Source organism: Streptomyces sp. TSRI0107, assembly GCF_001905845.1.
GTDB lineage: Bacteria > Actinomycetota > Actinomycetes > Streptomycetales > Streptomycetaceae > Streptomyces.
Window position 1 is genome coordinate 399,610 of the sequence record NZ_LIVZ01000003.1, and the last position, 115,343, is coordinate 514,952.

95 protein-coding genes and 1 riboswitch (2 of these 96 only partly in view) are annotated in these 115,343 nt (G+C 73.3%); of the genes, 49 read left to right on the forward strand and 46 right to left on the reverse strand.

What is annotated here, in order from left to right; all coding sequences use genetic code 11:
* From AMK31_RS08785 to bdeA, 3 genes are all read right to left on the reverse strand, one after another.
* On the reverse strand, positions 1-266 hold the start of the coding sequence (locus AMK31_RS08785) for a PucR family transcriptional regulator (RefSeq protein ID WP_073939813.1). Its footprint begins 1,015 nt before the window's first position; the window shows 266 of its 1,281 coding nt (coding positions 1-266); it begins with the start codon at positions 264-266; the stop codon falls past the left edge of the window.
* Positions 267-391: 125 nt separating this feature from the next.
* A complete protein-coding gene (locus tag AMK31_RS08790) occupies positions 392-3,451 on the reverse strand; it encodes a helix-turn-helix transcriptional regulator (RefSeq protein WP_073939814.1) in 3,060 nt (1,019 codons plus the stop codon).
* 169 nt (positions 3,452-3,620) lie between these two features.
* Positions 3,621-4,547, reverse strand: coding sequence for a bis(hydroxyethyl) terephthalate hydrolase (gene bdeA / locus AMK31_RS08795; RefSeq protein ID WP_073939815.1), 927 nt, complete (start codon positions 4,545-4,547; stop codon positions 3,621-3,623).
* 343 nt (positions 4,548-4,890) lie between these two features.
* On the opposite strand from bdeA, the gene AMK31_RS08800 reads away from it, so the two are divergent.
* On the forward strand, positions 4,891-5,790 hold the full coding sequence (locus AMK31_RS08800; protein ID WP_073939816.1) for a Gfo/Idh/MocA family protein: 900 nt from the start codon (positions 4,891-4,893) through the stop codon (positions 5,788-5,790).
* Here AMK31_RS08800 and AMK31_RS08805 read toward each other — a convergent pair.
* Positions 5,787-6,158, reverse strand: a complete 372-nt coding sequence (locus tag AMK31_RS08805) for a hypothetical protein (protein ID WP_073939817.1) — start codon at positions 6,156-6,158, stop codon at positions 5,787-5,789. The two genes, AMK31_RS08800 and AMK31_RS08805, sit on opposite strands and share 4 nt — an antisense overlap.
* A gap of 257 nt (positions 6,159-6,415) precedes the next feature.
* Here AMK31_RS08805 and AMK31_RS08810 point away from each other — a divergent pair, with 257 nt between their 5' ends.
* Positions 6,416-6,622, forward strand: a complete 207-nt coding sequence (locus AMK31_RS08810; protein WP_073939818.1) for a hypothetical protein — start codon at positions 6,416-6,418, stop codon at positions 6,620-6,622.
* 91 nt (positions 6,623-6,713) lie between these two features.
* Here AMK31_RS08810 and AMK31_RS08815 read toward each other — a convergent pair whose 3' ends face one another.
* On the reverse strand, positions 6,714-7,217 hold the full coding sequence (locus tag AMK31_RS08815; RefSeq protein ID WP_073939819.1) for a DUF5709 domain-containing protein: 504 nt from the start codon (positions 7,215-7,217) through the stop codon (positions 6,714-6,716).
* 446 nt (positions 7,218-7,663) lie between these two features.
* Here AMK31_RS08815 and AMK31_RS08820 point away from each other — a divergent pair, with 446 nt between their 5' ends.
* On the forward strand, positions 7,664-15,286 hold the full coding sequence (locus AMK31_RS08820; RefSeq protein ID WP_073939820.1) for a SpvB/TcaC N-terminal domain-containing protein: 7,623 nt from the start codon (positions 7,664-7,666) through the stop codon (positions 15,284-15,286).
* A 77-nt stretch (positions 15,287-15,363) separates the two neighbouring features.
* Positions 15,364-24,918: a neuraminidase-like domain-containing protein gene (locus AMK31_RS08825; protein ID WP_073939821.1), complete on the forward strand. Its 9,555-nt coding sequence runs from the start codon at positions 15,364-15,366 to the stop codon at positions 24,916-24,918.
* Positions 24,919-25,012: 94 nt separating this feature from the next.
* On the opposite strand, the gene prcB is transcribed toward AMK31_RS08825, so the two are convergent.
* The 5 genes from prcB to AMK31_RS08850 form a co-directional block, all read right to left on the reverse strand.
* Positions 25,013-25,852, reverse strand: coding sequence for a proteasome subunit beta (gene prcB / locus AMK31_RS08830; RefSeq protein WP_073939822.1), 840 nt, complete (start codon positions 25,850-25,852; stop codon positions 25,013-25,015).
* 75 nt (positions 25,853-25,927) lie between these two features.
* The gene (locus tag AMK31_RS08835; protein WP_073939823.1) at positions 25,928-26,869 is read right to left on the reverse strand and encodes a lysylphosphatidylglycerol synthase domain-containing protein; all 942 of its coding nucleotides are present in this window, start codon (positions 26,867-26,869) and stop codon (positions 25,928-25,930) included.
* Entirely contained in the window at positions 26,866-28,326 is a 1,461-nt protein-coding gene (locus AMK31_RS08840) for a hypothetical protein (RefSeq protein ID WP_073939824.1), read from the reverse strand. The genes AMK31_RS08835 and AMK31_RS08840 overlap by 4 nt, the downstream gene beginning before the upstream one ends.
* Before the next feature lie 134 nt (positions 28,327-28,460).
* A complete protein-coding gene (locus AMK31_RS08845; RefSeq protein WP_073939825.1) occupies positions 28,461-30,803 on the reverse strand; it encodes a glycoside hydrolase family 65 protein in 2,343 nt (780 codons plus the stop codon).
* On the reverse strand, positions 30,800-31,540 hold the full coding sequence (locus tag AMK31_RS08850; RefSeq protein WP_073940130.1) for a beta-phosphoglucomutase family hydrolase: 741 nt from the start codon (positions 31,538-31,540) through the stop codon (positions 30,800-30,802). The genes AMK31_RS08845 and AMK31_RS08850 overlap by 4 nt, the downstream gene beginning before the upstream one ends.
* A gap of 141 nt (positions 31,541-31,681) precedes the next feature.
* Here AMK31_RS08850 and AMK31_RS08855 point away from each other — a divergent pair, with 141 nt between their 5' ends.
* From AMK31_RS08855 to AMK31_RS08870, 4 genes are all read left to right on the forward strand, one after another.
* Positions 31,682-32,332, forward strand: a complete 651-nt coding sequence (locus AMK31_RS08855; protein WP_073939826.1) for a nucleoside/nucleotide kinase family protein — start codon at positions 31,682-31,684, stop codon at positions 32,330-32,332.
* A gap of 64 nt (positions 32,333-32,396) precedes the next feature.
* Positions 32,397-33,314 carry a MurR/RpiR family transcriptional regulator gene (locus AMK31_RS08860; protein ID WP_073939827.1) on the forward strand — a complete coding sequence of 306 codons (918 nt, stop codon included), beginning with the start codon at positions 32,397-32,399 and terminating at the stop codon, positions 33,312-33,314.
* 289 nt (positions 33,315-33,603) lie between these two features.
* A complete protein-coding gene (locus AMK31_RS08865; RefSeq protein WP_073939828.1) occupies positions 33,604-33,978 on the forward strand; it encodes a hypothetical protein in 375 nt (124 codons plus the stop codon).
* Positions 33,979-34,057: 79 nt separating this feature from the next.
* Positions 34,058-36,451 carry a SpoIIE family protein phosphatase gene (locus AMK31_RS08870; protein ID WP_073939829.1) on the forward strand — a complete coding sequence of 798 codons (2,394 nt, stop codon included), beginning with the start codon at positions 34,058-34,060 and terminating at the stop codon, positions 36,449-36,451.
* 37 nt (positions 36,452-36,488) lie between these two features.
* Here the strand turns inward: AMK31_RS08870 and AMK31_RS08875 are convergent, their stop codons facing one another.
* Entirely contained in the window at positions 36,489-36,842 is a 354-nt protein-coding gene (locus tag AMK31_RS08875) for a helix-turn-helix transcriptional regulator (protein ID WP_073939830.1), read from the reverse strand.
* Between the two features lie 132 nt (positions 36,843-36,974).
* Between AMK31_RS08875 and AMK31_RS08880 the strand changes: the two genes are divergently transcribed.
* Positions 36,975-37,643 (forward strand): STAS domain-containing protein, encoded by a 669-nt coding sequence (locus AMK31_RS08880; RefSeq protein WP_073939831.1) that lies wholly within the window; start codon positions 36,975-36,977, stop codon positions 37,641-37,643.
* Between the two features lie 4 nt (positions 37,644-37,647).
* Here the strand turns inward: AMK31_RS08880 and AMK31_RS08885 are convergent, their stop codons facing one another.
* Positions 37,648-38,472 (reverse strand): hypothetical protein, encoded by an 825-nt coding sequence (locus AMK31_RS08885; protein ID WP_073939832.1) that lies wholly within the window; start codon positions 38,470-38,472, stop codon positions 37,648-37,650.
* A gap of 127 nt (positions 38,473-38,599) precedes the next feature.
* Here AMK31_RS08885 and AMK31_RS08890 point away from each other — a divergent pair, with 127 nt between their 5' ends.
* Positions 38,600-39,334 carry a TetR family transcriptional regulator gene (locus AMK31_RS08890; protein ID WP_073939833.1) on the forward strand — a complete coding sequence of 245 codons (735 nt, stop codon included), beginning with the start codon at positions 38,600-38,602 and terminating at the stop codon, positions 39,332-39,334.
* Positions 39,335-39,489: 155 nt separating this feature from the next.
* Positions 39,490-39,915, forward strand: coding sequence for a Zn-ribbon domain-containing OB-fold protein (locus AMK31_RS08895; RefSeq protein WP_073939834.1), 426 nt, complete (start codon positions 39,490-39,492; stop codon positions 39,913-39,915).
* A 7-nt stretch (positions 39,916-39,922) separates the two neighbouring features.
* On the opposite strand, the gene AMK31_RS08900 is transcribed toward AMK31_RS08895, so the two are convergent.
* Positions 39,923-40,330 (reverse strand): PPOX class F420-dependent oxidoreductase, encoded by a 408-nt coding sequence (locus AMK31_RS08900; protein WP_073939835.1) that lies wholly within the window; start codon positions 40,328-40,330, stop codon positions 39,923-39,925.
* A gap of 79 nt (positions 40,331-40,409) precedes the next feature.
* Positions 40,410-41,588 (reverse strand): MalY/PatB family protein, encoded by a 1,179-nt coding sequence (locus AMK31_RS08905; protein WP_073939836.1) that lies wholly within the window; start codon positions 41,586-41,588, stop codon positions 40,410-40,412.
* A 25-nt stretch (positions 41,589-41,613) separates the two neighbouring features.
* Here AMK31_RS08905 and AMK31_RS08910 point away from each other — a divergent pair, with 25 nt between their 5' ends.
* The 3 genes from AMK31_RS08910 to AMK31_RS08920 all read left to right on the forward strand — a co-directional run bounded on the left by AMK31_RS08910 (position 41,614) and on the right by AMK31_RS08920 (position 44,995).
* Positions 41,614-42,669 (forward strand): DUF3800 domain-containing protein, encoded by a 1,056-nt coding sequence (locus AMK31_RS08910; RefSeq protein ID WP_073940131.1) that lies wholly within the window; start codon positions 41,614-41,616, stop codon positions 42,667-42,669.
* A 49-nt stretch (positions 42,670-42,718) separates the two neighbouring features.
* The gene (locus AMK31_RS08915; protein ID WP_073939837.1) at positions 42,719-43,549 is read left to right on the forward strand and encodes an SAM-dependent methyltransferase; all 831 of its coding nucleotides are present in this window, start codon (positions 42,719-42,721) and stop codon (positions 43,547-43,549) included.
* 120 nt (positions 43,550-43,669) lie between these two features.
* Positions 43,670-44,995, forward strand: a complete 1,326-nt coding sequence (locus AMK31_RS08920; protein WP_073939838.1) for a S1 family peptidase — start codon at positions 43,670-43,672, stop codon at positions 44,993-44,995.
* Between the two features lie 18 nt (positions 44,996-45,013).
* Here the strand turns inward: AMK31_RS08920 and AMK31_RS08925 are convergent, their stop codons facing one another.
* The 5 genes from AMK31_RS08925 to AMK31_RS08945 all read right to left on the reverse strand — a co-directional run bounded on the left by AMK31_RS08925 (position 45,014) and on the right by AMK31_RS08945 (position 48,829).
* Positions 45,014-45,172 carry a hypothetical protein gene (locus AMK31_RS08925; RefSeq protein WP_198948462.1) on the reverse strand — a complete coding sequence of 53 codons (159 nt, stop codon included), beginning with the start codon at positions 45,170-45,172 and terminating at the stop codon, positions 45,014-45,016.
* Positions 45,173-45,266: 94 nt separating this feature from the next.
* Positions 45,267-45,962: a L,D-transpeptidase family protein gene (locus AMK31_RS08930; protein ID WP_073939840.1), complete on the reverse strand. Its 696-nt coding sequence runs from the start codon at positions 45,960-45,962 to the stop codon at positions 45,267-45,269.
* A gap of 101 nt (positions 45,963-46,063) precedes the next feature.
* Positions 46,064-46,981 (reverse strand): SDR family oxidoreductase, encoded by a 918-nt coding sequence (locus tag AMK31_RS08935; protein ID WP_073939841.1) that lies wholly within the window; start codon positions 46,979-46,981, stop codon positions 46,064-46,066.
* 124 nt (positions 46,982-47,105) lie between these two features.
* Positions 47,106-47,741 (reverse strand): MBL fold metallo-hydrolase, encoded by a 636-nt coding sequence (locus AMK31_RS08940; RefSeq protein ID WP_073939842.1) that lies wholly within the window; start codon positions 47,739-47,741, stop codon positions 47,106-47,108.
* Entirely contained in the window at positions 47,741-48,829 is a 1,089-nt protein-coding gene (locus AMK31_RS08945) for an S-(hydroxymethyl)mycothiol dehydrogenase (protein ID WP_073939843.1), read from the reverse strand. Before AMK31_RS08945 ends, AMK31_RS08940 begins: the two co-directional genes overlap by 1 nt.
* Before the next feature lie 309 nt (positions 48,830-49,138).
* Between AMK31_RS08945 and AMK31_RS08950 the strand changes: the two genes are divergently transcribed.
* The gene (locus AMK31_RS08950) at positions 49,139-50,536 is read left to right on the forward strand and encodes an MBL fold metallo-hydrolase (protein ID WP_073939844.1); all 1,398 of its coding nucleotides are present in this window, start codon (positions 49,139-49,141) and stop codon (positions 50,534-50,536) included.
* Positions 50,533-51,282, forward strand: a complete 750-nt coding sequence (locus AMK31_RS08955) for a sulfite exporter TauE/SafE family protein (RefSeq protein ID WP_073939845.1) — start codon at positions 50,533-50,535, stop codon at positions 51,280-51,282. Before AMK31_RS08950 ends, AMK31_RS08955 begins: the two co-directional genes overlap by 4 nt.
* A gap of 6 nt (positions 51,283-51,288) precedes the next feature.
* Here AMK31_RS08955 and AMK31_RS08960 read toward each other — a convergent pair whose 3' ends face one another.
* On the reverse strand, positions 51,289-51,576 hold the full coding sequence (locus AMK31_RS08960) for a metal-sensitive transcriptional regulator (RefSeq protein ID WP_073939846.1): 288 nt from the start codon (positions 51,574-51,576) through the stop codon (positions 51,289-51,291).
* 73 nt (positions 51,577-51,649) lie between these two features.
* On the opposite strand from AMK31_RS08960, the gene AMK31_RS08965 reads away from it, so the two are divergent.
* Positions 51,650-52,225, forward strand: coding sequence for a rhodanese-like domain-containing protein (locus tag AMK31_RS08965; protein ID WP_073939847.1), 576 nt, complete (start codon positions 51,650-51,652; stop codon positions 52,223-52,225).
* A gap of 99 nt (positions 52,226-52,324) precedes the next feature.
* On the opposite strand, the gene AMK31_RS08970 is transcribed toward AMK31_RS08965, so the two are convergent.
* Positions 52,325-53,521 (reverse strand): MFS transporter, encoded by a 1,197-nt coding sequence (locus tag AMK31_RS08970; protein WP_073939848.1) that lies wholly within the window; start codon positions 53,519-53,521, stop codon positions 52,325-52,327.
* Positions 53,522-53,607: 86 nt separating this feature from the next.
* On the opposite strand from AMK31_RS08970, the gene AMK31_RS08975 reads away from it, so the two are divergent.
* Entirely contained in the window at positions 53,608-53,994 is a 387-nt protein-coding gene (locus AMK31_RS08975; protein ID WP_079186777.1) for an ArsR/SmtB family transcription factor, read from the forward strand.
* A 249-nt stretch (positions 53,995-54,243) separates the two neighbouring features.
* Positions 54,244-55,998 (forward strand): ABC transporter ATP-binding protein, encoded by a 1,755-nt coding sequence (locus tag AMK31_RS08980; RefSeq protein WP_073939849.1) that lies wholly within the window; start codon positions 54,244-54,246, stop codon positions 55,996-55,998.
* A gap of 25 nt (positions 55,999-56,023) precedes the next feature.
* Here the strand turns inward: AMK31_RS08980 and AMK31_RS08985 are convergent, their stop codons facing one another.
* Positions 56,024-56,326: a hypothetical protein gene (locus AMK31_RS08985; RefSeq protein ID WP_073939850.1), complete on the reverse strand. Its 303-nt coding sequence runs from the start codon at positions 56,324-56,326 to the stop codon at positions 56,024-56,026.
* A 151-nt stretch (positions 56,327-56,477) separates the two neighbouring features.
* Here AMK31_RS08985 and AMK31_RS08990 point away from each other — a divergent pair, with 151 nt between their 5' ends.
* From AMK31_RS08990 to AMK31_RS09005, 4 genes are all read left to right on the forward strand, one after another.
* Positions 56,478-56,843, forward strand: coding sequence for a nuclear transport factor 2 family protein (locus tag AMK31_RS08990; RefSeq protein WP_073939851.1), 366 nt, complete (start codon positions 56,478-56,480; stop codon positions 56,841-56,843).
* 22 nt (positions 56,844-56,865) lie between these two features.
* A riboswitch (ZMP/ZTP riboswitch) is annotated at positions 56,866-56,951 on the forward strand.
* Positions 56,952-56,973: 22 nt separating this feature from the next.
* Complete coding sequence (locus AMK31_RS08995; RefSeq protein WP_073939852.1) at positions 56,974-57,822, forward strand: bifunctional 5,10-methylenetetrahydrofolate dehydrogenase/5,10-methenyltetrahydrofolate cyclohydrolase; 849 nt, start codon at positions 56,974-56,976, stop codon at positions 57,820-57,822.
* Positions 57,823-57,942: 120 nt separating this feature from the next.
* Positions 57,943-59,208, forward strand: coding sequence for a cytochrome P450 (locus AMK31_RS09000; RefSeq protein WP_073939853.1), 1,266 nt, complete (start codon positions 57,943-57,945; stop codon positions 59,206-59,208).
* A 44-nt stretch (positions 59,209-59,252) separates the two neighbouring features.
* Complete coding sequence (locus tag AMK31_RS09005) at positions 59,253-60,482, forward strand: glycosyltransferase (RefSeq protein WP_073940132.1); 1,230 nt, start codon at positions 59,253-59,255, stop codon at positions 60,480-60,482.
* A 77-nt stretch (positions 60,483-60,559) separates the two neighbouring features.
* Here the strand turns inward: AMK31_RS09005 and AMK31_RS09010 are convergent, their stop codons facing one another.
* A complete protein-coding gene (locus AMK31_RS09010) occupies positions 60,560-62,533 on the reverse strand; it encodes an elongation factor G (RefSeq protein WP_073939854.1) in 1,974 nt (657 codons plus the stop codon).
* A 156-nt stretch (positions 62,534-62,689) separates the two neighbouring features.
* Between AMK31_RS09010 and AMK31_RS09015 the strand changes: the two genes are divergently transcribed.
* A complete protein-coding gene (locus tag AMK31_RS09015) occupies positions 62,690-63,793 on the forward strand; it encodes an XdhC family protein (RefSeq protein WP_073939855.1) in 1,104 nt (367 codons plus the stop codon).
* A 2-nt stretch (positions 63,794-63,795) separates the two neighbouring features.
* Here AMK31_RS09015 and AMK31_RS09020 read toward each other — a convergent pair whose 3' ends face one another.
* The 4 genes from AMK31_RS09020 to AMK31_RS09040 form a co-directional block, all read right to left on the reverse strand.
* Positions 63,796-64,305 (reverse strand): metallophosphoesterase family protein, encoded by a 510-nt coding sequence (locus tag AMK31_RS09020; RefSeq protein WP_073939856.1) that lies wholly within the window; start codon positions 64,303-64,305, stop codon positions 63,796-63,798.
* 273 nt (positions 64,306-64,578) lie between these two features.
* Positions 64,579-64,935: a DUF6479 family protein gene (locus AMK31_RS09030; protein ID WP_073939858.1), complete on the reverse strand. Its 357-nt coding sequence runs from the start codon at positions 64,933-64,935 to the stop codon at positions 64,579-64,581.
* A gap of 141 nt (positions 64,936-65,076) precedes the next feature.
* Positions 65,077-65,496, reverse strand: coding sequence for a CBS domain-containing protein (locus tag AMK31_RS09035; RefSeq protein ID WP_073939859.1), 420 nt, complete (start codon positions 65,494-65,496; stop codon positions 65,077-65,079).
* A 46-nt stretch (positions 65,497-65,542) separates the two neighbouring features.
* Positions 65,543-67,987 carry a SpoIIE family protein phosphatase gene (locus AMK31_RS09040; RefSeq protein WP_073939860.1) on the reverse strand — a complete coding sequence of 815 codons (2,445 nt, stop codon included), beginning with the start codon at positions 67,985-67,987 and terminating at the stop codon, positions 65,543-65,545.
* A gap of 205 nt (positions 67,988-68,192) precedes the next feature.
* On the opposite strand from AMK31_RS09040, the gene lanKC reads away from it, so the two are divergent.
* Together lanKC and AMK31_RS09050 are read left to right on the forward strand one after the other, a co-directional pair.
* On the forward strand, positions 68,193-70,784 hold the full coding sequence (lanKC, locus tag AMK31_RS09045) for a class III lanthionine synthetase LanKC (protein WP_073939861.1): 2,592 nt from the start codon (positions 68,193-68,195) through the stop codon (positions 70,782-70,784).
* A gap of 78 nt (positions 70,785-70,862) precedes the next feature.
* Positions 70,863-70,979 carry a SapB/AmfS family lanthipeptide gene (locus AMK31_RS09050; RefSeq protein ID WP_073939862.1) on the forward strand — a complete coding sequence of 39 codons (117 nt, stop codon included), beginning with the start codon at positions 70,863-70,865 and terminating at the stop codon, positions 70,977-70,979.
* Positions 70,980-71,049: 70 nt separating this feature from the next.
* Here AMK31_RS09050 and AMK31_RS09055 read toward each other — a convergent pair whose 3' ends face one another.
* Complete coding sequence (locus AMK31_RS09055) at positions 71,050-71,655, reverse strand: response regulator transcription factor (protein ID WP_073939863.1); 606 nt, start codon at positions 71,653-71,655, stop codon at positions 71,050-71,052.
* Between the two features lie 289 nt (positions 71,656-71,944).
* Here AMK31_RS09055 and AMK31_RS09060 point away from each other — a divergent pair, with 289 nt between their 5' ends.
* Positions 71,945-74,092, forward strand: coding sequence for a SpoIIE family protein phosphatase (locus tag AMK31_RS09060; RefSeq protein ID WP_073939864.1), 2,148 nt, complete (start codon positions 71,945-71,947; stop codon positions 74,090-74,092).
* A gap of 64 nt (positions 74,093-74,156) precedes the next feature.
* On the opposite strand, the gene AMK31_RS09065 is transcribed toward AMK31_RS09060, so the two are convergent.
* Positions 74,157-75,554 (reverse strand): S1 family peptidase, encoded by a 1,398-nt coding sequence (locus AMK31_RS09065; RefSeq protein WP_073939865.1) that lies wholly within the window; start codon positions 75,552-75,554, stop codon positions 74,157-74,159.
* 205 nt (positions 75,555-75,759) lie between these two features.
* Between AMK31_RS09065 and AMK31_RS09070 the strand changes: the two genes are divergently transcribed.
* From AMK31_RS09070 to AMK31_RS09115, 10 genes are all read left to right on the forward strand, one after another.
* Entirely contained in the window at positions 75,760-76,173 is a 414-nt protein-coding gene (locus AMK31_RS09070; RefSeq protein ID WP_073939866.1) for a PaaI family thioesterase, read from the forward strand.
* Positions 76,174-76,626: 453 nt separating this feature from the next.
* Positions 76,627-76,842, forward strand: coding sequence for a hypothetical protein (locus AMK31_RS09075; RefSeq protein ID WP_073939867.1), 216 nt, complete (start codon positions 76,627-76,629; stop codon positions 76,840-76,842).
* A gap of 101 nt (positions 76,843-76,943) precedes the next feature.
* Positions 76,944-77,750 carry an HlyD family efflux transporter periplasmic adaptor subunit gene (locus AMK31_RS09080; RefSeq protein ID WP_073939868.1) on the forward strand — a complete coding sequence of 269 codons (807 nt, stop codon included), beginning with the start codon at positions 76,944-76,946 and terminating at the stop codon, positions 77,748-77,750.
* A 104-nt stretch (positions 77,751-77,854) separates the two neighbouring features.
* Positions 77,855-79,969 (forward strand): NHLP family bacteriocin export ABC transporter peptidase/permease/ATPase subunit, encoded by a 2,115-nt coding sequence (locus tag AMK31_RS09085; protein ID WP_241842608.1) that lies wholly within the window; start codon positions 77,855-77,857, stop codon positions 79,967-79,969.
* A gap of 1 nt (position 79,970) precedes the next feature.
* Positions 79,971-82,787 carry an NHLP bacteriocin export ABC transporter permease/ATPase subunit gene (locus AMK31_RS09090; RefSeq protein WP_073939870.1) on the forward strand — a complete coding sequence of 939 codons (2,817 nt, stop codon included), beginning with the start codon at positions 79,971-79,973 and terminating at the stop codon, positions 82,785-82,787.
* Between the two features lie 139 nt (positions 82,788-82,926).
* Positions 82,927-83,934, forward strand: a complete 1,008-nt coding sequence (locus AMK31_RS09095) for a Ppx/GppA phosphatase family protein (RefSeq protein WP_073940133.1) — start codon at positions 82,927-82,929, stop codon at positions 83,932-83,934.
* Between the two features lie 27 nt (positions 83,935-83,961).
* Complete coding sequence (locus tag AMK31_RS09100; protein WP_073939871.1) at positions 83,962-84,174, forward strand: hypothetical protein; 213 nt, start codon at positions 83,962-83,964, stop codon at positions 84,172-84,174.
* Between the two features lie 83 nt (positions 84,175-84,257).
* Entirely contained in the window at positions 84,258-85,286 is a 1,029-nt protein-coding gene (locus AMK31_RS09105; protein WP_073939872.1) for an iron-containing redox enzyme family protein, read from the forward strand.
* Positions 85,287-85,961, forward strand: coding sequence for a HemK2/MTQ2 family protein methyltransferase (locus AMK31_RS09110; protein ID WP_073939873.1), 675 nt, complete (start codon positions 85,287-85,289; stop codon positions 85,959-85,961).
* Positions 85,942-86,148, forward strand: a complete 207-nt coding sequence (locus tag AMK31_RS09115; RefSeq protein ID WP_073939874.1) for a CDGSH iron-sulfur domain-containing protein — start codon at positions 85,942-85,944, stop codon at positions 86,146-86,148. Before AMK31_RS09110 ends, AMK31_RS09115 begins: the two co-directional genes overlap by 20 nt.
* A 133-nt stretch (positions 86,149-86,281) precedes the next feature.
* Here AMK31_RS09115 and AMK31_RS09120 read toward each other — a convergent pair whose 3' ends face one another.
* Entirely contained in the window at positions 86,282-86,704 is a 423-nt protein-coding gene (locus AMK31_RS09120) for a subtilase-type protease inhibitor (protein WP_073939875.1), read from the reverse strand.
* Positions 86,705-87,173: 469 nt separating this feature from the next.
* Here AMK31_RS09120 and AMK31_RS09125 point away from each other — a divergent pair, with 469 nt between their 5' ends.
* The 3 genes from AMK31_RS09125 to AMK31_RS09135 all read left to right on the forward strand — a co-directional run bounded on the left by AMK31_RS09125 (position 87,174) and on the right by AMK31_RS09135 (position 91,010).
* A complete protein-coding gene (locus AMK31_RS09125; RefSeq protein WP_073939876.1) occupies positions 87,174-88,745 on the forward strand; it encodes a purine-cytosine permease family protein in 1,572 nt (523 codons plus the stop codon).
* Between the two features lie 106 nt (positions 88,746-88,851).
* Positions 88,852-90,021: a lactate 2-monooxygenase gene (locus tag AMK31_RS09130; RefSeq protein ID WP_073939877.1), complete on the forward strand. Its 1,170-nt coding sequence runs from the start codon at positions 88,852-88,854 to the stop codon at positions 90,019-90,021.
* Entirely contained in the window at positions 90,018-91,010 is a 993-nt protein-coding gene (locus AMK31_RS09135) for a 2-hydroxyacid dehydrogenase (protein ID WP_073939878.1), read from the forward strand. Before AMK31_RS09130 ends, AMK31_RS09135 begins: the two co-directional genes overlap by 4 nt.
* Positions 91,011-91,087: 77 nt before the next feature.
* Here AMK31_RS09135 and AMK31_RS09140 read toward each other — a convergent pair whose 3' ends face one another.
* From AMK31_RS09140 to AMK31_RS09155, 4 genes are all read right to left on the reverse strand, one after another.
* The gene (locus AMK31_RS09140) at positions 91,088-92,644 is read right to left on the reverse strand and encodes an RICIN domain-containing protein (RefSeq protein ID WP_073939879.1); all 1,557 of its coding nucleotides are present in this window, start codon (positions 92,642-92,644) and stop codon (positions 91,088-91,090) included.
* 436 nt (positions 92,645-93,080) lie between these two features.
* Positions 93,081-93,458: a toxin Doc gene (locus AMK31_RS09145; RefSeq protein WP_073939880.1), complete on the reverse strand. Its 378-nt coding sequence runs from the start codon at positions 93,456-93,458 to the stop codon at positions 93,081-93,083.
* 3 nt (positions 93,459-93,461) lie between these two features.
* Entirely contained in the window at positions 93,462-93,707 is a 246-nt protein-coding gene (locus AMK31_RS09150; RefSeq protein ID WP_073939881.1) for a hypothetical protein, read from the reverse strand.
* A gap of 129 nt (positions 93,708-93,836) precedes the next feature.
* Positions 93,837-96,071, reverse strand: a complete 2,235-nt coding sequence (locus AMK31_RS09155) for a glycoside hydrolase family 9 protein (RefSeq protein ID WP_073939882.1) — start codon at positions 96,069-96,071, stop codon at positions 93,837-93,839.
* Positions 96,072-96,461: 390 nt separating this feature from the next.
* Here AMK31_RS09155 and AMK31_RS09160 point away from each other — a divergent pair, with 390 nt between their 5' ends.
* Both AMK31_RS09160 and AMK31_RS09165 read left to right on the forward strand, forming a co-directional pair.
* Positions 96,462-98,840 (forward strand): SpoIIE family protein phosphatase, encoded by a 2,379-nt coding sequence (locus AMK31_RS09160; RefSeq protein ID WP_073939883.1) that lies wholly within the window; start codon positions 96,462-96,464, stop codon positions 98,838-98,840.
* 74 nt (positions 98,841-98,914) lie between these two features.
* Positions 98,915-99,559, forward strand: coding sequence for a DUF4232 domain-containing protein (locus tag AMK31_RS09165; RefSeq protein ID WP_073939884.1), 645 nt, complete (start codon positions 98,915-98,917; stop codon positions 99,557-99,559).
* A gap of 11 nt (positions 99,560-99,570) precedes the next feature.
* On the opposite strand, the gene AMK31_RS09170 is transcribed toward AMK31_RS09165, so the two are convergent.
* Complete coding sequence (locus AMK31_RS09170; protein ID WP_073939885.1) at positions 99,571-100,539, reverse strand: aldo/keto reductase; 969 nt, start codon at positions 100,537-100,539, stop codon at positions 99,571-99,573.
* A gap of 76 nt (positions 100,540-100,615) precedes the next feature.
* Between AMK31_RS09170 and AMK31_RS09175 the strand changes: the two genes are divergently transcribed.
* Positions 100,616-101,284: a HEAT repeat domain-containing protein gene (locus tag AMK31_RS09175; protein WP_073939886.1), complete on the forward strand. Its 669-nt coding sequence runs from the start codon at positions 100,616-100,618 to the stop codon at positions 101,282-101,284.
* A gap of 6 nt (positions 101,285-101,290) precedes the next feature.
* Complete coding sequence (locus AMK31_RS09180) at positions 101,291-102,295, forward strand: HEAT repeat domain-containing protein (RefSeq protein WP_073939887.1); 1,005 nt, start codon at positions 101,291-101,293, stop codon at positions 102,293-102,295.
* Between the two features lie 69 nt (positions 102,296-102,364).
* Here AMK31_RS09180 and AMK31_RS09185 read toward each other — a convergent pair whose 3' ends face one another.
* The gene (locus AMK31_RS09185) at positions 102,365-102,886 is read right to left on the reverse strand and encodes a flavoprotein (protein WP_073939888.1); all 522 of its coding nucleotides are present in this window, start codon (positions 102,884-102,886) and stop codon (positions 102,365-102,367) included.
* A 41-nt stretch (positions 102,887-102,927) separates the two neighbouring features.
* Positions 102,928-103,386, reverse strand: coding sequence for a nuclear transport factor 2 family protein (locus AMK31_RS09190; protein ID WP_073939889.1), 459 nt, complete (start codon positions 103,384-103,386; stop codon positions 102,928-102,930).
* 106 nt (positions 103,387-103,492) lie between these two features.
* Here AMK31_RS09190 and AMK31_RS09195 point away from each other — a divergent pair, with 106 nt between their 5' ends.
* Both AMK31_RS09195 and AMK31_RS09200 read left to right on the forward strand, forming a co-directional pair.
* Positions 103,493-104,062, forward strand: a complete 570-nt coding sequence (locus AMK31_RS09195) for a TetR/AcrR family transcriptional regulator (RefSeq protein ID WP_073939890.1) — start codon at positions 103,493-103,495, stop codon at positions 104,060-104,062.
* A 107-nt stretch (positions 104,063-104,169) separates the two neighbouring features.
* Positions 104,170-104,613 (forward strand): nitroreductase family deazaflavin-dependent oxidoreductase, encoded by a 444-nt coding sequence (locus AMK31_RS09200; protein WP_073939891.1) that lies wholly within the window; start codon positions 104,170-104,172, stop codon positions 104,611-104,613.
* A gap of 85 nt (positions 104,614-104,698) precedes the next feature.
* On the opposite strand, the gene AMK31_RS09205 is transcribed toward AMK31_RS09200, so the two are convergent.
* On the reverse strand, positions 104,699-105,616 hold the full coding sequence (locus tag AMK31_RS09205; protein ID WP_073939892.1) for a cation diffusion facilitator family transporter: 918 nt from the start codon (positions 105,614-105,616) through the stop codon (positions 104,699-104,701).
* A gap of 199 nt (positions 105,617-105,815) precedes the next feature.
* Here AMK31_RS09205 and AMK31_RS09210 point away from each other — a divergent pair, with 199 nt between their 5' ends.
* Complete coding sequence (locus AMK31_RS09210) at positions 105,816-106,835, forward strand: glutathione S-transferase family protein (protein WP_073939893.1); 1,020 nt, start codon at positions 105,816-105,818, stop codon at positions 106,833-106,835.
* A gap of 44 nt (positions 106,836-106,879) precedes the next feature.
* Positions 106,880-107,182, forward strand: a complete 303-nt coding sequence (locus tag AMK31_RS09215) for a DUF4235 domain-containing protein (protein WP_073939894.1) — start codon at positions 106,880-106,882, stop codon at positions 107,180-107,182.
* A gap of 73 nt (positions 107,183-107,255) precedes the next feature.
* Here AMK31_RS09215 and AMK31_RS09220 read toward each other — a convergent pair whose 3' ends face one another.
* The gene (locus AMK31_RS09220) at positions 107,256-107,648 is read right to left on the reverse strand and encodes a VOC family protein (protein WP_073939895.1); all 393 of its coding nucleotides are present in this window, start codon (positions 107,646-107,648) and stop codon (positions 107,256-107,258) included.
* A gap of 77 nt (positions 107,649-107,725) precedes the next feature.
* Positions 107,726-108,190 (reverse strand): pyridoxamine 5'-phosphate oxidase family protein, encoded by a 465-nt coding sequence (locus tag AMK31_RS09225; RefSeq protein WP_073939896.1) that lies wholly within the window; start codon positions 108,188-108,190, stop codon positions 107,726-107,728.
* A gap of 580 nt (positions 108,191-108,770) precedes the next feature.
* Here AMK31_RS09225 and AMK31_RS09230 point away from each other — a divergent pair.
* A complete protein-coding gene (locus AMK31_RS09230) occupies positions 108,771-110,501 on the forward strand; it encodes a hypothetical protein (RefSeq protein WP_241842592.1) in 1,731 nt (576 codons plus the stop codon).
* Between the two features lie 83 nt (positions 110,502-110,584).
* On the opposite strand, the gene AMK31_RS09235 is transcribed toward AMK31_RS09230, so the two are convergent.
* The 6 genes from AMK31_RS09235 to AMK31_RS09260 form a co-directional block, all read right to left on the reverse strand.
* The gene (locus AMK31_RS09235; protein WP_073939897.1) at positions 110,585-111,829 is read right to left on the reverse strand and encodes a cytochrome P450; all 1,245 of its coding nucleotides are present in this window, start codon (positions 111,827-111,829) and stop codon (positions 110,585-110,587) included.
* Positions 111,826-112,431: a GTP-binding protein gene (locus AMK31_RS09240; RefSeq protein WP_073939898.1), complete on the reverse strand. Its 606-nt coding sequence runs from the start codon at positions 112,429-112,431 to the stop codon at positions 111,826-111,828. Before AMK31_RS09240 ends, AMK31_RS09235 begins: the two co-directional genes overlap by 4 nt.
* Entirely contained in the window at positions 112,412-112,783 is a 372-nt protein-coding gene (locus AMK31_RS09245; protein WP_073939899.1) for a DUF742 domain-containing protein, read from the reverse strand. The genes AMK31_RS09240 and AMK31_RS09245 overlap by 20 nt, the downstream gene beginning before the upstream one ends.
* Positions 112,780-113,190, reverse strand: coding sequence for a roadblock/LC7 domain-containing protein (locus AMK31_RS09250; protein WP_073939900.1), 411 nt, complete (start codon positions 113,188-113,190; stop codon positions 112,780-112,782). Before AMK31_RS09250 ends, AMK31_RS09245 begins: the two co-directional genes overlap by 4 nt.
* A 5-nt stretch (positions 113,191-113,195) precedes the next feature.
* On the reverse strand, positions 113,196-114,917 hold the full coding sequence (locus AMK31_RS09255; RefSeq protein WP_073939901.1) for a sensor histidine kinase: 1,722 nt from the start codon (positions 114,915-114,917) through the stop codon (positions 113,196-113,198).
* Between the two features lie 192 nt (positions 114,918-115,109).
* Positions 115,110-115,343: the final stretch of a hypothetical protein gene (locus tag AMK31_RS09260; RefSeq protein WP_073939902.1), read on the reverse strand. The gene runs 618 nt beyond the window's last position; 234 of the gene's 852 nt are visible here — the last part of the coding sequence; the start codon falls outside the window, past its right edge; the stop codon is at positions 115,110-115,112.

The following is a 115,343-nucleotide window of genomic DNA, read 5'->3' on the forward strand; positions in this document are numbered from 1 at the left end:
TGCCGCAGCGAGCGGTGCGTCTCCTGCCAGACGCCCACCGGGTCGCTCTCCACCGCGGCCCGGTAGGCCGGTTCCTGGTCCTGTACGACGGCCAGCAGCCGGTCGGTCAGCTCGGCCAGGTCGTCCATCAGCACGCGCGCGGCGCGGTGCAGGACGTGGATGGCGTCCGCGTCGATCAGCGACCGGACGCGCCGGGTGCGTGGCTGCGGTACGGCGGTCGCCGCCGGGCGGGGCGCCGCCGTTCTGGTCCGTACGGCAGGGTGCATCGCGGTCCTCCCCCAGGGTCGGGCTTCACGGCGGCGCCCGGTCCCGGGCCGGCTCCCCGGGCTTGTGCGACGGCCGCCGCCTGACTCGTCCTGCCCGGAAGGATGACATACCGTCCGGTCGGTCCCTAGAGCTGTGCACGGGTCTTTTCCGCCCCGTCGACCAGCCGGGCCAGTTCCAGCCTGGACCGTACCCCGAGCGCGGCGAAGACATTGCGGAGGTGGTAGTCGACCGTGCGGGTGCTGACGGACAGGCTCCGCGCCACCTCCCGGTTGGTGGCGCCCTGGGCGACATGCCGGGCGATCCGCCACTGCTGCGGGGTGAGCCGTGCGAGCGCGCCCCCGCCCGGCCCGCTCCCGCCCGGGGCAGGACCGTTCGTCGCGGCGCCGTTCGCCCGCAGTTCGGCGCGGGTCTGGTCCGCCCAGACCAGGGCCCCGCAGCGGTCGAAGCCGACCAGTGCCGCGCCCAGCCGGTCCCGGGCCTCCCGGGGCCGCCGCCGGCGCCGCAGCCACTTGCCGTACAGCAGCTCGGTACGCGCGCGTTCGAAGTCGCCGCCCGCCTGTTCGTGCAGGGCCAGCGCGCGGTCGTACAGTTCGCCCGCGTGTTCCGGCGGGGCCAGCAGGGCGTGGCAGCGCAGCAGCTGGGCGGGGGCCTGCGGGTCGGCGCCGAACCCCGCCCAGGCGGCGAAGTCCGGCACCACGGTCCGGGCGGCCTCCGGGCGACCGGCGAGGACGGCGGCCTCCACGAAACAGGGCACGGCCAGCATCCACACCGCGAAGTGCCCCCGCCGGGGCCCCGGGCACACCAGCGGGCCCAGCCGGTCCGCGGCCTCCAGGGGGCGGCCCCGGCCCAGGTCGGCGCGGGCCGCCGCCCACTGGGCGAGGGTGGCCGGCTGCGCCAGACCGTGCGCGCGGGCCGTCGCCAGGGCGGCGGTCACATGCCCGTCGAGGACGGCGGTCTCGCCCTCGATGGACGCCGCGAGGGCGAGTACGGCGTGATGGTGGGCGGCCGTGTTGCGCTGCCCGGTGCGCCGCGCGGCCCGCAGGCCCTCCTCGGCGTGCGTACGGGCCAGGGCGTGGTGCCCGGCGCGGAGTTCGGCATAGGCGAGGTATTCCAGGGCCTGCGGGACGAGGGCGGCCGAGCCGCGGGTCCGGGCCGCGGCCAGCGCCCGCGCACCCGCGCGGACCGCGGCGGCCATGTCGCCGAGGACCAGTGCGGCCGCCGCCGCCCGCAGCAGTTCCTCGGGTTCCTCGGCGGTGCGGGCCCGCTCCACGACGCGGCGCAGGGGTGCGCCGGCCAGGTCGATGCGGGCGTCGAGCAGGGCGCCGAGGCCGAGCCGGTAGTCGGAGCCGTACGGGGTCCGGGCGGGCCCCGCGCCTTCGCCGCCCTCGCTGCCTTCGCTGCCTTCGCTGCCTTCGCTGCCTGCGAGTGCTTCGCGGCAGGCCGTGATGTCACCGGCGGCCCAGGCCGCGTCTGAGGCGGCGAGGGCGGCGGCCCCGGCCTGGGCCGGCGCGTCGGCGGTGAGCAGTGCGGCGGCGGACAGCAGGGAGGCGCGGGCGTCCGCGACGGGCCCGTCCCGCAGCTCCGCGATGCCCCGCACCAGCTCGGCCCGCCCGCGCACCGCGTCCGGCACGGGCCCGCCGCCGGCCTCGGCCAGCAGCCGCAGGGCCCGCCGCGGGCACCCTGCCAGCAGCGCCTGCTCGGCGGCGGCCGTGTACCGCTCCCGGCGGGCCGGGCCGTGCGGGGTCAGTTCGGCGGCTCGGGCGAACGCGGTGGCACTCAGCCGGTGCGAGGACGTGGTCGCCGCGACCGCCGCCAGCCGTTCCGCGTGCGCGGGCGCCGGGGCGGGCACGGCCCACGCGGCGTGCAGCGATGCCGACAGCTCCTGCCCGTCGGCGCGCAACACCTGGGCGAGAGCGCGGTGCGCCGCGCGGCGCCGGTCGGGGGTGGCTCGGGCGTAGACGGCTCTTCGGGAGAGGGGCCCGGTGAAGTGGAGGCGGCCTTCGTTTAGGACGAGGGCGTCCGGGAGGGGGGCGGGGACGGCGCCGCTGGGCGCACCGGTTGCACCGGCGGCATGGCCAGCGCCGTCGGCCCCGCCGGCACCAGCACCGTCAGCCCCGCCGACACCGTCGGCCCTGCCGGCTCCGCCCGCCGGGAAACGCTCCCACGCTGCCCGCACCAGCCCGGCACGGGCTTCGGACCGGCCCGGCGGCCTGAGGGACACGTCGGCACGGGAGCAGTCCGCGCCCCACGCCGAGCACCGCTCCCCCTCCCCCAGCGGGCCCGCCCCACCCACCGGTCCCGCGTCGCCCCGTAAACCGTCCGCGCCCGTCGGCAGCCGCTGCCACGCGGCCCGTACGAGTGCCGCGTCGGCCTCGGCGTGCTCCGCGCCCCTCATCGCGGCGGCGGTGAGGAGCAGCAGGTCGTCGGCTGCGGGGGTGGGCGCGAGCGGCCATTCGCCCGTTACGCCGGTGAGGATCCGGGCGTCGGCCAGCGGGCGCGGCGTGTCCTGGCCGCCGGACAGCTGGGCGGGGGTGAGGCGGCGGATCATCGCGAGCAGCAGGGCCGGGTTGCCCTCGGCTTCCTCCAGCAGGTCGTCGCGGAGGACGGGATCGACGGTTCCGCCGGTCACCTCGTCGAGGAGGGCCGCGGCGGCGGGCGGCGCCAGCGGGTGCAGCGGGAGGGCGGGCAGTCCGGTGAGGTCCCGGTCGGCCGGTCCGGGCCCGGCGGCGGTGACGAGCAGGCCGATCCGTCCGGCCGTGGACAGGCGGCGGGCGGCGCGGGCCAGGGCGGCGCGCGACGGGGCGTCCCACAGGTGGACGTCGTCCAGGCACACCAGCAGCGGCCTGCTCCCGGCCGCGACGCGGAACGCGTCCAGCAGCGCCTGCGGGGCGGTGCGCGAGTCCAGGGCACCCGTGGGCGGGCGGCCCGCGGCCGTGGCGAGCGCGTGCACACCGCCGTACGGCACGGCGTCCGCCGCGTCGCAGCGGACGTACAGCACCGGTCCGGCCCGGTGGGAGCGGGCGGTCTCGTCGAGGAGTGTGGTGCGGCCGAGTCCGGGCTCGCCGGTCAGGACGAGCACGGCGCTGCCCGTCCCCAGCCGGTCCGGCAGCGCGGCCACGATGCGCCGCTCCGCGCTCCGCCCGTGGATCGGCGAGGCCGTCGGCACGGTCGTGTGTCCGGTCATTCCCGCGACGTTACGCGTGGGTAACGGCAGCCGGAAGGCGGACATCCGCGTCCCGGCGGCCGTCTGTGCCGCCGCCCAACGCGGAGGCCCGCGCCACGTGCGCCCGCACAACGGCCACGGCGGCCGCGCCGGTGGGCGCGACCGCCGTGGTGCCGTGGGTGCGGCGGGGTCAGGAGGTGTGCGGGCAGTTGCCGCGGTACTCCTCGATGGTCAGGCTCGGGCGGGGCAGCGGGCACAGGAACTGCTCGTAGCGGGTGTCGTTGTCGATGAAGCGCTTCAGCCAGCTGATGCTGTACTTCGCGATCGTCGTGTCCGAGGTGTTCGGCGTGAAGTGGGTGGCGCTGTTCAGCTCCAGGTACGCCTTGTCCAGGGACGACGGCAGGTTGGTGTAGAAGGGCTCGGCGTGGCTGGCGACCGGGGCGATGGTGTCGCCGTCGGCACCGAAGATCAGGGTGGGGGTCTTGATCTCGGGCCAGGTCTTGTCCAGGTTCCACGGCGTCAGCGGGATCGCGGCCTGCAGGGAGGGCCGGGTCTTGGCCGCCTCCAGGCTGCCGCCGCCGCCCATCGAGTGACCCATCACGCCGAGCCGGGTGGCGTCGACGCGGCTGCGGACGGAACTGCGCTGGGTGAGGTAGTCCAGCGCGGCGAGCAGCTGGTCGCCCCGGGAGTCCGGCTGGTCCACCGTCGTGTTGGTGTCGATGGTGAAGACCACGAAGCCCTGGGAGGCCAGTCGCGGGCCCAGCCACGCGATCGAGGACTCATAGGCGGTGAAACCGGGCGAGATGGCCACGGCGCCGAAGGTGCCGTCCGCGGTGCTGGTCGGGTAGTAGATGGTGCCGCCGCCGAAGCCGGTCACCGACAGCGACGAGACCGAGGTCTGCGACACGGCGTACGGGCCGCGCAGGGCCTCGATGCTGGCCTCGGTCGGCGCCGGGCCGCGCTCGTAGGGGTTGTCGGCAGCGTGGGCGCCGGTGCCGCTGAGGGTGCTGAGCCCGATCAGGGCCGCGGTCGCCGCGGCGAGTCCGGTGAGGCGGCCGGTGCGGCGGTGCCGGCGGGGGGCTGGGGAGTCGGCGCGGTGCTGCGGGTGCTGCTGCACGTCGAGTCGTCCTCTCTGTCGTGCGCGTTCGGGGTGTGGGGTCTGCCGTCGGGGACGGCTCGCCCACTGTCGACGCGGCACCGCGCGGTGGGCACCGGCAAAATCACCGGCCTCGTGGCCCGCCCGGACCCCGCCCGGACCCGGCCGGCGCTTCGGCGGATCGGGTTGCGCACAGGCCCGGTCGGTGTGGCACGCTCGCCGGGGCCGGGGCCGACGGCACCGGCCGTGAGGACGTTCGGCAGCGGATTCGACAGCGAATTCGGCAACGGATTCGGCAATGAGTCCGACAGCGGATTGGGCAGAGGATTCGGCAGTGGATTCGGCACTGCGGAGAGGCGGCGGCATGCGCATCGGACTGCTCGGCACCGGCCCATGGGCCCGGATGGCCCACGCACCCGCCCTCGCCGGGCATGACGCGGTCGACTTCGTGGGGGTGTGGGGGCGGCGGCCGGACGCCGCGAAGGAACTCGCGGACCACCACGGGGTGCGGGCCTACGACGACGTGGACGCGCTGCTGGCCGAGGTGGACGCGGTGGCCGTGGCACTGCCGCCGGACGTGCAGGCGGAACTGGCGGTGCGGGCGGCGCGGGCGGGCCGCCATCTGCTGCTGGACAAGCCGCTCGCCGTGGCGCCGGAGCGGGCGCGTGCCGTGGTCGAGGCCGCCGGGGAGGCCGGGGTGGCCTCCGTCGTCTTCTTCACGACCCGGTTCGGCGCCGGCACCGAGTCCTGGATCATCGAACAGGCGGGAACGGACGGCTGGTTCACGGCCCGTGCCCAGTGGCTCGCGGCGCTGTTCACCCCCGGGTCCGGTGGCCGTCCCGCCGGTGACAGCCCGTTCGCGGCGTCCCCGTGGCGGCGGGAGAAAGGCGCCCTGTGGGACATCGGCCCGCACGCCCTGTCCGTGCTGCTGCCCGTGCTCGGCGACGCCCGGCGGGTGGCGGCCGCGGCGCCCGGCCCCGGCGACACCGTGCACCTGGTCCTCGACCACACCGGCGGCGCGTCCAGCACCGTCACGCTGAGCCTGACCGCTCCGCCCGAGGCGGCGGGCGCCACCGTCGAGCTGCGCGGCAGCGCCGGGGTGGCCGTCCTCCCGGACGGCGACGAGGGGATCGTCCCGACGCTCGCCCGTGCCGTGGACGCCCTGCGCGAGGCCGCCGGCACCGGCCGCCCGCACGCCTGCGACGCGGCGTTCGGTCTGCGCGTCACGGAGATCCTGGCGGAGGCGGAGGCCTTGCTCGCCTAGCCCCCGGATTCCTGCTCCTCCTCCGCTTCCTCCTCGTCGAACGGCTCGTCGCTCCACCGGAACCAGGCCCGGTCGTCCTCGACGTGCAGCAGGAACTCGGGGACCGGGCCGTCCGGTGACGACAGCGACACGCACGCGCGGATCTCGTCGTAGGCCTGCTCCCACTCGTCCACGATCTTGTCGTCGTCCCGCTCGGTGAGTCTGTTCACCAGCTCCAGCTCGCGGGCGAACAAGTCACGGACCGTGTCGAACGCCGGGCCGGGTGTGAAGCTGCCCGACAGCCAGGGAAAGTCGGCCTCATCGATCAGGATCTCCCCCACCCGCTGGTCACCGCTGCGCACCTGCCAGACGCCACCCTGGAAACCCATGTCTCGACCTCCGTCACGCTCCGTGAACGACTTCCACGCACAGCATGGCACCCGCCACTGACAACGAGGCGCCCGTGGGGACGGACGAGGTTATGACCGGGCCCGGGAAGGTACTCCTGGCAGGGCGGGAGCGGGCTGCCGCGAGGTGGTGCCCCGGCGCTTCCGGATGCACGGCGCGCTCCCTGGGTGAATGGTGTTATCAGTCCCGTTGACACCACCGGGGCCGCAAGAACGAACCGGACCGAGGAGCGGAGATCATGTCGACGTCACAATCCGGCGCGTCCCGGCCGTCCCAGGACCGCGCCACCCCGGACAGCCTGCTCCACGCCCGCACCGGCACCGACGTGTCGCCGGAGGACCTGGTGCTGGCCTCCGGCAAGGACCTCACCCCGCACAACCTGGAGTGGGCCAAGCGCAAGCTGGCTCAGGAGGGGCCCGCCGCCCTCGACAAGCTGCTGCCCTGATCCGGCCACCCGGCGAAAACCGCCCCCCGACGCGGGTCCGTTCCGCGTCGGGGGGCCTCCGTGTCAGGGGGATCCCGTAAGGAGGGGTGCGTCAGGGCGCCTCCTCGTCCGACGGCGTCGTCATGTCGTCGGACGTGATGTGCATGGCCGCCTCCTCGGCGCTGGCGGCACCCCCGTCGATGCCGACGTCCTCGGCGATCTCCTCCTTGGTCGCGTCGGCGTGCGCGCCCTCGTCCGGTGCGACCAGGCGTCCGGCGCGGTCACCGCCCGCCTCCGGGTCGACGGGTTCCCCCTCGCCGCCGGGCAGGTCCCCGATGTCGTCGCCGGCGACCTCGGGGGCGTCGGGCACCTCCTGGGCGAGCCGCTGGTCGAGGGTCTCGCCCTCGTGCTGCTCGGCGGCCGTCGTGCCGTACTTGGTGACGCCGAGCGGCTTCTCCGGCGGGGAGTACCCCTCGTCGAGGGTGTCGTCGTAGGTCCGTTCGTCGACCGCGTCCTGCAGGTCCAGGGGTGCGGCGTCCTCCTGCTCCTCGTTGGTGCCGGTGGGCTGGTAGGCGTCGTCCGCCATCGGTTCGGGCGTGCGGTCCGGGTCGCCCATGGCTTCCTCCCTGTCGCGTCGCGGCGCGGCTCGTCGGTGTCGTTGTCATCCGCCTCTCCGCGTTTCCCGATCCACGCCCTCCAACCCGGCGGCGCTCGTCACACCGGAGGATCTGCCGACGGCGGTGAGCGACAGCAGGGCGACAGCCGTCCGGCGGGCCGGCACGCTGCGCTGTCACCGGACAGGGCGCGCCGTCCGGGCCGTTCAGCGACCTGTACGGCGGCCGTCCGGGACACGGGACCCGTCGACCGGACCGATTCGTACGGCGGGCCGCCACCGGATGAAGACCCGTGAGCCCGGCGCGTGCGGTGGACGTGGAGGGTCGCGAAAGTCCCCACACGCCTCTTTCACAGCGGGATGAGAGGGAGCATCCTGTGGCGCGGGGACGCTCTCGTGCCCTCCGGGAGCGGAAAGCGAGGGCATGAGTGCTGGGGGCCTCTTTGGGTGTGCACACACGCGTCGAGAACACCGAGGACGCGCGGGTTTCCGCACCGGCCGTCTCGCTGCCGAAGGGCGGCGGAGCGTTCCGTGGGATCGGGGAGAAGCCGGCAGCCGATCCGGTGAGCGGCACCGGGCGGATGTCCGTGCCGCTCCCGGTGAGCCCGGCACGGGAGATGACGCCAACCCTCGCCCTCGGGTACGACTCGGGGGCCGGGAACGGGCCGTTCGGGCTCGGCTGGAGCCTGGGGCTGCCGGAGGTGAGCCGCCGTACGGAGACCGGGTTGCCCCGCTACCGCGACGCCGAGGACTCCGACGCCTTCGTGCTGAGCGGCGCCGACGAGCTCGTGCCGTTCCCGGAGGACGACCCGGACGGCCGCACCACGCTCGCCGGGCACTCCGTCCGCCGGTACCGGCCCCGCGTCGGCGCGGACGTGACCCGGATCGAGCGCTGGACCCGTACCGCCGACGGCGATGTCCACTGGCGAACCCTGTCGGCCGACAACGTCCTGAACGTGTACGGGCGCGACGCCGGCTCGCGGATCGCGGACCCCGCCGACCCGCGCCGGGTGTTCACGTGGCTGCTGTGCGAGACGCGTGACGACCGCGGCAACGCGGTTCAGTACCGGTACAAGGCCGAGGACGCGACGGGTGTGGACCTCACGCTCGCGCACGAGCGGCAGCGTGGCGGCGCGGACGACCCGTCACGCACGGCGGGCCGCTACCTGAAGAGTGTTCGGTACGGCAACCAGGTGCCGCTGCTCGACGAGCAGGGCCGCCGCCCGGTGGACGTGACACCGGACGCGCTGCGGGACGCCATCTGGACGTTCGAGATCGTGCTCGACTACGGAGAGCACGACGCGGACGGTCCGACACCCGCGGAGACCCGGCCCTGGCTGTGCCGCGCGGATCCGTTCTCCACGCGTCGGCCCGGGTTCGAGCTGCGCACCTACCGGCTGTGCCAGCGGGTGCTGATGTTCCATCATTTCCCGCAGGAGCCGGGTGTCGGCCGGGACTGCCTGGTCGCCGCGAGCACGTTGGCGTACCGCTCCGCCCGGGACGCGTCGGGCGTGTCCGGGGACGCGCGGCGCGGGCACCCGGTCGTGTCCCTGCTGGACTCCGTCACCGGCAGCGGTCACCGCCGGCGCACCGACGGGCCGGGGTACACGAGCCGTGCGCTGCCGCCGCTGACATTCACGTACAGCACCGCCGAGATCAGCGCCGAGGTGCGGCTGCTCGACGCGGACAGCCGTGAGAACCTGCCCGCCGGGCTCGACGAGGCCCGGCACGAGTGGGTCGACCTGGACGGCGAGGGGCTGCCGGGCGTGCTCACCACCACGCGTGACGGCGTCTGGTACTACAAGCCCGGCGCCGGGGACGGCCGCTTCGGTCCCTTACGGCGGCTCGACGCACGGCCCACCGCGCCGCTGCGCACCGGAGCGGCGGCCGACCGGTCGAGTCTGCTCACCGACCTCGACGGCGACGGCCGTCTCGACCTCGTGTCCCTCGGGGCCGGCCTCCAGGGTTTCCACGAGCGGACGGCCGACGCGGAGGGCTGGGGTCCCTTCACTCCCTTCGAGTCCGTCGCGACCGGCGCCGATGACCCCACGGCGCAGTTCCTCGACCTCACCGGGGACGGGCTCGCGGACCTGCTGACCTGTCAGGACGCCGGTGTCGTCTGGTATCCCTCGCTCGGCGCACGGGGCTTCGGGAGGCCGCACGGCGCACCGCATCCCGACGAGGACGGTCACGGGCCCCGGCCGCTCCTCGGCGACCGCACGCAGACCCTGTTCCTGGCGGACATGACCGGCGACGGCCTCACCGACCTCGTACGCGTGCGCGACGGCGAGGTGCGCTACTGGCCGAACCAGGGGTACGGGCGGTTCGGCGCGCCCGTCGTGATGAGCGGCGCCCCGGTCTTCGACACACCCGACCGGTTCGACCCGCGCCGGGTGCGGCTGGCCGATCTGGACGGCTCGGGCACCACCGACCTGCTGTACGTGGCGTCCGACGGGGTGCGCCTGTGGTTCAACCAGGCGGGCAACGGCTTCGGTCCGGCCCGTCGGCTGCCCGAGCTGCCGCACCTCGGCCGGCCCGCTCAGGTCCGCGTCGCCGATCTGCTGGGCAACGGCACCGCCTGTCTGGTCTGGTCGTCGCCGCTGCCCGCGGACGCGGACGCGCCGCTGCGGTTCGTCGATCTGATGGGCGGCACGAAACCGCATCTGCTGACCGCCGTGGTCAACAACATGGGCAGCGAGAGTCACATCCGTTACGCACCGTCCACCCGCTTCTATCTGGCCGACCGCCGGGCCGGCCGGCCCTGGCACACACGGCTGCCCTTCCCGGTGCATGTCGTGGAGCAGGTCGAGCACCGCGATGGTGTGCGGCGCACCCGCTTCACCACACGATTCGAGTACCACCACGGCTACTTCGACGGTGTCGAGCGGGAGTTCCGCGGGTTCGGCATGGTCGAGCAGCACGACACGGAGGCATACGAGGGATACGCGGCAGCCGTCGAGGCGCAGGGCGGTGCGCAGGAGACGGCGGCCGAGCTGTACCAGCCGCCGGTGACCACACGTACCTGGTTCCACACGGGGGCCCACCCGGAGGGCACCGAGCTGCTGGACCGGATGACCGGCGAGTTCCACCTGGGGGTGCGGTATCTGCCCCTGCCCGAGCTGCCGGGTGGTCTGGAGGCGCGAGAACTGCGTGACTGCGTACGGGCGTTGAAGGGGCTGCCGATCCGTCGCGAGGTGTACGGCTTCGACGGCTCACCGGACGAGGAGCACCCGTACGCCGTCACCGAGCATGCCTACGCGGTCGGGCTGGTCCAGCACCGCGCCGGCGACAGGCACGCGGCCTTCCGGGTCGACGGCCGTGCGACGATGACGCGCCACTACGACCGTGATCCCGCCGACCCGCGCATCGAGCACTCGGTCGTCCTCCGGCACGGCCCGCACGGCAGGGTCGAGCGATCCGCCCAGGTCGTGTACGGGCGCCGGATCGCGGACCCGGCGCTGCCGGCCGAGGTGACCCGGGACCAGCGGCGGCTCCACGTCGTCGTGACGGAGGCGGACCACACCCCGGACCTGCACGCGTCGACGCCCGTGCCGGTGCACCGGCCCGGAGTGGTCTGCGAGCGCCGCTCCTGGGAGCTGACGGGTCTCGCGCCCGCCGCCGGGGCCTTCGGAGTCCTCACCCTCCAGGAGCTCCGTGCGGGCGTCGCCGTGGCGACCGCGATCGGGTACGAGGCCGAGGCCGACCCCGCAGCCGTCCAAAAGCGCCTCCTTTCGAAGGAGCGCACCCTGTTCCGCGACAACGCCCTCGCGCCACTGCCTCTCGGCCAGTGGGACAGCCTCGGTCTGGTGTACGAGGCGTACGGGCTGGCCCTCACCTCTCCCGTGGTCACCGCCCATTACGCGGGGCAGATCACCGACGCGGACTTCTCAGCGGCCGGATACGTTCACCTGGACGGCGACGGCGACTGGTGGATTCCGTCCGGCCGTGCCGTGTACCCGCCCGGCGACGCGGCCGCCCGTTTCCACCGCGCGATCGGCGCCCGGGACGCGTTCGGTGTGGAGACCGTCGCCGACTACGACCGCTACGACCTGCTGCCGGAGCGCGTCCGGGTCGTGCAGGCCGCGTGGAACACGACCCGGGTGGTCAACGACTACCGGGTGCTGGCACCGGTGCTGCTCACCGATCCGAACGGCAACCGCTCGGCCGTGGAGTTCGACGAGCTGGGCTCGGTCGTGAAGTCGGCCGTCATGGGCAAGGAGGGGGCGGGCGAGGGAGACACGCTCGCCGATCCGACCACCCGTGTCGAGTACGAGTTGTTCGACTGGATGCTCCACGGCACCCCGAACCGCACCCGGACCCTTGTCAAGGAGCGGCACGGTACGGGCGGTCCGCCACCGCGCGAGTCGTACTCCTACCTCGACGGCAGCGGCGGCGTCGCGCTGACCAAGACCCGTACCGCACCGGGCGACGCGCCGGCCGTACGCCCCGACGGCACTGCGGAAACGGTGCACGCCGACCCGCGCTGGATCGGCAGCGGACGCACGATCGTCAACAACAAGGGCTTACCGGTCAAGAGTTACGAGCCGTACTTCAGCCCGACTCACGCCTACGACGCGGAGGAGGCGATGCGGACGATCGGCTCCACCGCGATCCGCACGTACGATCCGCTGGGCCGTCCCGTCCGCACCGATCTGCCCGACGGCACGTTCACTCGGACCGAGTACCGCCAGTGGTCCCATGTGGCGCACGACCCCAACGACACGGTGACGGAGAGCCGCTGGTACGCGGACCGGGGCGGCCCCGACCCGGCGACCGAGCCCGAGCCGCTGACGGACCCCGAGCGGCGGTCGGCGTGGCTCGCGGCGAAGCACGCCGGGACGCCGACGGTGACACATCTCGACAGCCTCGGCCGCCCGGTGTTCACGGTGGCCTCATACGGCGGCGGGGCGACGGCCGCGGTCCGCTCCGAGACGGATCTGACCGGCCGGCACGCCGGCACGTTCGACCAGCTCGGCCGCCGGGTCGCGGACGCCTTCACCGGCATGAGCGGGGCGCCCGTGGTCACGTGGAGCGCGGAGCGCGGGCGCCGTCGGGTGTTCACCGACGCGGGTGGCTCACTGGTGCGGATGTGGGACGAGCACGGCCGGGTGTTCCGGGCCGAGTACGATGCCCTGCGCCGCCCGGTCGCCGCGTTCGTCCAGCCGCCCGGTGGTGCGGAGAGCTGCTTCCAGTACGTGGTCCACGGCGACCGGCACCCCGAGGCCGCCGCGCGCAACCTGCTCGGCGCGGCGCACCAGGTCTTCGACACGGACGGCACCGTGCGGGTGCTCCGCAACGACTTCAACGGCAACTCCGTCGAGGCCGAGCGGATGTTCACTCGTGACCACGGCACGCCGCCGGACTGGACGGCCGTCGCGGCGGCCACCTCGTTCGCCGCCGTGCAGTCCGCCGCCGCGTCCCGGCTGAACACCGGGGAGCCGTTCACGACTGCGTCGGAGCACGACGCGCTCGGCCGGATGGTCCGCCTCACGCTCCCCGACGGCACCGAGATCGTGCCGGTGTACGACGCGTCGGGGCGCTCCGCGTCCGTGTCGGCGCGGATCGGGGGCACGGGAGCGCCCGTCACGTATCTCCGGGAGCAGGCGTACGACGCCCTGGGACGGAGGGAGTTCGCCCGGTTCGGCAATGGCCTGGTGACCCGGTACTCGTACGATCCGCTGATGCTCCGGCCGACGGGCCTCACCACCTCGGCGCGCACCGGGGGCCCCTTGCAGGACCTGCGGTTCCGCTACGACCCGGTCGGCAATGTCACCGAGGTCCGTGACGGCGCCCAGCAGACGCACTTCTTCGCGAACCAGGTCGTCGAGGCGGTCACGCGCTACGAGTACGACGCCCTTTACCGGCTTGTGCGGGCGACGGGCCGGGAGCACGCCGGCGGCGCCAACGACACGGTGCGCACCGACGCGGACCTCCCCGCGGTCGGGCAGTTGCCGCATGTCAACGATTCCGCGGCGGTGCGGACCTACACGGAGTCGTACGAGTACGACGTGCTGGGCAATCTGACCCGGCTGCGGCACCGGGCGAGCGGTGATCTGTGGACCCGCCACCACCGCTACGCCTACCAGGACGACCCGCTGGACCTCACCAACCGGCTGACCGCCACCAGCAGGCCGGGCGACCCCGAGGGCGGCCCGTACACGGCGACCTACGACCACGACGCGTGGGGCAACATGACGCGGCTGCGCACCGCGACCCCCGGCGAGCTGGCCTGGGACGCCCTGGACCGGCTCTCCGGCGCGGATCTCGGGGGTGGCGGCCGGGCCCACTACCGGTACGGCGGCAACGGTGAGCGCACCCGGAAGGTGATCGAACGGCCCGGCGGCGAGATCGTCGAGCGGCTGTACCTGGGCCCGCTGGAGATTCTGCGGCGCCGACAGGGCACCGCCGCGCCGTACTTCGAGCGGCACACGCTGCATCTGGCCGACGACGGCGGGCGGGTGGCGCGGGTCGATGTGAAGGTGCGCGACGACCGCGGCAGCGACCCGGCGAATCCGCTCGGCGCGCCGTTGTGGCGCTACCAGTACGGAAATCATCTCGGCTCCGCGACGCTGGAGACCGACGACCAGGGCCGTCCGGTGAGTTACGAGGAGTACCACCCGTACGGCACGACGGCGTACCGCAGCGGCAGGCCGGACACGGATCTCAGCCTCAAGCGGTTCCGGTTCGCGGGCAGGGAACGCGACGACGAGACGGGTCTGTACTACGTGGGGGCGCGGTACTACGCGCCGTGGCTCGGGCGGTGGACGAGCCCGGACCCCGCGGGGTTCGTCTCCGGGCTCAACCTCTACGTGTACTGCGGCAATTCCCCGGGATCGCGGATCGACCCGGACGGTATGGACGACCACGGCTGCATGCTGGTCCTGGGGCAGGGCGGGTTCATCCCCATGGAACTGGAGCCCGGCGGGTGTTGGGCGGCTGTGCGGGAGGGCCGGATCGATCCCGCGACGCTGGCTCCCGGCTCCCTGCCCTCGGCCCCCGCGTCGCCGTCTCCGGCCGGCCCCCCGCCGCCGCGTCGGCCCCCGCCGCGCAGACGCGCACGGCCCAGGCCACCGGCCGCCGCGTCGGGCGCCCCACCCGCGGCAGACACGGAATCCTCGCCCCCACCCGCTCCGGCCGTCCCTCCCCCGCCTCCCCCACCGCCGGCCGCACCGCCCGACCCGGCGCCCGGCACCACGTCGATCCCCGACGCGCCGGCCGGAACGGACTTCCCCGGCGAGGCAGCGGCCGGACGGCGCGCGTTCCGCGGTGCCAACCCCATGCCGCCCGGCACTCAGGCCCAGCACTGGACGAAGGAGCTCAGCGCGGCGGCCACCAACATGGACCCCGGCGTCATGAACATGAACATGTCGGCGCTCCAGTCGCGCAACAGGCTGCCCGCCACGACCCTGTTGACCGACCCGGCGGGCCGCGGTACGACGTACACGGTCGACGGGGGCAGCGTCTTCGGCAACGAGCACAAGTTCGCCGACCGGCATCTGATCCCGGAGATCGAGGCGCAGATCCGGGCCGCGAACCCCAACGCCCACCCGCGGGACGTCGCCGTCCAGGCGGGCAGACAGGCCCGCTGGATCATGACCGGCGAGCCGGGGCCGGATCCCACGCCACCGCCGCACGAGAGCGGTGGCGGGTCGGCCCGGCTGCGGGCCGCCGGTGTCGGCCTCACCGTGCTGGGCACCCTCCTCGGCGGCTACGGGCTGTACCGCGACTTCGAGAGCGGCGATGTGCCCATGGGCGTCGGTGACGCGCTCACCACGGCCGGCGGCGCCGCCGAGCTGTACGGCCTCGCGACCGGGGCCACGGTCGCCGGCGTGAGCGTCGCGAGCGCCGGTGCCGTCCTCGGCGGTGTCGGTCTCGCGGTCGGCTCCGGGGTCTACGCGTACCGGGCACACCAGCAGGGTGACACGGCCGGGGTCGTCGCCGGCCTGGTCGGTGTCGCTGCCGGGGCCGCCCTCGTCGCCGGTGTCGTCCTCGGGGCGCCCGCCCTGCTGATCGGCGGGACGATCGCCGCGCTCGGGGTGGGACTGTTCCACCTGGCCCGCTGGCTGTTCTGACCCGCCCCTCCCACCTCCTCGCCGGCCCCTTGTCCGCACAGTTTCACAGTCCCGCTCAGCCGAAAGGACGTCCGACCATGCCTGACGCGCCCACCAACCCCAGGTACACCGTTCGCGGGCGCGTCACCAGCGTCTCCGGACGGCCCTGGCCCGGCCTGCGGGTCCAGGCGTACATCAAGGACGGCAGTTCCGCGCAGGAGCGGGAGGCCGGCGAGCCCGCCCCGACCGACACGGACGGGCAGTACAAGATCCCCCTTCAGGGGCTCGGGCACGGAGCCGGGCACGGCAGCGGGCAGAAGCACACCGGCGCCAGTGAGTTCCTCGTCCGCGTCCGGGTCTTCGACGCGGCGGGGCAACTGGGCGAGAGCCCGTACACACGGCTTCAGCAGGACACCGTGATCGACGTGACGATCGAGGGTGAGCCCGGCGGTGGAGGGGCCAAGCCGCTGCGGGTGTACGGGCAGGTCCGGGACGCGAAGGGCGAGCTGCTGCGCGAGGGGAGTGTCGTCGCCTACGACCGTGATATGCGCAGCGAGGAGAAGCTCGGCAGCGCACGGCTCGGCAAGGGAGCGTACGACATCCGGTACGGCGCCGAGCAGTTCCGGCGCGCCGAGAAGGACTCCGCCGACCTCGAACTGCGGGTGCTCGACGCCGGCGGTGGGGAGCTGCTGCGGACGCCCGTACGGTTCAACGCCCCCGACGAGCTGGAGTGGAACCTCTCCCTCGGCGACCGCGAGTACCAGGGCCCCTCCGAGTGGGAGGTGATCAGCGAGGAGCTCACGCCGCTTCTCGACGGGGTGCCGCCGGTGGAACTGCGGGAGGACGACCGCTTCCAGGACATCTCCTTCCTGGCCGGGGAGACCGGCCGGACCCCGCTCGCGATCGGGATCTGGGTCGGCGCGCACCGGCTGGCCGCGAAGACCACCCGTGAGAAGGTGCCGCTGGCCGCCGAGGAGTTCTACGCGTTCCTGCGGCAGGGGCAGCCGTCGGTCTTCAGCGAGTCGCTGCTGGAGGACATCAAGGACCCGCAGCGCATGGCGTTGCTGGAGGACCGCACGCTGAAGGCCCTCACGGAGCTCGCCGCGGAGACCCAGCGGTCTCTGCTCGAGGCGGCGGTGAAGGACAACCTCGTGCCCGCGCGAGTGGAGGCGCGGATCGGCGCGATCCTCGACACACTCGCCAAGATCAAGCTGCGGTACACCGGGGACACGGTTCTCGGCGCCGGCCAGGGCACGATCGGTGATCTCCTGGACCTCACACCGCAGGCCGCGGCCCACAAGACGGCGTTCCTGAACGCCTTCACGTCGTACTCGGGCTCGCCGGACGGCTTCTGGGACAAGGTCGCCGAGGACCGGGTGCTCCCGGCGGACACGGTGCCGCGAGTCCGTATGTCGCTGGAGCTCGGCGGGCTCACCCGCAACCATGTGCCGCTGGTGAGCGCCCTCACCGACGCGTTCCAGGGGGACCGGACCACGTACCAGCAGGGACTGGCCAGGCTCACCGCGGACGACTGGGACGCGCGGCTTCAGCAGCCCGGCGCGGGCGGTCAACCCATCGGCGTGCCGGACGACATCGAAGGGGACACGCCGCAGGAGAAGCGACGGGCGTACGCGCAGGCCCTGGACCGGGAGTTCGAACGGGCCTTCCCGACAGCCTCCTTCACGGGGAAGCTGGATCAGGCACAGCGGCTGCGCCGCGGAGCGCGGGCGGCCGGTGAGGAAGAGCTCGTCACCTTCCTGGATCACAACCCCGACTTCGAGCTCGACCGGGTCCGGGTCGACCACTACATCGACCAGACGCCCGGCGCGCTGGAGGGGATCGAGGACCCCGACGCGCTGGTCTCGGATCTGAAGTCGGTGCAGCGGGTGTTCAAGCTCGCGCCCACGTACGACGCGGTGACGAGCCTTCGCGACCGGGGGCTCGACTCGGCGCAGGCCGTGTACTTCCTCGGCCCGCAGCAGTTCGTGGACGCGGTGACCGGCGCCGAGGCGGGCCGCAGCGGCGTCCTGGCCGACCGGGTCGCAGCGGCGGAGGACGGCGGCAGGGCTCTCACGCTCGCCGCGGGCGAGGCGACCCGGCTGTACCGCGCGGCGGAGAACACGTACGCGCAGTCGCTGGCGCTGTTCAGCGGCTACAACCTGGCGTTCGGCGGGCAGGCGCCGTTCGCCCTGCCCGATCTGCTTCCGGACGCCGAGACCGAGGAGAAGATCAGGGCGCTGCCGAATCTGCGGACTCTGTTCGGCTCCCTGGACTACTGCGCGTGCCCGCCGTGCCGCTCGGTGCACAGCCCGGCGGCCTACTTCGTGGACGTTCTGCGGTTCCTCGGGCAGCGCGGCACCCAGGGCACGGGGCAGCACCGGGGCAAGAGTGTGCGGACCGTGCTGCTCGAGCGCCGTCCGGATCTCGGGGCGCTGGAGCTGAGCTGCGCCAACACCGACACGGCGATGCCCTACATCGACCTGGTGAACGAGGTCTTGGAGGACGCCGTCGCACCACCCGAGCCGGTCCTGCTCGATCCGGCGGTCGTCTCCGAGCTGACCGAGGGGCAGATCTCGCAGACGCTGCGTGGCGAGCTGGCCGCGAAGGGCGTGACGGTCGCCGCCGACGCCCGGGTCATGGGCGCGGACAGCAGGGGCTGGTGGACGATCCGGGACAGCGGGCACACGTACACGGTCTCCCGGCACACGGTCGTCCCCGGCGACGAGGCCGGCGGGGACGTCGAGGAACTGCACCTGCTGCCGTCCCGGCAGACCTTCGCGTCGGCCGCCGAGCTGCGCGCGAACCCCGAGTACACCAACCAGGAGGCGTACCGCAGGCTGCGCCAGGAGGTCTTCCCGCTCGCGCTCCCCTTCGACCTGGCGCAGCTGCAGGTCTCGACGTACCTCGATCATCTCGGTGTGCCGCGTCCGCGTCTGCTCGAACTGCTGCGCAGGCGCGATGAGGGAGGCAGCCGGGTGCCGACCGGCACCCAGCTCGCGGCGGCGTGGCTCGGGCTGACCGAGAGGGCCCGGTTGATCGTCACGGGCGGTCTGGAGGAGCGGCAGCCGTGGGAGTTCTACGGGCTCGCCGAGGCCGGCAACTCGATTCCCGACCCCGACGACCCGACACGCCACATCACCGGCACGTGGATCGAGGTGCTCGGTCGTGTGCCGGTGCTGCTGCACCGCACCGGGCTGTCCTACACGGGCTTGCTCGACCTGCTGGAGACGGCGTTCGTCAACCCGGACGGGAGTGTGAGTGTCGTCGACTCGACGGAGGGCGGCACCGTCGAGTGCGACATCTCCGCCTTCACCGTCTCGGGCCTCGACGCCGACGTGCTGGACCGCATGCACCGGTTCGTCCGGCTGTGGCGCAAGGGCGACTGGACGATGCGGGAGCTGGACCTGCTGCTGCCCGCCGACGAGCCGACGGTCGCCGCCGCGTTCGCCGCCGGAACCATCAGTGACCGGGCGCTGCGTGAGCTGGCCGGCGTGCTGCGGCTGCGCACCCGGCTGAACCTGAGCTGGATCGAGGTCCGCAGCCTGTTCCACGGGATCGAGCACGTCGGCCGACGGGAGTGGAGCCGCCCCGGCTCACCCCCCGTGCAGACGCAGTACCAGAAGCTGTTCCGCAACCGGCTGGTCGACGCGGCGGGCGGCGGTTTCCCCGACGACCCGGACGACATCGGCGGTACGGTCGCGGACCGGGTGCCGGGGATTCTCGCCGCGTTCCGGATCAAGGAAGCCGATCTGCTGCTGATCCTGGATTCGCTGGGCATCGGCAGCGACGAGGCGCTGGATCTCGACCTCCTCGGGCGCGTCCACCGGGTCGTGCTCGCCGCCAAGGCAATGAAACTGCCGGTGGATCACTTCCTGCGGCTGGTGAGGCTGTGGGACGACAACCCGTTCTCCGAGCCTGCCGCGATGGCCGAGTTCGCCGATCTCACCGACCTGGTGGCGTCCTCCTCCTTCTCGGTGGCCGAGCTGGACCATCTCCTCGCCCACCGGATCGCGCCCGGCGCGCAGGTGGCGCTGGAGAGCAAGGCCGTCGGCGCGTTCCTGGTCGCGCTGCGTGCCGGCCTGGAGAAGATCACCGCCGAGCTGAGCCGGAAGGCGGAGGAGACGCCGGAGGCGTACGTCAGGGCCCGGCTCGGTCTGCTGCCGGCGCTCGCAGCGGACGCCGGCCAGGCCACCGCGCTCGCCGTCGTGGACGGGACCTGGGAGGGGACCACGGCGGAGCTGGGCGCCCTGATCACGGCGTACTTCACGGGTGTGCTCGACCCGGCGGAGGCGGCGACCAGGCTCGCGCCGCTCGCCGGCGGGCTGACCCCGCCGGAGCGCCAGCAGGCCGTCGACGCACGCTTCGCCTACGTCCAGCCCGCGCTGGAGACGTATCTGCTCACCACCGGGCGCGAGGCCCTGGTCGGCCAGCAGACCGCCGATCTGCTGCGCGTCGACGTCCCCACGGCGGAGGCGCTGCTCGGTGGGCTGCGACTGCCGGGGGCATCCGGGACGCTGCTCGCCGACATCGGTGATCCGCGGCTGCTGGAGAAGCTGTCCGACGGCAGCTACCGTTTCGCCGCCACCGAGACCGACTTCCCGGCGGCGTTCCGGGCGCTGCGGCTGCTGCACAAGGACGCGCTGGTCATCGGGAAGCTGCGGCTGACGGCGGACGACGTGGCGTGGTGGCTTCAGCCGGGGAACGCCGCCGGACTCGGCTGGCCGCACCCCGGGGACTTCCCGCTGGACACCGATCCGGAAACGGCCCCCGTCACGCTCGCGCGGTGGACGGCGATGCGGCGGTTCTTCACCTGGCGGGCGGGACTGCCCCCGGCGGAGCTGACGGCGCTGAGGTTCGCATCGCGCGTCCTCGACCCGGACGTGTCCTCGGCGGACTGCCTCACCGACCTCACCGCGCTGACCGGCTGGCCGCAAGCGGACATCGGAACGCTCGTGGCCGCGTTCCGCTGGCTCCTCCCGGGATCGGGCCCCGACCAGGTGAAGGAGAAGCTGGCCGACGCGGCCGAGCTGCTGCGGCTCGGTGACTGCGTCACCGTTCTGCGCCGCCTCGGCGTGGCCGCTGAACGCGCCCTGACCTGGGCGGTCGTCGAGCCGGGCGAGGACGAGGCGGAGAGCCTGAAGCAGACGGTCAAGGCGAAGTACGACCTCGCCCAGTGGCAGGAGGTGATCCGGCCGCTCCAGGACACCTTCCGCGAGCGCAAGCGGCAGGCCCTCGTCGACTGGCTCGTCGCCCACCCGGACCCCGGGCTCGGCCAGAACTGGAGTGACGCGAACGGCCTCTACCAGTACTTCCTCATCGACGTGGAGATGAGCGCGTGCATGCTCACCTCGCGGCTCAAGCAGGCAGGCGCTTCGGCGCAGTTGTTCGTGCAGCGGTGCCTGCTGAACCTGGAGAACGACATCGTCGCCTCCGCCGAGTCCGACCCTCGGTGGAAGCAGTGGGCGTGGATGAAGCGATACCGGGTGTGGGAGGCCAACCGGAAGGTCTTCCTGTACCCGGAGAACTGGCTGGAGCCGGAGTTGCGGGACGAGAAGTCGCCGTTGTTCCGGGACCTCGAAGCGGAGTTGATGCAGAACGAGGTCACCGCGGAGACGGCGGCGGACGCCTTCCGCAACTACCTCGAAGGTCTCGACAAGATCGCCAACCTGGAGATCCGGGCCCAGCTCACCGAGGTCGTCGGCCCGGACGAGAAGTACCTGCACGTCTTCGGCCGCACCCGCTCCAGCCAGGGCGCGGAGTACTTCCACCGGCGGCAGGTCAACGGCGCCCGGTGGACGCCATGGGAGAAGGTCGACCTGGAGATCGGCTCGAACCAGCTCGTCGCCGCCGTGCACAACCGCAGGCTCCATCTGCTGTGGCCGCAGTACCTGGAGAAGGCGACCGCGCCGAGCCGGATGTCCACACCGAGCGAGAACTCCACCGCCGCGCTCCCCGAACCGGACCGGTTCTGGGAGGTGCGCGTGTTCTGGAGCGAGCTGAAGAAGGGCAAGTGGAGCCCGAAGGTGCTGTCCGACCGGCCCGCGATCATCTGGCAGTCGCGGACCGGGGGCAACAACCCGCAGCACGTCGCCATGCGCGTGCGGCAGGTGCAGCACGGCTTCCGCACTCAGCTGTACACCAGCCGTGACCCCGCGCAGTACGCTCTGCGCAGCGGCGCGGCCTTCGACAAGCAGGGCCCCCAGGTGAGCCTCGGGGACACCGGCATCTCGTACGAACACCTCGTCTCCCCCGCACAGAGCGGGTTCCGGGACGGGCTGATCCAGCACGACACCGGCAACCTGTACTTCTCGTACAACTCCCTGCACGAGACGACGATCAAGCCGCACACCTTCCCGGCGCACTCGAACGCGCTGTCGCTGTGGCTGGCGGGCAACATCGCGGGGGGCCGGACGTACTCGGTGCTCGACTCGACGGCGCGGGAGCTGCCCACGACCGGGGTTTCCTTCCTGTGGGACTCGCGTCACGCCTACCACATGACGTTCAGTCAGTGGCAGTGGTGGTTCTGGTGGTTCGGTTTCTGGCCCGTTCCGTGGACGTTCGCGAACGTCCGCTTCGGCATCCACTACCACCCGTACGTCGACCTGTTCGTGAAGGAGCTGAACGCGCGCGGCGTGAAGGGCATCCTCAACCGGCGCATCCAGGTCGAGCCCGAGTCGGTGCCGGGTGCGCCCGCCCGCTTCGACTTCGCGGACTACCAGCCGAACCCGTTCTACGTCCCGGGGCCCTGGCCGGTCGAGGACGTCGACTTCCGCTACGACGGCGCCTACGCCCCGTACAACTGGGAGCTGTTCTTCCACGCTCCGCTGCTGATCGCCCAGAAACTCGCCGCGAACCAGCGCTTCGAGGAGGCGCTGGAGTGGTTCCACCACATCTTCGACCCCACCGGCACGGACACCTCCACGCCCGATCCGGACACCCCGCAGCAGAAGTTCTGGATCACCAAGAAGTTCTACGAGACGACGACCGCGCAGTACCGGGCGCAGCGGATCGAGAACATCATGCGGGCGGTCGCCGAGGGTGACGCGGAGCTGCGCGCGCAGGTGGCCGAGTGGCGGAACAACCCCTTCAACCCGCATCTGATCGCCCGCATGCGGACGGTCGCGTACCAGAAGAACGTACTGATCAAGTACGTGCAGACGCTGATCGCGTGGGCGGATCAGCTGTTCGCGCAGGACACCATCGAGACCGTCAACGAGGCCACGCAGCTGTACGTCCTTGCCGCGTCGATCCTCGGGCCACGGCCGCGGAGCGTGCCGAAGCGCACGGAGGACCCGGCCCGGACGTACTACCAGTTGCAGACCGAGTCCATCGACGACTTCGGCAACGCCCTCGTCGAGATCGAGAACCTGCTCGCGGACGTCGACTCCGGCGGTGTGGAGGGCGACGAGGACGGGCCCGAGCTGCCGCACCTGGACACGCTGTACTTCTGCGTCCCCACGAACGACAAGCTGCTGGGGCTGTGGGACACGGTCGAGGACCGGCTGTTCAAGATCCGGCACTGCATGAACCTGCAAGGGGTGGAGCGGAGTCTGCCGCTGTTCGAGCCGCCACTGGATCCGGGGGCGCTGGTCGGGGCCGCGGCCGGCGGAGCCGATGGAGGCGCCGGGCCGGTCGATCTGAGCGCGCCACTGCCGCTGTACCGGTTCAGTTTCATGATCCAGCGGGCGCAGGCGTTCTGCGACGACGTGCGGGTCCTCGGCGCCGCGATGATCTCCGCTCTGGAGAAGCGGGACGCCGAAGCGCTCGCGCTGTTGCGGTCCACTCATGAGCGGCGGCTGCTCGCGCAGACCCGGCTCGTCAAGCTCGACCGGATCGAGGAGGAGACCCGTACCAGGCAGAGCCTCGAGGAGGCGAAGAAGGTCGCCGAGGTCCGCCGCGACCACTACCGCAGACTCCTCGACGAGGGCTGGAACGGCTGGGAGAAGGCCTGGCTCGGGCTCACCATCGGCGCCATGGTCGCGGAGACCGCGGGCACGGTCCTGAACCTGGTGGCCTCTCCCATGGCGGTGATTCCCAACATCACCGCGGGTGTCTCCGGCTTCGGCGGTTCGCCGACGGCGACGTTCTCGATCGGCGGCGAGCAGGCGTCCAGCTCGCTGAGCAAGGCGGCCGACGCGCTCAAGGGTGTCGCGAACATCGCGCAGATGGGCGCGGGCATGACCGCGACCATCGGCAGCTACGAACGCCGCGCCCAGGAGTGGGAGTTGCAGCGCGATCTCGCGCAGCAGGAGATCGCGCAGGCGGACAAGCAGATCGCCGCGGCGGCCGTGCGCATCAGGATCGCCGAGCGGGAACTGGCCGAGCAGGACCTGCGGATCGAGGCGGCGGAGAAGGAGGACGAGTTCCTGCGGACCAAGTTCACCGACCAGGAGCTCTACGACTGGACCGTCCAGCAGCTGTCCACGCTGTACTTCCAGAGCTACCGGCTCGCCTTCGACATGGCGAGGCGGGCGGAGCGCTGCTTCCGTTACGAACTGGGCCTCGGCGACACCGACTACATCCGCTTCGGCTCCTGGGACAGCCTGCGCAAGGGGCTGCTCTCGGGTGACCGTCTCGCGCACGACCTCAAGCGGCTGGAAGCCGCCTACTACGAGCAGAACCGGCGCGAGTACGAGCTGACCAAGCACATCTCGCTCGCGCAGCTCGACCCGGTGGCGCTGCTGCGGCTGCGCCAGAACGGCGAGTGCTTCGTCGACATCCCGGAGTCCGCGTTCGACATGGACTATCCGGGCCACTACTTCCGCCGGATCAAGACGGTCGGGCTGACCATCCCGTGCGTGAGCGGGCCGTCGACGACGATCGCCTGCACCCTCACCCTGACGAGCAACCGGCTGCGTAAGGACTCGACACTGCTCGCCGGGGCGTACGCGCGCGACACCGCATCGGAGGACCCGCGCTTCCGGGACGAGGTGGGCGCGGTGCAGTCGATCGCGACGAGCAGCGCGCAGGACGACCAGGGCCTGTTCGAACTGAGCTTCCGCGACGACCGCTATCTGCCCTTCGAGGGGGCGGGCGCGGTCAGCTCCTGGCACGTCCGGCTGAACAAGGACCTGCCGCAGTTCGACTTCGACTCGATCTCCGACGTGGTGCTGCACCTTCGGTACACGGCCAGGGAGGGCGGCGCGGTGCTGCGCTCGAAGGCGGCGCAGGAGCTGCGTGAGGCCCTGAACGAGGCGGCGCTCGCGGAGTCCCGGCGCGGCCTGTACCGGGTGATCGACCTGCGGCGCGAGTACCCGGACGCCTGGCACCGCTTCCTGCACCCGGCGTCGCCCGCGGACGACCAGCAGTTCACGCTCGGCGCTCTGGAGGACAGACTGCCGTTCTACACGCGCGGCGCGGCCGGTGGCCTCAAAGCACGCGGGATCGAGGTCGTGGCACGGGCGAAGGATTCCGCGGCGTCGTTCCAGGCGATGCTGTCACCGGTCGGCTCCGACCCGGCCGACCTGATCGCGGTCGCCGCCGACCCGTATTACCAGGGGCTGCACCGTGGGCTGAAGGATCTGACCGGAAGCGAGATCGGGCTGCGGGACTGGACGCTGAAGCTGCGGCGAACCGGGGCGGCGGACTACCGGTCGCTGCCGCCGGACGCGGTGGAGGAGCTGTTCCTGGTCGTCAACTACACACTGGGGTGACCCGAAGCCGGGTCGTAGGAGAGCGGGTACGTCCCCGACCGGGACGCACCCGCTCGCCGCGCGCGGACGACGGGTCCTGCGTGGGTGCCGCGTCTCACGGTGTGGCGTGCGGCCCGTCCGGCCGGCTGTTGCGCTGTTCGACCATGGCGCGGCTCAGCTCCTCCGTCTCCGGCTCGGTCAGCCGTTCGAAGCCGTCCTCGGTGATGACGGAGACGATGGGAAAGATCCGGCGGGTGAGGTCGGGGCCGCCGGTCGCGGAGTCGTCGTCGGCCGCGTCGTAGAGGGCCTGGAGCGCGGCGAGGGCGGCCTCCCGGCGGGACATGCCGGGCCGGTACAGCTTCTTCAGCGCGCCCCGGGCGTACGGCGAGCCGGAGCCCTCGGCGTGGAAGCCGGTCTTCTCGTAGGTGCCGCCGGCGACGTCGAAGCCGAAGATGCGGCCCCGGCCGCCCTCGTAGCCGACCAGCAGCGGCACGACGGCGAGGCCCTGCATGGCCTGGCCGAGGTTCTGGCGGAGCATGCCGGAGAGCCGGGTCGCCTTGGCGCTGAGGCTCATCGGCGTGCCCTCCATCTTCTCGAAGTGCGTCAGCTCCACCTGGTACAGCTTCACCATGTCCAGGGCGAGTCCGACGGTGCCGGCGAAGGCGACCGCCGTGTAGTCGTCGGCGGGGTGCACCTTCTCCAGGTCGCGCTGGGCGATGAGGTTGCCCATGGTGGCCCTGCGGTCGCCGGCGATCAGAACGCCGTCCTCGTAGGCGAGGGCGAGCACGGTGGTGCCGTGCGGGGCGGTGTCGGGGGCGGCGCGCACGCCGGGGCCCAACGGGCTGCGGGTGGGCAGGAGTTCGGGGCGGTGGGCCGCCAGGAAGTCGGTGAAGGACGCGGTCCCGGGAGTGAAGAACTCCGCCCCCAGCCGGCCCTCGCTCGCGTCGTTCGCCATGCCGTTCCCCCCTCGTCGTCGGCTCGACATCGGGACTCCTACCAGAAGGGGACGTCCGGGAAACACCTGTTCCCGTCACAGCGCCCGGCGGCGCACCAGCACCGCGAGCACCAGCAGCCCCGGGATCAGGGGCAGCCATACGGTGAGCAGCCGGTATCCGAGCACGGCGGAGGCCGCCGCCGCGGCCGGGGCTCCGGTGGCGGTCAGGGCGAGGGCGAGGGCGGCGTCCAGGGAGCCGAGGCCGCCGGGGGTGGGCAGCAGGGCGGCGAGGCTGCTGGCGGCGAGGTAGAGCAGGGCGACCCGGGCGGGCGGCAGGGGCAGGGCGACGGCCTGGGTGACGGCGATCAGCGCGACGGCGTGCAGGCCGGCGAAGGCCAGGGATCCGCCCCACAGGGCCGCCGCCCGGTGCGGCCGGGCGTGCACCGCCCGCACGTCGGCGAGGACGCCGGTCAGGGCGGGGCGGCAGCGCCGCCACAGCGGGACGACGGCGAGGACCAAGGCCAGCGTGACGGCGGCGGCGAGGGCGAGCCGGCCGCCGGAGACCTGGGGCGGTCGCAGCACCCCCGGGCAGGCCAGGGCGAGTGCGGCGATCAGGACGGCACGGACCGCCGTCGCGGCCGCCGCCTTGACGGCGAGCGCGCTCGCCGCGCGGCTCGCCGGCAGCCCGCTGCGCACGAGGAACCGCCAGTTGACGGCGCTCGCGCCGAGCCCGGCGGGCAGGACGTGGTTGGCGGCGGAGGCGGCGAACTGGGCGGCGACCAGCCGCCCCGCGGGCAGGCTCGGCGGGACCGCGCCCTGCTGGGCGAGCGCCGCGCACACCCAGGTCGCCGTCACCGCCGTGGCCGCCACCAGCAGCCACCCGTGGTCGGCGTGGGCGAGCCGCGCGGCACCGGTCTCCAGCACCGGCCAGTGACGGCGGGCCAGGTATCCCGCGACGATCAGGACGGCGACGCTGAGCAGGGTGTGCCAGTAGGCGCGGCGGCGGGTGGGTGTCGCCGCGCACGGCTCGGGCGTCACGCGGGCCCGCCCGCGCGGGGTGCCGGGGCGACGTACAGCCGCAGCCGGTCGAACCGGTACGGGATCCACGAGCGGGCGTACGGCGGCGGGGAGCCGGTCGACGTGCCGAGGGCGGCGACGGGGATGCGGCGGGCGGATTCGAGGATGGCGGCCTCGGTGATGTTGGCGTTGTTGCCGCCGGTCGCGGCGGAGGAGCAGCCGGTGTAGTACGCGAGGGGGACGGCGGTGGCACCGGTGAGCATGCAGGGCGGGCGGACGCCGAGCCGGTGCAGTTCGGCGGCGGTGCGGGCCCAGGCGCGGCGGTCGTCGACGGTGCGCTGGACGGTGCGGTCGAGGACCACCCACTGGACGGCGAGGTGCCCGGCCAGCCCGAGTGCGACGACGCCCGCCGCGACCGGCCGCCACCGGCCCGCCGGGGTGGTGGTCAGCCGCCACAGCGCGTCGGCGACCGGGATGGCGGCGAGCGCGTAGGCGGGCAGCAGGAAGCGGGGGGCGGCGTAACCGATGAGGAAGAGGTAGGGGACGGCGGCCGTGACCGCGCAGGCGAGGGGCAGCAGGGTGGGGGTCGTGCGGCGGGCGCGGACGGCGATGACGAGGGCGGCGGCGGCGAGCAGCCACAGCGCGAACCACCACAGGGTGATGACCGGGCTGGGCAGCGGTCCGGTGCAGGGCCGGCACAGGGTGCGGCCGATCAGGCCGCGTAGCTGGTCGTCGACGGCGAAGTGCCAGCCCAGGCCGCCCTGGATACGGGAGGCGTCGGACAGCCGCCGGCCGAGGCCGCCGTAGTTCAGGTAGGCCTCCACGACCCACTGGACGGCTCCGGCGGCGAGGCCCGCCACGAGGAGGAGCAGTGGGCGCCACCGGCGGGTGGCCAGGGCGGCGGCGAGCAGGGGTGCGGTCACGTACACGGCGTCGGTGGGCCGCATCAGGGCCATCAGCGCGGCGCTCGCCGCGATGCCCCACAGGGCGGCCCGGCCGCCGCGGCCCGCGCGGACCCGCAGGAAGCAGCCGACGCAGATGAGTGCGCCGACGGCGACCCAGTAGTTGGGCATCGCGCTCGGCGCGTAGAACAGCGTCACCCAGAGGGTGCCGAACAGGGCGCCGCCGGTGGCCAGGACGCGCGGCGGGAACAGGTCGCGCCAGCAGCGCAGGGCGAGATACAGGGCGAGGCCGGCGAGGACGGCGAGGTAGACGCGCAGCAGCGCGGTGGATGTCGACCAGGAGGCGACGGGCGCCACCAGCAGGGGCACGCCTCGGGCGCGGGGTGCGCTGAAGAAGGCGGCGGGCGCGTGGTCGCCGACCTGGCTGACGTAGACGATCTCGTCCCAGCCGAGGCCCATGGCGGGCGGCACGAGCAGCAGTTGGGCGAAGGTGAACGCGACCGCGACGACCGCGACGGGGCCCGGTGTGCCGAGGCGCAGACCGGCCGCCCGGGTGACGCTCACGCTGTCGGCCATCGTCTCGTCCCTCCCCAGGCGGCATCCGGGAAAACAAGCCCAAACTAACCCAGGGTGCCCCACGGTGCAGCGCGCGGTACGACCGCCCGTGCGACGGCGACGACCGGGTGGCCCCGGCCCCGGGTTCAGCGGTCTCAGCGGTCGTTGGGGCGGCGGTGCGGGGGTTGTGCGGGGGCGGGGCGGTCGGCGGCGGTGGGGACCGTGCGGACGGCGGGGCCGTCCGTGCTCAGTGTCACCGGTTCGCCGTGGTGGCCGATCCGCAGGGGCGGGCCGGAGAGCAGTGTGTAGGTGGCCTTCTCGGGGGTGATCTCCACCCGCAGGCGGCGGCCGAGCAGTTGCAGTGAGAACGCCAGGCGGCTGAACCGCGCGGGCAGACGCGGGGCGAAGCGGACGGCGTCGCCGTCGTGCCGCAGCCCGCCGAAGCCGGCGACCAGGGCCATCCAGGCGCCCGCCAGGGAGGCGATGTGCAGTCCGTCGCGGGTGTTGTGCTCCAGGTCGGCGAGGTCCATCAGGGCGGCCTCGGCCGTGTAGTCGTACGCGAGGCCCAGATGGCCGGCCTGGGCCGCGACCACGGCCTGGACGCACGCCGAGAGCGAGGAGTCCCGTACGGTCAGCGGCTCGTAGTAGGCGAAGTTGCGGGCGATCTGCTCGTCGTCGAAGTGGCTGCCGCAGGTGTACATCGCCAGGACCAGGTCCGCCTGTTTGACGACCTGTTTGCGGTAGAGGTCGAAGTACGGGAAGTGCAGCAGCAGCGGGTACTGGTCGGGGCGGGTGGCGGCGAAGTCCCAGCGCTGGTAGCGGGTGAAGCCCGCGTGCTGCTCGTGCACGCCGAGTTCGTGGTTGTACGGCACGTACATGGCCTCGGCGGCGTCCCGCCAGGCGGCGCTCTCCTCGTCGTCCACGCCGAGCCGTTCGGCCTGCTCGGGATGGCGCCGCACCGCGTCGGCGGCGGCCAGCAGGTTCTTCCGGGCCATCAGGTTGGTGTACGTGTTGTCGTCGGCGATCGCGCTGTACTCGTCGGGGCCGGTGACGCCGTCGAGGTGGAAGGCGCCCTCGTGGTCGTGGTGGCCGAGCGAGCGCCACAGACGCGCGGTCTCCACCAGCAGTTCCAGTCCCGCGTCACGCTCGAAGCCGGTGTCGCCGGTGGCCGCCGTGTAGCGGGTCACGGCGTCGGCGATGTCGGCGTTGACGTGGAAGGCGGCGGTCCCGGCCGGCCAGTAGGCGGAGCCCTCCGAGCCCTCGATGGTCCGCCAGGGGAACGCGGCGCCGGACAGGCCGAGCTGGGCCGCGCGTTCCCGGGCGGCGGGCAGGGTGCTGTGCCGCCAGCGCAGCGCCTGGGCGACGGCGTCGGGCGCGGTGTACGTGAGCAGGGGCAGGACGAACGTCTCGGTGTCCCAGAAGGCGTGGCCGTCGTAGCCGGAGCCGGTCAGGCCCTTCGCGGGGATCGCCCGTCCCTCGGCGCGAGCGCCCGCTTGCAGGACGTGGAAGAGGGCGAACCGGACGGCCTGCTGGATCTCCTCGTCGCCGTCGACCTCGACGTCGGCGCGCGCCCAGAAGTCGTCGAGGTACGCCCGCTGCTCGCCGAGCAGTCCCGCCCAGCCGCTGTGCGCGGCCGCGGCCAGCGCCGCCTCCACCTGGTCGCTCATCGCGGGCCGGGAACGGGTGCCGGACCAGCCGTGGGCGACCAGCTTCTCCACCCGCAGCCGCTGTCCGGGCTCCAGCACGGAGGTGACCGTCAGCCGGGCCACGTCGACGTTGCTCTCCGCGGACGTCGTGGTGCGTTCCGGGCCGCTGACGGTGTGGTCGGCGGCGACCGCCACGCGCAGGCCGCTGCGCCGGGTGCGGTGCACCAGCCGCAGCCGCAGCCCGTCCGCGAAGTCCTCCTCGGGTTCCAGCGGCGACTTCAGCGCCCGCGCGGCCCGCGGGTCGCCGTTCGGTTCGGGCAGGCTCTCGTTGGCGACCAGCTCCGACTGGATGACGACGCGGGTGCGGCTGTCGACGGGTTCCACCTCGTAGGCGACGGCGGCGACGGCCCGCTGGGTGAGCGAGACCAGGCGCGTGGAGCGCACCCGGATGGTGGAACCGGCCGGGGAGGTCCACTCGCAGACCCGCTCCAGGACGCCGCGCCGCAGGTCGAGGGTGCGCTCGTGGGCGACGAGCCGTCCGTAGCGCAGGTCGAACGGCTCGTCGTCGACGAGCAGCCGCAGCACCTTGCCGTTGGTGACGTTGATGACGGTCTGGCCGGACTCCGGGTAGCCGTAGCCGGCCTCGGCGTACGGCAGCGGGTGCAGTTCGTGCACTCCGTTGAGGTAGGAGCCGGGCAGCCCGTGCGGTTCGCCCTCGTCGAGGTTGCCGCGCCAGCCGACGTGCCCGTTGGACAGCGCGAACACCGACTCGCTCTGCGCGAGCACGTCGAGGTCGAGGCCGGTCTCCCGGACGGTCCACGGTTCCACGGCGTACGACCGCTGCGCTATCACTCGGCCTCCCCGAGCTCGGCGAGGTCCTTCACCACGACGTCCGCGCCGTGCGCGTACAGCGCCTCGGTCTGTCCGACGCGGTCGACGCCGACGACGTACCCGAAGCCGCCCGCGCGGCCTGCGTCCATGCCGGCCAGCGCGTCCTCGAACACGGCCGCCCGCCCGGCTTCCACGCCGAGGTCGCGGGCGGCGGCCAGGAAGGTGTCCGGGCGGGGTTTGCCGGGCAGCCCGCGCTCGGCGGCGACCACGCCGTCGATCCGTACGTCGAACAGGTCCTCGGCGTCGATCGCGCGCAGCACGTCCCGGCAGTTGGCGCTGGAGGAGACGATCCCGGTGCGCAGCCCGTCCGCGCGGACGGCCCTCAGATAGCGCAGGGTGCTGTCGTAGGCCTCGACTCCGCCGGTGCGGATGCGTTCGAGGAGCAGTTCGTTCTTCCTGTTGCCGAGGCCGTTGACGGTCTCGGCGTCCGGCGGGTCGCCTGGTCCGCCCTCGGGGAGTCCGATGCCGCGGGAGGCGAGGAAGGTGCGGACGCCGTCGGCGCGGGGGCGGCCGTCGACGTACTCGTCGTAGTCGGCGACGGCGTCGAACGGCCGGAAGCCCTCGCCGTCGCGGGCGCGCAGGAACGCGTCGAACGTCTCCTTCCAGGCGGCCGCGTGGACCACGGCCGTCCTGGTGACGACGCCGTCGAGGTCGAAGAGGCAGGCCTGGACGGTCGTGGGTAGACCGAGTCGCGTCATCTCCGTCATGGATTCACGGTTCCCCGCATTCCGTCATCCAGCGGGTGGCGCACGCCACAACACGCGGACCGGGCCGTCTTCGTCGTGCGATTCACCGCCCCGCCGGGGCGGTTCGCCGGGCGGCGGTGCGAAACTCTCGGCGTGCCGCTCACCTTCGACGACCTCCTCGCCCGTGCCCGGTCCCTCGCCCCGGACGGCCGGCGTGCCCTGCTGGGTATCGCCGGGGCGCCCGGCTCGGGCAAGACGACACTGGCCGAGCGCCTGGTACGCGCGCTGAACGGGGCCGGTGAGCCCTGGGTCGCCCATGTGCCGATGGACGGCTTCCACCTCGCCGACGCGGAACTGGACCGGCTCGGCCGCCGGGCCCGCAAGGGCGCCCCCGACACCTTCGACGCGGCCGGGTACGCGGCGCTGCTGCGCCGGCTGCGCGAGGAGGGCGACGGCGAGGACGTCGTGTACGCGCCGGGCTTCGAGCGGGTCCTGGAGCAGCCGCTCGCCGGTGCCGTGCCGGTGCCCCGGTCGGCCCGGCTGATCGTGACGGAGGGCAACTATCTGCTGCTGGACTCCGGCGCGTGGGCGCGGGTGCGGTCGCAGCTGGACGAGGTGTGGTTCTGCGAGCTCGACGAGGCCGAGCGGATCCGGCGCCTCGTCGCCCGGCACGAGGAGTTCGGCAAGGCGCACGCGGACGCGGTGGCCTGGGTGCGGGGCACGGACCAGCGCAACGCCGACCTGGTGACGGGGACCCGGGGCCGGGCGGACCTGGTGGTGCCGGTGGCCGGCCTGACCGGGTGACGAGCCTGGTCAGCGCGGTCCGTGAGCTATGTTGAAACGCGTGGGAAGCAAAGGAGGCGCACCGGTGCCATCGCCGCAGCAGGCACGCGCGCAGGCGTCCGCGATCACCTCGGGGAAGACCGCGCCGGAGGTGGCGGCCGCCCCGACTTCCCAGCTACGGCAGCTCTTCGACCAGCCGCGGCTGTCCCCGGGGCAGCGGCGCATCGCGCAGTACCTGATAGAGCACATCACCGAGGCGGCGTTCCTGTCGATCACCGATCTCGCCGAGCGGGTCGGGGTGAGCCAGCCGTCGGTGACCCGGTTCGCGGCGGCGGTCGGCTTCAGCGGCTATCCGGCGCTGCGCGAGAAGCTGCAGTCGATCGCGCTCGGCGCGCTGGCGGGCGGCCCGCCCGAGGAGGACCGGGCGAACGAGCTGCAGGCGGCGGTCGACGCGGAGATCGAGAACCTGGAGAACCTGCGGCGCGACTTCGCCGATCCCGACCAGGTCATCGCCGTGGGCCGGGAGCTGTCCTCGTCGACGCCGCTGACCGTGCTGGGGCTGCGCATCTCCGCGTCGCTGGCCGAGTACTTCGCGTACGCCGCGCGGCGCATCCACCCGGATGTGCGGGCGGTGACGCTGGGCGGCAGCGTCGCGTACGACGCCCTGCTCCAGTCCCGGGAGGCGGGCGGCACCTGGGTGCTGGCGTTCTCCCTGCCCCGGCACGCGCAGGAGACCCTGACCGCGGTGCGGGTGGCGCGGGACGCCGGGCTGCGTGTCGCCCTGATCACCGACCTCGCGCTCGGCCCGGTCGCCGACGAGGCCGACGTCACCTTCGCCACCGGGACGGGTTCCCGGCTGGTCTTCGACTCCTACGCCGCGCCCGGGCTGATGGCCGCCGCGCTGCTCCAGGCGATGACCGACGCCGACCCGGAGCGCACGCAGGCCCGGCTGGAGTCGTACGAGCAGATCTCCGACCAGCACCAGTTCTTCCTGCGCGACTGATCGCGGCGTACCCCTACCGACGAATACCGACACACGGGGACCACTCGCTTCAAAGCACGCATGAATGTTTTCATACGTCTTGCAAAGGCGATGGCATATATAAATACTGCTCGGGATCCCGCACCACAGCGGACTCCCGAAGCCGCCGTCCTACCCACGACGGCCCGGGCGTTCGAGAGGGCGCCTCGCGCGCCCCAGGGCGGCGGACCCCCGGTCATCCCCTAGGCCGGGGGCCCGCCGCATCCGTCGTCCCATCCCAGCGACGCAGCACATTGGAAGCGATGCCCCTATGCCCCTGACGACCACGCGCATCAGCCCGGACTGGCCGTGCCAGGTCAAGACTCCCGGCAGCTACGACTGGGAGCGCTCGGCCGCCAAGTGGCTGCGCGAGCTGGTGCCGTCGCGGTACGCCAGCTATCCGGCGCTCATCCGCCACCCCGTACTGCTCGCCCGGCACGCCCAGATCCAGGTCCAGCAGGAGATCCGCGTCGCCCGCACCGCCCTGCAGACCGCCCGCGCCGATCTGCCCCGCCTCGGCATGCCCGAGTCGGTCATCGAACACACGATCAAGCTGTACGCCGCGGAGGTACTGCAGCTCCAGCACATCGCCCGCAGTGTGCGCGCGGTGAGCCAGGCCCTGGTCGAGCACACCGGGAACCGCTGACCGGACGACCGACCGTACGGTCGGAATTCATGACCACAAGGCCGCGCCCGAACCCGCCCCTGTATGCCATGCTCGTGCCGTGACGAGCGAGTCTGCCGGGTCCGCCCGGCCCGGGGCCGGACCCGACGCGCCCGGATCGGCCGGGTTCGTCGCGCGGCAGCGTGCCGAGCGGGACCGGCTGCGGGATCTGGCGGCCACCTCGGCCGTGCTGGAGCGTGCCAAGGGCGCGCTGATGGCACTCACCGGATGCTCCGCCGAAGCCGCCCACGAGGAGCTGCGCGAACGGGCGCGGGCCAATGGCCGCACCCTCATCGAGGAGTGCTGGCTGGCGCTCGGAGAGCTGGCCGACGCGACGCCGCCACGGCCGTCCCGCTCCCCCGCCCCGGGCGGCGCCGTCCCCCGCTCCCGCCCCCGCGAACCCCTCGGCGCCGAGGAGGAGACCACCGCGCTCGGCGTCCTCGGCAAGGCACTCGTTCGAGTGGACTCGCCGCAGGCCCTCGCACGGTGCCTGCTGGACCACCTCGGGCCCGGCGTCGACGCCGACGCGGTGATGATCTACGCCCGGGTGCCCGTGGGCGGGCTGGAGCTGATCGGGCACGCCGGGATGGAGGACACGCTGGCCGAGCAGTGGCGCCGCGTCCCGCCGCTGGCCGGCATCGCCCCGCTGGAGGCGCTGCGCACCCGCGAACCGTGCTGGCTGGAGGACGCCGGGGAGAACGCCCACCGGTATCTGCTCATCGGCGAGCCGCCCGAGCGCTGGCCGTCCCGCGCCTGGCTGCCCGTGGTCTCCGGGGACACCGCCGACGTCGCGATCGGGGTGCTGCGGGGCCGCCCGGGGGCTTTCCCGCCGCGTGTCCGGGAGGAGTTGCGGGCCGTCGTCCGGCTCTGCGCCGGCCGGCTGCGGGCCCTCGACGCCCGGCCGGAGCCCGCGACCGGCGAGTCCTCCGACGCCGTACGGAAGCTGTTCGACACGCTGCCCGGCGCGGCCGTGGTGCTGACCCCGCTGCGCGCGCCCTCCGGCGAGGTGGACGACTACCGCATCGACGCGGCGACCGCGGAGGCGGTCGACGTCGTCGGGCGCAGCGGCCGTGCACTGGTGGGCCGGCGGCTCCTGGAGTGCTGGCCTCCGGTGGCGGACGAGGCGGTGTGGCAGGGCTGCCTGCACACGCTCGCCACCGGGGAGCCGTACGAGGGGGAGCCGTTCGGGCAGCCGGACCTCGTGGCCGGGGTCGCGGAGCTGTCCACGTACCGGGTCCGGGCGGCCCGGCTGGGCGGCGGACTGGTCGTCAGCTGGGTGCGCCACGACCTCTCGGCCCAGCAGGAGCAGCGCCTGGAGGACGTGCAGCGGCTGGGCAACCTGGGCTGGGCGAACTGGAACCTGGTCACCCACGAGGTGACCTGGTCCGAGCAGGTCTTCACCGTCCTCGGCCTGGACCCGGGGCGCGGCCCGCTCCGGCTGGCCGAACTGCCCGGCCTGGCCGTGCCCGACGACGTGGCGGCCCTGACCCGGGCCCTGGACGGGCTGACGACCGAGGGGCGACCCGCGGACGCGCCGTTCCGGATCCGGGCGGCGGGCGGGGTGCGGCATCTGCGGATCGTCGCCGAGGCGGTGACGGACCTGCGCGGCACACCGGTCGAGGTGCACGGCTTCCTCCAGGACCTCACCGCGCAGCGGCGGGCGGAGCTGGCGCTGGTGGCCAGCGAGCGCGCGATGCACACCCAGCACGGGGCGCTGCGAGCCGAGCGGGCGCTGGCCGGGCGGTTGCAGCACGCGCTGCTGCCGCTGCCGGAGACGCCGCTGCGGCTGGCCGGGCTGCGGGTCGAAGTCGCCTATCTGCCCGCGCAGTCGGGGGTGCAGGTCGGCGGCGACTGGTTCAGCGCCATCGAACTGCCCGACGGGGCCGCCCTGTTCGTCGTCGGCGATGTCGCGGGCCACGGCGTCGGCGCGGTCGCCACCATGGCCCAGCTGCGCTTCACCGCCAAGGGCATGGTCATCACCGGCTCGTCGCTCACGGGCGCGCTGGGCCGGCTCAACACGCTGCTGCGCCACTCCCGCGACTCGCACGGCACGGCGACCATGGTGCTGGCCCGCTACCAGGCCCGGGGCCGGCGGCTGGAGTGGGCGCAGGCCGGGCATCCGCCGCCGCTCCTGCTGCGCGACGGCGAGGCGCGCTTCCTCGGCCGCCCGAGCGGCATGCTGCTGGGGGTGGCCACCGATCCGGCGTTCCAGGAGGCCGAGTGCGTGCTGCGGCCCGGGGACCGGCTGCTGCTGTACACGGACGGACTCGTGGAGCGCCCCGGGGAGGGGCTCGACCGCGGGCTGGAACGGCTGGCGGAAGCCGCCATGGCCCATCACTGTGACGGATCGGGCTCGTTGGAGCCGTTGCTCGCGGCGATGCTGGCGGGCGAGCGGCGCGACGACGTGTGCGTGCTCGACATCCGCGTTCCCGAGGAGACGTCCGGCGCGGCCTGAACAGCCTGAACAACCACCCGTGGACAGCGGGCGCCGGTCAGCGGTGCTCGCCGACGGGCGCCTCGGCGTCCGCGCTCCCCTGCGAGCGGTGGACCTCGTCCTGGGCCAGCACGGCCAGCAGTGACGCGACGGTCAGCCCGGCCTCGGCCGGGTGACGCAGCACCTTGCCCGGCTCGATGCGGTACGTGTTGCCGCGCCCCTCCCGCCGGTGGGAGAGGTAACCGGCCTCCTCCAGATCCGCGATGATCTTCTGCACCGCGCGTTCGGTCAGCCTGCAGTGCGCGGCGATGTCGCGGATGCGGGCGTTGTGGTCATCCGCGATGGCGGCCAGCACACGCGCGTGATTGGTCAGAAAAGTCCACCCTGCATGCGGTTCAGGCACTCCACCCATGCGGCCATCATAGGACCTCTGCTTCCCGCATTTCAAAACGCGAAACAGATTTCATGTATCCCTTGACGTATGACCGTTCGGGAGCCCAGCCTGTTAGGCGAGGGCAGGCAGGTATTCGAGGGAGAGTCGGCCATGCCGGAGTCTGAGGACCGTCCGTCCACCGCGGTCGGCAGCCCTGGACTGATGATCGAGACGTACCCGGACGACAGCCGGGTGCTCGTGGCGGTGTCCGGCGAACTCGGCCTGGACGTCGACGCCGAGCTGCGCGCCGCCCTGCGCGCGGCTCTGGCGGCGGCGGACGAGGCCGTCGAACTGGACATGAGCGGCGTCGCGTTCTGGGACTGTTCCGCCCTGAACGTGCTGCTGGCGCTGCGGGAGCAGGCCTTGGCCGAGGGCAAGGGCGTCGCCGTACGCGCCGCCTCGCCGATAGTGGAGCGGCTGCTCACACTCACCGGCACCCTGCCGCTGTTCACACCCGATGCCGGGGACACCGGGGACACCGGGGACACCGGCGTCGGGCGGCGACTGGGCGCGGAGGTCGTACAGCTGCGCCGGGCCATGCAGACCCGGCCGACGATCGATCTGGCCCGCGGGGTGCTGATGGCGTCGTTCGGGCTGAGCCGGCAGGACGCCTGGGAGGTGCTGGTCGCGGTCTCGCAGCGCACCAACACCAAGCTGCACCGGCTCGCCGACGACTTGGTCGAGGCAGTTCAAGGCGGGCCGCTGTCCGAGCAGGTGCGGCACGAGGTGGCGGCAGCGGTGGGCCGGCTCTCCGCCTCCCGGGAGCGGGAAGCGGACTGAGCCGTCAGGCGGCGGCGAGGAACCGGTGCAGGGAGGCCGTGAGGGCGGCGACGAACGCGTCCCTGCGGTCCTGCGGGAGGACGTCGAGGGAGAGGTAGGGGTTGAGGTCCTCCAGCTCGACCAGCAGCAGTTCCCCGCCGGGTGCCCGGCAGGCGTCGACCCGCTGGATGCCGTGTCCGACGGTGTTCCAGTCGATGAAGCGCCGGGCGAACTCCAGGTCGTCCGGGGTGGGTTCGTACGGCTGGAGGTCCCAGCGCCGGCCGGGGTCCGGGGCGTACAGGGCGTACTGGAAGTCGTGGTCGACGTAGTAGAAGGAGACCTCGTAGGCGAAGTCGACGTAGGGCTGGACGAGGACGGTGCCGTCGGCGAGGCCGGGCAGCGCGTCGCCGGACACCACCCGCAGGCCTATCGAGTCGGCGCCGAGCTTGGGCTTGACCACGTAGCGCTCGGCGCGCGGCAGCCGCTCCAGGTCGGCGGCGCGGTCCACGGTCGGGACGACGGGGAAGCCCGCCGCGCTCAGGTCGGGCAGATACTGCTTGCCGGCCATGTCCGCGCGGCCGGTCAGCTGGTTGTAGACCCGCGCCCCGGTGCGCAGCGCGTGCGCGCGGAAGGCGTCGTAGGCGTCCCGGTATCCGAGGACGGGCCCGCTGTTGCGGACCACGACGGCGTCGAAGGCGTCCATCAGCGCGACCGCGTCCCGCGGATGGCACAGGGCGAGGTCGAACTCCGCGCGCAGCCGGGAGGTCAGCTCGATGTCCTCGTCGCAGTAGCGCCGCCCGCGCGCCGGATAGGCCAGGTCGGTGACATAGAGCAGGCGGGGGCGGGGCATGCGGTCTCCTGGGCGGGGGCGGGGCGGTGGGGCCGGGTGCGGTCAGGGTACGCGGACGCGCGTGCGAGGTACTGAGTTCCCTCGGAGCGCAGCACTGAGTGCCATCCGGCGTGCTACGTTCGCGTGCATGAGCTCCAGCAGTGCGACGCCCGGGCGCGACGAGCGGGCGCGGCCGGCGGGCGCGAAGCCCCCCATGCGGGACGCCCTGGTCGCCGCGGCCTTCCGGCTGTTCCTGGAGCGGGGGTACGAGCAGACCACCGTCGACGACATCGTGGCGCTGGCCGGGGTGGGGCGGCGGTCGTTCTTCCGCTACTTCCCGTCCAAGGAGGACGTGGTCTTCCCCGACCACGAGCGCTGTCTGGCCGACATGACGGCGTTCCTCGCGGCCGGCGAGGGCGACGAGGAGCCGGTGCGCCGGGTCTGCGACGCCGCCCGGCTTGTGCTGGGGATGTACGCCGAGAACCCCGCCTTCTCCGTGCAGCGCTACCGGCTCACCAAGAAGGTGCCCGGACTGCGCGCCTACGAGCTGTCGGTGGTCTGGCGCTACGAGCGCGCCCTCGCCGAGTACCTGCGCGGGCGGTTCGCCGGCCGGCCCGACGGCACGCTGCGCGCCGACGTGATCGCGGCGGCGGTCGTCGCGGCGCACAACAACGCGCTGCGCTCCTGGCTGCGCTCGGACGGGCAGGGCGACGCGGGCACGACCGTGGACCACGCGCTGCGGTATGTGCAGTCGGCCTTCGGCGCCGCGCCTCCGGAGCCCGCCGAGGAGCGCCCCGAGGACGTGGTGGTGGTCGTCTCGCGGCGCGGGGCACCGTTGTGGCGGGTGGTGCAGGAGATCGAGACCACGCTCGGCCGGACCTGAACACGAGCCGAAAATTGGGGGTACGGAGTGCCTTTACTCATGGCACTCAGTGCCATAACCTGTCGGCGTGCACGGTGGCACGACGAGCCGCGCACAGGCGTGCACGGTGAGCCGCGCACGCGGGATTTCCGGCCCAGCGCAGGGAGTTGACCAGCGTGTACCACCACTCAGGAAGCGCCGCTCAGCAGGCAGCCGGCTCCGCGGCGGGCGTCCTCGAACCCCGGATCGACCGCGCGTCGGCCGACGACGAGTCCATCCTCTTCCAGCGCTGCACCTGGTGCGGCACCGCGATGTACCACCGGCTGCTGTGTCCGGTGTGCCAGGGCAGCGACCTGCGCACCGAGCGCAGTGAGGGCATCGGCACGGTCCGGCACTCCACGGTGGTGCACCGCAACACCCCGGCCGCGCGCAATGTGTCGCTGATAGAGATGGCGGAGGGATTCGTGGTCCGCGGCCGGGTCATGGGCCCGCCGATCGGCATCCACAGCGGCGACCGGGTGCGGCTGTCCACCGCCAAGGACCCGGTCCGCGGCGAGCCCGTCTTCCAGCTGGTCGACGAGCCCTACCGCGCCTGGAGCTGACCGGACGTCACCCGGTCTGCCCGCCGGCCGGCTCCAGACGGATGCGGATGCCGACCGTCCCGTCCGTGCCGCGCCGCAGCCGGCTGCCGAGCAGGGTGAGCCGGCCGAGGACGCCGTACTTGCGGGCGATGAGCGCGCGGTAGCGGGCGGTGGTGGCCGCGTCGCAGATCTCCGCGGTGGCCTCGACCGCGTCGCCGGTGCGGTTGCCGCGCACGTCGCAGGGGGCGACCCGGACCCGCGCGTTGTTGCGGATCCGCTTCACCTTCCAGGAGTCGGCGACCGTCCAGGCGCCGAGGGCCCCGTCGTCCTCCACCACCCACACCGGGGTGTCGACGCCGGTGCCGTTCCTGCGGTAGCTGGTGATCAGCAGATACTTGCCCGCACCGAGCCGGGTCGTCGGGGTCGTCTCGTCCATGACGGGAGTCTAGGCACACCCCGCACGGGTTGCTCACCCCGTCTCCCCCGCGCGGTCGCTCGCTCCCCCGCAGGGTTGCTCACCCCGCCGCCCGTGCCATCCGCCGCACCGCCTCGATGATCACCTCGGGCGGGGTGGCCAGGTTGAGCCGGGCGTGCCCGGCGCCGCCCGTGCCGAAGGGGAGCCCGGAGTTCAGGGCGACGCGCCCGCGCCGCAGGAAGACGTCCGCCGGGTCGTCGCCGAGGCCGAGGGCGCGGCAGTCGAGCCAGGCCAGGTAGGTGGCGTCGCCCGGGCGGTGGCCGATCGCGGGCAGGTGCCCGGCCAGCAGCCCGGCGAGCAGGCGCCGGTTGTCGTCGAGGCCGGCCAGCAGGGCGTCCAGCCAGGCCGTCCCGTCGCGCAGCGCGGCCGTGTGGGCGACGACGCCGACGTGACTGGCTCCGTGACCGACCTCCTCCGGCAGCCGGGCCAGGTCGGCGGCCGCGCCGGGCCCCGCGACGGCGACGGCGGCCTTGAGGCCGGCGAGGTTCCAGGCCTTGGACGCGGACATCAGCGACAGACCGCGCTCGGCACCCGGCACGCTCAGGTACGGCACGAAGGCGGTGCCGCCGAGGACCAGCGGCGCGTGGATCTCGTCGGCGACGCCCCGCACCCCGTACCGCTCGGCGAGGGCGGCGACGGCGGACAGCTCCTCGGCGGTGTGCACGGTGCCGGTGGGGTTGTGCGGGCTGCACAGCAGGTAGGCGGCCCGGCGGCCGCCCGCGGCCGCTTCCCGGAAGGCGTCCTCCAGCCCGGCGAGGTCGATCCGCAGGTCGGCGCCGAGCGGAGACTCGGCCACCTTCCGGTCCATGTGGGTGACGAACTGGAAGAACGGCGGATACACCGGCGGGTTGACCACCACCGTGTCGCCGGGCCCGGTCACCAGCTTCAGCATCTCGACGACGCCCAGCATCACGTCGGGCACGATCGCGGTCCGCTCCACGGCGAGCCCGTCCCAGCCCCATCGCTCGGCCGCGAACCCGGCCAGCGCCTCGGCGTAGTCGGTGCCCGCCGCGTAGCCGGTGTCGCCGAGCGCGAGGGCGTCGGTGACCGCCCGGACCACCGGCTCGGCCAGCGGGACGTCCATCTCGGCCACCCACACCGGCAGCACGTCCTCGGGATAGGTGCGCCATTTCATGCTGGTACGGCGGCGCAGCCGGTCCAGGCCGAGGGCGCGCAGCGGATTCGGTTCGCCGGTCGTCTCGTGCGGGATGCTGGTCATGGGGCACAAGATAGGCGGCTGTGCGGTGAGCGGGAATCATGCGGACGGGGCGACCCGGGCGGGCCCGGTGATCGAGGTGGGCTGCGACGAGTCGGGCTCGGACGGGGAGAACCTGACCGGCGGCAACACCGATGTCTTCGCGCACGCCGGTGTGCGGCTGCCGAGGGAGGCGGCGGCCGCGTACGTACGGGAGATCCGGGACCGCGTCGGCTCGCCCGCCGAGGAGTACAAGGCGAACCATCTGCTGCGGGAGAAGCACCGGGCGGTGCTGGAGTGGCTGCTGGCGCCCTCGGGGCCGCTGCTGGGGCACGCGCACGTGCATCTGACGCAGAAGGCGTTCTTCGTAGTCGACCGGGCCGTGGATCTGCTGCTCGGCGATCCCGCGGCGGCCGTGACACTGTTCCGCGACGGCCGGTCCGTCTTCGGTGAGGAGCGGTGGCGGGAGTTCCTGGCGGCGGCCAACCGGCTGCTGCGGGTCCGCAACGACGGCGAGCCGGGCGCGCCCGTGGAGGCCTTCTTCCGCGCGGTCGCGGCCCTGCGCACGGCGGACGCCGGGCGGTCGGAGGCGACGGCGATCGTGGGGCGGCTCGCGGCGGCCCGGCCCCGGGCCGAGGCGTACCGGGCGCGCTGCCTGGACAGCCGGGCGCCGATCCCGGTGCTCAACCCGCTGCTGCCGGCCATCGTCGGGACGGCCGCGCACTGGAGCGCGGGCGGACGGGCGGTGCGGCTGGTCCACGACGAGCAGAACACGCTGACGCCGGACCGTCTCGCCTGGATCGAGGCGGCCGCCCGGCGTGCCGGGGTCGGGCTGGCCGGGGTGCGGCTGGTCGACTCACGGCTGGACGCGCGCGTGCAACTCGCCGACTTCCTCGCCGGCATCGCCCGCAGGATCGCCTCCGACGAGCTGGAGGAGCGGGCCGACCCGGCGCTGACGACGCTGCTCAGGCCGTACGTCGACCCGCGTTCGGTGTGGGGTGACGCGCGCAGCTGGGCGCGGCTCGCGCCGGTGGGCGCGGCCGGGGCGGACGGCGAAGGGGCCGAAATCGCCGGAGGGTCGGCAAAGATCAACTCATCGGTCTAGATTGCTCCTTGACACCCCACCGCATTCCGGCATCCCAGGAGCTGACCCCGTGACCGAGAACCCGACCGCCACGGACGGCGTGGCCGATTCCCTGCGCGAGCGCATCAACACCTCCCAGCCGCACACGGCCCGGATCTGGAACTACTGGCTGGGCGGCAAGGACAACTACGAGGTCGACCGGGCGGCCGGTGACCAGATCCGTCAACTGCACCCGGGCATCGGCGAGTACGCGCGGGCGGACCGGCTGTTCCTGGGGCGTGCCGTGCGGCATCTCGTCGAGGAGGTGGGCATCCGTCAGTTCCTGGACATCGGCACCGGCCTGCCGACCGCCGACAACACCCACGAGGTCGCCCAGCGCCTCGCCCCGGACGCGCGGATCGTCTACGTCGACAACGACCCGCTGGTCCTCGCCCACGCCCGCGCGCTGCTCACCAGCACGCCGGAGGGCCGTACCGCCTACCTGGACGAGGATCTGCGCAACGTGGACGCGATCCTCGAACACGCCGCGAAGACCCTGGACTTCAGCGAGCCGGTGGCGCTGATCCTGCTGGGCGTGGTCATCTTCATCGGCGACGACGAGGACCCGTACGGCCTGGTGCGGCGGCTGGTCGACCGGCTGCCGTCGGGCAGTCACCTGGTGCTGTCGCACACCATCACCTCGCCGTCGATGCCGGACGTGGACGAGGCCGTGAAGTTCTGGAACGAGCACGGCACCCCGAAGCTGACCCAGCGCACGCCCGAGGCCGTGACCCGCTTCTTCGACGGTCTGGAGCTGCTGGAGCCCGGCGTCGTGTCCTGCTCGCGCTGGCGCCCGCGGGACGCGGACGGGACCGAGCCGGAAGAGGTCGCGATGTTCGGCGGGGTGGCCCGCAAGAAGTGACGCCGGCCCCCGCCCGGGGGTGAACGCGTCCGGCTCCCGGCACGTATGCGAAGGAGGGCACTCGACTGCCGGAGGCCCCCGCGGTGTCGCCACCGCGCATTCGGGGTTCGGGAGCCATGCATGAGGCACGTACGACGACGGATCGTCCGGCGCGTCACCCGGCTGGCGGCCGTCGGCGGCCTGCTGCTCGGGGCGACGATGGTCACCCAGGCCGTGGCGAGCCCGCCGCCGAAGGACTCCGCGCCGGTCACCGGCGCGGACCTCGTGACCCGGCTCGGGGCGGAGCGTACGGCGGGCAGCTGGATCGGTGCCGACGGACGTCCGGTGGTCGCGGTCACCGACCGGGACACGGCCGCCGAGGTGCGCCGGGCGGGCGCCGCGGCGAAGGTGGTGCCGCACAGTCTGAGCGAGCTGAAGTCGGCCACGGCGGCGCTGCGTTCGGCGCCGCGGGTGCCCGGCACGGCCTGGACGGTGGACTACCGGAAGAACGAGGTGGTGGTACGGGCCGACCGCACCGTCTCCGCCGCCGACTGGGCCCGCCTCACCGAGCTCGCGGCGGACATCGGCGGCTTCGTCCGCATGGAACGCACCACGGGCACGTTCACCACCAGGCTGAACGGGGCCCAGCCCATCCTGTCGACCGGCGGGCGCTGCTCGGCGGGCTTCAACGTGACCGACGGCCGGCGTGACTTCATCCTCACCGCCGGGCACTGCGGGCCCACCGGGTCCGTCTGGTTCGCCGACGGCGAGGGGACCCGGGAGGTGGGGCGGACGGTCGCCGGGAGCTTTCCGGGCGCCGACTACTCGCTGGTGCGGTACGCGGGCGGCCGGGCGGGCGAGGGTGCCGACGTGGTGGCGGTCGGCGGCGGGCGGGGTGTGCGGATCACCGGGGTGGCCGATCCGGCCGTCGGACAGCGGGTGTTCCGCAGCGGCGCCACCACCGGGCTGCGCGACGGGCGGGTCACCGCGCTGGACGCGACGGTGAACTATCCCGAGGGCACGGTCACCGGCCTGATCGAGACGGACGTGTGCGCCGAGCCCGGGGACAGCGGCGGACCGCTGTTCGCCGAAGGGGTCGCCTTCGGGGTCACCTCGGGGGGCAGCGGGGACTGCCGCACCGGGGGTACGACGTTCTTCCAGCCGCTGACCAAGGCGCTGACCGCGCTCGATGTGCGGCTGATCACCGCCGAGGGGGCGGTCGGCGGGGAGTCGGCGGGGTCGTCGGGCTCCGCGGCGCAGAACGCGATCGATCCCGGCGCTCCGGCTCCGGCGGCGGGCGGCGGGGAGGGCCCGTCCCTGTACGCGCGGCTGGCGGACCCGCAGAACGTCGGTCCGGGCCTGCTGATCGTCGCGGGGAGCCTGGTCGCGCTGGTGGCCACGCGGTGGATCCGCACGGAGCAGGACCGCAAGGCCTACCAGCGCCAGTACTCGGCGACCTGGGGATGATCCGAGGAGGGGGGTGGGTCAGGCCGAGGCGCGGTCGGCCCACTCCATCACGAGCCGCTGGTATTCCTCGCGCTGCTCGGTGTTCAGTGTCCCGCCCGCCCGGCGCCACAGGGCCCGGATCTCCTCGTTGATCTCCGCGGCCGATCGCTCGGAGGCGGTTTCAACAGTGGTGGACATGCTGTGAAGCATACGGTGCCTGACGTGAAGACCCTGTGAGTGAACAGGAACAAACACGGCATTCCGGACCGTGTCGCTGATCACTCCCCTCCGGTCAGGTGCCCGGCTTGCGGCCGTACACGTAGACGTCGTCGCCGTTCTTCAGCAGCGACCAGTACTTCTTCGCGTCGGTCTTGGTCATGTTGACGCAGCCGTGCGAACCCGGCGGGTTCCACATGCTGACGCCGACCGAGTGGAAGGCCTGGCCGCCGTCGAAGAACTGGGCGTAGGGCATCGGCACGTCGTAGATGGACGAGACGTGGTCGATGTTGCGCCAGTAGATCTTCTTCAGGCCGGTGCGCGTCTCGTAGCCGTCACGGCCGGTGCGGACGGGCACGGGGCCGTACACGAGTTTGCTGCCGTCCTGGATCCAGCTCAGCTGGAGGGTGAGGTTCACACAGGCGATGCGGCCCTTGTTCACCGGGCACTTGCCGTCCTTGTTGGGTTTGTTCCCGACGGCCTTCTGCTTGGTCATGAGGTCCATGACGCCCCAGGTGACCGGACCCGCGTAGCCGGCGTTCGGCTGGATGCCGTGCTTGGTCTGGAAGGCCTGGATCGCCTTGCAGTCGGCGGCGGACTGCCGCCCGTCGACCGGCCGGCCGAGGAACTTCTCCACCTGCTTCTGGTACGGCCCGGTCTGTGTCGTGCAGGTCGCGGCCTGCGCCGGAGCGGCGCCGAGCGCGAGTGTGAGCGGCGCCACCAGCGCGGTGGCTCCCAGGACGGCGGCGGCTCGTCTGCGTGTGTCCCCCATGGTCGTCCTTGCCCTTCGACAGCGATGGATTCCGACCACGTAGACAGCCGCCGCGCCCGGATGGTTGCACGGGCTTGCGGAGAGACCGGGTGAGGAACGCCTCAGCGGTAGCCGGTGGTGTCCGCCGGCTTGCCCGGGTCCTGGACCTCGACGAGGTAGCGCCAGGCGTCGGGGCGGCTGCCGTCGAGGTCGGTGAAGCCGTACTCCCGTGCCAGGCCGCCGCTCGACAGGGAGGCCCCGTTGTGGCGGGACACGCCGGGGTCGGCGGCGAGGGCGGCGACGGCGCGGCCGACGTAGCGCGGGGTCTCGGAGATCGCGAAGTGCGGGACCTCGCCGAGGGCGTCGCGCCAGTTGTCCTCGCGGACCCCGAAGTGCTCCAGCATGAGCTCCGAGCGGAGCCAGCCCGGGGTGAGGGCGAGGGCGGTGGCGCCGCGCGGGCCGAGTTCGTGGGCGAGGGAGAAGGCCATGCGCAGCACGGACGCCTTGGCGAGGTCGTAGAAGAAGTTCACCCGGTAGTTGTCGCGGTTGTACTCGGCGGTGCCGTCGGTCACCTCGACGACCAGGCCGCCGGGCCGCCTCAGCAGGAGCGGCAGGGCGTGGTGGCTGGTGACGACGTGCGTCTCGATCGCCAGGCGGAGCAGCCGCAGCCCGTTGTCGAGGTCGTGCTCCCAGAGCGGCGTCTCCCACTCGAAGAGGGTCTCGCCGCCCCAGATGTCGTTGACCAGGACGTCGAGGCGGCCCTGTTCGCCGGCGATGCGGTCCACGAGCGACCGCACCTGCGCCGGGTCCAGGTGGTCGGTGGGGACGGCGATGCCCCGGCCGCCGGCCTCGGTGACGAGGTCGGCGGTGTCCTCGATGGTCTCGGGGCGGTCGTACTCCGAGCGCTGCGCGCGGGTGCTGCGCCCGGTGACGTACACCGTGGCGCCGGCCGCCCCGAGTTCCACGGCGATTCCCCGCCCGGCTCCCCGGGTCGCCCCGGCGACCAGGGCGATCTTGTCCTTCAGTGGCTGTTCCGGCATGTCGGGCCTTCCGTCGTCCTCGTGGTCGCTTCGAGGGTGCCTGGTAAGCCGGACGTCTTCTGTCGTCTTTTCCGTCGCCTTCGCTCGGGATCACCCGGTCGCGGGCCGTCCAGCGGCCCCACGCTCAGTGGCCGCGCGCGATCCACTCCTCCAGGTGCGGGGCCTCCGCGCCGATGGTCGTGGCGTCGCCGTGGCCGGTGAGGACCTTCGTCTCGGGCGGGAGACCGAGCAGCTTGTCGCGGATGGAGTCGATGATGGTCGGGAAGTGCGAGTACGAGCGGCCGGTGGCTCCGGGGCCGCCCTGGAAGAGGGTGTCGCCGGTGAAGACGGCGCCGAGTCCGGGGTCGTACAGGCAGATCGCGCCGGGGGCGTGCCCCGGGGTGTGCAGGACGGTCAGATCGGCGCCGGCGGCCTCGAGCACCAGGCCGTCGCGCAGCCACGCGTCGGGTTCGCGCTCCGGGTGGGTCTGCTTCCACAGCGGCAGGTCGTCGCGGTGCAGCCAGATGAGCGCGCCGGTGCGGTCGGCGAGGGCGGGCGCCGCGCCGATGTGGTCGTTGTGGGCGTGGGTGCACACGATGGCGGTCAGCCGGCGGTCGCCGACGGCCTCGGCGATGGCGTCGGCGTCGTGGGCGGCGTCGATGACGACGACCTCGTGGTCGTCGCCGACGAGCCACACGTTGTTCTCGACGTCCCAGGTGCCGCCGTCGAGGCTGAACCGGCCGCTGGTGACGAGGCGTTCGATGCGGGCGGGGGCCGTCATCACAGCATCACCACCGAGCGCAGGACGTCGCCCTGGTGCATCCGCTCGAAGGCCTTCTCGACCTCGTCGAGCGCGATGGTCTCCGTCACGAACGCCCCGAGGTCCAGGCGTCCCTGCAGGTGCAGGTCGATGAGCATGGGGAAGTCCCGGGAGGGCAGACAGTCGCCGTACCAGGAGGATTTCAGCGCGCCGCCGCGGCCGAAGACGTCCAGCAGCGGCAGTTCGAGCTTCATCTCCGGGGTGGGGACGCCGACGAGGACGACCGTGCCGGCGAGGTCGCGGGCGTAGAAGGCCTGGGTGTAGGTCTCCGGGCGGCCGACCGCCTCGATGACGACGTCGGCGCCGAAGCCGCCGGTGAGTTCGCGGATCGCCTCGACCGGGTCGGTCTCCCGGGAGTTGACGCTGTGGGTGGCGCCCATGGTGCGGGCGGTGGCGAGCTTGCGGTCGTCGATGTCGACGGCGATGATCCGCGCCGCGCCGGCCAGCCGCGACCCGGCGATCGCCGCGTCGCCGACTCCGCCGCAGCCGATCACGGCGACCGTGTCGCCCCGGCCGACATTGCCGGTGTTGATCGCGGCGCCGATGCCGGCCATCACGCCGCAGCCCAGCAGTCCGGCCACCTGCGGGGCGACCGCCGGGTCGACCTTGGTGCACTGTCCGGCCGCGACCAGCGTCTTCTCGGCGAAGGCGCCGATGCCGAGGGCCGGGGACAGTTCCTGCCCGGTGGCGGCGAGGGTCATCTTCTGGCCGGCGTTGTGGGTGTCGAAGCAGTACCAGGGGCGTCCGCGCAGACAGGCCCGGCACCGCCCGCACACGGCCCGCCAGTTGAGGACGACGAAGTCGCCGGGCGCCACCTCGGTGACCCCGTCGCCGACCGCCTCCACCACGCCGGCGGCCTCGTGGCCGAGCAGGAAGGGGAACTCGTCGGTGATGCCGCCCTGCTTGTAGTGCAGGTCGGTGTGGCAGACCCCGCAGGCCTGCACGCGCACCACGGCCTCGCCCGGTCCGGGATCGGGTACGACGATCGTCTCCACCCGCACCGGCTCGTCCTTGCCCGGTGCGATCACGCCGCGCACTTCCTGCGCCATGGTGCCTGGTCCCTTCCGTCGGCGGGTGTCCGTACCTGTGACGACCCTACGGCCGACTGATCGGTAAGGGCGCGTCCGGCGAGCGTGTGGAGCGGTTTCCGGCCACGGCGGGACGGCCGCCGGGACGTCCGGGGACGCCGCCCGGGCGCCTGCGCCTGCGTCCTGCGCCCGTGCCCGCGTTCCGCGCCCGTCGCCTCAGATACCCCCGGGGGTACTTCTGCTACGGTGGTGAACAGACCGACGGATACCCCCGGGGGTAATTCTCCGGGCCACCGGGATCCGGGTTCCCACCAGGAGAGGAGTGCTGCCGTGTACTTCGTCGACACCATCGACGTGCCCGGACTGGGCAACCGCGGCTATCTGGCGGGCGGCGCCCACCGCGCCGTCGTGATCGATCCGCCGCGTGACGTCGACCGGGTGATCACCGCGGCGGCGGCGCGGGGTGTACGCGTCACCCATGTCGTCGAGACCCACGTCCACAACGACTATGTGACCGGGGGCCTGGAACTGGCCCGGCTCACCGGCGCGGAGTACCTGGTGCCCGCGGAGGCGCGGGTCGCCTACGAGCGGGTGCCGGTCGCCGACGGGGACCGTACGCCGATCGAGGACGGGCTGGTGCTGCGCGCCCTCGCCACGCCCGGCCACACCCCGCACCACACCTCGTACGTCCTGGAGGACGGCGGACGCGCGGTGGCGGTGTTCACCGGCGGTTCGCTGCTGATCGGCACCGTGGGGCGGCCCGACCTGGTGGAGCCCCGGCTGACCGAGCGGCTGGCGCGCGCCCAGCACGGCTCCGCGCACCGGCTCGCCGCCGAGCTGCCGGACGACACCGCGGTGCTGCCCACGCACGGCTTCGGCAGCTTCTGCTCCGCGGGTACGGCCGCCGGCGACGGGACGACGATCGGCCGGGAGCGCACCGTCAACGAGGCTCTGGTGAAGGACGTCGACACCTTCGTCGCCGACCTGCTCGCCGCGCTGGACGACGTGCCCGCCTATTACGCGCACATGGGCCCGGCCAACGCCGCGGGCCCCGCTCCCGTGGACCTCACCCCGCCGCGCCGGGCCGACGCCGAGGAGATCGCGGCGCGGCTGGCCGACGGGGAGTGGGTGGTCGACCTGCGGGACCGGATCGCGTTCGCCGCCGGGCATGTCGCCGGGGCGCTGAACTTCGAGGCCGAGGGCCGGCTCGCCACCTATCTGGCCTGGCTGCTGCCGTGGGGCAAGCCCGTCACGCTGCTCGCCGACTCGCCGGAGCGGCTGGCCGACGCGCAGCGGGAACTCGTGCGGGTCGGCATCGACCGTCCGGCCGCCGCGGCGACCGGCGCCCCCGCCGACTGGCTGCGGCCGGGTGAGACGCCGCGCGCGTTCCGCAGAGCGACCTTCGCGGACCTGGCGGCACGGTCCTCGGCGGAGGAGGCCGCACCGGTCGTCGTACTCGACGTGCGGCGGGACTCGGAACGGGCCCGGGAACACCTCGCGGGCTCGCTGCACATCCCCCTCCACCTGCTCCGGGACCGGCTGGCCGAGGTGCCGCAGGACAGCACGGTGTGGGTGCACTGCGCGGGCGGGATGCGAGCGGCGATCGCGGCGTCGGTCCTCGACGCGGCGGGGCGTGACGTGGTCGCCGTCGACGACGGGTTCGACTCGGCGCGGGCGGCCGGGCTGCCGCCGGCCCGCATACCCGACGAGCAGTCGTCGCCGACGTGAGCGCCGCGCTGCTCGCCCTGGTCGCGGGGGCCTTCACCGGTCTCGCGCTGGGCGCCCTGGGTGGCGGCGGCAGTGTGCTGGCCGTGCCCGCCCTGATCTATCTGGTCGGCCTGTCCCCGGCCGCGGCCGCCACCGCGAGCCTGGTCGTGGTCACCCTCACCTCGGCCACCGCGCTGTCCGGGCATGCCCGCCAGGGCACCGTCCGGTGGCGGGAGGGCGTCCTGTTCGCCGCGGCCGGCGTGGTGCCGGCGGCGCTCGGCGGGGTGGTCTCCGCGCGGCTGCCGGCGGCGCTGCTGACCGGCGCCTTCGCCGTGGTCGCCGCCCTGGCCGCGGTGCGGATGCTGCGCCCGTCGGCCGCGTCGTCCGGCGACGCGGCGGCGGTGCGCGCCGGCCGGGTCGGCGCCGCCGGGGCCGGGCTGGGCGCGGTCACCGGTGTGCTGGGTGTGGGCGGGGGGTTTCTCGCCGTACCGGCGCTGGTGCACGTGGCCGGGCTCAGGATGCGCGCGGCCGTGGGCACGAGCCTGCTCGTGATCACGCTGAACGCGCTGGTCGCGCTGGCGGCCCGGGCGGATTCGGCGGTGACCGTCGACTGGGCGGCCGTCGCCCCGTTCGCCGCGGCGGCGGTGCTCGGCTCCTGGGACGGCAGACGCCTCGCGGCCCGCGTCCCGGCGGGCACACTCCAGCGGGTCTTCGCCTGGGCGCTGCTGGGTGTGGCCGCCTTCATGCTGGCGGACACGGTCCTCTGAGCGGGCTCAGGCCAGCGACAGGAACAGCTTCTCCAGCCGCGCCTTCATCTGCTGGGTGGTCTCGCCCTCCCGCTGACCGCGCCCGGGATCGGTCAGGCACTGCTGGAGACCGGTCGCGATGATCGCGAAACCGGCGCGGTCCAGGGCCCGGGAGGCCGCGGCGAGCTGAGTGACGACGTCCTCGCAGTCCCGCCCCTCCTCGATCATCTTGATCACTCCGGAGATCTGCCCCTGCGCCCGCCGCAGCCGGTTCAGCACCGACTTGAGGTCATCGCCCTCGAACTGCAACTCCACAACCACTCCTCACATACCCTTGGGGGTATTTTACTCCCCCTCGGGCCATACCTCGGAAGGTAGTCACCTCACCATGTCCACGTCCCGTACCCCGCACGCCCTCGACGTCGACGAAGCGCTCGCCCGCCTCGCCGAACTGACCGTCATCGACGTCCGCACCCCCGGCGAATACGCCTCCGGTCACCTCCCCGGCGCCCTCAACCTCCCCCTGGACCAGCTGGACCGGGCCGTGCCCGTGCTGCGCGAGGCGCGCGGCGCGCTGCTGGTGGTCTGCGCCTCCGGAAACCGCTCCCGCACCGCCTGCGCGACCCTCGCCGAGCACGGCGTCGACGCCGCGACACTGACCGGCGGCACCCACGGCTGGGCGGAGCGCGGGCATCCCCTGGAGCGCGCCGACGGTCCCGCGCGCTCCACGTGGTCGATGGAACGGCAGGTCCGCTGCGCGGCGGGCGCCCTCGTCCTGACGGGCCTGACCCTCGGACGGCGGCACCCGGCCCTGCGGCTGCTCTCCGCCGGCGTCGCGGGCGGCCTGGTCTTCTCCGCGCTCACCGACACCTGCGGAATGGCCGCCCTGCTCGCCAGGCTCCCCCACAACCGGCCGCGCCCCGCCGACCTCGACGCCACCCTGGCGGCACTCGCCGCACGCTAGCGGCGGTTGGGCACCGCTCGAATCAGTTCATCGGTTGAGGTTGCCAGGCTCCGACGGCACGACGCGGTACAACACGGGGGCACCTTGAGGAGGGATCAGTCACGCCTTGCACTTCTCCGGACCGGCCGAGGCCGGCACCGGCGTCACGGGCGCGGGCGCGACGGGGCGACGCGTGGTTGCCAGGTGCCACAGGAGGGTGAGGACGGTGACGCCGGCAGCCACCAGCCCGAGTTCGGCCGGAACAAGCCCGAACCACTCCTGTGCCAGCCCGCCGAAACCGCCGCCGAGGGCGACGCCGATGTAGAGCGCGGAGGAGTTGAGACCTAGCAGGACCGGCGCGGCGGCGGGGCTGAGGGCGATGAGCCGGTGCTGCTGCGGGACGACGATGACGCCGACACTCACACCCCAGACCGCCGCCCAGACCAGGGCGGGCGCTGGGGCGCGTGTCGCCAGCGGGGTCAGCGCCAGAACGAGAGCCGCAAGGGCGAGGGAGCCGGTGAGGACGCGGGCGGAGTCGTGACGGTCGACCAGGCGTCCGGCGGTGACGTTACCGGCCAGGGTGCCGACGCCCCAGGCCAGCAGGATCAGGGACAGTAGCGACTCGTCGCCGCCAGTGGCGTCCCGCAGGGCCGGGGCGATGTAGGTGTAGAGGGTGTAGGCACCGAGGAAGGCGAGGGAGGTGACTGCCAGCAGTGCCGGTACGCGGCCCTGCCTGAGCGGACGCAGGCGGTCGGGCAGCGAGGCGGCGGGGAGTGTCACGCCGGGGAGACCGACGATGATGCCGACGATCGCCAGCAGGCCGATCCCGGCGACGGCCCACAGGGTGATGCGCCAGTCGCTGCGCCCGATCAGAGTGCCGAGCGGCAGTCCCAGCGCGGTCGCCAGGGTCAGGCCGCCCAGCACGAAGGCCAGGGCCCGGCCACGGCGTTCCGGCGGGGCGATGGCCGCCGCGGTGCTGGAGGCGGCGGAGGTGATGATGCCCGCTCCCACGGCGGTGACGATCCGGGCAGCCATCACCACCTCGTAACTGGTGCCTAAGGCGGTGACAGCGTTGCCGATCACGAACACAGCCAATGCGATCAGCAATGCCGACCGCCGGTCCAGGCCGCCGGTGAGGGCCCCCATCACCGGCGCCGACAACGCCAGCGTCAAGGCGAAGACCGTCACCAGCTGGCCGGCAGCCGGGGTGGACACTGCAAGGTCGGCAGCGATGGAGGGGAGCAAGCCCGCGATGACGTAGCCGTCGGTGCCGACGGCGAACGTCGCCAGGGCCAGGGGAAGGAGTGGTTTCAACATGGTCGGCACTGTAGGCAACACATGGATGCTTGTCCATGTATCAATGAGTGGATAGGCTCCATGCTTGGCACGGACGGAGGGAAGCGATGCGCGAGGTGTCCCAGCCGGCTACCGAGGCGATCCGGATGGTGGAGGTGCTGCGTGCACTGGCCGATCCAGTGCGACTGGAAATCGTCCAACGGCTCGCCGTAACCGGCGAGGAGAGCTGCAATGCCATCGGCGGCGACCTGGACATCCACCAGACGACGCTGTCCCACCACTACCGGGTGCTACGCGAGGCGGGAGTCACCTGGACGACCGTCAAGGGCCGATCCCGGCTGGTGCGGCTTCGCCGTGACGACCTGGACGTGTTGTTCCCTGGCCTGCTCGACTCCGTACTGAACGGAGCTCGCCGCACGCACCCCGGCCGTGGAACGCTGACACGGCCCCGACGTCACGCTCGCGGCGGCCTGGGCGCCACCCCCGACAAGTAGCAGTCGGTAATCACCGCCGCGGTCGAGCGGTACCTTCCGGCGCGGGCATCGCGGTCTACCGGATCTCGCTGACGTCGTGGGGGTGCATGCCGCCCTATGGCGCCCGGACGTCGCCCTGCGAGAGGGTACGAGTGCCGACAACCATGAGCGCTGTGCAGATCGGGTTTCGTTGGGGGAGGGCCCGGGCCGGGTCCAACCGTCGTAGCCTGAACGTTCAGTTGCCACTGGCCGCGACGGCGAAGGAGCACCGTGACACCTGCTGAGACCCCCACCGGCCCGCCCCCGTGGCGGCTGCTTCTCGGCTACGTACGACCGCACCGCTGGGCCCTGCTGGCCGGCGCGGTGCTCTCCCTGGTCACCGGGGCCACAGGCCTGCTGCTGCCGCTGGTCGCACGGGACTTGATCGACGACCTCGCCCACGACCGGGCCATCGCGGGCGCGTTGCTGCTGATGACGGGCCTGGTCATCGCCAACGCGGCGCTGGGCGCGCTCGGTTCGTACGTGCTGCGGCGCACCGCCGAGTCGGTGGTGCTCGGTGCGCGGCGCGCCCTGTCGTCGTATCTGCTGCGGCTGCGCATCGCCGCCGTCGACCGCAGCGAACCGGGCGACCTGATGGCCCGGATCACCTCGGACACCACCCTGCTGCGCGAGGTCACCACGGACTCCCTGGTCGGCATCGGCACCGGCGGGCTCACCCTGGTGGCGACCGTCGTGATGATGGGGCTGGTCGATCCGGTGCTGCTCGGGGTCACGCTCGCCGTGGTGTTCGGCGCGGGCACGGTGCTCGGGGTGATCGTGCCGCGCATCAACCGGGCCAGCCGGCAGGCGCAGGACGCGGTCGGCGTGATGGGTGCCTCGCTGGAGCGGGTGCTGGGCGCGCTGCGCACGGTGAAGGCGTCCGGCGCCGAGCACCGCGAGGAGCAGACGCTGCACGCGGCCGCCGAGGAGTCGTGGCGGCAGAGCGTGCGCGCCGCCAAGTGGACGGCGGCCGCGGGCAACACGGCCGGGCTGTCGATGCAGATCGCCTTCATCACGGTGCTGGCGGTGGGCGGGGCGCGGGTGGCGACGGGCGCCGTCGACATCGGCACGCTGGTCGCGTTCCTGCTGTACGTCTTCTATCTGATGTCGCCGATCCAGCAGGTCGTCGGCGCGATCACCCAGTACCAGACCGGCGCCGCGGCCCTCACCCGCATCCAGGAGGCGCTGCGGCTGCCCGCCGAGCCGCAGGCCCCGGCCGCCCCGCTGCCGACCTCCGACGCCGAGCCCGCCGCGGTCGCCTTCACCGACGTCCGCTTCCGCTACGCCGACGATCTGCCGTACGTCCACCACGGGGTGACGTTCTCCGTGCCGCCGTGCGGCATGACCGCGTTCGTCGGCCCGTCCGGCGCGGGCAAGACCACCGTGTTCTCGCTGATCGAGCGGTTCTACGACCCCGAGTCCGGCGCGATCACCCTGGACGGCCGGGACCTCGCCGACTGGGAGCTGTCCCGGCTGCGGTCCGCGATCGGCTACGTCGAGCAGGACGCGCCGGTGCTGTCCGGCTCGCTGCGGGACAACCTGCTGCTGGGCAATCCGGAGACGGACGAGGACACGCTCACCCGGGTGCTGAAGACGACCCGGCTGGACGGGCTGGTCGCCCGGCTGCCGGACGGCCTGAACACCCTGGTCGGACATCGCGGCACCAAGCTGTCCGGCGGCGAGCGTCAGCGGGTGGCGATCGCCCGGGCACTGCTGCGGCGCCCGCGCCTGCTGCTCCTGGACGAGGCGACCTCGCAGCTGGACGCGGTGAACGAGGCGGCGCTGCGGGACACGGTCGCGGACGTGGCCCGGTCGACGACCGTGCTGGTGGTGGCGCACCGGCTGTCGACGGTGACGATGGCCGACCGGATCGTGGTGATGGACGCGGGCCGGGTCCGCGCGGTGGGCACCCACCGCGAACTCGTGGCCGCCGACCCGCTGTACGCGGAGCTGGCGGCCACGCAGTTCCTCGCCTCGGCCGACTGAGCGGGCCCGGGGCGGCGGCGCCCGGTCAGTACTCGATGGCGGGCAGCAGCCCGGTCACCGGCGCGACCAGGTCGGTGAGCTGGTGCAGTTCGTTGAGCCGGTTCAGTTCGCCGACCTGGTTCAGCTCCGCCAGCTGGGCGGAGGGCCGCGGCAGCGCGTCCCGGTGCTCGGCGGGCAGGTCGGCGGCGGCGAGCGAGTCGAGCGCGGTGACCGGGTTCAGCTTGCCGGCCCGGGCGTCCGCCCCGGCCGCGGCCGCCGACGGTGCCGCGAGGCCCGCGACCCCGGCGGCGAGACCGACGGCGGCGACGATACGACGTGTTGAGATCATGTCCTGCGCAACGCCGGCCGCCGTCGCGCGGACACGGCCGCCCGGCCGCGCTCACTCGTCAGGCGGAGTCGGGCGGAGTCGGGCGGCTGCGCTTGCCGGGGCGGACGGGGCGGAGGAGCCTCGTAGAAGGGGTCGTTGTGAGGAGGTCACGATGGGCACTGCGGCCACTTCAGGCTTCGACACCGAGACACTGCGCCGGGGCATCGAAGGACACAACTCGTCGGCCCTGCTGTCGCTCTACGCGGACGACGCGCGACTGCGGGTGGTCGACCACAACACGCAGCCCAGCCATCCGCGGACGCTGAACGGCCGCGAGGAGATCGGTGAACTGCTCACCGACGTCTACAACCGCGACATGACGCACAAGCTGGAGGACTGTGTGATCCAGGGCGACCGCGCCGCCTTCAGCGAGTCCTGCGAGTACCCGGACGGGGTGCGTGTGCTCGCCGAGTCGATGGTCACGCTGCGGGACGGCAAGATCGTCGAGCAGACCATGATCCAGGCCTGGGACGAGTAGCCTTCCGGCCTCGGTTACGCTGGTGCGGGGCCGTGACTGGCGCTGAGGTGGAGTACCACCGGGGAGCGGCCCACATGGGAGTCGATGCCGCGCGCCTGGGCGATCCGGTCGATCGACCCAGGAGTGGATCATGTCTCAGGCCCGGCTCATGGACGGCACCGCGCTCGCCCGGCGCATCGTGGAGGAGACCGCGAAGCGCGCGGCCGACCTCACCGACCGCACGGGCACGGCCCCGTGTCTGGCGACGGTGCTGGTCGGCGAGGACCCGGCGTCCGTCACGTACGTCAGGATGAAGCAGAACCGGTGCCGCAAGGCGGGGATCGCCTCGCGGCACGTCGCCCTGCCCGCCGCCACGACCACCGGGGAACTGGTCGGCACGCTGCGGGAGCTGTCCGCCGACCCGGCGGTGCACGGCATCCTGTTGCAGCACCCGGTGGGCGACCACATCGACGAGCGGGCCGCGTTCGAGGCGATCGCGCCGGAGAAGGACGTCGACGGCGTCACCTTCGCCTCCTTCGCCACGATGAGCTTCGGCCTGCCGGGCTTCGTGTCCTGCACGCCGGGCGGCATCATGCGGCTGCTCGACGAGTACGGCGTCGACCCGGCCGGGAAGCGGGCCGTGGTGGTCGGCCGCAGCGCCATCCTCGGCAAGCCGGCCGGCATGCTGCTGCTCGCCCGGGACGCCACGGTCACCTACTGCCACTCGCGCACCGCGGACCTCTCGGCGGCGGTGCGGGAGGCGGACATCGTGGTCGCCGCGGTCGGCCGGGCCAAGCTGATCCGGGGCCAGGACATCAAGCCGGGCGCGGTGGTGCTCGACGCCGGGTACAACGCGGGCAACGTCGGCGACGTGGACTTCGACTCGGCCGTCGAGCGGGCCTCGCTGATCACGCCGGTGCCCGGCGGGGTCGGCCCGATGACCATCGCCACATTGCTGGAGCAGACGGTGGACGCGGCGGGGCGGCAGCTCGGCGTGTGACGGCGGGGAGGCCGGTTCCGGAGGCCGGTTCCCTTCCCGGTGAACCGGCCTCCCGTGGGCGGGAAGTGATGCCGCGCACACACGGACGGTGTCCGGACGATCACGTGTTAGCGTCCGGCCGTGACTCTCTCGGCTCCGGACACGGTCTCCCCCGCTGCGCCCCTCGGCCTGCTCGATCTCTTCGGTGAGGGCTTCGTCCGCGACCCGTATCCGTGGCTGGACGCGCTGCGCGCCGACGCTCCGGTGCACCACGACCCGCGTACCGGGCTGTGGCTGGTGAGCCGTCACGAGGACATCCGCCGGGTGCTGCTCGACCCGGACGCCTTCCTCCCCGACAACGCCCAGCGCGCCGTCACCCCGCTGCCCGTCGGCGCGCTGCGGGTGCTCGCCCGGGCCGGGTTCAGGCTGCCTGCCGCGCTCGCCAACAACGGCACCGCCAGCCACCCCGGGCTGCGCCGGGTCGTCACCCGGTTCTTCAACGCCCGGCGCGTGGCCGCCGCCGTGCCGGTGATCGAGCGTGTCGCCGACGAACTGCTCACCGCGGCGGCCGAGCGGATCGACGCCGTGGGCGACGGCGACCTGTTCACGTCCTTCGCGCAGGTACTGCCGTGCCGGGTGCTGATGGAGCTGCTGGGTATCGACGACGTCCCCGCGGCCACGCTGATCCGCTGGAGCGACGCCTCGCTGGAACTGTTCTGGGGCCGGCCCACGCCGGAACGCCAGCTGGAACTGGCGCCGCTCGTCGCCGAGTTCCACCAGTGGCTGACCCGTACCGTGCGGGACGGCGCCGCTCGGCCCGGCTCCTTCATCGCGGCCCTCGGAGAGCACCGGCTGCCCGACGGGGAGCGGCTCGACGTGGCCACCGCGGTCGGGGCCTGCTTCTTCGTCTTCGTCGCCGGGCAGTCCACGACCGGGCAGCTCATCTCGACCGTGCTGCGCCGCGCGCTGGCCGAGGAGGGGCTGTGGGCACGCCTCGCCGGCGAACCGGGCCTCGCCGAGGCGTGGGTCGAGGAGGTCCTGCGGCGCGAACCGCCGGTGACGACGTGGCGCAGGATCACCGCCCGCCCGGTCGAACTGGGCGGGGTGACCCTGCCGGAGGGCGCGCAGGTGCTGCTGATGCTGATGGGCAGCGGCTCCGATCCGGAGGTCTTCACCGCACCGGAGGAGCTGTGCCCGCACCGGGCCGAGGTCCGCCATCATCTGGCCTTCGGGGTCGGCCGCCACCGGTGCCCGGGCGCCTCCCTGGCGCGTACGGAGGCGGCGGTGGCCCTGCGGGCCGCGGCGCGCCGCCTGCCCGGGGTGCGTCCGGCGGAGTCGGCGGACGTTCCGATGCTCGGCCTGCTGTCCTTCCGGGCGCCGCTGCGGGTCGCGGTGACACGGTCGTGACGGCCCTCGCACGCGGCATACTGGCCGGCGTGCGAGTGGCCATCATGACGGCGGGATCACGGGGCGACGTGGCGCCCTACACCGGACTCGGGCGGGCGCTGTCGCGGGCCGGGCACCAGGTGACGCTGGTGACCCACGGGGCTTTCGAACCGCTGGTGGCGGATTCGGGGCTGGGATTCCACGCGCTGCCGGTGGATCCGCGGGCGGAGCTGGAGACTTCGCGGGGGCGGGGGCTGCACCGCAGCGCGAGCGGCGTCGGCAAGCTGCTGCGGGTGGTGGGGATGGCGCGGGCGCTGGTCGGGCGGATGACCGACGATCTGCTCGCCGCGGCGCGGACCAGCGAGGTGCTGCTGCTGTCCAGTTCGCTCGCGCCGCTCGGGCACACCCTCGCCGAGGGGCTGCGGCTGCCGAGCATGGGTGTCTATCTGCAACCGCTGGCCGCCACCGGGGAGTTCGCGCCGCCGGTACTGGGTGCCGGGTCCTGGGGCGGTGTCGGGAACCGGCTCGCCGGGCACGGGGTGGGCGCGGCCGTGGAGCGGGTGTTCTCGGGGGCAGTCCCGGCGGTACGGGCCCGGCTGGGGCTGCCGGCCCTCGGTCCCGGCGCGGCACGGCGGGCCCGGGAGAAGCGGAACTGGCCGATCCTGCACGGCTTCAGCCCGCTGGTCGTGCCCCGGCCGCGCGACTGGCGGGCCGGACTGGAGGTCACCGGGTACTGGTGGCCGTACGACCGTGACCTCCGACTCCCGGCCGGGCTGCGGGACTTCCTCGACGCGGGTCCGCCGCCCGTGTTCGTCGGTCTGGGCAGCGCGACCGTGCCGGATCCGGCGGGGCTCAGCGCCGGGATCGTGGCCGCGCTGCGGCGCGCGGGGCTGCGCGGGGTGATCCAGCGGGGCTGGGGCGGGCTGGCGGCCGACGGGGACGACATGCTGACGGTCGGGGAGGTGCCGCACGCGGCGCTGTTCCCCAGGATGGCCGCCGTGGTCCATCACGCCGGTGCGGGCACCACCGCGGCCGGGGTGCGGGCCGGGGTGCCCGCCGTGCCCGTGCCGGTGCAGTTCGACGCCGGGTTCTGGGCGGCCCGGCTGGTGGCCCTGGGCGTGGCGCCCCGCGCGCTGCCGCTGCGCCGGGTCACCGCCGACGCCCTGGCCGCGGCCCTGGTGGAGGCGACCCGCGACGCCGGGTACCGGGAGCGGGCGCGGGCGCTCGGCTCCCGGGTGCGGGCGGAGGACGGGACCGCGGCGGTGGTGGAGCGGGTGAACCGGCTGCGCGGGTAGGGCACGGCCGCCGGTTCCCGGCGTTCCGGCGGGCCGTTCGAGCGGCCCACTGGGTCGGTTCCGGTCCCCCGGCTCCCTCAACTCGCCGTCCTGCCGGTGAGGTTGAGCAGATACTCCTTCCGGTTCAGCGGATTGTGGTCCGTGCGCGGCCGCCGGGGTACCGCGGCGCCCCGGTCGACGGGCGCGTAGTGGTCGAAGGCGCTCTCCAGCTCGCCCTCGCCCCTGGTGAGCCCCGGAAGCCGCTGCTCCAGCGCGTGGACGAGCGCCGCCGGCACCACGCCGTCGAGGACGCACAGCGCGCCGCGCGTCTCGGTGGTGCGCGGCACCGCCCGCAGCGCGGACAGCACCGGCAGCAGAGCGCCCAGCGTGTCCGCCGGCGCCTCCAGCCGGAACCGGTGCATCGGTTCGTGCACCCGGGTGCCGGCCCGGCGCAGCGCCTCGGCCAGGACCAGCGGGGTCAGCCCCCGGAAGTCGGCCCCGGTGCTGGACATGCTCTTGTCGAAGCCCTGGTGGGCGTGGCTCTGGCGCGGCCAGTACCCGGAGTGGGTCATGGTGACCGTGCAGTCGGGGATCCGCCAGCCGTACAGGCCCTGTCCCAGAGTCTCCCGCACGGTGTCCTCGACGGCCTTGAAGAAGGCGTACGGCATCGAGCCCAGCTCCACCTCCAGCCGGAACTGCGTGCCCGCGCCGACCGGGGCGGGGTCGACGCGCAGGCCGACGGTGGCGATGAAGGGGTTGTCGTCCTTCTTGATGAACTCGACCGCCGCACCCGTCCCGGTCAGGCGTTCGACGCACAGCGGTGTCGTCTCGCGGAAGGCGACGTCGAGGCCGTAGTCGTCGGCGAGGGTCGCCTGGACGACCTCCTTCTGCACCTCCCCGTACAGCGACACGGAGGTCTCCTGGCGCACCTCGTCGTGCCGCAGGCCGATCAGCGGGTCCTGTTCGGCCAGCTGGGTGAGCGCGAGGTGCAGGGCCCGCCGGTCCGCCGGGCGGACCGGTTCGACGACGGTCTCCAGGGTCGGCGGGGCGAAGAGGTGCCCGTCCGTGGTGCGGGGCACGCCGAGCCAGTCGCCGATCCTGACCTCGCCGAGACCCCACAACCGGGCGATGCGGCCCGCGCCGACCGCGTCCCGGCGGACGTCCGTACCGTCCTCGAAGACGTGCACGGCCGTCACCCGGCCCTCGCGGCCCCGCGCACCGAAGCGGATCCGGTCGCGGGTGCGCAGGGTGCCGGAGAAGAGCCGGGCGTACGCCACCTTCTCCCCCGCCGGACCCCGTTCCACCTTGAAGACGGTGCCCGAGACGGGCCCGTCCGGGTCGCCGCCGGCGGTGGGCAGCAGCCGTCCGATGCCGTCGATCAGCGCGTCCACGCCCGCTCCGGTGATCGCGGAACCCGCGTACGCGGGATGCACCAGGCCCTGCCGGGTCTGCTCGGCCAGCGCCGCTCGCACCAGGGCGTCCGGGACCCGGCCGTCGACATAGGCGGCGAGCAGGTCGTCGTCGTGGTCGGCGAGGACGTCCAGCGCGGCCGGGACCGGGCGGGGCGTGAAGCGGGCCCCGGGCGTGCCGAGGCCGGTGGCGGTGCCCATCGGGACGACGGCGGCCGACAGCCGTTCGGCGGCGGCGCGCAGCACGTCCTCGTAGGCCGCGCCACGGCGGTCGATCTTGTTGACGAAGAGCAGGGTGGGAATGCGCAGCCGGCGCAGGGTCCGCATCAGCACCCGTGTCTGCGCCTGGACGCCCTCGACGGCCGAGACGACCAGGACGGCGCCGTCCAGCACGCCGAGCACCCGCTCCACCTCGGCGATGAAGTCCGGGTGGCCGGGGGTGTCGATGAGGTTGACGGTCACGCCGTCCAGCGGGAACGAGACGACGGCGGACTTGATGGTGATGCCGCGCTGCCGCTCCAGCGCGAGGGTGTCGGTGCGGGTGCTGCCGGCGTCGACACTGCCGATCTCGTCGATGACTCCGGCGCTGTGCAGCAGCCGTTCGGTCAGACTGGTCTTACCGGCGTCGACATGGGCGAGGATCCCGAGGTTGAGCAAATGCACGAAGCGTCATGTCCTTGGTGGTAGGGGCCGTTCCTTGCGGGATGGACATGGACGCAGCGCGCATGGATCGCTCCTCGGGGTGCGACGACGGGTGGTCGGATGCAGTGCAGCAGAACCGCGGGCGAGGCGCCAACGGATTTACGACGGGAGCGGGCCGTGCGGGACATTCTTCCGGTGCTCAGCGGTTGGTACGCGGCGGCCGAACCGTTCGGCCTGGCCACCGTCGTCGCGGTCAGCGGCAGCGCGCCCCGCGATCCCGGCGCGGCGATGGCGGTCGGGCCGGGCGGCGAGGCCGTCGGCAGTGTGTCCGGGGGCTGTGTCGAGGGCGCCGTGTTCGAACTGGCGCGGGAGGTGGCGGCGAGCGGCCGGGCGCGGCTGGAGAAGTTCGGGTATGGCGACGAGGACGCCTTCGCGGTCGGCCTGACCTGCGGCGGCGAGATCACCGTGCTGGTGCGGCCGGTCAGCCCCGGCCACGACCCGTCGTTCGGCGCGGTCGCCGCGTCCGTGGCCGGGGGACGCCCGGTGACCGTGGCGACCGTGACCGACGGTCCGGCGCCGCGCGGGGCCACGCTGGCCGTCTGGCCCGGCGAGGTGTCCGGCACGCTGGGTACGAGCGGCCTGGACGCGGCGGTCACCGCCGACGCGCGCGGCGAACTCGCCCTCGGCGCCACCGGCGTACGGCACTACGGGCCGCGCGGTGAGCGGCGGGCGGACGAAGTCTCGGTGTTCCTGCACTCGTTCGCGCCGCCGCCGCGGATGCTGGTGTTCGGCGCCATCGACTACGCGGCGGCCGTGGCGCGCATCGGTGTCTTCCTCGGCTACCGGGTCACCGTCTGCGACGCCCGCCCGGTGTTCGCCACGCCCGAGCGTTTCCCGCCGGGCGTGGAGGTGGTCGTCGACTGGCCGGACCGCTGGCTGCGCGGCACCGGGACGGACGAGCGCACGGTGATCTGTGTGCTGACGCACGATCCGAAGTTCGACGTGCCGCTGCTGGCGGAGGCGCTGCGCCGGCCCGCCGCGTACATCGGGGCGATGGGCGGCCGCCGCACCCACGACGAGCGGGCGCGGAAGCTGGCCGGGGCCGGGGTCGGCGCGGCGGAACTGGCCCGCCTGCGCTCGCCGATCGGCCTGGCCCTCGGGGCGCGCACGCCCGAGGAGGTCGCCGTGTCCGTCGCGGCGGAGATCGTCGCGCTGCGCCGGGGCGGCAGCGGGACTCCGCTGGCCGCGACGACGGGCGCGGTGCACCCGCCGCGGCCGTAGGCTCAGCGGTCCCGGCGCGGTGGCAGCCGGTGCAGGGTGACGTCGGTCAGTTCGCCGTCGGCGACCGTCGCCGTCATGTAGGTGCAGTGCGGCTGACGGCGGCGGTCGGTGGGCGAGCCGGGGTTCAGCAGACGCAGGCCCGACGGGGCGGTGGTGTCCCAGGGGATGTGGCTGTGGCCGAAGACCAGCACGTCGAGGTCGGGGAAGCGGGCGGCGCAGCGCGTCTCGCGGCCCTGTGCGGGTCCGGTCTCGTGGACGGCGCCGAAGCGCAGCCCGCCCAGTTCGGCGTGGGCCACCTCGGGGAGCCGGGCGCGCAGTTCGGGCCCGTCGTTGTTGCCGTACACGGCGACCAGCCGGCGGCTGTGCCGCTCCAGCAGGTCGAGGGTGGCCGTGTCGACCCAGTCCCCCGCGTGGAAGACGACGTCGGCGCGTGGCAGTTCGGCGAGCAGCGGCGCGGGCAGCTCCCGGGCGCGCTTGGGGACGTGGGTGTCGGACATCAGCAACAGGCGCACCGCCTCAGCGTACGGCCGCCGGTCAGTCCTCACCCCTCACGATGTTCCCCTCCAGGGCGAGGTCCGGGCGCGCTGGGCCCTCGGGGTCCCGGACGGCCGACACGCAGGTGCGCAGGGCTGGTTTCTCCTTCATGCGCCGGGCCCTCGACCAGCCTGTCTCGGGCCTTCGGGCGACGGGTTTGTCACTGGTGGGTGTCGTCACGGCCTGCTCCTCTCACTTCACTGACGCCACCCCGGGTCCCCATTCGTTGAAGTGGGCAAACACCGGTCGGGTCAGGTGGCGCCGGACCCGCCCCCGCCGAAGGAGCCGCTGGAGCCCTCGTCCCAGCGCGGGCGGCGCTGGTCGCCGCTGGGGGTGCCCCCGGTGGGCCTCAGTTCGTGCGGGGTGAGCCGTTCGCCCTCGCCCATGCCGTGCGGGGCCCGCTGCTCCCGGGTCTCGTGGACCGGCCCGGAGTCGGGCAGCCTGGGCTGTTCGTCGGGGCGGGGCCGGCGGGGCTCCCGCTTGCGCGCCCGGATACCGAGCAGTACGGCCCAGATCAGTGCGGCGGTGATGACGACGCCTCCGACGAGGATGACGGCCATGCCGACCCCGGAGCCCGAGGCGGCGACTTCGCTGGCGGTTGTGTTCATGGACGTCGAGTACCCGAAGTCGCCGGGTGAATGACCAGTCACCCCCGGACGGGTGCCGGTGTGCGACCGGCGGGCCGGTCCCGGCCTGACCGCGGCCGATCGGGCGGCCCTGGCCGGGCCGCCCTCCGCGGTGTGCGGTCCCTAGGTGTTCGGCCGGGCCACGCTGATGTCGCCGAGGGCCGAGCCCGGGTCGCGTTCCATCGCCAGGTCGCCCAGGGAGACGATGCCCACCGGGTGGCCCTGCTCGACGACGGGCACGCGGCGCACGGCGTGTTCGCGCATCAGCTGGATGGCGTTGTCCAGGTCCTCGTCGGGCTGGAGCGTGAACAGGTCCTCGCTGCACGCGCCGGCCACCGTGGTCTGTTCGGGGTCGCCGCCCTCGGAGATCGACCGGACGACCAGGTCGCGGTCGGTGACCAGGCCCCGCAGGTCGTCGCCCTCGGTGACCAGGACCGCGCCGATGTCCTCGTCGCGCATGATCCGGGCGACCGCCGCGACCGACGTCTGCGGTTCCACGGTCACCGGATCGGCGGTCATGATGTCGCGGACGTGCTGAGTCATGACGTACCTCCTCGTCGTCGTCCGTCCGCGCTCCGGGTACCCGGTCTCAGGGCTCCAGCACGAGCTCGCTCCACACCTGCTTGCCGCCGCTGACGGGGACGGTGCCCCAGGCCGCCGACATGGCCTCGACGAGGAGCAGGCCGCGGCCGCCGGTGGCCTCCCAGCCGATGCTGGTCGGCTTGACCGGGGTGCGGGGCGAGGCGTCTGCGACGGCGATCCGCATCCGGTTGCCGACCAGCGTGAGGTCCATGCGGACCGGGCCCTCGGTGTGCACGAGGGCGTTGGTGACGAGTTCGGAGACGATCAGGAGGACCGCGTCGGCGTGGGCGGCGACGCCCCAGGCGCGCAGGGTGCGCTTGGTGAAGCGGCGGGCGTGCCGCACGGCCTCCGGGACCCGCCAGACCGACCAGGTCTCCCGGCGCGGGCGGACCGCCATGCCGTCGTAGCGCATCAGCAGCAGGGCGACGTCGTCGCTGCGCCGGGCGTTGCCCAGCAGGCCGTCGGCGACCAGCCCGAGGTGGGCGGGGTCGGAGCGGGCGAGCCGCTGGGCGAAGCGGTCCATGCCCTCGTCGATGTCGGTGTCGGCGGACTCCACGAGCCCGTCGGTGGTGAGGGCGAGCAAGGTGCCGGGCTGGAGCCGGATCGGGGTCATGGGAAAGTCGGCTTGGGTGAGCACGCCGAGCGGCGGGCCGCCCTCCGTCTCGACGACCTGGGCGGAGCCGTCCGGGTGGCGCAGCACCGGGTGCAGATGGCCGGCGCGGACGCACCAGGCGGTGCCCTCCTCCATGTCGACGTCGACGTAGGCGCAGGTGGCGAAGAGGTCGGTCTCCATGTCGACGAGGAGCCGGTTGGCGTGCGAGACGACCACGTCCGGCGGGTGTCCCTCGACGGCGTAGGCGCGCAGCGCGGTGCGCATCTGGCCCATCAGGGTGGCGGCGGCCGGGCTGTGGCCCTGCACGTCGCCGATGACGAGGGCGACGTGGTGATCGGGCAGCGGGATGACGTCGTACCAGTCGCCGCCGACCTCCAGTCCGGCGGTGGCGGGCAGGTAGCGGGCGACGGCCTCGGCGCCGGGCAGTCTGGGGAGCCGGCGGGGCAGCAGCTGGCGCTGGAGCATGCCGACGAGTTCGTGTTCGGCGTCGAAGGCGTGGGCGCGCATCAGGGCCTGTCCGGCGAGTCCTGCGGAGGCGGTGAGCAGGGCGCGTTCGTCGGGGCCGAAGTCGTGCGGGCTGTCCCAGCCGATCAGGCAGGCGCCGGCCATCCGGCCGCCGGCGGACAGCGGCAGTACGGCGAGACCGCCGGGGCCGACGTCGGCGAGGGCGGGTTCCAGGGTGGTGCCGGAGGGCCAGATCTGGGCGCGGCCCTCGCGCAGCGCGGCGGCGAGGGTGGGCATGGCCCGCACGGGCGCGTCGGGCCACTCGGTGCGCCACTCCAGGCGCCACAGTTCGGGCCAGGCCTCGGGTTCGGGCGGGTCGAGGACGGTGACGACGAGCCGGTCGTGCTCCAGTTCGGCGAGGGCGATGCGGTCGGCGCGCAGCGGCCGGCGCAGGGCGGCGACGACGGCCTGGCTGACGTCACGGACCGTCCCGGCGGTGGAGAGCGCGGCGGCCAGGCGTTGCACGCGGGCGACGTCGGTGACGTCGGAGCGCAGCTGGGAGGCGTCGACGACGGTGCCGACGAGCCGCGCCTGCTGTCCCTCGCCGCCGGGCTGCATACGGCCGCGCAGCCGCAGCCAGCGGGGCGGGCCGGCCGGGCGGCGCACGCGGAACTCCAGTTCGCGGTCGCCCACGGACATGTGGTCGGCCTCGACCACGGACATCAGCGAGGGCAGGTCCTCGGGGACGGTGAGCCCGAGCAGGGTCTCGACCTTGCCGTCGAAGTCGTCGCGGGTGAGGCCGAACAGGTCGAGGATGCCGTCGCCGACCTCGACGCGGCCGGTGTCCATGGCGAGGGCGAAGGCGTGCGGCGGGAGTTCGCCGCCCTCGGGATGGGCGGGCGGGGCGGGGCAGGTGACGGCGTCGGCGATCAGTTCGAGGGCCTTGCGCTGATCGGTGTCGAAGCCGTGCGGGTCCTCGCTGACGGCGAGCAGGCAGCCGCCGTGGGTGTCCCGGCTCGCGGGCAGCGCGGCCAGGTGGAACTCCGGTCCCGGGGTGCGCCGGCTGTCGGCGCGGGCGGCCAGCTCGGCGGGGCTCACCCAGACCGGCCGCCGGTCGCGGTGGGCGTCGGCGGCCGGGGAGCGCCCGGCGACCGGATAACTGTCGCGCAGCCCGTACAGCGTCCGGGGGACGCCCGCCGACTCGACCAGGCACAGCAGGTCTCCGTCCTCGTCGGGGGCGTACACGGCGGCGAAAGTCGCCCCCGCGAAGACGAGTGACTGTTCGAGGACGCGGTGCAGCCGTTCGGGGGTGTCCCGGTCGTCCGTGATCGCTCGCAGGGCGATCTCGGCGCGCGGCGTCACCGTTCCACGTCCCGCGGCGCCGTCATTGACCACGTCCGTATTACAGCGCTAATGGGGCGTCCGCGCAGCCCCTGTGTGCGTTCCGTGGAGCCGGCGCGGAGTCTGCGCGCAGTCCGCGGTCGAAAGGTCCCGAACATGTCTTGACCCGTGCGTACCGCACACCGACCTCGTGACAGGCGTGACTGTCCGGAGCCGCCGGCCGGCTGGAAGGCTCAGTGGCCGTCACGGAGGGGGAGGCATGGACAAGCGGTACGAGGTGTACGCCCTCGCGGACGGGCACTTCTACGACACGCCCGACCGGCTCACGGGCGACGGGCACACCGCCGCTCCGCTGTACGCGGTGGCCCGGCGCGAGGTGCCCGAGGGCTGGCGTGCGGCGCGCACCGGCGACTGGCTGACGATGACGCCGCTCGACGCGGACGGCGAGCCGCTGCCCGGTCCGGCGCAGGGCTGGAAGATCCACGCCTCGGCCACCCGGGCGAACGCGGAGCGGATCGCGGAGATCGTGTGGGACTACTGCGTGCCGCGCCGCATCCCGTTCAAGTTCGTCCCGGCCGCGCATCTGCTGCATCTGCGCAACGCCAAGTACGCGCCACGCGAGGGCAGCGGCAAGTTCGTCACCGTCTACCCGGTCGACGAGGAGCAGCTGCGCCTGGTGCTGACCGAGCTGGGCGCGCTGCTGAAGGGCTTCGAGGGGCCGTACATCCTGACCGATCTGCGCTGGGACGACGGTCCGCTGCACGTCCGCTACGGCGCCTTCGCGCGGTCCTACGTGGTCGACGAGCGCGGGTCGCTGGTGCCGGCGGTGCGCGACGGCGAGGGACGGCTGGTGCCGGACCGGCGGGACCCGTCCTTCCGGGTGCCGGAGTGGGTGACGCTGCCGGACTTCCTGGCCCCGCAGCTGGCGGCGCGCAACGCGACGACGGTCGGCGACCTGCCGTACCGCATCGAGAAGGCGCTGCACTTCTCCAACGGCGGCGGCGTGTACGCGGGCACCGACACCCGTGACGGGCGCCGGGTCGTGCTGAAGGAGGGGCGGCCGCACGCGGGGCTCGCGGCCGACGGGGCGGACGCGATCGCCCGGCTGGAGCGGGAGAAGCGGGCCCTGGAGCAAGTGGCCGGCACCGGGGTGGTGCCGGAGGTGCGCGACTGGTTCACGCTGGGCGAGCACCGGTTCCTGGTGATGGACTTCGTCGAGGGGCGGCCGCTCAACTCGTTCTTCGCCGAACGGCACCCGCTGCTCGTCCCCGACCCCGATCCGCGGGCCGTCGCCGACTACACGGCGTGGGCGCTGCGCATCCACCGGGCGGTGGAGCGGGCGGTGGACGCGGTGCACGAGCGCGGGATCGTCTTCCACGACCTGCACGTCTTCAACATCATGGTGGCGCCCGACGAGGAGTCGGTGTTCCTGCTGGACTTCGAGGCGGCCGCGCCGGTGGCCGAGAACGGCCGCCAGGTCGTCGCCCACCCGGGGTTCTTCGCGCCGCCCGACCGCCGGGGCGCCGACGTCGACCGCTATGCGCTGGCGTGTCTGCGGCTCGCCCTGTTCATGCCGGTGACCACGCTGTTCGTGATCGACCGGGGCAAGGCGGCGCATCTGGCCGAGGTGATCGCCGAGCAGTTCCCGGACGTGCCGCGGGCGTTCCTGGACGAGGCGGTCGCGGAGATCACCCGGGACGCGGCCGGGCCCGCCCGCGGCGGGTCGGCGCGGCTCGTCGAACCCGCCGACTGGCCGCACAGCCGGGACTCCATGGTCAAGGCGATCCTCGCCTCGGCCACCCCCGAGCGCACCGACCGGCTCTTCCCCGGCGACATCGCGCAGTTCTCCGACGGCGGCGGGCTCGGTCTCGCGCACGGCGCGGCCGGGGTGCTGCACGCGCTGGCCGAAACCGGCGCGCAGCGCTACGAGGAGGGCGAACGCTGGCTCCTCGACCGTACGGCCCCGCCCCCGGCGGGCACCCCGCTGGGCCTGTACGACGGTCTCGCGGGCGTCGCGCTGGTCCTGGACCGGCTCGGGCACCGGCAGCGGGCGCTGGACCTGGTCGACGGCATCCTGCGCGAGCGCTGGCAGAACCTCTCCTCCGACCTGCACGGCGGGCTCGCGGGGCTCGGCCTGGTCCTCGGGCACCTCGCCGGCACCACCGGCGAGCCGGGCCTGCGGGAGCGGGCCGACGAGGCCGCGGAGATCGTCGTACGACGGCTCGCGGAGCCGCTTCCGGAGGCGCCCCGGCGGCGCGCCGGGCTGCTGCGCGGGGCGACCGGGCAGGCGCTGTTCCTGCTGCGGCGCCACGAGGCCACCGGCGACGGTGAGCTGCTGGCGGCGGCCGGGCGGGCGCTGCGGCGGGATCTGGCCTCCTGCGTGGTCCGCGAGGGCGGGGCGCTGGAGGTGGACGAGGGCTGGCGCACCCTGCCGTATCTCGGTGACGGCAGCGTCGGGCTCGGCATGGTGATCGACGACTACCTCGCCCACGCCACGGACGACACCGGGGAGCTCGAACGGGCCCGCGCGGGGGTGCTCACCGCCGCCACCTGCCGCTTCTACGCGCAGCCCGGGCTCTTCCAGGGCCGGGCCGGGATGATCCTGCACCTCGGCCGCACCACCGCGCCGGGTGCCGATGTCCGGGCGCGGCTGGCGGAGCAGCTCGCGGGGCTCGGCTGGCTCGCGATGCCGTACCAGGGCCAGCTGGCCTTCCCCGGCCACCAGATGATGCGGCTCTCCATGGACCTGGCCACCGGAACGGCCGGCTGCCTGCTGGCGCTGGGCGCCGCCCTCGGCGACACGCCCGCCGCGCTGCCGTTCCTCCCGCCGCCCGCCGGGCGGCCCTCATGACGCGGCGTCGCCGACCGGCGGCGTCGTGACCCAACCCGTCCCCACGGGACGTCTCACCATCACGGAAAGGAAAAGAAGATGGCCCTTCTCGACCTGCAGACGATGGAAGCCGACGAGCACACCGGCGGCGGCGGCGCGAGCACGGTGAGCCTGCTCTCCTGCATCAGCGCGGCGAGCGTGCTGCTCTGTCTCTGACCGGCACCGCACCACCAGGGCCCCGGGCGGCAGCGTCCGGGGCCCTGCCCGTGCCCCGGGCCGGCACCGGCTACAGCCAGCCCTCCCCCTGCGAGATGCGGATCGCGTCTATCCGGTTGCGGGCGCCGGTCTTGCGGGTGATGGCGGCCATGTAGTTGCGGACGGTGCCCCGGGACAGGTGCAGGCTGCCGGCGATCTCCGCGATGGACGCGCCCTCGGCCGCCAGCGACAGCACGCTGAGCTCCCGTCTGGTCAGCGGTATCTGGGAGGCCTTGAGGAAGCCCAGGCCCAGCGTGTTGTCGACGAAACGTTCCCCTGCGGCGACGCACCGGATGCCCCGCACCAGGCGCTCCGGCGAGCCCGCCTTGTCGACGTAGCCGAGCGCCCCCGCCTCCACGGCACGCCGCAGCAGCCCCGGCCGGTCCGCGGTGGCCAGCACCAGCAGCCGGGGCGGTCTCTCGCCGCCCCGGCCGCACAGCTCGCCCAGCGGCGGGATGCCGTAGCGGCCTGTGTAGTCCAGGTCCGCGGCACACACGTCCGGCCGTAAGGATCGCGCCCGGCCCGGCGCGGCTTGCCATGGGGCGTCGTCGACGCCCAGGTCGGGTTCCCGGCTCAGCCACTCCGCCAGAACCGATCGCACCAGACTCGAATCATGCACCAGAAGTACCCGGATCACCGCTGTCCCTTTCAGCTCTCCGCCGTCGGCTCGTCGTGGTGAGCGCGTGCCCATTCTTGGTCCCGGCGCTCCTGCCTGAGCGCGCAAGATCCGGCCAACGGGATGCGCGGGGGCGCGTACAGCGCGCCCATGCTCCTTCCCACGCATCCGTTCGGGGGGCATGATCACCGGGCTTCGGGGTACGCGAGGCGCCCTTCGTCGCGGCCGGCGCGTCCGCCCAGAGATGGCGCGGACGGCCGGGGCGAGAGAGATTTGATGCCGGGGACACGGCTCGCGGCGCCGCGAGGAGGTGGTCGGCGTGGACGACGGGCAGCCGCACACCCGGGCACCGGCGGCCGAGCGGCAGCCGGCCGGCGAGCCCCTGCTGTCGCTCGCGCTCGCCGCGATGCTCGACGGCGTGCACGCCCACTCCGGCGCGGTGTACCTCCTCTCCCCCGACGGACAAGTGCTCGAGATGGCGGTGATGGCCGGGCTGCCGCGGGCCTTCTCCGCGCCCTGGGAGCGCGTCGGCGTGGGCGCGCCGATCCCGGTCGCCGAAGCGGTGCGCGAACGGCGGCTGGTCTGGGTCGGCGGCGAGGAGGAGATGGCCCGCCGCTACCCCAGGGTCGCCGTGGTCCTGCCGTACCCCTTCGCGCTGGCCGCGGTGCCGGTGGTGACGGGAGGCACGGTGTACGGCGCGGTGTTCGTCACCTGGCCCGGCTCCCACGCGCCGGCGCTGACCGACCGGATCCGGGAGCAGCTGACGTCGGCCTGCGACCGGCTGGCGCTGCGGCTGGAGCGGGCGGCCCGGGAGAGCCGCCCGGTGCTGCCCGAGCCGGATCTGCTGGCCGCGCCGGTGGTCGGGGGCACACCGGGCACGATCGGCGCGGTCGAGGCGGCCCGGATGGTGTCCCGGCTTCCGTACGGGCTGTGCTCGCTCGACATCCACGGGCGGGTCGCCTTCGCCAACCCGGCGGCGGCCGAACTGATCGGTGAGCCGGTGTCCCGGCTGGTGGGCACCCAGCTGTGGGCGTCCGTACCGTGGCTGAACGACCCGGTCTACGAGGACCGGTACCGGGCCGCCCTGTTCAGCCAGCACGCCACGTCGTTCGTGGCGCTGCGCCCGCCCGGCGAGTGGCTGTCCTTCCGGCTGTACCCGAGCACGAGCGGGCTCAGTGTGCGGATCACCCGGGCCCGGTCCGTCTCGCCGACGGGGCAGGCCGAGCCGTCGGCCGGTGAGGGGCCGTCCCGGCTGGTCACCATCTCGCAGGTGCTGACGCTGGCGAGCGCGCTGACCGAGGCGGTCGGCGTGCAGGACGTCGTCCAGCTGGTGGCGGACGAGCTCGCCCCGGCCGTCGGCAGCCACGCCCTGGTCCTGCTGGCCTCGCGGGGCGGGCGGCTGCGGGTGCTGGGGCATCGCGGCTATCCCGATCCGCGGCTCGTGGAGCGGTTCGACGGGACGCCGCTGGGGTCGGCGACGCCGGGGGCGCACGCCCTGCACACCGGCGTGCCCGCGTTCTTCGAGTCCCGGGAGGAGCTGGAGCGGCTGTATCCGGCGCGGGCGGAGAGCCCGGACGGGTTCGCGGCCTGGGCGTACCTGCCGTTGATCGCCTCCGGGCGCCCGGTGGGCACCTGTGTGCTCGCCTACTCCGGTCCGCGCCACTTCGCGGCGGACGAGCGGTCGGTGCTGACCAGCATGGCCGGGCTGATCGCGCTGGCCCTGGAGCGGGCCCTGCTGTACGACGCCAAGCACCAGCTGGCGCACGGCCTCCAGGCGGCGCTGCTGCCGCCGTCCCTGCCGCCGCTGCCGGGCATCGACGCGGCCGCCCGCTATCTGCCGAGCACACGGGGCATGGACATCGGTGGCGACTTCTACGACGCGGTGCCTTCGGCGGGCACCGCGGTCGCGGTGATCGGCGACGTGCAGGGGCACAACGTGACGGCGGCCGGGCTGATGGGGCAGATCCGGACCGCGGTACGGGCGTACACCGCCGTCGGCCAGTCACCGCAGGAGGTCATGGGCAGCACCAACCGGCTGCTGATCGACCTCGGCACCGATCTGTTCGCCAGCTGCCTGTATCTGCGGCTGAACCCGCGGCACGCGCGGGCGGTGATGGCGCGGGCCGGGCATCCGCCGCCGCTGCTGCGCCGGCCGGACGGGCGGGTCCGGGTGCTCGACCTGGCGGGCGGGCCGCTGCTGGGCATCGACGCGTCGGCCGTGTATCCGACGACGGAGGTCGACTTCGCGCCCGGGTCGGTGCTCGTGCTGTACACCGACGGGCTGATCGAGTCCCCCGGCGTCGACATCGAGGAGGCGCTGGCCGCACTGGGCGAGCTGCTGACGGAGGCGGGGCGGCTGCCGCTGGACGAGCTGGCCGACGTACTGGTCGGGCAGGGGGCGGGCGCGGCGGAGCGGGCGGACGACGTGGCGTTGCTGCTGCTGCGGGCGCGGGGGTGAGGCGGGCCGGTACGACGAAGGTCCGGCCCCTCCGCCGAGGGGCCGGACCACGTGGTGGGGCGGGTCAGCTGTGATTCTGGGTCAGGCCGGAGTCGCCGGCCTCCTCGGCGGCCTCGTCTCCGCCGCCGGCCTGCTCACCGGCGCCCGCTTGCTCGCCGCCGACGCCCTCCTGTGCGTCACCGGCGCCCTCCTCGGCACCGCCGACGCCCTCTTCGGCACCGCCGACGCCTTCCTCCGCGCCTCCGACGCCCTCCTGCGCGCCACCGGCACCTTCCTCCGCGCCACCGGCGCCTTCCTGCTCACCGCCGGCGCCCGCGCCTTCGTCCGCGCCCGCGCCGCCGGCGCCGTCAGCGCCCTCCAGCGTCGCGCCGACCGCCTCCAGTGCCGTGGTGACCGGCTGGAAGAACGTCTCCCCGCCGACCGTGCAGTCGCCGCTGCCGCCGGAGGTCAGGCCGAGGGCGAGGCCGTCCTGGGTGAACATCGAGCCGCCGCTGTCGCCGGGTTCGGCGCACACGTTCGTCTGGATGAGGCCGGTGACCGTGCCCTCGGGGTAGTTGACGGTGGCGTCGAGCCCGGTGACGGTGCCGTCGGCGAGGCCCGTGGTGGAGCCCATCCGGAACACCTCCTGGCCGACGGTGGCCTCCGCCGCCTGGAGGATCGGGACGGTCTGGCCCTCGGCGTTCACCTCGCTCGGCGCCTGGGTGGCGGGGTCGTCGTACTTGACGAGGGCGAAGTCACCCTCGCCGGGGAACACCGCCTGGTCGACGGTGCCGATCGGCGCCCCGCCCTCGGCGTCGGACCACTGCTGCGCCGCGACGCCGCAGTGACCGGCCGTCAGGAAGGCGGGGGTGCCGTCGCCGGCGGTGACGTTGAAGCCGAGCGAGCAGCGGGCGCCGCCGCCGAAGATGGCGTCGCCGCCGGAGGCGAAGGTCTTGAAGGTGCCGTTGGACTTCCGCAGGGTCGCCATGCCGGAACCGAGGCTCTGCACGGTGGACTCCAGCGTGTCCCACTTGGCGCCGGTGACGGTGCTGTCGGCGGTGACGAGGACCTTGTTCGTTCTGGGGTCGACGGCCCAGGCGGTGCCGGGGATGGTCGCCTCGCTCTTCAGGGTCTGCGCGGCCGCCTTCAGTTCGGCGGCGCTGTTCTCGACCTGCCGGACCGCCGCGCCCGCCTTCTTGGCCTGGACGACGAGCTGGTTGTCGTCGCCGACCACGTTGACGACGAGCTGCTGGCGGTCGGCGTCGTAGTAGGACCCGGCGAACGCGTCGCCGAGCAGCCCGGCGAGCTGGTCCGCGAGATCCGAGGCGTCCGCGGACTTCAGGGTCCTGGGGGCGGACTTGGCTTCCGGCGCGCCGTCCTGGGACGCGTTGGCGTTCGGCAGCAGGATGGCCGCCGCTCCGAGCGCCGCCACGCCGCCTGCGGCCAGCACGGCCTTGCGCTTCGGAATTCGCTTGTGACTCAAGACTTCTCGACCTCCTGAGGGACCGGGGTCCGGCCGCCCTGTCGGCGGCTGTCGGGGGTGGGCGCCTGGATGGCCACTGGTACGCAGGGCGCGCTCGGGGCGTTCAATCGGGTGTGCGAAACCGGAGGGACCGGGATGTGTGCCGACGGGACGGCGGTGGGGGCCGCGGTGGGGATTCCGCCGTGGTTCGGGGAAATGTCTCCCCATGACGATGACCACGGCGGAAGCCGAGAAGATCCTCTCCGTGAACTTCGCCCCCTGGGTCCTGGAACTGGGCCTGACCGTGGAGGCGTTGGGCGACGACCGGGCGACGCTGCGGCTGCCCTGGTCCGGCCGGCTGGCCCGGGAGGGCGGCGCGCTGTCGGGTCAGGCGCTGATGGCCGCCGCCGACACCGCGACGGTGATCGCCGTCTCGGCGGCGCGGGGCGCGTTCGTGCCGATGACGACGGTTCAGCAGTCGACGTCCTTCCAGCGCCCGGTGGCGGAGGCGGACGTGCTGATCACCGCGGTGCTGACCAAGCTGGGCCGCCGGATGGCGTTCGCGGACATCGCGATGACGGTGGAGCCGGGCGGGGACCTCGCGGCCCGGGCGAGCACGGTCTACGCGATCCTGGGCTGACACGTTCCGCGACCGGTCGGTGACGGTCGGTTCCGGTCACGGACGGGAACGAGAGCTTCAGGGAATCTGCACATCGAATGCCCAACGGGCTCACCGCGAGCGGCGGATCCGCACATGCCCGAGGCGGCGGCCACGCCTTTGGGACCGGAGTGCCGGATTCGCCGATCCGGCGGCAAGAGCCGGGATGCGCCGATGCCGTGCGGCATGTGAAGAAGTCGCCGACAAGCCGTGCGCGCACCTGCACGGTTGGGCACGCGGAGGGCTCAAAACCCCAGGTGAGGCGGGTGGTTGATTGGAGGACGGAGGTCGCAGCGTGCTTTGATCCTTCGCACCGCGGGGGCCGCGAACGGCGCCTCTACGGGGCGCCTGGCGCCTGCGGTCGCGGCCGTCCGTCTGTCCCCAGAGGGGGCCGCTCCCCCCTTGTGAAATATCCATATGAAGGGAAGTTCCATCATGAACTCCACCCCCCAGGTTGAGACCGTCGAGATCTCCGACGCCGAGCTCGACAACGTCGCCGGCGGTCTGCACGTGAACGCCCTGGGCACCGTGACCGGCCTGGTGGACGGCGTCGCCCCGGTTTCCGGCCTGGTCGACACGGTCGTCGGCACCGTCGAGGGTGTCACCGGCCTGAACACCGCCCCGGTCACCAACCTGGTCGCCGGTCTCTGATCGCACCCCCGGGGTGCCCCGCCGAGTCCCGGAGCCGTATCCCGGCTCCGGGGCTCTTCGGATGTCCGTCACGCAATTCCACCCGGTGAGGGATCAGTTCCGTGCAGTTCCGCCAACAGGCCCTCGCCAGGCTCCAGTCGCCGGAGGAGCTGGACCTTCCGGTGCGCCTCGCCCGTCCGCAGGGCTGGCTCGTGCTGTCCGTGACAGTGGTCGCGATGGCGGCCGCCTCGGTGTGGGCGGTGACGGGCAGCGTCTCCTCCACGGTGAGCGCGCCCGCGATCCTCACCCACGGGCAGGGCAGTTACGTCCTGCAGAGCCCCGTCGCCGGCCAGGTCACCGAGATCCTGGCGAAGGAGGGCGAGCGGCTGCCCGCCGACGCCCCCGTACTGAAGATACGTACCGCCGAGGGCGAGACCGTGGTCCGCACCCTCGCCGCGGGCCGGCTGACCGCGCTCGCCGCGACGATCGGTCAGATCCTCGCCACCGGTGCGAACGTGGCCGCCGTGGAGAAGGTCGCCGCGAGGGACGCGCCGCTGTACGCGACGGTGTACGTCCCCGCCGAGAACGCCTCCGCCATTCCCGCCGACGCGCCCGTGGACCTCACCGTGCAGACGGTGCCCACCCAGGAGTACGGCGTGCTGCGCGGCCATGTGAAGTCCGTGGACCGCTCGCCCCAGACCGCCCAGCGGATCGCCGCGTTCCTCGGTGACAGCCAGCTCGGCGAGCAGTTCACCAAGGACGGCCGGCCGGTCGCGGTCCTGGTGCGGCTCGACCGGTCCGCGTCGACGGAGAGCGGTTACGCCTGGTCGACGACGGACGGCCCGCCGCACGCCCTCACCTCCATGACCGTGGCCACCGGCTCGATCCGGCTGGCCGATCAGCGTCCCGTCGATTGGCTGCTGCCGTGACCACCACCGCCGAGGAAACCCGGGGCCGGCGCCGGGCCGCCCCGCCGCGGCGCACGGTCCCGGGGACCCGCCGCCGGACCGTCCGCACCCCCACCGTGCTCCAGATGGAGGCCGTCGAGTGCGGCGCCGCCTCCCTGGCGATGGTGCTCGGCCACTACGGCAAGCACGTCCCGCTGGAGGAGCTGCGCATCGCCTGCGGTGTCTCCCGTGACGGCTCCCGCGCCAGCAATCTGCTGAAGGCCGCCCGCGGCTACGGCCTGACCGCCAAGGGCATGCAGATGGACCTGGCCGCGCTCGCCGAGGTGCGGGCGCCGGCCGTGCTGTTCTGGGAGTTCAACCACTACGTCGTCTACGACGGCATGGGCCGCCGCTTCGGCCGCCGCGGCGTCTGGGTCAACGACCCCGGCAAGGGCCGCCGTTTCGTGTCGACGGAGGACTTCGACGGCAGCTTCACCGGTGTGGTGCTGGTGATGGAGCCCGGCGAGGACTTCACCAGGGGCGGGCGCAGGCCGGGCGTCCTCGGCGCCATGCCGGCCCGGCTGCGCGGCACCGCCGGCACGCTGCCCGCCGCGGTGCTGGCGAGCCTGCTGCTGGTCCTGGTCGGCGCGGCGCTGCCGGCGCTGAGCCGGACGTACATCGACATGTTCCTGATCGGCGGGCAGACCTCGCTGCTGGACGTGCTGTTCGCGTCCATGGGCGCGTGTGTGCTGCTCACGCTGGTCCTGACCTGGCTGCAGCAGGCGAACCTGCATCACGGCCGGATCATCTCCTCGACGCTGTCCAGCGCCCGCTTCCTGCGCCATCTGCTGCGGCTGCCGGTCACCTTCTTCTCCCAGCGCAGCCCGGCCGACCTGGTGCAGCGGCTGCAGTCGAACGACGCGGTCGCCGAGACGCTGGCCCGTGACCTGGCGGCGGCGGGCGTGGACGCGGTGGTCGTGGTGCTCTACGCCGTGCTGCTCTACACGTACGATCCGCAGCTGACGTTCGTCGGCGTCGGGGTGGCGTTGCTGAACATCGTCGCCATGCGGGTGGTGATCCGGCTGCGCGCGACCCGTACCGCGAAGCTGCGCGCCGACAACGCGCGGCTGACGACCACGGCGTACAGCGGTCTCCAGCTGATCGAGACGATGAAGGCGACCGGCGGCGAGGACGGGTACTTCCGCAAGTGGGCCGGGCAGCACGCGACCACGCTGGAGGAGCAGCAGCGGCTCGGCGTGCCGAGCGCCTGGCTGGGTGTGGTGGCGCCGACGCTCGCCACGCTGAACAGCGCGCTGATCCTGTGGATCGGCGGCATGCGGGCCATCGAGGGGCACATCTCGGTGGGTCTGCTGGTCGCCTTCCAGGCGCTGGTGACCCGGTTCACCGCCCCGCTGACCCGGCTGAACGGGGTCGCGGGCCGCATCCAGGACTTCGCGGCGGACGTGGCGCGGCTGAAGGACGTGGAGAACTTCCGCGCGGACCCGCTGTACTCCCGCGCGGGCGGCGAGTCGACCCGGCGGCTGCACGGGCACGTGGAGCTGGAGAACATCACCTTCGGCTACAGCCCGCTCGACAAGCCGCTGCTGACCGGCTTCGACCTGACGGTCGGTCCGGGGCAGCAGGTGGCGCTGGTCGGCGGTTCCGGCAGCGGCAAGTCGACCGTGTCCCGGCTGATCGCCGGTCTGTACACACCGTGGGAGGGCGTCATCCGCATCGACGGGCAGCGCCTGGAGGACATCCCGCGCGGCGCGCTCGCGGCGTCCGTCTCCTTCGTCGACCAGGACGTGTTCCTGTTCGAGGGCACGGTCCGCGACAACGTGGCGCTGTGGGATCCGTCGATCCCGGACGACGCGGTCGTGGAGGCGCTGCGGGACGCGGCCCTGTACGACGTGGTGATGCGCCGTCCGGGCGGCATCCACAGCCGGGTCGAGCAGGACGGGCGGAACTTCTCCGGCGGGCAGCGCCAGCGCCTGGAGATCGCCCGGTCGCTGGTGCGCCGCCCCAGCATCCTGGTGCTCGACGAGGTGACCAGCGCGCTCGACGCCGAGACGGAGCTGGTCGTGATGGACAACCTGCGGCGGCGCGGCTGTGCCTGTGTGGTCATCGCCCACCGGCTGAGCACCGTGCGGGACAGCGACGAGATCGTGGTCCTCCAGCACGGCACGGTCGTCGAACGCGGGCGGCACGAGGAGCTGGTGGCGCGCGGCGGCGCGTACGCGGCGCTGGTCAGGGAGCGGTGAGATGACGACGGTCGACGAGGGCGACCTGGTCCTGGGCGCCCTGGGCGCGCTGGGCACGCCGATCGACGGCACCGCCCTGACCCGGCTCGACCTGGAGGGGCCGCAGGTGCTGTGGCTGGTGGCGTCCGGTGCGCTGGACCTGTTCGCGGTGGACGCGGGCGGGCAGGGCCACTGGCACCATCTGGGCCGCCTGGAGGCGGGCACGCTGCTGCTCGGCCCGGTCGCCGGCCCGCAGCACACGCTGGTGGCGCGTCCGGTGCGGGACTGCGTGGTGCGCCGCGTCGGCCTGCGCGAGCTGTACCAGCCGGCGGCCACGCAGACGTGGTCGTACGACGAGTACGGCAACCCGCAGTACGTGCCGCCGACGACGAGCCCGCTGGAGTACGCGCTCGCGCTGGGCGTCGGCCGTGGTCTGTCGGTGCTCTTCCAGGCGCCGATGGCGGCCGAGGGGGCGTCGGCGGTCACCGACGAGGACGTCTTCTGGATGCAGGTGCCGCCGGGCAGCGTGCAGTACGGCTCCCTGTACGGCGCGGAGGCCGCCGCCGACCTGCTGATGGACCCGGCGGTGTGGCAGAGCATGGTCGACCAGCAGTACCGCCTGCTGACCACGCTGGACCGCTGGATCGAGCAGCTGGAGCGCACCCACGAGACCCGCACCGCGGCCGGTATCAAGGCCGGTGAGCAGGTGCGCGCGCAGGCCGACCGGACGCTGCTGGCGTCCATCGGCCGCTCGTCGGCGCGGCGCACCACGTCCGCCGACGCGGACGCCACGTACGCGGTCTGCCGGCTGGTGGCCCGCGCGGCCGGGATCACGCTCGCCGACCCCGGGCACGGCGGCACCGAGAGCGACCGCCTCGACCCGGTGGAGCGCATCGCGCTCGCCTCCCGGGTGCGTACCCGGGCGGTGCGGCTGGACGGGAGCTGGTGGCGGGACGACGTCGGTCCGCTGGTCGGGCAGCGGGCGCTGTCCGGGGCGCCCGTCGCGCTGCTGTGGCGGCGCGGCGGCTATGTGGCCGTCCATCCGGCGACCGGGCGGGAGACGCCGGTCGAGAAGGCCAACGCGGCCGAGTTCGAGCCGCGCGCGGTGATGTTCTACCGGCCGCTGCCGGACCGCCCGCTGGGCCCGCTCGGTCTGCTGCGGTTCTGTATGCGGGGCACGCGCGGCGACATGACCGGGCTGCTGCTCAGCGGGCTGGTGACGGTGGCGATCGGCGCGCTGGTGCCGATCGCGACCGGCAAGGTGCTCGGCGAGTACGTGCCGAAGGCGCAGGCCGGGCTGATCGCGCAGGTCTGTGTCGCGGTCGTCGTCGGCAGCGTGGTCGCGGCGGCATTCATGCTGCTGCAGAACCTGACCATCCTGCGCCTGGAGGGCCGTATCGAGGCGACGCTGCAGCCGGCCGTGTGGGACAGGCTGCTGCGGCTGCCGACGAAGTTCTTCACCGGCCGGTCCACCGGCGAGCTGGCCAGTGCGGCGATGGGCATCAGCGCGATCCGCCGCCTGCTCGCGGGCGTCGGGCCGACGGTCGCCCAGTCGGTGACGATCGGCGCCGTGAACCTGGGGCTGCTGCTCTGGTACAGCGTGCCGATGGCGCTGGCGGCGCTCGGCATGCTCGTCGTCATCGCCGCCGTGTTCCTCGGGCTCGGGCTGTGGCAGGTGCGCTGGCAGCGGCGGCTGACGGTGCTCACGAACAAGCTGAACAACCAGGCCTTCCAGACCCTGCGCGGCCTGCCGAAGCTGCGGGTCGCGGCCGCCGAGAACTACGCGTACGCCGCCTGGGCGGGCGAGTTCGCGCGCAGCCGGGAGCTGCAGCAGCGGCTGGGCCGGATCAAGAACCTCTCCGCGGTGCTCGGCGCGGTGTATCTGCCGCTGTGCTCGCTGCTGATGTTCATGCTGCTGGCGGGCCCGGCGCGGGGCGCGATGTCGGCGGCCGACTTCCTCGCCTTCAACACCTCGGTGACCATGCTGCTCACCTCGGTCACCCAGCTGACCGGCGCGTTCGTGTCACTGGTGGCCGCGCTGCCGCTGTACGAGCAGATCAAGCCGGTGCTGCGGGAGCTGCCGGAGGTGCGCACGGCCAGCACCCGCCCGGGCCGGCTGTCCGGCGCGATCGAGGCGCGGCGGCTGTCGTTCCGCTACTCCGACGACGGGCCGCTCGTCCTCGACGACGTGTCCTTCGACGTCCGGCCGGGCGAGTTCGTGGCGATCGTCGGCCCGAGCGGCTGCGGCAAGTCCACCCTGCTGCGGCTGCTCATCGGCTTCGACCGGCCGGTGTCGGGCAGTGTGCTCTACGACGGGCAGGACCTGGCGGCCCTCGACCAGTCGGCGGTGCGGCGGCAGTGCGGGGTGGTGCTCCAGCACGCGCAGCCGTTCACCGGGTCGATCCTGGACGTCATCTGCGGCACCGAGCCGTACACGCCGGAGGAGGCGATGGCGGCCGCGGAGATGGCGGGGCTCGCCGAGGACATCAAGCGGATGCCGATGGGCCTGCACACCATCGTCGCCGGCAACGGGGCGATCTCCGGCGGGCAGCGGCAGCGGCTGATGATCGCGCAGGCGCTGATCCGCCGGCCGCGCGTCCTCTTCTTCGACGAGGCGACCAGCGCGCTGGACAACGAGACCCAGCGCCGGGTCATCGAGAGCACCAAGGCGCTCGACGCCACCCGGATCGTCATCGCGCACCGGCTGTCGACCGTCCTGGACGCCGACCGGGTCATCGTGATGGAGGACGGCAAGGTCGCCCAGCAGGGGCCGCCCGCGCGGCTCCTCGCGGACACCGGCGGCCGGCTGCACGAACTGGTGCGACGGCAGCTGGCCTGAACCGGACGGCACGGACCGGGCACGGGCGCCGCCCGGGCGTCGCGCCGCCGCCCCGCGGTGGTCCGCGTGCTTCCGCGCGCCGCACGGCGATCCCGCCGCCGGGGACTGCTGCCACCGCTATCCGGGTACCCCGGTGTTCATGCGAATCAGCGTGGTGGACGTGGGCTCCAAGACGGTGCGCCTGGTCGTGGCGGACGCGGAGGGCGGGGTGCCGCTGCCCGTGCACACCGCGAAGTGGCGGCTGCGGCTCGCCGACGAGGTGCGGCCCGGCGCGCCGATCCCGCAGACCGCCGTCGACCGTCTCACCGAGGCGGTCGCCGAGGCCGACCGGACCGCGGACAAGTGGGGCGCGGCCGGACCGCTGGCCTTCGCCACCGCCGTGGTGCGTGCCGCCCCCAACCGCCGGGAGGTGCTGCGGGCCGTGCGCGCGGAGACCGGCGTGGAGCTGTGCACCCTGCCCGGCGAGGTCGAGGCGGAGCTGACGTTTCTCGCCGCCCGGCGCTGGATGGGGTGGCGGGCGGGGCCGCTGGCGCTGCTGGACATCGGCGGCGGGTCGCTCGAGGTGGCGTTCGGTCGTGGCCGGCTGCCGGACTTCGCGGCGTCGCTGCCGCTCGGCGCGGGACGGCTGACCCATGAGTTCTTCATGGACGAGGATCCCCCGCTGCCGCAGCAGGTGCGGGCGCTGCGCCGCAAGGTCCGCCATCAGCTGCGGGACGCCGGGGCCCGGATCCGCTGGGAGGGGCCGCGCACCGCGGTGGCCACCTCCCGCACGTTCCAGCAGCTCGGGCGGCTGTGCGGGGCCGCGCCGGGGCGGCACGGGCCGTTCGCGGATCGGTACCTGCGCCGCGCGGACCTGCGGTCCGCCGTGGAGCGGCTGGCCGCGCTGCCCGCCGTCGAGCGGGCTCAGCTGCCCGGCATCTCCGCGCCGCGCGCCGCGCAGAGCCTCGCCGGCGCGCTCGTCGCGCACACGGCGATGAAGGTGACCGGTCTGAAGGCGCTCACCGTCTGCCCGTGGGCGATCCGCGAGGGCGTGCTGCTGCGCCACGTGGAGGAGGGTCCGTCGTGGTGGGCCGATGTCTGCCGCCGGGACGAGGACACCGTCCGCGCGGACTCCGTGCCGCTGCGCATCGCGAGCACCACATCCTGACCCCAGTGAACGGAAGGAGCGGTCACCGTGTCGGCCGACGACAAGCACCAGGACGACAGGCAACGCGACGGCGGGGGGCAAGGGGAACAGCCGGAGACGGCGTTCGAGGAGGTGCTCCAGGAGATCCTGGACGAGGAACGCCGCGTCCGGGACGGCGAGGAGCAGCGCCGCCACCGGGGTGAGGCCGGGGAGGCCGTCACCCCCAACACCGAGGCGGAGGAGGAGTCGCGGGGCGAGTGAGGCCGCCCCGCCGCGGCCGGCCCGGGGTACCGGGCCGGCCCAGTGGAAAGCGGAAGGCGCTCCGACCTGGGTACCCGCTCCTCATGGAACATGAAGGAGCACGACCGGAACGTGAAGGACCGCGCCTGCCCGAGCCCCGTGGGCCGCTGTCGGCGGCCGTGGTGGACTGTCTGCGGGCGGCGGGCCCGGCGCCGGACGCCGGGGCGGCCGCGGCCGCGGACCCGTACGGCGACGACCTCCAGCTCGCCCTGTACGTCTGCTACGAACTGCACTACCGCGGGTTCGCCGGGGTGGCCCCGGACCGTGAGTGGGACCCGGAGCTGCTGCGTTTCCGGGCGGCGCTGGAGCACCGCTTCCTGTCGGCGCTGCGGGCGGACGTCCCTGCGCACGACGGTGTGGCGGACGCGCTGGCCGGCCTGCTGGTGGAACCGGTGGACGGCACCGGACTCAGCCACTATCTGCGGGACGAGGGCGAGCTGTGGCAGCTGCGCGAGTACGCGGCCCAGCGTTCCCTGTACCACCTGAAGGAGGCTGACCCGCACGCCTGGGTGCTGCCCCGGCTGTGGGGCCGGGCGAAGGCGGCGATGGCGGCGGTGGAGTTCGACGAGTTCGGCGGCGGCCGGGCCGACCGGGTGCACGCCCGGCTGTTCGCCGACCTCATGACGGACCTGGACCTGGACACCACGTACGGCCGCTATCTCGACGAGGCGTGCGCTGAGGCCCTGGTCGTCGTGAACCTCATGTCCCTGTTCGGCCTGCACCGCTCCCTCAGGGGCGCCCTCGTGGGGCACTTCGCCGCCGTGGAGGTCACCTCGTCGCCGGGTTCACGACGGCTCGCGGAGGCGATGCGCCGCACCGGGGCCGGGCCGGCGGCCGAGCACTTCTACGACGAGCACGTGGAGGCGGACGCGGTGCACGAGCAGGTGGTCCGCCACGACGTGATCGGCGGGCTGCTGGACGAGGAGCCGTACCTCGCGCCGGACGTGGCCTTCGGGATCGACGCCACCGGCCATGTCGAGGACCGTCTCGCGGACCGGCTGCTCGCCGACTGGCGGGCGGGCCGCTCGTCGCTGCGCCCGAACGGCGCGTTTGAAACATCCTATATTTCCTGAATGCGGGGGTACTGGGACGGGGTGAATCCCTTGATCGCACCCGGCGTATACCACCCACAGGAGGACACCGCCCTGCTGGCGGCGGCCCTGTCCGACGAGCCGTTGCCGCAGGGCGCCGACGTCCTGGACGTCGGCACCGGATGCGGTGCGCTGGCCCTGGCCGCCGCACGGCGGGGCCACCGGGTCACCGCCGTGGACGTGTCCTGGCGGGCCGTGTGGAGCGCGCGCGTCAACGCATGGCGGTACCGGCTGCCGGTGAGCATCCGGCACGGCAATCTGTTCGAGCCCGTACGCGGGCAGACGTTCGACGTCATTCTTGCCAACCCGCCCTACGTGCCCGACCCCGATGACAGCCGCGCCCCGCAGGGCCGGGCCCGCAGCTGGGACGGGGGCAGCGACGGGCGGCTCCTGGTGGACCGCATCTGCCGGGAGGCGCCGGGACTGCTGCGGCCCGGCGGGGTGCTGCTGATGGTCCACTCGGCGCTCAGCGACCCGGACCGGACGGTGGGGCAGTTGCGCGCGGCCGGCCTGAAGGCCGCCGTGACCCGGCGGCAGCGGATCGCCTTCGGCCCGGTGCTGCGGGAGCGGGCGGACTGGCTGCGGGAGCGGGGGCTGCTGGCCCCCTCGGAGAACAAGGAAGAGCTGGTGGTCGTCCGTGCCGAACTCCCCGTCTGACGGCCCGCGCCGGATCAGGGTCCGCCGTGAGGGCCCGATGCTGGTCGAGGGACCGGTGGAAGTGGAACTGGAGGACGGTACGACCGTCTCCTCCGACCGCTTCCGGGTCGCTCTGTGCACCTGCCGGCGCAGCCGCCGGTTCCCCTGGTGCGACACCAGTCACCGCGCCCGGACCCGCGACAAATGATCCAGGGGCCGGCGGGCGGCCCCACTCCGCCCACCGACCCCTGCCGCGAGATCGCCACGGTCCGTGACAAGAACCCGCACTCCCCACCTGCGGGCGTCCTGCTGCCATCACGGGATCCGTGCGACCCCGGTCCTTAGAACGCGTACACGCTGCTGCTGGACGCGTTCATCACACATTCGTTGCCGAAGGTGCGCTCGTAGGAGACGCGCTGCCCCTGCCAGACACCGTCGACGGTGACGACCACGGGGTCGTACTCGCGGGTGCACAGGATGCCGCTCTCGCTCTCCAGCGCGCCGAGGTCACCGTCGACGCGGCGCAGTTCCGCGCACGCCGAGACCGGGTCCGGGTGCGTGCCGGACGGCTTCGGGGCGCAGTTCAGTGTCACCGCGCGTTCCGGTGTGACACCGGCGGCGGTCTCACCGTGGCCCACGGTGAGGACCAGGGCGGAGGGCGCGTAGAGCGTGGCGGGCGCCGCGTGCGCCGCCCCGGTCAGGGGTCCGGCGAGCGCGGTGGCCGCGAGGGCGAGGATCGCTGCCCGGCGCGCGAAGTTCCGCATTGTGTGCTTCCTTCCGCTTGATTGCGTTGAGTGCCGGACCGCACGCGGTGAGTGCCGACCGGCGAGCGCGAGTCTGCCGAGTCCGCCGCGGAAACTCATCTCGACCCCACTGGTTTCAGTAACATTGCGTATTGAAACAGTGGCGTGAAGTTACGGGATTCGAACGTTCCAACCGCCAATCTGCGCGGTTCTTGATCGATTCGGGTGACCGGATGGCTTGATTCCCCGGTCTCGTTAATCGGCCTGAAACATTCCGAATCTGCCGGGCGGCGGTGGCCGAACCATCCACCCCGGGCGCCGGAATTGGATGAAACGCCACCTGGCGCCGGACTTGATCACGGCCGTAGCGTCTGCGGATCCCGTCGAACGGCCTGTGCCCGCGCCGCCCACCCCGCGACCGGGCCGGCCGTTCCCCCTCGCCGCGCCACAACGCGCTCCACCCCGATCCCCCGCTGGAGCTGGAGCCCCCATGTCCCCGCAGCCGCCCCCGCAGCCGTCCCTCACCGAGGTCGAGGCACACGGCGTGGAGCGCATCCCCGACGCGGACCGCACCGCGTCCCCGTTCGACCTGTTCCGGCTCGCCTTCGGCGGCGCCAACACCTTCTCGACGTGCGTCCTCGGCGCGTTCCCGGTCCTCTTCGGCCTGTCGTTCCTGCAGGGCCTCGCCGCCACCCTCCTCGGGGTGATCACCGGAGCCCTGATCCTCTGCCCGATGGCCTTGTTCGGCCCGGTCAACGGCACCAACAACGCGGTGTCGTCGTCAGCGCACCTCGGCGTGCACGGCCGGGTGGTGGGCTCGTTCCTGTCGCTGCTGACCGCGGTCGCGTTCTTCTCGCTGTCGGTGTGGAGTTCCGGCGACGCCCTGGTCGGCGGCGCCCACCGGCTGTTCGGCGTGGAGCGCGGCGACCTGTCGTACGCCGTCGCCTACGCGCTGTTCGCCGGGCTGGTCCTCGCGGTGTGCGTGTACGGCTTCCGGTTCATGCTGTTCGTCAACAAGATCGCGGTGACCTCGGCGACCCTGCTGTTCCTGCTGGGCGCTTTCGCCTTCGCCGGCGACTTCGACCCGTCGTACGCGGGCGTCTTCACCGAGTCCGCGGACCCCGCGACCCAGGCCCTGTTCTGGCCGTCGTTCATCGGCTCGGCGCTGATCGTGCTGTCCAACCCGGTGTCGTTCGGGGCGTTCCTCGGCGACTGGTCCCGCTACATCCCGGCGAGCACCCCGCGCCGCCGGGTCGTCGGCGCCGCCTTCCTGTCGCAGCTGGCGACGCTGCTGCCGTTCCTGTTCGGGCTGACGACCGCGAGCGTCATCGCCACCAAGGCCCCGGAGTACGTCGACCCGGCCGCCCCCGACTTCGTCGGCGGGCTGCTCGCCATCTCGCCGTCCTGGTTCTTCCTGCCGGTGTGCCTGCTCGCGCTGATCGGCGGCCTGTCGACCGGCACGACCTCGCTGTACGGCACCGGCCTGGACTTCTCGTCGGTGTTCCCCCGGCTCTCGCGCGTGCGGGCGACGGTGCTGGTCGGCGTGGTGGCGGTGGTGTTCATCTTCGCCGGCCGGTTCGCCCTGGACCTCGTGCGGTCGATCTCCACGTTCGCCACGATGATCGTCACCTGCACCACCCCGTGGATGGTCGTGATGATGCTGGGCTACTGGACCCGCCGCGGCTGGTACGACCCGGAGGCGCTGCAGGTGTTCAACCGCCGTCAGCGCGGCGGCCGTTACTGGTTCGCGCACGGCTGGAACTGGCGCGGCATGACCGCGTGGTGGGTGGCCGCGGCGGTCGGGGTGCTCTTCACGAACATCCCCGGCCAGTTCGTGGGCCCGCTGGGCGGGCTGGCGGGCGGCGTCGACATCGGCCTGCCGCTGTCCCTGGCGGTCGCCGCCGTCCTGTTCCTGACGCTGCTGTGGCTCTTCCCCGAGCCCCGCGCGGTCTACGGCCCCGAGGGCGCCCGGCTGGTCCGTACGGCCGAGGTGCCGGTGCCGCCGATCACCGGCGCCGACGGCGGCGGGGAGGTGCCTGACCGCACCGCGCGGGTCGGCTGAACTCGCCCGGCTCCCGCGGAAATCCGTGCCCGCCGGCTGATCCCGCCGAGGCGTACCGGCCGGTATGGTCTGCGTCGGCGCAGGCTCGACGGCGAGAGGCGGACGGATGGCCAAGCACTGGGCGGACTTCCAGTACGAGATCTATCTGAACGGGATGACCGGCGCGATACCCCGGCTCCCGACCGATCTGACCCGGCTGGAGGAACTCACCGAACGGCGGCTCGGGCCCGGCCCGGTCGGCTACGTCGCGGGCAGCGCGGGCGACGGCAGCACCGCCCGCGCCAACCGGGCGGCCCTGGAGCGGCGCCGGATCGTGCCGCGCATGCTGCGCGACGTCCACGAGCGCGACCTGTCGGTGGAGGTGCTGGGCCGCGCGCTGCCCGCCCCGCTGGCGCTGGCCCCGGTCGGCGTGCTGTCGATCATGCATCCGGAGGCGGAGCCTGCCGCCGCCCGGGCCGCCGCCGCCCAGGGCGTGCCGTACATCCTGTCCTCGGCGTCCAGCACGCCGATGGAGCAGGTCGCGGAGGCGATGGGCGACGCGGAGCGCTGGTTCCAGCTGTACTGGGCCAAGGACCGGGAGGTGACACGGAGTTTCCTGGACCGGGCCAAGGCTGCCGGGTTCAGCGTGCTCGTGGTCACCCTGGACACCCCGCTGCTCGCCTGGCGGCCGCGCGATCTCGACCAGGCGTACCTGCCGTTCCTGCACGGGGTCGGCACGGCCAACTACTTCACCGACCCCGCCTTCCGGGCGGGGCTGGCCAAGCCGGTGCACGAGGATCCGAACGCGGCCGTCATGCACTTCGTCGGCATGTTCGCCGACCCCGGCAAGACCTGGCCCGACCTGGCGTTCCTGCGGGAGCACTGGGACGGCCCGATCGTCCTCAAGGGCGTACTGCACCCGGACGACGCCCGGCTCGCCGCGGAGGCCGGCATGGACGGGGTGGTGGTCTCCAACCACGGCGGCCGTCAGGTGGCCGGCTCGGTGGCCGCGGCCGACGCGCTGCCCCGGATCGCCGAGGCGGTCGGAGACCGGCTGACGGTGCTGTTCGACAGCGGCGTGCGCACCGGCGACGACATCTTCAAGGCGCTCGCGCTCGGGGCGCGGGCAGTGCTCGTGGGACGCCCGTACGCCTACGGGCTCGGCCTGGACGGGCAGGCGGGCGTCGAGCACGTCATCCGCTGTCTGCTCGCCGAACTCGACCTCACCCTCGCCCTGTCGGGCCACGCCACGCCCGGCACCGTGACCGCCGCCGACCTCGTGGAGGAGACCGCGTGACCGCCGGGAGGAACGTGCTCGCGGTCGTGTCCCCGCATGTCGGCGGCCGCGCGTCCGGTGCGGCGCTCGCCCGGCTGTTCCCCGGCGAGACGGACGTCACCGTCGTCGAGACGGCCGACGAGGACCCGGCCGCCCTGCGCGCGGCCCACGTCATCGTCACGGCGCTCGCCCCGGTGACCGCCCGGCACATCGCGGAGGCACCGGAGTTGAGGCTGGTGCAGTGTGCGAGCCACGGCTACGACTACGTCGACGTGGCCGCCGCGCGGCGGCGCGGGGTGACGGTGTGCACGATCGGCTCCAGCGGCGCCGAGGCGCAGAACGTGGCCGAGCAGACCTTCGCCCTGCTGCTCGCCCTCGCCAAGCGGCTGATCCCGGCCCACAACGCCCTCACCGAGGCGGACTGGGCGCTGCCCCGCCTGCAGAGCGGCCTCACCGAGCTCTCCGGCAAGACCCTCGGCATCGTGGGGCTCGGTCAGATCGGGCAGCAGGTCGCCAAGCGGGCGGCGGCGTTCGACATGAGCGTCGTGTACGCGGGCCGGCGCAGGGCCGAGCCGGAGACCGAGGCACGGCTGGGCGGCGCCCGCCGGCTCCCCCTGGAGGAGCTGCTGCGCACCTCCGACTACGTCACCCTGCACGCCCCGCTCACGGACGGGACCCGGCATCTGCTGAACGCCGAACGCCTCGCCCTGCTCAAGCCGACGGCGTTCGTGGTGAACACCGCGCGCGGCGCCCTGATCGACCAGGACGCCCTCGCGGACGCCCTGGAGCGCGGCGCCCTCGCCGGAGCGGGCCTCGACGTCTTCGACCCCGAACCGCCCACCCCGGCACTGCGCCTGCTGAAGTCGCCGAACGTGGTCCTCTCCCCGCACGTCGGCGGCGTCACCCGGGAGACGGTGGTCCGCATCGCCCTCGCCGCGGTCGGCAACGCCGCGGCCTTCCTGACGGGCGCACAGCCACGTGACGTGGTGAGCGGGACGGAGGCGGTGTGAGCCGGGCCCGGGGCCGGGGTGAGCGGCACCCCGGCCCCGGGCCCGGCGGGTCCCGGTGGCCTCCGGTGGCGGTCCGGCTAGCCCGCGGCCGGCAGGCCGGCCGTGCGGGCCGTCGCCGAGGTGGTCGCGGTGTCCGACTGGGAGTCCGCGTCGGCGAACCAGCGCTGGGACGCGGAGCCGTCGCGGACCTTGACGACGATGTCGGCACCGGGCTCGCCGGTGGTCGGGGCGAGGGCCAGCTGCTCGTCCCAGCGGGGCAGGAACTCGCCCTGGACGGTGAGGTCGTACCGCACGTCGTCGCCGCGCTCGTCGTCCGCGTCGGCGCACTCGCCGAGGATGACGACCCCGGCGTCCGCACGCGAGTCGAGGCACAGTCCGGGGTCGGCCACGCTGCGCAGCAGTCCGTCGTTCTCGTACGACCACTGCTGGGTCCACTCCGCGGAGCAGGACGCGGGTTCGACCGCGGCGCCGGCCTGCGGCTCGCCCTGGATGTCCAGGCACAGGTCGCCGGCCGTGTTGCGGATCCTGGTCTGCCGGGACTCGCCGGGCACGCGGGCGGTGTCCGGGGGTGTGGTGGTCGTCCCCGCGCGGTCGGCGGGCGCGCCGGCGGAGGCCGTCGGGTCGGCGTCACCGTCGTAGGACAGGCTTGTGGCGAGGACGGTCGCCAGCAGTCCGGCGGAGGCGATGCCGACGCCGGTGCGCAGCGCCCGCGAGGAGCGGACCACCGCGCTCGGCAGCCGCGGCAGCATCCGTGCGCGTCCGGCCCGGCGCCCGCCTCGGCCGCGCGGCCGGTGCTGGTTGCGGCCGGGCCGTGAGTCGAGGTAGCGGCGGGCGCCCCAGCCGAGCACCGCCTCGGCGAGCAGCGCGCCGAGGCCGGTCTCGACGAGGCCGAGCTGCTCGGCGGCGTCGCGGCAGTGCCGGCACTGCGCCAGATGGTCCTGGACGTCCGGGAGCAGGGCGCCGCCGCGCCGGATGGGGACGTCCAGGAGCCGGTTGTAGAAGCGGCAGTCCGGGCTCGGGGCGAGCTGCTGATGGGCGCGGACGCAGCCTTCCCGGAATTTCTCCCGGGCCTGCGCCAGGGTGATCGCCGCGGTGTCGGCGTCCATGCCGAGCAACATGGCCGGGAAGTCGAGCGGTTCGGCTTCGACCTCGGTGTGCCACAGCAGACAGCGGGCCGGTCCGGGCAGCTGCTGGAAAGCGCGTTCGGCCAGCTTGCGGTTTTCCGGTGTCATGGACTTCGCGGCGCGCATACCGCGTCCTCCGGCGGGTTTCCGCAACTCCGGGAGCACGGTGGATATCCGGTCCTCGGCGGACCAGTGCCGGACGGTGTCCCGCACGGTGACGAGCAGCCGGGGCCGCAGCGCGACGCCGGCGTCGCCGAGGGTGAGCCGGTCGAGGACCTGGTGACAGGCGGCCGTGGTGACCATGGCCGCGACGTTCGCGGAGGTGGCGAGGCAGATGGCCGCGTAGGCGTGCGCGGACGGCCAGTGCCTGGCCAGCAACAGCGCGGCGGCCTGGGAGACTTCGGCGTCGGGCACGCCGCTGAGCCGGGCGGCCAGCACCTCGTCGGAGGGGACGGTAACACCGTCGGGGAACGACGGTGAATCGGAGCGGGCAGGGTGGGGGGTGAACACGTGCGGATTCCTTCCCACGTATATGGGACAGCCGGAGTTCTGTTCACCGAAAGGAAGCCGACTTGGTGCGTACCTTATTGGCGGGCTACGGGAGCAGAAAATCCGGTGGATCACTTTTGCACAACCGAGTCGTGCGCAACAAGGCACTTGAGCAACATCTGCGCCTCTGAAATAAAGTCAGATTCCGCGTCAACTGGCGCCGTTCGTCCTGCCATTCGCTTTTCCCCGCACCCCGTGTGAAACCCCCGCCCACGACGGGCCCGCCGCGCACGCTCCCGCCGGGGCCCCGCCCGCGATGCACTGGAGGTGGCCTCTCCGCAGGCCCCGCGCGGGACGGCGGCACTCCCGCGCGTCACGGCCGCCGGCCGTGTTCCTCCCGCCCTCGGCCGGCGGCCTCCCCCGAGGGCGGGAGCGGCACGCCGGCGCCGGGCGGGGGTCAGATCTGCCAGGAGCGCAGCCGGTCGGCGGCGCCGTAGACGTCGGTCTTGCCGTCCATCAGGTCGCGGGCGAGGTCGACCAGGGCGCCGTACGGCGGGTCGATGCCGACACCGCTGACGAACATGTAGGCCACGGCGGTGGCGCAGGCGAACCGGGCGTTCGCGGAGGGCAGCGGGCGCAGCAGGGCGAGGGTGTGCAGCAGCGCGGCGGCCCGCCAGGCCGGGTCGGAGTCGACGCCGAGCCGTGGCGGGTCGACGCGGTGCCGGGCGACGGCGGCGACCAGCGCCGAGAAGTCGTTGATGGTCGGCTGGTCGGGCAGGACCTCTTCGTGACGCTGGAGCAGCCAGGGCACGTCGATGTGAAGGACGGGTGCCATCGGTCAGGCGGCCCGTCCCTCGCCGCCCGCGGGCGGCTCGTCGTCGGGGAAGGCGGCCGCGAACTCGTCGGCGTGGGCGGAGAAGAACCGGCGGAAGGCCTCGGCGCCCTCCTGCAGCGCGCGGTGTCGGGCGATGTCGGCGGCGGCCGCCTCCCGTACGAGGGCCTTCATCGACGTCCCGCGTTCCTTGGCGATCTGCCGCAGGTCCTCTAGCTCGCGTTCACTGAACTCCACGTTGAGGGCTGGCATGGGCTCACGGTACCGCGCGGGTACTTACCCGTAAATATCCCCAGCTCAGGGGGGCCAGGAGACGGTACCGAGGGGTTCGAAAGCGGTCGGAATCGACGAGATGCGCGTCACATTCGAACCCCTCGGCGATCAGCCCTGGTCCGCCACGAAGGCGGCCACCCGGGCCAGGGCGGCGTTCCAGTTGATCGTGATCTCGTTGGTCGACCAGGACTGGATGTCGTCGATGTAGCAGAACTGGCCGACACAGCCCTGGAGTCTGCTCTGCGCCAGGGGGTCCTGGATGCTCGAGTTCGGGCCGCCGGACAGTGAACCGGCCGGCGGGTTCGGCAGGTTCGGGTCGAGCTGGCGGGCGTACCAGCGGCTGTGCTGGTTCTGCGCGCTGACGTCGCCGTAGCCGGTGACGTAGGAGATGTTCAGCGCGTTGCGGCCCAGGACGTAGTCCATGGTCTGGACGGCGCCGTCACGGTACTTGGCGGAGCCGGTGATGTCGTAGGCGGTGGCCAGGACGACGGCGTTGTTGAGGACCTGGTGGTTCGACCCCCAGTCGAATTTGTTGTCGTCGGGGGCGTAGGGCAGGCCGTAGGGGTGGGCCTTCAGCGTCGACAGGTAGCGGTCGGCGCCCTTGACGACGGACTGGCGGACCTTGTCCCGGCCGGGGAGCCTGCTCGGCACGGTGGCCAGGTCCAGCCGGGCGGCCGCCGCGGTGCGCGCCCAGTCGAAGCCGAGCGGGCCGAAGATGTCGGCGGTGTGGACCGGGGAGGTGCGCACGAAGTCGGCGAACCGCTGTTCGCCGGTGGTGAGGTACAGCTCGGCCGCCGCCCAGTAGAACTCGTCGTCGACGGCGCGGTCCGGGTAGGCGCCGCCGCCGATGCCGTCGTTCTCGTCGGCGTACACGGCGGGGTGCGCCTCGGCCGCCGCCCAGGCCTCGCGCGCGGCGGCGAGTGCCCGCGCGGCGAACTCGGCGTCGTAGGGCTTGTACAGGCGGGCCGCCTGGGCGGCGACCGCCGCCAGGTTGAGGGTGGCCGCGGTGGTCGGCGGGTGCAGCTCACGCTTCTGCGGGTCGTCGCTCGGCAGCAGCGGCAGGCCGGTCCAGTTCTCGTCGTGGATCTTGTGGTGGGCCATGCCGGCCAGGGGCTGCCCGTCCGGGACCTGCATCTTCAGCAGGAAGTCCAGCTCCCAGCGGACCTCGTCGAGGAGGTCGGGCACCTTGTTGCCGCTCTCCGGGATGTCGAGGGTGCCGTCACGGAAGCGCCCGGCCTCGCCGGTGCGGGCGTGCAGCGCGCGCTCGTAGGTGCTCAGCAGCTCCCAGACGGATATGCCGCCGTTGACGACGTACTTGCCGTGGTCGCCCGCGTCGTACCAGCCACCGGAGACGTCGAGCCGGTAGTCGCACACGCCCGGCTGACACGGCACGTCGGTGTCGCCCTGGTTGGGCGCCACGCCCACGTGGCCGGCGGGGCGGCCGTAGCCGGGGCGCAGGTCGTCGCGGATGGCGAGGCCGCTGCGCTGGGTGTAGTAGAACTTGGCCGCGTCGGTGCTCAGCCGGTCGTAGGCGCTCGCGCCGATGTCGAAGGGGCGGCTGGTCTCCCCGTCGGCGACCAGGGTGAAGCCCTTGCCGCGCGTCTTGTACGCGCCGAAGTCGAGGGAGTGCACGTTCTGCCCCGAGGAGGCGTCCTCGCCGCGCGGCGCGGTCCAGCCGCGGGCGACGACCGCGCCGTCGGCGTTCTTCAGCTGCCAGGGCAGCCGCTCGGCGGCATCCGTGACGAGGGTGGCGTTCTTCGGGCCGGACGGCAGGTACGCGACCTGGTTCACGCGGACCCGCGGCCCGGTGTCGGGCTCGTACGGCTCGGGTGCCACCCCGCCGAGCAGGGAGACGTCGTCCAGGCAGAACCGCCAGGGCTCGGCGCTGCCGCCGAGCTGGAAGCCGACCTGGCCCTGGGTGGTGTCGACGGGCGAGGTGAACGTGTACGAGTAGCTGTTGCCGGAGACGCTGAGCTGCGGGCTGACCTCGAACCAGGTGTCGTACGGGGCCACCGACAGTCCGACGATGGCCCGGACCACGTGGTCGGCGGGGGTGCCGTCGGCGCTGAAGGAGATGCGGTACGACTCCCCTTTCACCAGGGTCACGTCGTTCTGGCCGACGGCGGCGTCCCAGCGGTTGGTGGTGCCGCCCGGCACGTCCGCGCACAGCTTGCCCTCCGACAGGCCCGCGGTGACGTTGCCGGAGGCCCACCAGGGGTCGGTGGTGGTGTCGAAAGTGCCGTTCCTGATCTGCTCGACCTCGTCGGCCTGGGCCGGAACCGTGGTGAGCGCCGCGCCCAGGAGTGCTGTCAGGGACAGCAGCGCGGTTCTGCGTCTGTTCACGTCGGGGCTCCTCGGGAGGTACGGGTGGCGCTCCCGGAATGGGAGCGCTCCCAAGTTGCGGACGCAGGCCATGCTTGTGGGAGTCATGACATGGCGTCAACGGTCCGGAGGGGACCTGTTGCGACGCGCCCGGGATTACGGAGGGCGACGGTCCGGCGGCACGCGGCGGCGGCACCGGCGGCGTGGGCGTCCGACGTGCCCGGGCGCGCTCCGGCGGCCGGCACGGCCTACCGGCGATCGGAACCGATCCGCGAGTGACCGCGGAAGCACCCCGTGTCCCCCCGGTCACACCGCATGGGCCCCGTTCCCGTCCAGGCGGAGGCCGGAAGCACTACGCTGGAACGGAAGTGACTCGCTTGTTGACAGTGAGTGTGCGATGGAGTGGCGACGATGAGCCCGGATTACCCGTTCGACGAGGCCGCGACGGCCCGGGCTGTCATCGCCGACGACGGAACGCTGACCGACTGGAACGAGGGCGCTCGGCAGCTGCTGGGCTGGACGGCCGACGAGGTCGTGGGACGGCCCGCCGCCCGGCTGGTGGATGGCTCCACGCCCGAGACGCGGGGCGGCCGCTGGGCCGGCACGGTCACCCTCCGTCACCGTTCGGGCGGCACCGTCTCCGTCTGGCTGCTCGCCCACCACCAGGTGCCGCCCGACGGCCCCGGCCAGTGGCTGGTGGTCACCCCGCTGGGGCCCGACGGCCCCCACTCCCCCGACGACCCGCTGGAGTCCGCGGCCCTCGTCCAGTCCCCCTGCGCGGTGGCCGTCTACGACGAACGGCTGCGGCTGCGCACCCAGAACGACGCGATGACCGAGGTGACCGGCCTGCCCGCGGAACTCGTCCGGGGGCTGCGGCTCTCCGAGATCGGCGGGAAGCCGCAGAGCGAGGAGCTGGAGCGGTGTCTCCTCCAGGTGCTCACCACCGGGCAGGCCCAGGACGTCCAGACGTATATGCGGGCCGGCGGCGAGGACCGCGCGCACGCCTGGCTGGCCCGGATGGCGCCCGTCACCGACGCCGAGGGGCGGGTGCACGGCGTCTGCCTGGCCGCCCACGACGTCACCGACAACTACCTCGCCCGGCAGCGGCTGCACCTGGTCAACGAGGCCAGCGTGCGCATCGGCAGCACCCTCGACGTCACCCGCACGGCCCAGGAACTGGCCGACGTCTGCGTGCCCGCGCTCGCCGACTTCGTCAGCGTCGACCTGTTCGACCCGCCGGAAACCGGCGGCGAGCCCCCGGCGAGGGTCCGCGCCCCGGTGACCCTGCGCCGCGTCGCCCACCGGTCGCTGCACCCGGGCACCCCGGAGGGCCTGGTCGAGCCCGGCCACACCGCGGTGTATCCCGTCGATTCCCCGCAGGCGGACTCGCTGGTCGCGGGCCGCACCATCGTCGCCTCGTTCGCCACCGGCGACCTCACGCGCTGGCTCGCCCAGGACACTCCCCGCCGCGAGCGCTACCGGGAGTACGGCTTCCACTCCACGATGTCCGTCCCGATCCAGGCCCGCGGCACCACGCTCGGCGTGGCCGTGCTCAGCCGCTCACGGCGGCCGGACCCGTTCAGCGCGGACGACGTCCTGATCGCCGAGGAGATCACCGCCCGCGCCGCGGTCTGCGTGGACAACGCCCGCCGCTACACCCGCGAACGCGAGACCGCCCTCGCCCTGCAGCGCAGTCTGCTGCCCCGCAGGCTGCCGAGCACGGCCGCGCTGGAGGCGTCCTCGCGCTACCTCCCGGCGGCCCAGGCCGGGGTCGGCGGCGACTGGTTCGACGTGATCGCGCTGTCCGGCATGCGGGTCGCGATGATCGTCGGGGACGTCGTCGGACACGGCATCCAGGCCTCCGCCACCATGGGCCGGCTGCGCACCGCCGTCCGCACCCTCGCCGACATCGACCTCGCCCCCGACGAACTCCTCACCCACCTCGACGACCTGGTGGTCCGGCTCTCCGAGGAGTCCGGTGAAGGCAGCCCCGGCGAGGTGGGCGCCACCTGCCTGTACGCCGTCTACGACCCGGTGTCGCGGCGCTGCACCGTCGCCCGTGCCGGGCATCCGGCACCGGTCGTGGTGCCGCCGGACGGTCCGCCCGAGGAACTCGACCTGCCCGCCGGGCCGCCGCTGGGGGTGGGCGGGCTGCCGTTCGAGGCGACCGAGCTGTATCTGCGCGAGGGCACCCTGCTGTCGTTCTTCACCAACGGCCTGCTGGACAGCCCCGGGCGGGACGTCGAGACCTCGCAGCGGCTGCTGCGTGAGGCGCTGGCGCAGCCCGGCCCGGATGAGCGCGCCTCGCTTGACGACACCTGCGACCGCGTCCTGCACACCCTGCTGCCGGCCGGCGGCTCCCGTGACGACGTGGCCCTGCTGCTGGCCCGCACCCACGGGCTGCCCGCCTCGCAGGTCGCCACCTGGGACATCCCCGCCGACCCGGCGCTGGTCGCGCCGATCCGCAAGCAGGTCGCCGAACAGCTCAGCAGCTGGGGACTGGTCGAGGCCTCCTTCACCACCGAGCTGGTGGTGAGCGAACTGGTCACCAACGCCATCCGGTACGGCTCGCACCCCATCCGGCTGCGGCTGATCCACGACGCGGACACGCTGATCTGCGAGGTCTCCGACACCAGCCACACCGCCCCGCACCTGCGCCGCGCCAAGACCTGGGACGAGGGCGGGCGCGGTCTGCTGCTGGTCGCCCAGCTCACCCAGCGCTGGGGCACCCGGCACACTCCCGAGGGCAAGACGATCTGGGCGGAGCTGGCTCTCGTCGAGGAGGAGTGAGGTATCGCCGGCGCGGGGCGGGGAACCGGTTCCCTCAGGCACGCATCGGCGAACCTCCGGGAGTGGTGAGGGCCATGGCGTCTCTTTCCCCGTTCCCCCGCCGCGCGGCGCTCGCCGTCGCGCTGGCCGCACCGGTCCTGCTGACCGCGTGCGGCGGCAGCGGCGCGGCGGGCGGTACGGCCGGCGGTACGGCGGGCGCGCCGGCCGCCGCGAGCGGCAGCCCCTCGGTGACCCCGGCGGCCCCGTCCAGCCCGGCGACACCGACGGCGTCGGAAGTCTCCCCCGCCCCCTCCCCCGGCGGCACCCGCTGCCACACCTCCGAACTGCGCGCGTCCGTCGGCCGCAACGATCCCGGCGCGGGCCAGGAGAACCATCCGATCGTCCTGACCAACGTCTCCGAGCGCCCCTGCACCCTGTTCGGCTTCCCGGGCGCCGCCTTCGTCGACGCGTCCGGGAGGCAGCTGGGTCCGGATCCGGAGCGCGTGCCGGAGACGCCCACGCGCGTCAGGCTGGCGCCGGGCCAAGGGGCCCGGGCCGGCCTGTCGTACGCGAACCCCGAGATCAGCGGGGCCCGGACGGCGACCCCCGCCGCGCTCCTGGTCACCCCGCCGGACGAGCGGGAGCCGCTGAGGGTGCCTTGGACGGCCGGTGAGGTGCCGGTGGGCGGGAACGAGTCGTCGGTGTCCCTGACGGTGGTCCGGGCGGGGACGGCACCCTGAGGCGCGCCCCGTCAGTGCCCGGCGATCGGGTGCGGGGTGTAGGGGCTCTCCAGTTCCTCGATCTCCTTCTCGGTCAGCTCGAGTTCCACCGCGGCCACGGCGTCCTCGATGTGCTGCGGCTTGGCGGCGCCGATGATCGGTGCCGTCACGGTGTCCTGGTGCAGCAGCCAGGCGAGCGCCACCCGGGCGCGGGGGACGCCGCGCCCGGCGGCGATGCGGCCGACGGCGTCCACGATGGCGTGGTCGCCCTCCTGGTAGAGGGTGCTGCCGAAGTTGTCGCGTGAGCTGCGCTCGGTGACGGTGCCCCAGTCGCGGGTGAGCCGGCCGCGGGCCAGCGGGCTCCACGGCAGCACGCCGACGCCCTGGTCCGCGCAGAGCGGCAGCATCTCGCGCTCCTCCTCGCGGTAGAGGAGGTTGTAGTGGTTCTGCATGGTCACGAACCGGGTCCAGCCGTGCCGCTCGGCGGTGTACTGCATCTTGGCGAACTGCCAGGCGTACATCGAACTCGCCCCGATGTAGCGGACCTTGCCCGCCTTCACCAGGTCGTGCAGGGCCTCCATGGTCTCCTCGACCGGGGTCTGCGGGTCGAAGCGGTGGATCTGGTAGAGGTCGACGTAGTCGGTGCCGAGGCGGGCGAGGCTGTTGTCGATCTCGGTCATGACGGCCTTGCGGGACAGGCCCGCGCCGTTCGGACCGGGCCGCATCCGGCCGTGCACCTTGGTGGCGAGCACGATCTCGTCGCGGCGCGCGAAGTCGCGCAGCGCCCGCCCGACGATCTCCTCGCTGGTGCCGTCCGAGTACACGTTGGCGGTGTCGAAGAAGGTGATCCCGGCTTCCAGCGCCTGCCGGATCAGCGGCCGGGACGCCTCCTCGTCGAGGGTCCACTCGTGCACGCCCCGGTCGGGAAGGCCGTACGTCATACAGCCCAGACAGATCCGCGACACGTCCAGGCCCGTCGAACCGAGCTTCACATACTGCATGGTGGCTGCTCCTGCCTTCGGGGTCTTGACCTTGACACAGTGACAAGGCCTTCACTGCGGCCAAGGAGGTGGTCCCATGATCATGCCGAACGAGGCCACGAACACCATGCGAATCCTCCAAGGTCTGGAGCACGACAGCTCGTCGGTGCGGCTGCGGGCCGCGCTGGCGGTCGGCACCGCCCCGGACCCCGGGTTCGTCGGCAAGCTCGTCGAACGGTGCGCGGTCGAGCCCGAGTTCCAGGTGCGTGAGATGCTCACCTGGGCGCTCACCCGTCACTCCTCGTCGACCACGGTCCCCAGGCTCGTCGAAGAGCTCCGCTCGCGGCGTCCGCAGGCGCGGAGCCAGGCCCTGCACACGTTGTCCAAGGTCGGGGACCGGCGGGCGTGGCCGGCGATCACGCGGGCGCTGCTGACCGACGCCGACGACGAGGTGGCGCGGAGCGCCTGGCGGGCGGCGGTCGCGCTGGTGCCGGAAGGTGAGGAAACCGAGTTGGCGGAAGTGCTGGCGACGCAGCTCGGGCGCGGCGGGCGTCCGACGCGGCTGAGCCTGAGCCGGGCGCTGATCGCGCTCGGTGCGGCGGCCGTGCCGGTGCTGCGGGCCGCGATGGCGGACCCCGATCCCGGGGTGCGCGAGCACGCGATCGCCACGGAACGGTTGTCGCGCGACCCGGATGCCGGATTCGAGTTCGCGATCGAGGAGGCGAAGCGCATCGTGGTCCTGGGCACGAACGGCCAGGAGGAGTGACAGGCAGTGTTGATCGGTGACGTGGCACGACGGTCCGGGGTCAGCGCCCGCATGCTCAGGCACTACGAGTCGCTGGGACTGGTGCGGCCGACAGGCCGTACCCGGGGCGGGTATCGCGAGTACTCCGGCGACGACATCCGGCGGATCTTCCACGTCGAGAGCCTGCGGTCGCTGGGGCTGTCGCTGCGTGAGGTCCGACGCGCTCTGGACGATCCCGGCTTCAAGCCGTCGGAGCTCGTCGACGACCTCGTGCGCCAGACGCGGGAGCGCATCGCGGCCGAGACGGGACTGCTCACGCGGCTCCGCCGGATCGGTGCCGCGGAACCCGCCGACTGGGAGGACGTCCTGCAGATCGTCGCGCTCCTGCAGGCGCTGGGGTCGGACAGCGCCGGGAAGCGCCAGCGCGCGGCGCTGTCCTCGGTCGAAGGGGTTGCGGTGCCCGCGGAGGCCCTGGTCGAGGCGGTGTTGAGCGAGAGCGACCCGAACGTCGCCGGCGCCCTTCGATGGGCTCTGGCGCAGTCGGGCGACGGCGTACTCGCCCTGCTGGCGCAGGGCCTGGGCGCACCGGCGGTCGAGGTGCGCGCGCGTGCCGTCCAGTCCATCGCCGATTTCCCGGGCGGTGAGGCGACCGGCCTGCTGCGGGACGCGCTCTCGGACGCCGACGTCGTGGTCCGCAGACGCGCGGCTCTGGCGCTCGGGGCGCGCGGGGTGGCCGACGCGATTCCGACGCTCATCGACATGATCGTCGAGGAGGCGAACGACGTGGACGCGGCCGACGCGCTCGGGGCGCTGGCGGCTGATCCCGCCTTGGCGGACCGGATCGCCACCGGGCTCACCGACCGCCTCGCCCGCACCGCCGGTGAGGCGTCCGCACGCCGACGGCTGACGCAGGCGCTCGCGGACATCCCGGGGAGCACGACGACGCGTGCCCTCGCGGATCTGTCCCAGGACGAGGACCGTGCCGTCGCGCTCACCGCGGCCTACCTTCTCGAGCTGCGCAAGGCGGGGTGACGGGTCGGAGCGCTGTGACTCCGCGGGTTCACGCCGGGGTGGTGCCGGGTGCCGTGCCGCCGGCGTGTCCTACCGCTCGACCAGGTCCAGCGCCTGTTCCCAGGGGAACTCCGCCGACTCCCGGTCCTCGCCGGAGCAGGGCTCGCCGAAGCGGACGCCCATGGCGCGCAGCCGGGTCAGGCTGTCCTGGTAGGCGGGGTGGGCGGCGAGGGCGGCGCCGACGCGGGGCAGGGCGGCGACGGGGACGCCGAGGCCGGTGGCCTCGCAGAGGGTTGCCACGGCGAGGGTGTCGGCCAGTCCCGCCGCCCACTTGTTGACCGTGTTGAAGGTGGCGGGCGCGACCACCACCGCGTCCGGGGGCGGGAAGGGCCGGGGCTCGCCGGGGGTGCGCCAAGCCGAGCGGATGGGGCGGCCCGTGGCGGCCTCGACGGCGGCGGTGTCGAAGAAGCCGTTCATGGCGACGGGGGTGGCTATGACGCCGACCTCCCAGCCCCGCCGCTGGGCGGCGGCGATCAGTTCGCCGACCCCCTCGGCGATCCCGGCGGCGCAGACGACGACGTAGAGGAAGGGTTTTCCGGCCTGTTGGGTCACGCGGGCACCCTACTGAACGGGCTTCCTGCTGAACGGGCTTCCTAGCGAAGGGGGAAGGTCCGCCCGTGCTCGGCGGTGGGGCGCGGGCCGTGGATGCGGCGCTCGTGCTCCTCGATGCGCACGTCGTCGATGCTCGCCTCCCGCCGGGTCATGAGCCCCTGCTCGTCGAACTCCCACAGTTCGTTGCCGTACGACCGCCACCACTGCCCGTCGGCGTCGCGCGACTCGTACTGGAAGCGGACCGCGATGCGGTTGCCGTCGAAGGCCCAGAGGTCCTTGCGCAGCGCGTACTCCCGTTCCCGCGCCCACTTGGCGGTCAGGAACCCGACGATCGCGGCGCGGCCGGTGAGGAAGGTGCCGCGGTTGCGCCACACCGAGTCCTCCGAGTAGGCGAGCGCCACCCGGTGCGGGTCGCGGGTGTTCCAGGCGTCCTCCGCGGCCTGGACCTTCCGCGTGGCGGTCTCGCGGGTGAAGGGCGGCAGGGGCGGGCGGGTCGTCATGGTCGGCTCCCTCCGACGCAGCGGGAGAACGATCGTTCTCCGCGAGGCTGCTACCGTAGGAGAACGCTCGTTCTCCCGTCAAGGAGAGGCCCGGAAGAGGTGGCTCATGGACAGCGCGGTCGCCCGGGAGCGGGCACTGGACGCGGCTGAGGAGCTGTTCTACGCGCGCGGCGTGCAGTCGGTCGGCATGGACGACATCCGGAGCGCGTCCGGGGTCTCCCTCAAGCGGCTGTACCAGCTGTTCCCCGCGAAGGAGCAGCTCGTCGACGCCTACCTGGAGCGGCGCGACGTGCGCTGGCGGGGCCGGCTCGCCGAGCACGTCGCCCGGCACGAGGATCCGCGGCGGCGCGTCCTCGCGGTGTTCGACCGGCTGGAGGACTGGTTCGCCGAGCCCGGCTTCCGGGGCTGCGCGTGGATCAACGCGTACGGCGAACTGGGGGCCACCTCGGAGCGCGTGGCCGAACGGGTCCGGGCGCACAAGGCGGCGTTCCGGGACTTCCTGGCCTCACTGGTCGCGGACGCGGGGCTGCCCGCCGCGCTCGCCGGACCGCTGTTCCTGCTGGCCGAGGGCGCCATGGTCACGGCCGGCATCACCGGGAGCACCGCACCGGCCGCCGAGGCACGCGAGGCCGCCCGGCTGCTCCTCGGAGCCGCCTCCCAGGACACGAAGGAGTGAGCGCGCAGGCGGCGTGGAAGATTCGTACGACTCCTGATGTTGGACTGTCACGCTAACCGGCCCGGCCACGCCAGTGGACGGGCGAAGTCGAAGAGGGGACGGACGACATGCCTCTTGAGGGCGAATACGAACCCAGCCCGGAGCAGTGGGTGCGCGAGCAGGTGGAGCTGTACGAGAGCTCCGGCGGGACGAAGGGCACGACCCTGATGGACACCGGGATGCCGGTGGTGCTGCTGACCACCCTCGGCGCCCGGAGCGGCAAGATCCGCAAGACGCCGGTGATGCGCGTCGAGCACGAGGGCCGTTACGCCGTCGTCGCCTCCCTGGGCGGCGCCCCCAAGCACCCGGTCTGGTACCACAACGTCAAGGCCAACCCCCATGTGGAGCTCCAGGACGGCCCGGACAAGCAGGACATGACGGCCCGTGAGGTCACCGGCGCGGAGAAGGACGAATGGTGGGAGCGGGCCGTCGCCGCGTACCCGCCGTACGCCGACTACCAGAAGAAGACCGACCGCGTGATCCCGGTGTTCGTGCTCGAACCGACCGGCTGAGCGGGACGGCGTACGCCGCCCGCCCCGCCCCGGAAGTATTTCCCGCCCGGCGTGCATGAACCGCCTCACACCGGGCACCCGCACGTCAGGCCCCGCCGCGCTCCCCCGTCGCGGCGGGGCTCTCCCCTGCCTCCTGCGCGGGCCGGTCGGTCACATCGAGGAAGATCTGGTCCGCCTCGGGGACGGTACGGCCGATCGAGCGCTTGATCCGCACGGCCACCTCCTCCACGAGCTCGCTGTCCAGGCCCGGTACCAGGTCGATCCGCGCCGCGACGAGCAGCGAGTCGATCCCCGTCTTCATGGTGAACAGCGCCTCCACGCTGTCGATCTCCGGCTGCGCCCGCAGCAGCGACCGGATCCGGCCGCTCGCCTCGGCGTCGGCGGCCTCCCCTATCAGCTGGTCGCGGGCGTCCCGGCCCAGCCGGTAGGCGACGTACACCAGCAGCGCGCCGATCGCGAGGGACGCGGACGCCTCCCACACCACCTGCCCGGTCGCCATGTGCAGCGCCATCCCGGCGATGGCGAGCGTCACCCCGAGCACCGCCGTGCCGTCCTCGGCGACCACCGTGCGCAGCGCGGGGTCGCGCAGGCCGTCCGCGACGCCCTGCCGGCGCAGCTGGTGCAGTGCCCGCAGCAGCGAGGCGCCCTCGGCGAGCAGCGCCACGCCGAGCACGACCAGGCCGGCCACATAGCCGCCCAGCCGCTCCTCGGTGCCCTTGGTGAGTGCTTCCACGCCCTGGAAGACGGAGAAGCAGCCGCCCATGACGAAGATGCCGACGGCCGCGAGCAGCGACCAGAAGAACCGCTCCTTGCCGTAGCCGAAGGGGTGGCGGCGGTCGGCGGGGCGGCGGCTGCGGCGCAGGGCGGCGAGGAGGAAGACCTCGTTGAGACTGTCGGCGACCGAATGGGCCGCCTCCGACAGCAGGGCCGGTGAACCGGCGATCAGCCCGCCGATCGTCTTGGCGGCCGCGATGACCAGATTGGCCGCCAGCGCCACCAGCACGGTGACCCGGGTCCTGCGGTCCGCCTCCCGCCCGCTGTCCTCGATGTGGTGTGCAGTCTTCTGCTTTCCGTCCGCGTTCGATGATGTCCCGCTCACTTCCGCCGACTGCCCGGTGCCGCCGGGATCACACCGTGCGGACGGCGTGAACCGGGGAACTCGGGAACTCGTCGGCAGGACCCGCACCCGAGAGGAGCCAGGCATGCGCGGCGCAGGCGACGGCAACAGCGCCTACGGCCGGAAGACGTTCAAGCGGTCGAAGAGCCACTTCGCGGACCGGATCACCGCGGACGGCCGGGACGGCTGGCCGGTGGCGGCCGCCCGCTACCGTCTGGTGGTCAGCCGCGCCTGCCCGTGGGCGAGCCGCGCGGTGATCTCCCGGCGGCTGCTGGGTCTGGAGGCCGCGCTGTCCCTGGCGATCGCCGACCCGGTCCAGGACGACCGCAGCTGGCGCTTCACCCTCGATCCGGACGGCCGCGACCCCGTGCTCGGCATCCGCTTCCTGAGCGAGGCCTACGACCGGCGGGAGACCGGCTACCCGGGCGGGGTCAGCGTCCCCGCGATCGTCGACGTCCCCACCGGGAAGCTGGTCACCAACGACTACCAGCGGATCACCCTGGACTTCGCCGGCGAGTGGACGGCCCTGCACCGGGAAGGAGCACCGGATCTGTACCCGGAGCAGCTGCGGGACGAGATCGACGAGGTGATGGCCGGGGTCTACGAGGACGTCAACAACGGGGTGTACCGGGCGGGTTTCGCCACGGGTCAGGCGGAGTACGAGGCCGCCTGCGCCGGTGTCTTCCGCCGGCTGGAGACGCTGGGCGAACGGCTGTCCCGGCAGCGCTATCTGGTCGGCGACAGCATCACCGAGGCGGACATCCGGCTGTTCACCACGCTGGTGCGGTTCGACGCCGTCTACCACGGCCACTTCAAGTGCAACCGGTGGAAGCTGGCGGAGCACCCGGTGCTGTGGGCGTACGCGCGGGACCTGTTCCAGACGCCCGGTTTCGGCGACACCGTCGACTTCGACCACATCAAACGGCACTACTACGAGGTGCACACCGGTATCAATCCGACCCGGATCGTGCCCCTCGGGCCGGACCTGTCCGGCTGGCTGACCGCGCATCACCGCGAGCAGCTGGGCGGGCGGCCGTTCGGGGACGGGACACCGCCCGGGCCGGTGCGGGCCGGCGAGGAGGTGCCGACCGCGGGCCGGCCGTGACCGACGCGTTTCGACGCCGTAGTACGAGGAGCGAGGAGATCCAGGTGGGCAAGAGCAAGAAGCGGAAGCTGCCGGCCGTGTACCAGCCGGTCGGCTGGGCGCTGGGCTGGTCGGGCGGCATGCTGGCGAGTCTGGTGTTCCGCAGGGTCTGGATGGCGCTGCGGGACGAGGAGGACGCGCCCGACGCGCTGGACCCGGACCGCGGCTGGGGCGAGATCCTGGTGGCCGCCGCGATCCAGGGCGCCATCTTCGCCGCCGTCCGCAGCGCGGTCGACCGGACCGGCGCGAAGGCCATCGCCAGGACGACGGGAGTGTGGCCGGCCAAGAGCAAGGGCGGCCGGGACTGAGCCTCTGTGGTCCGCCCGGCCGAGGGGCCGGGCGGACCGCCTCACCGTGCGACAAGGTCCGGGCCGATGTGGTCTACCCGTGCTTGGGGCCCGGAGGTGTCGAGCGGCGGAGGGTGAAGGAGTGGCCCGCGGGGTCGGTGCAGCCGCGGTACTCGGAGCGGGCGGCGGGGTCCTTCGCGTCGGTCGGGCGGCCGCCGAGGGAGACCACCCGGCGTTCGGCCGCGTCGAGGTCGTCGACCACGAACTCCAGGTGCGCCTGGAGGGAGTTCTCGGGGCGCGGCCAGCTCGGCGGGGTGGCGTTCATGTCGCGGCGGAACGCCAGCCGCGTTCCGTCGGGGCTGCGGATCTCGACCCGGTTGGCGGTCGCCTCCGTCTCCTCCGCCTCCAGCAGCTCCTTGTAGAACGCGGCGAGTTCGTCGGGCTCGGCACAGTCGAGCACCAGCACGCCCGCGTTGACCAGTGGCATGTCTCCTCCGCAAGGTACGGGGCGTGGGGCGGTCCGCCCCGTGCCCTCTTCCTTGCGGTTATCCCGCCCACGTGGATTCAGTCGGCCACCAGCCACCGCCCGTCCCGCATCAGCTCCCGCCCGTCGAGTTCGTTGGCCTCCCGCCAGGCCTGGATCCGCTGCGGCAGGACCCGGAAGTAGAGGTACGGGGTGGCGAGGCGGCGCGGGTCGAAGCCGGTCTTCCCGGCGAACAACTCCCCCTCCTCCTCGGACAGTTCGGCGGGCGGCACGACCTGGACGCGCCCTTCCACCATCACCACGTCCCGGGTGGGCCCGATGCCGAGCCGCACCACGCCGGTGGTGGCGAGGTTGCGTCCGGTGGGGCTGTCGGCGGGGGTGGCGAGCAGCAGGGTCGCGCCGTCCCAGAGGAAGGAGAGCGGGACGAGGTACGGCAGCCCGTGCTCACCGTCGGCGGTGGCGACCCAGACGTCCACGTCCTGGTCGAGCCGGTGCAGGGTGTCCTGCTTGCGCTGCTCGGCGGTGCGCGGGGTGGGCTGAGTCATCGGCGAACGTCCTCCTCATGAGGCGCTGTTGACGGACGGTGGTCCGGTGCGGCCGTCGGGGTCTCCCGCCCGGGACCGGACTTCCCCCAGCCTAGCCGCGGCGGCGCTGAGCAGCAGGTCCAGAGCTGCCGGGCAGGGTGCGGCCGAACGACAACACGGTTGACCTATTGAGTTCGCGTTCGGTTTCATGTCCGACCTGACGGAGGCCAACCGGCGGCCGACACCGATCGCGGAGACGCGTGTAGCTGTCACTTACGCCGGGGGCGCGCAAGTGTACGCAGCTCAGGGGGCCTGAGCAGTAACCGAGATCACGATCCGGTCAGGCGTAGATCATTTACGCTCTGGGCAGCCTGGTAGCGCTTTTCGATTCAACTTACGCATCGAGAAGGTGAGTTCGAGTGAGCGGGCGGCCGTGCGGCCGCCCGTCCGCACGGCGGGGAGACCTCGTGCCACGTCCCCCGAAACGTGGGTCCGGCTGTTCGGCGAGGCCATCGCGGAATGCACGGAAGCTTCTCGGACACGACCGGCCGACACGGCCGGTCGATTCGCTGCCAGGACCAGAGCTTGAAGGGAGACCGGTGTGAAATCTCGAGTCGTGGGCGGTGGGACGGAGATATCCACCGACAGCCTGATCCCGGCGCAGCCGGGCGACCGGTCCCGGCCGGCGGAGGCGGGGAGCGCCCTGGCCGGCCTCTTCGCGCGGCACATCAAGGGGTGCACGGACGAGTACCGAGATTGCGGGGACGCCGCTCAGCAGCGGCTGGACGCATTCGGATCCCCCCGTGCCGGCACCACGCTGCAGGTGCGGGGAGTCCTCGGCGCGGCGCCGCACGCGTTCGTCCCGCCCGACGAGGAGGGCAACGCCAGGTTGAGACGGCTCGATGCCAGCCTGCGTGTGATCGAAGCAGCCTTCCCCCAGGTCGGCACCGATGTCGAGGTCTGCCGGCTGACCTGCGAGATGCTGGAGGGAGCCTGGCGGAGCCGGGCGCTCACCCCGCCGCGCGAGGAGGAGCGGGAAACCGCCTGCGCCTGCCCTCTGTGCCGTCGGCTGCCCACGCCCCTCGCGCGCACGCCGGCCGACTACGACTGGCGGCAGAGCGCCGGCCGTCCCCTCACCGTCAAGACCTGGCCGTACCACCGGGAACTCGACAGCGTGCTGACCGGTGGATGGGTGCTGGCCCGGCAGATGAACGACCTCGAGCGCGACCTCGGCTACCGCCACCGCTTCGAGGACGACATCCTGCTCTTCCACGAGTACAAACGCGTGATCGACACCATCGACACCACGCGGCTCACCCAGCTCATCGAAGGCCGCCTGGCCGAGAGTTTCAGCACCAACACCGCACGGGCCCTGGTCTGCGGACTCTACGCGGCCCACAAGCGATCCGCGGACGAGTTCTGGCTCCAGCAGCACCACGCGGGCAGCGTCACACTCCCCCAGACCAACCCGCTCGACCAGAGCAGCTACTCACTCCTGCAGATGATGGACTGCCTGTTCTGGCACGTCTCACCCGACACCGAACTCTGGCAGGAGGAACACCTCGCCTCGCTGCTGCTGTGCCGCGTCATCGACGACATGGTCGACGTACGGGCCGACGCCCTCACCGGCGAGATCAGCAACTTCTGGCTCGCCGACATGCCCACCCACACCAAGGCCCTCTACGCCGCCTGCGCCATCGCCATGGTCAAGTACGGCTGCATGCCCGAGTCGCACACCCCGATGTGGAACACCTGGCTGATGCCCAGCACCATCGTCTGGCTGGGGCTCACGGGCCGTCACGCCCTGTGGTTCGACGGCATCACCCAGGGCCTTCCCCCGGCCCAGGACTGCCCGCTGTGCGACCTGCAGCCCAACGCGTGCACCGGCATCCTCACCCACGGCACCACCCTCACCATCGCCCCGCGGCCCAGCGCACCGGCGCTGAGCGCCCGGACCGCCGAGCTGTCCGCACGCTGCCGAGACCAGTTCCCCGGGACATGGGCCCTCTTCGACGCCGAGCTCCACGCCTTCGAGGCGCTGCACGGCCCCTGGCACGGCAACACCGACAGCACCTGGGAGATCCTGCGCCGCACGTACATCGCCGCCGTGGAGGCCTCCAGGGGCACACCGTCCACGGCCCGCGCCCGTGATGTCCAGCAGGACTCCGGCGCGGTCGGATCCGAGTTCTTCTACGCCCTGCACGACCCTGAGACCGGGAGGGAGGACACCGCACTGCTCGCCTACATGTTCGGCTGCGCCCACCCGCATTTCCTCTGGAACGCGACCGGATACCGTCCCTCGGACCTCGCGGGCGACTGGCTCGACGGCTGACGCCTCGGTCCTTTTTCCGGAATCGCAGATGACGCCGCTGCCCGGCCGGGTGATCCCGCCGGGCAGCGGCGTCCTGGGCATACCTACACCTGGAACTCGACCGGCAGGCTGTCCAGCAGGGACATCCACGTGGACGCGGTCGAGCCCAGCTCCTCCGGCGGCACGGCCAGGCGCAGGCCCGGCAGACGGTGCAGCAGGACGTCCACCGCGACCTCGATGATGGACATCCCGATGTTCTGCCCGGGGCACTCGTGCGGGCCCGCGCCGAACGCCAGGTGCGCCTGGTTGCCGTGCACCGAGACATCCGGGTCGGGACGGACCTCGGGGTCGAGGTTGCCCGGGGCGAGACCGAGCACGAGCAGGTCGCCCTCCTCGATGCGGTGCCCGCCCAGTTCGACATCGCTGGCGGCGAAGCGCCCCGGCAGGACCGCCAGCGGCGGAGAGTTCCACATGGCCTCCTCCACCACCGCCGAGATGTTCAGCTGACCACTGATCAGCCCGGAGAGCCGGGCGGGGTCGGTCAGGACCAGCTCCAGCACCCGGGCCAGCAGGCTGGTCGTGACGTGCGCGGCGATCAGCACCACGCGCAGGTGGGCCACGACCTCGTCGTGGTCGAGCGCCGCGTGATGCTCCAGCAGGCCGGTGGCAAGGTCGGAGCCGGGTTCGGACCGCCTGCGCTCGGCGAGTTCACCGAAGATCTCCCTGATCACGCCGTCGTGCATGACGGCGTCCTCGCCGCCCTTCATCACCTGGGCGCAGGACTCGACCAGGCGACGCCCCTCCGCCTCGGCGAGCCCCAGAAGGCGGGCGACCACAAGCATCGGCAGCAGGTCGGCGTAGTCCGCCACCAGATCGGCGCGGCCGGAGTCCGCGAACGAGTCGATCTGCTTGTTGGCGAAGTGCGTGGCGTGGCGCCGGACACCGCGGTCGGCGGCGGACTGCAGCCCGTCGCTGACGGCACCGCGCAGCCGGCGGTGCGCCTCGCCGTCCTGGGACACGCAGTCGGGGCGCCAGGCGAGCATCGGGACCAGCGGAGAGTTCTCCGCGACCCGGCCTTCCCGCCAGTCCCGCCAGATCCGCGCGTCCCGGGGGAAGCTGAGGGGGTTGTCGAGCACTCGCCGGCTGTCCCGGTAGCCCAGTACCAGCCAGGCGGGGATGTCGCCCTCCAGTAGCACCGGCGCGACGGAGCCGTGCTCCTTGCGCAGCCGCTCGTAGATGCCGCGCGGGTCGGTCGCCGCCTCCGGCCCGTACAGCCGGGTGCGCTCGGTGTCATGGCCGAAGGGGCAACCGCGCGGTGTACCGGGATCGTTTAAGGGCTGGGCGTTCATCGGGACTCCCGTGCGACGGCTGAACGTTCCTTCAGGTGGCGTATGAGCGTGACCAGGACGTCACGGCTGGAGGCCCGGTCGCGGGCGTCGCAGGCCACGATCGGGATGTGCGGGGAGATGTCGAGGGCGTCCCTGATCTCCTCCACGGGGAACTCCCTGGAGTCGGGGAAGACGTTCAGGGCGACGACGAAGGGCACGTCCTGCCGCTCCATCTCCTCGATCGCCCGGAAGCTGGAGGCGAGCCGGCGGGTGTCGACCAGGACGACCGCGCCGAGCGCGCCCTTGAACAGCCCGTTCCACAGGAACCAGAACCGCTCCTGGCCGGGGGTGCCGAACAGGTACAGCATCAGGCTGTCGTTGAGGCTGATCTTGCCGAAGTCCAGGCTGACGGTGGTCTCCGTCTTCTCTGCGACGCCGATGAGGTGGTCGACGTCGGCGCTGGCCTGGGTCAGGGTCTCCTCGGTGGTGAGCGGCTTGATGTCGCTGACCGACCGGACCAAGGTGGTCTTCCCGGTGCCGAACCCGCCGGCGATCATCACCTTCACCGAGCGGGTGTCCCCCGACGCCGGGGCGCCGGGCCGGTCAAAGCCTTTCAAGTCCACTGAGTACCTCCTCCAGGAGCGCGATGTCGGGCCCGCGACCGGCGTCGTGCGCCGGGATGGGATCACGGGCTTCGACGTGGCCTTCCTGCAACAGGTCGGCCAGCAGCACCGCGAGAATGTTGAAGGGCAGCCCCAGGTGGGCGCCGAGCTCGGCCACCGACAGCGGATCGCGGCAGCGCCGCAGGATGTCCGCGTACTCGTGCTGCATGCCCGGCGCCGGGGCGGCGCGGGAGACGATGAGGGTCGCCACGTCGAGGCTCGACGCCGAACCGCCCGGTCCGCTACGCCCCTTGGTGAGGACGTAGTAACGCTCGAGACCGGACGGGTCGGTCGGCCGGCGGGGAGCACTCATCCAGAGTGCTCCTCCAGGCGCGGAGTGGTGCCGAGGAGTTCACCCATCCTGCGGGCCAGGTCCCTCATCTGATGGCCGAGCAGGCCCTGGTCGAGGCCTTCGCGGGCGAGCACGCCGAGATACGTCTCGACGCCCGCGCGGACGACGAAGAGGTGTCCGCCGTCGACCTCGATCATCGCCAGCCGCAGGTTCCCCGCGTACTTGGGGAACTGCTCGGCGACCGGCTGGGCGAGGGCCTGGAGGCCGGCCACCACGGCCGCGAAGCGGTCCACGTCGTCCGGGTCCTCGGCGCCGAAGGAGGTGATGGCCTTGCCGTCGCTGGAGGCCACGAGGGCGAAGCGGATCTCCGGGATGCTCTCCACCAGATCGCGGAGCGCCCAGCTCACGTCGGTTCCCTGTTGCGTCATGTGGACTAGTCGCTCTCTTCAGTGCGGTGCTCGGCGGACTCGCGTCCGGCGGTGGTTGCGCGGTCGGTGGCCGGGCCGGAGTCCTCTCCGGGCAGGCGTCCGGCGGAGGCGAAGGCGGCCAGGCCGGCGAAGGAGGCGTCCGGCGGGACGGCGGGGACGGCGGTGTCCTCACCGGCCGGACCGGTGCGCTCGGCCGGCTGGTGCCGGGCCGGCTCGCTGCGCCTGCTGCGGCGCCGGGGCAGTCCGCCGGGCGTGGTCTCACCGGCGTCGGCGGCCTCCGCCGGGGCCTGGGCGGGCACCGTGACCGGCGCGGCTGCGGGGGCGGCGGCCGCGGCGGGGACGGCGGGGGTTGCCGCGGGCAGCGGGCTGAAGTACTTGTGCGGGACCACGACCACCACCGAGGTGCCGAGCCAGGGCGAGTCGGCGAAGGTGACCCGGATGCCGTAGCGGCGGGCGAGGGCGCCGACGACCCGCAGGCCGATGTTGGCGTCCTCCGAGATGCCGCCGAGGCCGGGCCCGGACGCGGTGCCGGCGAGGGCGTGCTCGGCCTCGCGCTTCTTCTCGTCGCTCAGGCCCTTGCCGGAGTCCTGGATCTCGATGCCGACGCCGTTCGGCACCTCCTTGCCGGAGACGAGCACGGGCTCGGTGGGCGGCGAGTAGCGGGTGGCGTTGTCCAGGAGGTGCGCGAAGATCAGCGTGAGGTGGTCCACCAGACCGCCGTCCACGCCGAGTTCGGGCAGATGGCGTACGTCGACGCGGTGGAACTCCTTGATCCGGCCGATGCCGCCGCGGACCACGCTGAGCAGGCGCTGCGGCTCCTGCCACTGCCGTCCCGGGCGGTCCGAGCCGCCGAGCACGCCGATGCTGGCGGCGAGACAGTCGGCGGGGCCGATCGCCTGGTCCAGTTCCATCAGGCCGCGCGCGACGGCCGGGAGACGGCCGTGCTCGCCCTGCAGTTCGTGCAGCCGGCCGCGCAGCTTGCTGGTGAGGACGTGGATCCGGTTGCCGATACCGACGACGGCCTGCTCGGCGGAGGTGGAGCGGTTGAACTCCTCCTCGACGCCGATCAGCGCGGTGCGCAACACCTTGCGGAGGTCGGCCTGGAGTTCGACCGCGACCTTGGCGGACCGGTCCACCGAGGGCAGCAGGTCGTCGATGGCGTCACCGGCGCGCAGCCGGTTCAGCGCCTCGGGAAGCTGCTTGTCGGCGAGGTGGGACACCGCGGCCTGCTGGTGGGCGAGTTGCTCCTGCCACAGGCCGGTCTGCTCGGCGATCCGCGCCTCGTAGCCGTCGGCCTGTTCGGCGAGTCGTACCTCGTAGGCCTGGGACTGCTCGGCGATCCGTGCCTCGTAGGCCTCGGACTGCTCGACGAGTCGCGCCTCGTAGGCCCGCGACTGGTCGGTGAGCAGTTCCTCCTGGGCGGCGCGTTCGGCGGCGTGCTTGCGTTCCAGCCCGGCCATGTGCTGCTGCCACTGCTGGGAGTGCTCGGCCTGGGCGGCGCGGAACCCGCTCTCCGCACGGCGCAGCTGGGTCTGGGTGCGAATGAGCAGGCGCACACAGACCGAGCCGGCCGCCGTCGCCGCGGCGCCGGCGACGGCCGCGGTTATTCGCTCCGAGCTCATGAAAGTGGCGGCAACCGTCCCGCCCCCTAAGGCCAGTGGCATCAGCCACCAGCTGTACCAGGCGACAGGGGGCCGCGCCGCCGGCGGCGGAGTGGCGAGTTCCATCTGCATCCTTCGAAAACAACACGATCGATCAGGTGGGTGTGCATGGGGGACCGCACTCATGAGTACGCACCACGAGCCGACCGTTCGCGATCGCGTCAACTCGCAGCGCTGGACGGGAGCTTATCTGGTTTCAATGCGAAAGGATCAACCTCACCACCGGTACGGAGGTGAGGGTTCCGTCACTCTCCGGGGTCAGCGGCAACCCATTCCGTCCGCGACCCTGGGCCAGGCCTCGACACCGTCGGGGGTGCGCACGTAGATCCTGGCGGGGTCGTCCGTCACCCAAAGTTCACGATCGTCACGGCGGAACCCGGTGTCGCGGGCGCCGGCGGGCATACGGGCGTCGCCGTCGTACGCGCCGGTGAGCATCCCGTCGGGCAGGACGCCCTCGGGGTCGCGGGCGTAGTTGCCGTCGTGGCCGCCGCC

Excerpts from the sequence above, each read along its gene's own strand:
- AMK31_RS09075 (WP_073939867.1), top strand. The coding sequence starts at position 76,627 with ATGAACTCCACCCCCCAGGTTGAGACCGTCGAGATCTCCGACGCCGAG.
- AMK31_RS08965 (WP_073939847.1), top strand. The coding sequence starts at position 51,650 with ATGTCCACGTCCCGTACCCCGCACGCCCTCGACGTCGACGAAGCGCTC.
- AMK31_RS08945 (WP_073939843.1), bottom strand. The coding sequence starts at position 48,829 with ATGGCGCAGGAAGTGCGCGGCGTGATCGCACCGGGCAAGGACGAGCCG.
- AMK31_RS08840 (WP_073939824.1), bottom strand. The coding sequence starts at position 28,326 with ATGGCCGACAGCGTGAGCGTCACCCGGGCGGCCGGTCTGCGCCTCGGC.
- AMK31_RS09150 (WP_073939881.1), bottom strand. The coding sequence starts at position 93,707 with ATGCCAGCCCTCAACGTGGAGTTCAGTGAACGCGAGCTAGAGGACCTG.
- AMK31_RS08900 (WP_073939835.1), bottom strand. The coding sequence starts at position 40,330 with ATGGACGAGACGACCCCGACGACCCGGCTCGGTGCGGGCAAGTATCTG.
- AMK31_RS09250 (WP_073939900.1), bottom strand. The coding sequence starts at position 113,190 with ATGACGCAACAGGGAACCGACGTGAGCTGGGCGCTCCGCGATCTGGTG.
- AMK31_RS09050 (WP_073939862.1), top strand. The coding sequence starts at position 70,863 with ATGGCCCTTCTCGACCTGCAGACGATGGAAGCCGACGAGCACACCGGC.
- AMK31_RS08850 (WP_073940130.1), bottom strand. The coding sequence starts at position 31,540 with ATGACGCGACTCGGTCTACCCACGACCGTCCAGGCCTGCCTCTTCGAC.
- AMK31_RS09005 (WP_073940132.1), top strand. The coding sequence starts at position 59,253 with ATGACGGCGGGATCACGGGGCGACGTGGCGCCCTACACCGGACTCGGG.
- AMK31_RS08935 (WP_073939841.1), bottom strand. The coding sequence starts at position 46,981 with ATGCCGGAACAGCCACTGAAGGACAAGATCGCCCTGGTCGCCGGGGCG.
- lanKC (WP_073939861.1), top strand. The coding sequence starts at position 68,193 with ATGGACAAGCGGTACGAGGTGTACGCCCTCGCGGACGGGCACTTCTAC.
- AMK31_RS08815 (WP_073939819.1), bottom strand. The coding sequence starts at position 7,217 with ATGGGCGACCCGGACCGCACGCCCGAACCGATGGCGGACGACGCCTAC.
- AMK31_RS09110 (WP_073939873.1), top strand. The coding sequence starts at position 85,287 with ATGCGGGGGTACTGGGACGGGGTGAATCCCTTGATCGCACCCGGCGTA.
- AMK31_RS09195 (WP_073939890.1), top strand. The coding sequence starts at position 103,493 with ATGGACAGCGCGGTCGCCCGGGAGCGGGCACTGGACGCGGCTGAGGAG.
- AMK31_RS08970 (WP_073939848.1), bottom strand. The coding sequence starts at position 53,521 with ATGTTGAAACCACTCCTTCCCCTGGCCCTGGCGACGTTCGCCGTCGGC.
- AMK31_RS08865 (WP_073939828.1), top strand. The coding sequence starts at position 33,604 with ATGCCCCTGACGACCACGCGCATCAGCCCGGACTGGCCGTGCCAGGTC.
- AMK31_RS09160 (WP_073939883.1), top strand. The coding sequence starts at position 96,462 with ATGAGCCCGGATTACCCGTTCGACGAGGCCGCGACGGCCCGGGCTGTC.
- AMK31_RS09120 (WP_073939875.1), bottom strand. The coding sequence starts at position 86,704 with ATGCGGAACTTCGCGCGCCGGGCAGCGATCCTCGCCCTCGCGGCCACC.
- AMK31_RS09235 (WP_073939897.1), bottom strand. The coding sequence starts at position 111,829 with ATGAACGCCCAGCCCTTAAACGATCCCGGTACACCGCGCGGTTGCCCC.
- AMK31_RS09255 (WP_073939901.1), bottom strand. The coding sequence starts at position 114,917 with ATGGAACTCGCCACTCCGCCGCCGGCGGCGCGGCCCCCTGTCGCCTGG.
- AMK31_RS09210 (WP_073939893.1), top strand. The coding sequence starts at position 105,816 with ATGCGCGGCGCAGGCGACGGCAACAGCGCCTACGGCCGGAAGACGTTC.
- AMK31_RS09090 (WP_073939870.1), top strand. The coding sequence starts at position 79,971 with ATGACGACGGTCGACGAGGGCGACCTGGTCCTGGGCGCCCTGGGCGCG.
- AMK31_RS09220 (WP_073939895.1), bottom strand. The coding sequence starts at position 107,648 with ATGCCACTGGTCAACGCGGGCGTGCTGGTGCTCGACTGTGCCGAGCCC.
- AMK31_RS08825 (WP_073939821.1), top strand. The coding sequence starts at position 15,364 with ATGCCTGACGCGCCCACCAACCCCAGGTACACCGTTCGCGGGCGCGTC.
- AMK31_RS08995 (WP_073939852.1), top strand. The coding sequence starts at position 56,974 with ATGTCTCAGGCCCGGCTCATGGACGGCACCGCGCTCGCCCGGCGCATC.
- AMK31_RS09105 (WP_073939872.1), top strand. The coding sequence starts at position 84,258 with ATGGAACATGAAGGAGCACGACCGGAACGTGAAGGACCGCGCCTGCCC.
- AMK31_RS08800 (WP_073939816.1), top strand. The coding sequence starts at position 4,891 with ATGCGCATCGGACTGCTCGGCACCGGCCCATGGGCCCGGATGGCCCAC.
- AMK31_RS09030 (WP_073939858.1), bottom strand. The coding sequence starts at position 64,935 with ATGAACACAACCGCCAGCGAAGTCGCCGCCTCGGGCTCCGGGGTCGGC.
- AMK31_RS09085 (WP_241842608.1), top strand. The coding sequence starts at position 77,855 with ATGGAGGCCGTCGAGTGCGGCGCCGCCTCCCTGGCGATGGTGCTCGGC.
- AMK31_RS08925 (WP_198948462.1), bottom strand. The coding sequence starts at position 45,172 with ATGTCCACCACTGTTGAAACCGCCTCCGAGCGATCGGCCGCGGAGATC.
- AMK31_RS09170 (WP_073939885.1), bottom strand. The coding sequence starts at position 100,539 with ATGCAGTATGTGAAGCTCGGTTCGACGGGCCTGGACGTGTCGCGGATC.
- AMK31_RS08930 (WP_073939840.1), bottom strand. The coding sequence starts at position 45,962 with ATGGGGGACACACGCAGACGAGCCGCCGCCGTCCTGGGAGCCACCGCG.
- AMK31_RS09225 (WP_073939896.1), bottom strand. The coding sequence starts at position 108,190 with ATGACTCAGCCCACCCCGCGCACCGCCGAGCAGCGCAAGCAGGACACC.
- AMK31_RS08885 (WP_073939832.1), bottom strand. The coding sequence starts at position 38,472 with ATGCCCCGCCCCCGCCTGCTCTATGTCACCGACCTGGCCTATCCGGCG.
- AMK31_RS09165 (WP_073939884.1), top strand. The coding sequence starts at position 98,915 with ATGGCGTCTCTTTCCCCGTTCCCCCGCCGCGCGGCGCTCGCCGTCGCG.
- AMK31_RS09175 (WP_073939886.1), top strand. The coding sequence starts at position 100,616 with ATGATCATGCCGAACGAGGCCACGAACACCATGCGAATCCTCCAAGGT.
- AMK31_RS09190 (WP_073939889.1), bottom strand. The coding sequence starts at position 103,386 with ATGACGACCCGCCCGCCCCTGCCGCCCTTCACCCGCGAGACCGCCACG.
- AMK31_RS08985 (WP_073939850.1), bottom strand. The coding sequence starts at position 56,326 with ATGATCTCAACACGTCGTATCGTCGCCGCCGTCGGTCTCGCCGCCGGG.
- AMK31_RS08880 (WP_073939831.1), top strand. The coding sequence starts at position 36,975 with ATGCCGGAGTCTGAGGACCGTCCGTCCACCGCGGTCGGCAGCCCTGGA.
- AMK31_RS08990 (WP_073939851.1), top strand. The coding sequence starts at position 56,478 with ATGGGCACTGCGGCCACTTCAGGCTTCGACACCGAGACACTGCGCCGG.
- AMK31_RS09125 (WP_073939876.1), top strand. The coding sequence starts at position 87,174 with ATGTCCCCGCAGCCGCCCCCGCAGCCGTCCCTCACCGAGGTCGAGGCA.
- AMK31_RS09245 (WP_073939899.1), bottom strand. The coding sequence starts at position 112,783 with ATGAGTGCTCCCCGCCGGCCGACCGACCCGTCCGGTCTCGAGCGTTAC.
- AMK31_RS08920 (WP_073939838.1), top strand. The coding sequence starts at position 43,670 with ATGAGGCACGTACGACGACGGATCGTCCGGCGCGTCACCCGGCTGGCG.
- AMK31_RS08875 (WP_073939830.1), bottom strand. The coding sequence starts at position 36,842 with ATGGGTGGAGTGCCTGAACCGCATGCAGGGTGGACTTTTCTGACCAAT.
- AMK31_RS09095 (WP_073940133.1), top strand. The coding sequence starts at position 82,927 with ATGCGAATCAGCGTGGTGGACGTGGGCTCCAAGACGGTGCGCCTGGTC.
- AMK31_RS09145 (WP_073939880.1), bottom strand. The coding sequence starts at position 93,458 with ATGGCACCCGTCCTTCACATCGACGTGCCCTGGCTGCTCCAGCGTCAC.
- AMK31_RS09035 (WP_073939859.1), bottom strand. The coding sequence starts at position 65,496 with ATGACTCAGCACGTCCGCGACATCATGACCGCCGATCCGGTGACCGTG.
- AMK31_RS09200 (WP_073939891.1), top strand. The coding sequence starts at position 104,170 with ATGCCTCTTGAGGGCGAATACGAACCCAGCCCGGAGCAGTGGGTGCGC.
- AMK31_RS08890 (WP_073939833.1), top strand. The coding sequence starts at position 38,600 with ATGAGCTCCAGCAGTGCGACGCCCGGGCGCGACGAGCGGGCGCGGCCG.
- AMK31_RS09070 (WP_073939866.1), top strand. The coding sequence starts at position 75,760 with ATGACGATGACCACGGCGGAAGCCGAGAAGATCCTCTCCGTGAACTTC.
- AMK31_RS08805 (WP_073939817.1), bottom strand. The coding sequence starts at position 6,158 with ATGGGTTTCCAGGGTGGCGTCTGGCAGGTGCGCAGCGGTGACCAGCGG.
- AMK31_RS09130 (WP_073939877.1), top strand. The coding sequence starts at position 88,852 with ATGGCCAAGCACTGGGCGGACTTCCAGTACGAGATCTATCTGAACGGG.
- AMK31_RS08905 (WP_073939836.1), bottom strand. The coding sequence starts at position 41,588 with ATGACCAGCATCCCGCACGAGACGACCGGCGAACCGAATCCGCTGCGC.
- AMK31_RS08940 (WP_073939842.1), bottom strand. The coding sequence starts at position 47,741 with ATGACGGCCCCCGCCCGCATCGAACGCCTCGTCACCAGCGGCCGGTTC.
- AMK31_RS08790 (WP_073939814.1), bottom strand. The coding sequence starts at position 3,451 with ATGACCGGACACACGACCGTGCCGACGGCCTCGCCGATCCACGGGCGG.
- prcB (WP_073939822.1), bottom strand. The coding sequence starts at position 25,852 with ATGGCGAACGACGCGAGCGAGGGCCGGCTGGGGGCGGAGTTCTTCACT.
- AMK31_RS08975 (WP_079186777.1), top strand. The coding sequence starts at position 53,608 with ATGCGCGAGGTGTCCCAGCCGGCTACCGAGGCGATCCGGATGGTGGAG.
- AMK31_RS08810 (WP_073939818.1), top strand. The coding sequence starts at position 6,416 with ATGTCGACGTCACAATCCGGCGCGTCCCGGCCGTCCCAGGACCGCGCC.